Consider the following 115,343-nt stretch of genomic DNA (forward strand, 5'->3'; position numbering starts at 1 on the left):
TCTTGATCGCATTCAAAAAGTGAATTTATAAAAACCTCACTTCCTGTAATCTTTTGTAAATCTTTCAAACAGTTAGACTTACTTCTTGCATAATCAGCCACATTCTCATTAGCCCAAGACCACATCCAACTGTTACTCTTTCCAGACCAAGAACCTATAAAAACAACACTAAATTCAAGTAACACTTGACCATTATTTTTAAACTGTAATATACATTGATCTTGATCATACCAATACTCATCAAAGTTATAGATATTATAATCCGAAATGAATTTTTGCTGTTTGCTTTCTAATTTGTCATAACACATAACAAGATAATTCTCGAATTGTTCATTTGTCATTGCCACTTATCGCATGCTCCTTTACTGCAAGATTCCCAAGTAATATTGATTTGTTCAAAGGAAACTTTACCTTTTATAAGTTTTATATCCTTTGTATACTCTATATCCACCTATTATTGTAATAGGAATAAACTGCGCAAAATGACCACCCGGATTCACCGATAAGAACACCCCATGCATCATATTCATACGCTGCTACAACTTCTTTATTTTGATCTGTCATCGCAATGACATCACACTGTTCCATATATAAAGAAAGAAGAGTCTCTATCAACTCTCCTTCTTCTAATGAACACCCAACAGTATATCTTTAACCCATTAACTACTTTTTATCTCTCTTTATTTGGTTGTCCAGTACAGCATAAAACTTCTGTCTATTTTTCTCATTCCTTATTATTAGTTTAACTCTAATCGTGCTTTGTAAATATGAACGTACTTTGTAATTGGTAAAAAACAACTTCCTATACTTAGTATCATTATATATTTGCTGAAACCATTCATAATTTTGAAGACATTTTATATTTCTATCAATTTTTCTAGTGTTTAAACCTGAATCTAATCCACTAGATTCTAAAATCCCACTAATTAATCCTAATAAAAAACTAAACATTCATTAATCCTCCTTGAACATTTTACATACTTTTTCTAGCATCTGTAACATCCCCTGGATTACTTTGTAGTATGGTAACTTTTCATGTACTTCCTTCATACACACATTTAACAAATGAATCTTTCTAATCACTAATTTTTTTGATGATATATTAATAGCCTCTAAAAGCAAACTGAATATACATGTAAGTACCAACACCATAAATAACAACAACAACTATAGTAATTAGCCAGTTTTCACGAGTTTTTTGTACATACTTCGAGAATGACCAAATAAGAAGTAAAATAATTAATTGAATTACAATCACTTTTGAAATAGCAATTATAGTAGTTTCCGTAACAAATATTACCCATGTCCCGAATAGCATACGGATACAAAAAATATATCTTGCAACATAACAGTTAATGTTAATACAACTACTAAAGCCAAGATAGAAGAAAATTCCGAAATTTCTATAAGCACTTTTAGTCTCCCTTAATTTATCTGGATTATAGTATCTCGCAATCAAATCATACATGCCAATACCTTTATTATACATGTATCCCGCATATCCAAATAGATTGTCTGCTGCGATATCTTTCTTGTCACTCTTTACTACGTTATCCCATGCATCATATTCGCAAGTCGCTACAACTTGTCCATTTTGGTCCGTCATCGCTACTACATCACTACAAGGGTTACAGTGATAGCATTTATCCTTTCGATTCCACCAACAATAAAAATTAATTTATATAAAGAAAGAAGAGCAGATAATGAACTGCACCCCAATTGTTAGACATAGTCTAACAATTGGAGGTGCAGTTTTTCTATGGCTAAATTTACAGCTGATGAAAAAATACAGATCGTTCTACGTTATTTGAACGGAAATGAAAGTTATCGAGAAATGGGTAGAGCGATCGGTATAAGTGGCACAATCATTTTGAATTGGGTAAACCAATATAAGCAGAATGGTGTGGAAACTTTTCTAAAACGATGTACAAATTACACACAACAATTTAAACTAGACGTACTAAACTTTATGATTGAAAACGGTATGTCCTTATTTGAGACGGCAGCTATCTTTAACATTCCTGCCCCTTCAACGATTTCTGTTTGGAAAAAACAACTCGAAACACAAGGAATTGATGCCCTTCAATCTAAGAAAAAGGGGCGTCCATCCATGAAAAAAGATTCAAATAAACAAGTAAAACAAGCTTTAGCTGAAGGGTCAGTCGAAGCACTTGAAGCACGTATTAAACAGCTTGAAATGGAAAATGAGTACTTAAAAAAGTTGAATGCCTTAGTTCAAAACAAGGAAAAGTCACTAAACAAGACAAAGCGCAAGTAGTCTATGAATTAAGGCATAAATATTCGGTGAAGGCACTCGTGGAGTTAGCTACTATTCCACGAAGCACGTATTATGATTTAGTAAAGAAGATGAATCGCCCAGATGTAGATGCCGATTTGAAAGCTGAGATTAAAGCGATTTATGAGGAGAATGAAGGTCGTTATGGCTACCGTCGCATTCGTGACGAGTTAACGAATCGTGGTCAGAAAGTGAATCACAAAAAGGTGCAACGTATTATGAAAGAGCTTGGATTAAAGTGTGTTGTGCGTATGAAGAAATATAAATCCTATAAAGGGAAAGTCGGTAAAATTGCACCCAATATTTTAGAGCGTAATTTTTATGCAGATGCACCGAATCAAAAATGGGTAACAGACATCACAGAGTTTAAATTATTTGGAGAAAAACTGTATGTATCACCTGTATTAGACTTGTATAATGGTGAGATTATTACCTATACAATTGGTTCTAGACCGGCGTATTCACTTGTTTCAGAGATCTTAGAGAAAGCATTAGAACGTTTACCTGAAAACCACCAGCTACTGATGCATTCGGATCAAGGATGGCATTATCAAATGAGACAGTACGTCCGTACACTTGAATCAAGAGCTATCGTACAGAGTATGTCTCGAAAAGGAAACTGTTACGACAACGCAGTAATAGAGAATTTCTTTGGGATTATGAAATCGGAGTTCCTCTATATAAAAGAATTTGAATGTATAGAGCATTTTAAAATAGAATTAGAAAAATATATAGATTATTATAATAAGAAACGGATTAAGGCAAAATTAAAAATGAGCCCGGTACAATACCGGACTCATTTGGATCAAGTAGCCTAATGAAATAACCGTGTCTAACTTTTAGGGGTCACTTCAATAATAGCTCTTCTTTCCCTAAACATTTTCTTTACTCAGTCTAATTTAGTATATTATCATAAACAAACCCACTATTAAGCAAAAGTCCCCCAACCATCTGTATATCCACCAAACTCTTCACTTAATTTATTCAATTCCTTTTGCATCTCTACGATATCTTCATAAATTAAGAACATCTCTTTAGAACAAGTACATGTCCAATCTTCAAATTCTTCATTAAAATCGAATTCACAATTTAAGCCCAGCGCTTGTAGTCTGCCAATTATTTTTTCTCCATTATCTTGATGAGGAATCGCAATAAAGAAATCTACTATATGTTTTTTATTAAAATCTAACCCTTGTTTATATAACATATTTAATACTTGTCCATCTTCATCTCTTGGAAATTTCATTTTTTCTCCTCCTATTATACCTTTTGAAAAGATAACTTTTTATGTGAATAATGTTTCTTATCTGTAAAACTCACAGTTTCTATTCCTTCACAAAAACTTAAATCGCCATCGACAACCGTACTACCTACAAAAGAAAAACAATTTAATTTTTTAAAATTTCTTATAAAATCTATCGTCGGTATATCTCCACAGTCTAATAAACGTAATACTTCTAGAGACTCTAAATATCCAATACTACAAAAAGCTTCTATATTTTTACACATCTCGACTTCCAAATTAGTCAATTTCCCACTTGTATATTTTAAATATTCTAGTGATTTTAATGTACGAAGATAATATAATTGCAAAGATTTTAAGTTTCTAAAACTTTCAATTCCGCTAAGTGAATCAATTCTTGATTGAGTAATTTTAAGGTATTCTAAATCTCGTAATTTTTCTAATTCTTTCAAATCTCTATTTTTAGGATTGTATTTCCATAAAAAAAGTGATTTTAAAGTACACACTTCCTGTAAACCTGTTATCTTTTTATCACAGTACATACTTAAATTTTCTAAGTTTTTTACTCTATCCAACTCTAATACGTAATTAGAATCAACTATTGCTAAGTCTTTAAGATTTTTTAAATTGTATACACTAGATACATCTTTTAAAAACATGTTATCTAACATTAAATGTGTAATATTTTCACACTCATTCAAAAAGTTAATATCTTCTAGTTCATAGTACATATCAGATATTTGCACTCCAGAAATATTAAATCTATTAATATATTCGATACATTCACCTAAGTTTTTTTGAGATACTAATACAGTTTCCCCGTCTATATCTTCTCTAACATAAAAACCATTTTTATATTTTAAGTTCATAAACTACTCCTCAACTATATTTCACATAACAATAAGATAGCACAGTAAAACAAAAAAGAGGTCATCCAAAAGACATTTTTGGACGACCTCCTATTATCGGTAGGTTGCTACTATTATCGTTTTTTATTATTAATTCATTTTAAATTTATTTATAATACTACTCTCCTAAATAACAAAATCCTCCGGAATAAACACCTTCACTTCTCTCGGATGTACGTATACAAACTCACCTGTTTGAATGCCTAGCTGTCTAAACTGCTCTTTACTAATTTCTGCTTCTAGATACTCATCTGTTCCGTCGCGCTTCAATTCTACATATACGACAGGGCCAACTGCGTGAGAGTATGTTACTTTCGCCGGGATGGCATCTATACTTTGTTTCGTACGATCGATTGATAGGTGATGTGGTCTTACGTATCCCACTCCGTCTACGTTTGAAACGTGCTTATGCTCTGGTGCTTCTAGCTCCACCGATCCTACATTTAGTTTACCTTTATGAACGCGGCCGTGAAATAAATTCACGTTTCCTAAAAAGTCGTATACGAACGGACTTGCTGGTTTTTCATATACTTCTTCCGGCGTTCCCATTTGTTCAATGCGTCCTTCATTCATTACAACGATGCGGTCCGCAACGTCTAACGCTTCTTCTTGGTCATGCGTTACGAATACGCTTGTAATTTGAAATTCGTCATGTAGTTTCCGGAGCCATCTTCGCAATTCTTTCCGCACTTTTGCATCAAGTGCACCAAACGGTTCATCTAGCAATAAAATTTTCGGTTCGACTGCAAGTGCCCGGGCTAGTGCGATACGTTGGCGTTGTCCGCCAGATAATTGCGCTGGATAACGTTTTGCGAAACCATCCATTTTTACTAGTTTCAATAGTTCTGTTACTTTTTCTTTTATTACTTCAGCTGAAGGTCGTAAGTTTTTCTTTCTTACTTTTAAACCGAAAGCGACATTTTCAAATACATTCATATGTTTAAAAAGTGCATAGTGCTGGAAGACGAAACCGACTTGCCGGTTTTTCACGTGAATATCAGTTAAATCTTCCCCATCAAAAGAAATCGAACCTCCATCCGCTTCTTCTAGGCCTGCAATAATTCGTAATAACGTCGTTTTCCCAGAACCTGATGGGCCTAATAAAGCGACCAGTTCTCCTTTTGGAATATCTAAATGAATGTCTGTCAGCGCTTGAAATGTACCATATTGTTTTGATACATTTTGAATTTGAATACTCACCGCACTCACTCCTTATTGTCGTTTTTCCATTCTCCATTCAATCCAGTTTTTTATAACGAGCGTAAAAACTGCGATGAGTGACATTAAAGTCGCCACAGCGAACGCTGCTGAAAATTGATATTCATTGTACAAAATTTCAATATGAAGCGGCATCGTATTTGTCATGCCGCGCACGTGACCAGATACAACGGAAACGGCGCCGAATTCACCAATGGCCCGGGCATTACATAAAATCATGCCGTATAAAAGGCCCCATTTTATATTAGGTAATGTAACGCGCCAAAACATTTTCCATCCGCTTGCGCCAAGTGATAGAGCCGCTTCTTCTTCACTTTTCCCTTGCGCCTGCATAACCGGGATTAATTCACGCGCAACGAATGGAAACGTAACAAAGATCGTCGCAATGATAATACCAGGGACAGAGAAGATGAGCTTTATCCCGTGTTCCATTAACCATCCGCCAAGATTCGCACGAGGTGTGAAAAGTAAAACGAATACTAATCCTGCAATGACTGGTGATACAGCAAACGGCAGTTCAATAAGAGATAATAATACTTGCTTTCCTTTAAACTGAAACTTCGTAATAAGCCAAGCTGCTGCTATTCCGAATATCGTATTCAGCGGTACAACAATTAATGCAACGAGAAGTGTTAACCTGATTGCCAAAAATGCTTCTTGATCTGTTACAGCGGCAATATATACATCAATTCCTCGTTCGAATGCTTTCATAAAAATTGTCACGAGCGGCAGTAATAGAAAGAGAGATAAAAATAAAATTGTTATCGTAATGAATAAAATTGGTACAAACTTAAAGTCTTTTTTAGCTGATACGCTTTTTACTATTTTCTTTTCTAATAATGTTGGTTCCATTTTCTCCCCTCCTATTCGCTTTTCAGTTCATGCCTTCTGCTCCAAGTTTGAATCATATTAATAAATAGTAGGAAAAAGAGAGAAATAATAAGCATCACAGCCGCTACAGCTGTTGCGCCTGCATAATCATATTGTTCTAGTTTCGTCATAATCATAAGCGGTGCAATTTCTGTTTTCATCGGCATATTACCTGCAATGAACACGACAGATCCATATTCCCCTAACGCCCGAGCAAAGGCGAGTGAAAAACCAGCAAGCAAGGCCGGGAATATTTCTGGCAAAACGATTTTCACAAATATTTGAAAGCGTGATGCCCCTAAACTAGAAGCTGCTTCTTCTACTTCTTTATCAATACTTTGCAGCACTGGTTGCACCATTCGAACGACAAAGGGTAAGCCAATAAACGTAAGCGCCACAATAATGCCGAGCTGGGTAAAAGCTACTTTTATATGAAACACACTAAATATTTTTCCAATAAAGCCATTTTCCGCATAAAGCGTCGTAAGTGTAATACCAGCTACAGCAGTCGGAAGAGCGAATGGTAAATCGATTAATCCGTCTAATAACCGCTTCCCTGGAAATGTGTAGCGAACGAGTACCCAAGCAATTAATAAACCAAAAATGGCATTTACGATTGCCGCTGCAAGTGAAGTTGTGAAACTTACTTGATAGGAATGCAACACGCGCTCACTCGTTATAACCCCAGCAAACTTCTTCCAGCCTAGCTGCGAAGTTTGAATAAATACGATAGAAAGTGGTATAAGTACGAATAAGCTCATATACAGCATTGTAAATCCAAGAGATAATCCAAACCCTGGTAAGACACGCTTCTTCCTCATATAACGTCACCTCATCCCCCCTTATTTTTTATACATTTGATCGAATACGCCGCCATCATTAAAATGCTTTTCTTGTGCTTTTTTCCAGCCTCCAAATAGTTCATCAACTGTAAATAATTGAACTTTCGGAAATTGTGATGCGTACTTTTCTGCTACTTTTTCATTACGAGGGCGATAAAAGTTTTTCGCCGCAATTTCTTGCCCTTTTTCTGAATACAAATATTCAAGATATCCTTCTGCTACTTTTTTCGTTCCTTTTTTATCAACGACTTTGTCTACAACTGCTACTGGCGGCTCGGCAAGTATACTAATCGAAGGTGTTACAATTTCGAATTTATCTTTTCCAAGTTCTTTTTGTGATAATAACGCTTCATTTTCCCAAGCGATTAACACATCACCAATTCCTTTTTCAACGAAAGTCGTCGTTGCCCCGCGTGCTCCTGAATCTAGTACTTCCACGTTTTTATAAATTTGACCGACAAACTCTTTCGCTTTATCTTCACTATTGTTATATTTCTTCAGTGCATATCCCCACGCCCCTAAATAGTTCCACCGTGCTCCCCCAGATGTTTTCGGGTTTGGTGTAATGACAGACACACCTTTTTTCGTTAAATCATCCCAATCTTTAATTCCTTTCGGGTTTCCTTTTCTAACAAGAAATACAATCGTTGATGTATACGGAGTAGAATTATCCGCAAGTCGCTTCTGCCAATCTTCTGCTAGTTGTTTCTTCTTACTAATCGCGTCAATATCATAAGCGAGCGCTAGTGTTACAACGTCTGCTTCTAAGCCGTCAATAACGGAGCGTGCCTGACTTCCAGATCCCCCGTGTGATTGCTTTACATTTACTGTTTGACCATGCTTCTCTTTCCAATACTTCGCAAAGTCTTTATTGAAATCCTGATATAACTCACGCGTTGGATCATATGAAACATTTAAAAGTTCGACTGTCTTCTTATCTGCACTTCCTTCAGAATTGTTAGTGGATGTTGCCGAACCACACCCTGACAAAAGGACAAATGCTGATAATAAAACACCTGTACTTTTCATTAATGCTGTCTTACTCCACTGTTTCATATATAAAGCCCCCTTAGTTTGTACAATAGAAAAAGGCACACAATCTATTCACAAAAGTGAACGTTGTGCGCCTTCAGTTTCTCTGATGAGCTTCTATTGTATTCTGTTTGATTTCTTTCCATTTTAATTCCGTAATTCACATGTGTCAACTTGGAATTCAGAATTATTATATAAGAAACTTCATACAAGCTAAAAATCAGCGGGAATGGAATCCCACTGATTTTAGTTTCGATTTATTTCTTTAACTTATCTGTCTTCGCAATAAATTGAGCTGCTTCTGCGCGGCTTACCGATTTATCTGGAGCCCAACCATTATCTGTTCCAACTGAAATATTTTCTTGGATTAAAATATTGGCATACTTCGCGCCCCAATGATTTTTTAAGTCCGCAAATTCTTTTGGTAATTTAATATTTTCATTTCTTTCTAATTTATATGCATTTACTAGCATAGTAGCCATTGATGCACGGTTAATTAGTCCACTCGGATTGAAGTTACCCTGCTCATCACCTTTTACAATACCAGCTTTTTCAACTGCTGCGATGTAAGGTGTAGCCCAATGATTTTGAGCATCGCGGAATGATGGCTTCTCATCTTTATTAATTTCTAACCCTAAAACAGTAGCCAATATTTTTGCTGCTGAACCACGATCGATATTTTCGGCTGGTGCAAATGTACCATCTGGCTTACCGTGTACTGCCTCTTTGTCTACTAAATATTGAACTGACTCTTGTGCCCAAGTCGGTACATCTGAGAACTTAGATTTCTTTTCAATTGCACTCGCATCGATTTCAAACTGCACTTGATATTTATGGTCATATTTAATTGCTGGAATTAATATGTGCATTTGCATATTATATTTTTTCGAGAACTCATCGATTTCAAATTGAACAACTTTCGTGCCATTATTTGTTTTATCTTCAGAGATCACTTTCACATCATGGAATGTCCCTAATTTATTAGTATCTTCTACTTTAAGATACTGGAAATAGCTACTATCTTGAACTGTTAACGTAACGATTTTTTTGTCACCTTGGATTGTTACTTTTGCATTTTTTAAATATGTAGAAGCAACAGATGTTTCATTCGTTTGATCTTTATAAGTTTTTAAAATAACGTCATATGTGCCATCTGCAAGTTTACTAGCTGCCTTCATTTCAATCACATCTGCTTTTGCAATTGGCGCATTGAAACCACTTAGTGGAACTGCTAAAGTTGCGGCTATAACGAATGCATTAATATATTTTTTCTTAATCATTATCAATACGACATCTCCCTTTATATGAATATACCCAACATAACTATCATATTGATAATGATTATCAATGTCAAATAAAAATTTAAACGAATACTACCTATTTATTACATAAATATGCTTTCCGATCATTTTTAAACAATAAATAATGAGCAGTATGCACTTTTCTCTCTAAATAGTCTAATGAATACGTACCCGATGGATCCACTAAATCCCCAATCGCCCCTGAAAGGTGATCAATTACTTTTTGCAATGTTTCTAAGTTCTTCTTTTCATTCTGCATATTCATTTCATCCATAATGTCACAAATAAGATATTGTACTTTCCGTAAGCGTAATTCCTTCTGCTCCACGTATATCTCCTCCTTATTAGTCATATTACGTTTTAAATATATGGGCTTATAGCTTAACCAATTCTAAAAAATAAAGTGAGACTTCAATCAGTAGGAATTTTGTCCATCCAAACTAATCCAGCTTTTACAGGACAAAAAGATATCCATCTCTATACATGTAGTCATAGAGATGGATATCTTTATTTTTACACTTGCAATGCCTTCTCTCTCAAAGCTCTTCTTAACAATTTACCCGTCGTATTCTTCGGCAATTCTGTTAAAAACTCAATGCTCATTGGCACTTTATATTTCGCTAAATGTAACGTGCAGTAATGCATAAGCTCTTCTTCTGTTACGCTCGTTTGTTTCAGAACGACGTAAGCTCGCACTGCTTCTCCTAAGTTTTCATCAGGAACACCGATTACGACAACTTCAGCTACCGAATCGTGAGTGTATAATACTTCCTCCACTTCACGAGGATATACGTTATAACCACCAACTAAAACAATATCTTTTTTGCGATCGACGATATAGAAGTAACCTTCTTCATCCATTTTCGCTAAGTCTCCTGTATATAGCCAGCCATCTTTAATTGTCGCCGCAGTATCTTCTGGCGCATTATAGTAACCCTTCATAACGTTAGGTCCGCGAACAATTAACTCCCCAACTGCACCTACAGGTACTTCTTCCCCAAGTTCGTTCACAATTTTATTTTCTACGTGCCAAATATTCGTGCCAATAGATCCTGGTTTACGAGGACGGTCTAACGGGTTAAAACAAGTAACTGGTGATGCTTCTGATAAACCGTATCCTTCTGAAACGATAACGTCAAAACGTTTTTCAAAGTTTTGCAGAAGCGCAACAGGCATTGACGCACCACCTGAAATACAAAGACGAAGCGTCTTCACATCTTCTGCGCTTGCTTCTTCGAATAAATATAAATAATTGTACATGGTCGGTACACCAGCAAAAATCGTTGGTTCGTACGTGCGACAAATACGGAATACTTCTTTCGGACTAAATTTCGGTAACATTAAAATAGTCGCCCCGTTCACAATCGGCGCATTGACCGCCACTGTTAAGCAAAATACATGGAACATCGGCAGTGCCGCAACGACGCGATCGTCCGCAGTATATTGTAAATACGACGCCACATCGCTTGCATTACTATATAAATTTTTATGTGTTAACATAGCGCCTTTTGGCTTTCCAGTTGTACCTGAAGTGTATAAAATAACAGCTACATCTTCTTCATCTAGTTCAGGACCTTCGTAAGTTACATCTCCAGTTCCTATAAAACTAGTAAACGTTTTCATTTTTTCAGTTTCTGTATGGTTAAAATCTGATGAGGTTTCGCATATGATGATATTTTCAAGTGAAGGAAGTCTTGTTGTAAGAGATTGTATAACAGGTAGAAGGACGTCGAGTACGATGATTGTTTTTACATCTCCATTTTTTAATATGTAATGTATTTCGTCTGCTGTATAAATTGGATTAATCGGAATGACAGTTGCTCCAGCTTTCATCGTTCCGTATAAACCGACTAAAAAATGTGGTGAATTGCCTACAGCTAATGCGACATTGTCCCCTTTTCCAATGCCCATTTTTGCTAAATTGCTAGAAAACCTAGTGACCACTTTGTTTAATTGGTCATACGAGACCGACTGATCCATAAATATGTATGCCGGTTTATCCCCCTTATTTTTTGCCGTTTCAGCCAAAGATTGAACGAGATTCACACAAATCCCACCTTTATAAAATTTAGAATATTTTAAAATTCTAAATTAATTATATTAAAAGAAAATTAAAGTAGCAAGTGATATTCTATTAATCGAATATACATCAACCACTTTATTCCAGAATACTTTAGTAAGATACGAGAATTATATGTAAAAAAACAGGTACAAACATATAGTTAAACTATAGCTAAAATCATTTTAGGATAATATGCACTCATCTTTTCACTAAGTTTTTCAACTTCCTCTTTATTTAAAGCCGTATACTCTCCATACAAATTGAGAGCGTCCGCTCCATTTTCATGCAAGTAGACTGTAACATATAATGTCGGCAATCCTTTATTGTCCTCATCTATCGACAAGACGAAATCTGGCGTTTTACCAACGGTACTAAACGTTTCATTTCTTTTCCATTTCTTATTTTGAAACATAGTTTGTATATCAGCTATCTTTCGTCTGCTATCTGTATGTGTAAAATATATGACATTATCCTTCGCAGGCTTTCCAATAGATAAAAGTGTGCGACTTGAGGACGTTTCATCGTTACAAGCTGTCATTCCGACGACGAAGCTGAGCAGTAATACAACATACATTACCCTCTTCATTTCAATCCGCCTCCTTTTGAATATATATATGCCTTTATGAGGGGCAAATGTCCTGTGATTTTATGGTATATGAAATTATATCGGCGATTTTTCGAATATATCGAACGTAACTCGAAATATATCAGCGATTTTCCAAATATATCGACCGTAACTCAACTTATATCAGTGATTTTTAAAATATATCGACTTACCGACAAAACATGACAATCTACGCAAAAAAGAGGCTGCCCGTTACGGCAGCCTCTCTTATTTTTAGAAGAATAAATGTAAGAAATCTTCTGTTGTAATATTACCGAAATAGCGTACGATATCTACGCCTTCTAAAGCTACAGTGAATGCATCTTTATCAAATTGTACGCCTGTTAGACGCTCTTCAATGTTATGAACATCTAGTGATCCGAAGAAGTCACCGTAAATTTTACATTCTGTTACTGTTCCTTTTTTCACTTCAAGACGAACGTCAACTTGTCCAACTGGGAAGCGGTGTGAATGTTGTAAGTTGAACTTCGGAGATTTTCCGTAGTTCCAATCCCAATTTTGGTAGCGCTCTTCAGAAAGTTTATGGATTTCTTTCCAATCATTTTCTGTTAATTCGTACGTTGGAATTTCTGTTTCTCCTTCGAAAATTGTTTCTAGAAGAAGTTGTCTAAACTCTTCTGTCGTCATTTTTTCGTTTAAGAACTCTGTAATATTCGCAACGCGGCTACGGATTGATTTAATGCCTTTTGATTGAATTTTATCCATTTTCACTTTAAGTGCTGATACAACGTGATCGATTTCAGAGTCAAATAGTAACGTACCGTGACTAAACATACGACCTTTCGTTGAGAACTGCGCGTTACCTGAAATTTTTCTACCTTCAGCTAAAATATCGTTACGACCACTTAGTTCTGCATTTACGCCTAATTTACCAAGCGCTTTCGTTACAGGCTCTGTGAACTTTTTGAAGTTGCTGAAACTATCTCCATCATCTTTCGTAATAAAGCTGAAGTTTAAGTTTCCTAAATCATGATATACTGCGCCTCCGCCTGATAGACGACGAACGACATGAATACCTTGTTCTTTTACGTAATCTGCATTAATTTCTTCTACTGTGTTTTGGTTCTTACCAATGATAATCGAAGGTTTGTTAATGTAGAACAGTAAATATGTTTCGTTAATATCTAAATTCTTCACACAATATTCTTCAATTGCTAAGTTTATTCTAGGATCTGTAATCCCTTTATTATCAATAAATAACATCGTATCACCTCATGAGTTCCAAATGTAACCACTATGCGCTAGCGTAATATGGCCACTGAAAATTTGTTTTGCTTCTGTTACTAAATCAGATGGGTTGCCTGTATGCGGTAAGTGCGTTAATAAAAGTTCTTTTACATTTGCATCTTTCGCAATACTTGCTACTTCTGTACTATTCATATGCCCTGCTTTTGCAGCCTCTTGATGTGCATACATATTACACTCACAAATGAAAAGATCAGCATCTTTTGTGAATGGAATAAATTCAGGAATATAACTGGAATCAGCGCTATATACTACAGCGTCATCGCCAGCTGTAATACGCATCGCAAAGCATGTAACAGGATGAACAGTTTTTAAGAATGAAATGGAGAACGGTCCAACTTGAAGTGTTTCTTCTGGGTTGTACGCGATTCCTTTCGTATGCGGTTCATGTGTTAAAGAATGGAATCCATTCTCATCAAACGTATGACCGTATATTGGTAATTCCGGTAGTTGTCCCTTCGCCCCGCTCATAATTAATCTCGCATATTGCAATACCCCAATGTCTGCAACATGATCATGATGATAGTGCGACAGTACAACTGCATCTATATGAGATGGTGTTATATATTTTTGAAGCTGTGCTAGTACACCACTACCACAGTCGACAAGTAAACGAAAACCATCGTGTTCAAACAAATACCCCGACGTTGCTTCTCCCGCTTCTGGAAAGCCGCCCCAAAAGCCGACAACAGTCATCTTCATATGTATCCATCCTTTCTAAAACCGCGTAGGAATGCCGTTTTTCTCCGTACTTGAGAAAGTTTTTTACTTACATCCTACATTGTTAACTATAATCCATTTCCTAAACTTTTTCATTAATTTTCACTTTTGTTATAAAACAGTTGTTGACTTTTGTTTTTTGTACTAATACAATGATAGTAAGAAATGGAAATGGAGGGATTGACATGATCGATCAACCAATGGAGTTTTTCCGAAATTTACCGACGAAAACTTGTGCTCATTGCGGAAAGGAAATTGATGAGCAGCACGAAGCATACCATAACAAATGTGACGATTGCGTTCACGAAGAATAGTAGTTTGTAAACATAAAAAAACCTAGCAGACATAGTCTACTAGGCTAATAACATCTTATCCTTCATCGTTGAACCTTTCACCAAGAGCTCCAGTTCAAACTCATATAATTCTTTTTGTCGATAATTTTTCGTATGGATTTTATCCATCATCAGGTCGACAACTTTTCGGGCCATCTCGTCGATTGGTTGTTCAATTGTCGTAATACCTGGCTCTGTAATCTGCGCTAAAATTTGATTATCAAAACCGATCACAGCGAGATCTTCTGGAATACTCCAACCATGGCGTTTCGCCTCTGAGATAATTCCAGCTGCAACCTCGTCGCCTCCTGCCAAAATCGCGGTAGGATTTTTTTTGTCCTTTAATACTTCATTGAATATTCGTTTTCCATCATCCCAAGAGAAAGCGTTTTCAAGAAAATCGATCGCTTCCACTTCTCTACTCTTTTCAGTAATAGCGCGTAAAAAGCCCATTTTTCGCTGTTGGCTCACTACTTTCGTTTCGTTACCACGGCAAAATATCAGATTACGATATCCTTGTTCTAATACATGATTGGCAGCTATGTATGCACCCTGTGCATGATCGAACTTCACTGTTGGAACATTTGCTTCCTCAATATATTCATTACATAACACGATTGGACCGTGTTGCAAGTATGGCTCCACATTCTCCCATGGATTTTCTAGTGAACATAGAATAATCCCATCTACTTGTTTCGTAGATAATAATTGTAAATACTCCATCTCTTTTTCCGGTAAATATCTTGTTTGACAAATAATCAGTTTATATTTATGTTCAGAAGCAGCAATCTCGATTGCTTCAATAAATCTACTAAAAAAAGGATTTGTAATCCTTGGAACAAGCACCGCAATTGTTTCTGTTTTTTGTTTACGAAGCCTTCTCGCCGCAGAATTAGGAACGAAGCCTAAATGCTTCATTGCTAATTGAACCCTTTTCTTCTTCTCATCTGAAACATATGGATGATTATTGATCACCCTAGAAACCGTTGTCCTTGATAACCCCGCTAATTTCGCCACGTCCTCGATAGTCGACACGAAATTTCCCCCTTTGCATGAAAACGTTTTCTTATCCTGATTATATAGTATATTATTGGAAACTGCAATATAGGTTCTTATGATTTTACTATATTAATATTATACATAGGGAAAAGTCTGTTAATGGCAGGGAATTACACACTACTTTTAGAATTTCACAATAAGAATATGAAAAAAGATGTATATACCATAACGCATATACACCTTCTTACTTAATAAGAATTCTATTCAATATAAAAAGCCATCAATACGTCGTCTCCATATGATCCATCTTCATATTTAATTTGCTTTCTTTGCCTTCCTTCTTCTACAAAGCCAGTTCGTTTATACACTTTAATTGCTCTATCATTAATAGAAACTACGCCTAAGCAAATTTTCTCTAAATCTTTCTTCTCTTTAGCCCAACTAATAAGAAATTCAATTAGCTTCGTACCAATGCCTTGATTACAATACGCCTCCCTAATCCCCATTCCCATTGTGCCTGCATGTCGTAACCGTTCTAGTTCATATCGTTTGAAAACCAGAAAGCCAACCACCTTACTATCTACCTCGTAAACTATATAAAGGTTGCCTTTTTCACTACTTGTCTGTATCTTTTCTCTTTCTGAATCAATATCATTTGGTAATTTATTTGGAGATGATATAAAAAATTTTGTAGTAGTTTCTGATAATATAATTTCTTTTCTAATATCCATAATTGATTCCGCATCAACCTCTTTTGCTAATCGTATCACCGAATCACCTCGTACCTTTTTCTTTTAAAAATAATATTGGAACTATCAAACTAAGAATCTCTAAAACGCTCAATATGCAACATTACATATTGAGAATCTTTTCACTTTTGATACAATATCCTTACATCTATATAAAAGGAATGCATAAAATGAATCCAATTTTAACAGCTGCAAAACAACTATTACATAAAGACGAAGTTATTATATCTACTTTAAATTGTTCACTTACTGGCCATATTATTACGCATAAAGTTCCGTATCCGGGCATGCTACTTGCTACTAATAGAAGACTTCTCTTTTTTAGCCAATATAAAAATACATTAATTGTCGAATTTGAGTATGAAAAAATTGTATCTATAGAAACGAAGAGAAGAATTTTTGACAAAAAAATAATATTTTATTATGAAGATAAATATATAACGGTGGGATACATTACAAGTTCAAATATTGAAGAGTTCATAGACTTACTACAAAGAAAAATACAAGACTAGCGCGGGCTACTAATCGGGCATTTACGGGCTGTTGATCTCCCACCTAGCTTCTTTGCTCCAGCCGCATTTTGAGGTGGGAGTTTTACTGCCCGGCAAATAGCGGGATAAAAGGTGGTTTGTCCATATCCAAACCACCTTTTTCATACAAGCTTATAATTATACTTCCCACCTATCCTTACGCTTTAGATATTTCCTGCATAAACCCAGCCATGCTCGCTAATAAACTAGTGAAAACGAAAAGTACAATAATAAGAGGGATAAGTTTGTCTTTATTTAAATTCGTTATCGTTTTTAAACCTATTCCTAATAAAACGTAATACCAAATATTAAATATATCTATTCTTTGAGCAATTGTATGCAAGATCATATTATCTGTCGCTATTGCACCTAAACCTGTATAAGATATCTCATACCCACTTAGAGAAAATGCAATTAATCCGTTTAAAATCATCCCTAATCTTAATACAAACGAAGCATAAATGATTATCGGGAATGTTTCTTTATAGTTAATATCAACTCCAAAGAAAATCATAATGTTCTTATAGAATATAGGTGCAAAAAGTATAGCTACGATTCCACTGACTGCTGAAAATCCAAATGTAGTAAAGAAAGTTATGTATTTCGGAGCAGTAAATCCCGTTTTATCATGAAACATACTGAGTGCAGGATTATTTAAAGAATTCCAAGACATTAAGGCACTTGAAATTATAATAAGCACAATTAAAAGAGCTAACGGGAAAAATATATTTCTTTGATTCTTCATCCTTTTGAATTGTAGTGTTGGTGAAGTGAATATCCCAATAATCGATGGTTTCCCTGAAATCTCTTCCTGTATAAGACTACTAGCTTGCAAGAAAATCCCCCTTCCTCATTACATTTATAACTCCTCCCACTTCGTCCACACTTCTCTCCCATTTATATGGTACATATTATCCTCTCGATCCATAAAACCGTGCACAATAAACTCTCGTCTAATCGTACAAAAATCATCATGATATTGTTTTATGAATGTATTAATTTCTTTTTCCGTATACTGATTTTCAGCGTTTAATTTGCTAATCAAATGCTCCAACAATACTAATTTTTTCTTCTTTTGACCTGGAATCGATTTTAGGCGGTCCTCTTTATCGAAAAAGTTACGAATCGTCGTATCCCTGAATTTCATTTCACTTTCAGTCATTTTGTTGTCCTCCATCGGTTTTTATGCAATAAAATTTATCGTTTGTCTTTACTATTCTTCTTCATTCTTTTACTTACAACATCCATAAAGTAATACCCGCTAATTAGCACATAGTAAACTAAAAGTATTCCTAGTGCATCTTTCATATTTATATATTTTTCTTTATGAAACAAGATAGGTGAAAGGGCGTAAACAAGAAAGATGATTAGCGGATTTAAGATAAAATAATAAGTAAGATTTCCTTTCATCATATCAACTCCCATGTAATATACTTCTATTCAAATTGTTGCAATTCCTGTTCTTTCATTTAGCCTAAACATGAGATATGGTAAAATTAAGGAGAATATACTCTTTGGAAAGTAAGAACAATTCTGAGTAATATTCAAAAGACCATACACCAAATATGCAATGAATCAAATTTTAAAGGATGCAAAACAACTATTACATCATGAAGAAAATATTTTATCCATTTTAAGATGTTCACTTACTGGCTATATTATTACACATAATGTCCCTCGTTCCGGAGTGTTACTTGCCACTAATAGGAGGGTTATTTTTTATGGACAATCATTCAAATGTTGTAAAAATGCATTGATTGTGGAATTTGAATATAAAAAAATTCTATCCATAGAGACGAAAAGAACATTCTTTGATAAAAAACTAATATTTTACTATGAAGACGAATATATAACGGTGGGACAAATTTTAAGCTCAAATATTGAGGGTTTTTTAAATGTAATACAGAGAAAAAGAATTCAATAAAGTGAAACTTTAATCAGTGGTTGATTTTGTTCATCCCCCACTGATTATTAGCCTACACCAATCGGGATTTTACGGAATAAAATACTTTTCATCTAAAAGAAAAGTACAGTTCACCTTTCTTACAACTGTATTTCTCTCTCATCCACACTTCTCTTAATTTACTTATCACCCTCATTCTCATAACCTATTATTAAAATTAATAAATTTTATATGGAAAATTATGTTACAATTAACTTATACATATTTTGGAGGGAAAATAGTGAAAAAAGCTATTATAGTATTAAGCATCCTATATCTTATTTTAACCGTACATACGGGAGCTGTTCTTTTAGGAAAAGAAGATTATAGAGGTGCTATCAATACATTAAAAGAAACGAAGGAAGTCTCTTCATTTCAATCTGCACAAGACGGTGTGATTTTATTAAAAGGAACATTAACTACCGCGCAACCTATTACAGAGGAAAAACTTCAAAATAAAGAATTTGCACTTCTTGAAATTAATACATATAAACGACGAAAGGCAAATTGGAAAAACATTGATACCGAGCAGCATATCTCAAAGCAGCTCTTACTAAACAATGAAGCTCTTCCTGCATTAAAAGAAATCCGCTTCTCAATGGAACCAATTACACTGTCAGGAAAAGATATTTCCGCCGAAGATTACTCACTAAAAAAGGATGATACTCAATTAACAATTAAAGGTAAAGGATACCGATACACCGGAATAGAAAACAAATCAGACGTTCTTATTTTTGGCATAAAAAAAGGTGATACGTTTGAAGGTTATAGCGGCTCTGAAATTCTAATAGGAAAAACAAAAGAGGACATTGCCAGCAACATGAAACTATATACTTTTGCTGAAAGATATGGTCCATTTGTTTGGATTGTAGCTACAATTATTCTTATAAGTATTGTTATATACTTGTTCCGTAAAAATAGAAAAACAAATGAACTTTCTCAGCCAATAAAACAAGACCATTAAAAAAGGCACCATTTCGGTGCCTTTTTTATATTTCTTATTTATGCTTCAATCGATTGATTTTCAGCAATATTTTTAAATTGTCGTTTGTGCATCCACGTTAATGAAGCAATTGTTCCAAGTGATAATACAACGATAAAGATCATGAGTATCCCAATATTTTGCCACATGAAGTTAAAGTCTCCGCTTGATACGACTGCTTTCAATCCTGATACCGAGTATGTCATCGGTAACCAAGCATTAAATGGTTGTAAATACTTCGGAATCAACTCTAGCGGGAATGTTCCAGCACTTGTTGTAAGCTGAATAATTAATGTGATGATGGCGATGAAACGCCCTGCGTCACCGAATGCTGTTACTAAACATTGAATTAATGAAATAAACGCTAAGCTCGTAACAATACTAAAGAGTATAAAGTATGGAATACTTTGTACTTCTACACCTAACCAGAACAGTAATATGACATCTGCTACTATTGCTTGAATAATACCGACTGATAGTAAAACACCAAACTTACTAATAAACCAACTAAATCCTGATTTGGGAACGCCGACTGTATCGCGTAATGGGTATACGATAGATAATAGTAATGCCCCAACGAATAAACCGAGTGATAAGAAATACGGTGTAAACCCAGTTCCGTAGTTTGGAACTTCCGCTAGTTTCTCTGTCTTCACTTTTACAGGGCTTGCAAACATATCATACGTTTTATCCGTTCCTTTTACTTCTCCCGTTTTTTCTGCGCCTTCACCAAGCTTCTCAGCAAGTTCACCTGAACCGTCGTTTACTTTTACGAGTCCGTCAGTCACTTTTCCAGAGCCGTCTGCTAGTTTATTTACTCCGTCGATTAGCTGGGTTGAGCCAGTTGACATTTTATTTAGGCCACCATTTAGAGTACCTAAGCCAGTTGTTACTTGACCCGAGCCATCTGCTAATTGCGTTATTCCGCCTGTCATTTGACTTGCTCCTACAGATAATGTGCCTAAACCGCCTGTTACTTGGTTTGATCCATCTGCCAATTGATTTATTCCGCCTGCCATTTGATTTGCTCCTGCAGATAATGTGTCTAAGCCACCTGTTACTTGACCCGAGCCATCTGCTAATTGATTTATCGCATCAATTAATTGACCGGATTCGTTTTTAAATTTATTTGCGCCTTCTTTTGCTGCATTTAAATTCTTACCAAATCCTTGGAAATTTTCAACAAATCCTTTTTGTCCACTGGCTAATTTCTCAATACCATCCGTTAAAGATTTCAATCCCGCTGTATTCGGTAATTTGTTTTGCGCATCACTTGTTGTTTGATGTATTTCGCCTTTTAATTGTTTTACTTCTTCATTTAATTTATTTGTTCCACCTGCTACTCCGGCAGCTTTCTGCTGAACCGTCGCTGTACTTTTTGCCGCATTTGTTATATATGGTTGTAACTGCTCTTGATATTCTTTTGGTAAACTCTCGATTTGTTTTTGTAAATTTGCAACATCTTGCGCTGCAGTTTTTGCATCCCCTGCTGTTGATTGAGCGACTTCATTTAACTGACTTATATTTTCTCCAGCACCATCTATTTTCTGATTTACCGTATTTAATATAGTAGGAACTTTCGACTGCATTTCCTCTAAGCCTGCAACAGAATTTTTCACTGTACTATTTAACTCTTGCAAACCCTTTTCAATGTTTTGAGAAACTCCCTCTAATTCACTTTGTCCTTCGGCAAGTTTTTCCATGCCAGTTGATAATTCATTCGTTCCTGTTTTTAATTCACCTGTTTTACTTACTAATGTATTCAAACCTGCCGTTACTTTCTGAGATCCATCTTGTAATTTCCCTATACCTGTCTGCATCTCACCTGTTTTACTATTTAACGTATTTAAGCCTGCTGTTACTTTCTCGGATCCATCTTGTAATTTCCCTATACCTATCTGCATCTCACCCGTTTTGCTATTTAATGTATTTAAACCTGCTGTCACTTTTCCGGATCCATCTTGTAATTTATTAGATCCATCTGCTAATTTCTGAACTCCATCTTTCATCTCTCCAGACTTCCCTTGAAGTGTATGAAGGCCATCCGTCACTTTACTTGAACCATCATGTAACTCACTTGATCCGTCGTGTAGTTTATTTGCCCCTTCTGCTCCATCTGCTAATCCTTTTGAGACGTCTTTAATGGAATCAAACATTTTCTCTGCATATGTTTTCGTTAACGTGCTTGATACTTCACCTTTAATTTTTTCAATGGCTGTTCCGCCAATTTGTGAAGATAAGAAGTTCAAGCTTTCGTTTGGAATGTATTCTAAGTTTAATGGTTTTGGATCATCTTTTAATAACGTTGTAGCATTACTTGAGAAGTCATCTGGAATGCGTACTAACATGTAATACTTTCTACCTTCCATTCCTTTTTTCGCTTCTTTTTCACTTACAAATTCCCATTTGAAACTTGTATTATCTTTTAAGTTATCAACGAGCCGATACGATAAACTTAACTAAATCTATACAATTCAATCAAATTTACACAAGTTAGTGCTTCATCGTGTTCTCGCAACCCCGAAGGGACGAGGGGTATAACACTCCACACGAGGCAGTATCGTTACCTCCTATTATCAAGCATTTATTTTACCCATCTTGATAAATTTATCGCAGCATTTACATCCCTATCGTGATGGCTATTGCATGAAACACAACACCACTCACGTATTTTTAAACTCCACTGTCCTTCTGGTTGAACTGAATGGTCGTATTTAACTCCGCAACATGAACAAATCTTGCTTGAGGCGAACCATTTATCAGCTTTTACATACTCAATGCCATACTTCTCGCACTTGTATGACAAACATTGAAAGAAGAAGTTTAATTTTTGAAATGAAAATGCTTTCGATAGTTTTTTGTTTTTTAACAGGTTTGAGATAGGTAAGTCTTCCACAACAATTTTCATTGGTTTGGTTTTCACCAATTTTGCTGTTGCTTGATGGATATGGTTATTTCGGATATTCGTAATTTTCCTAGATAACCGCAGGTGCTCCGCTTTAGCTTTTTCATATCCGGCAGATTGAATTTTTACACCTTTTTTAAATCTCCTAGACATATCTCTTTGCGCTGACTTTTTCCTTTTCAAAAGTTTTTTAACCTTAGCATCTTTATTTATATTTCGTTCTTTCATACCATTAGAAGCCACAAACAGCTCTTTTAAACCAACATCCACACCAATCGACTCATTGGTTAGCTCTTGTAATTCAAAGTCTTCTTGGAACCCTACACTAATCCACCAGTGACGACCATCAAATGTAACTCTTGGATTGGATGGCTTTTTGTTTCTTGGTAGTTGTTGGCTTGTTTTCACTTCTCCAATAGACTGAATATGAACTACTTTCTTTCCTATAATCAGTCTTTCATAATTGGCATAAAATCCTTGGATTAAATCTTTTTTGGATTTATAAGAAGTGTGATAACCATTTTGGTACTTTTCGAACGAATTTTTTCGCGCCTTGTCAAAATCTTTTGAAGCCTGTTTGGGAACTTGTGCGTTGATATTTTTTAACCACTCATATTGCTTTCGCTTCTTGATCTTTGTAAATCGTTTCTGTAAAGCTAACTGTGAAACAGATTTTCCAAATAGCTTATAGTATCTATCACTCATTCTTTTACAATAGTTATAAGCAAATCTTGCAGCTCCAGCATGGTTTCTAAGCACTTTTTCTTGTTCAGGCGTTGGAATCAGTCTGACTTTCTTCGCTAATATCATCAGAATTTAACTTCTTTAATGAAAGATTTGTTCTTCTGAATAGTAGCGTGTTCCACCAGCATTCTCCTGAGACTACCAGGATACAAACCTGTTAATTCCGATACTTGACTAACTCGTGAAAATTTCATTATTATTCTCACCTCATCGAACCAAACATAGCACGTACGTTCGATAAATTCAATAAAGTTTGATAGATTCAATAAAATTTATCTTGTTCAACTAAGGGCGCAATTCCTTAGCCAGTTCTCTTATGAACTTCTCATGTTTTCACATGAGCGCAGACTATATGTTTATCTACTTAGAGATAGAGGATTTTTCCATCACCATAGACTTGTGATGTACTCTCGTCAGTTATACGAGATAGTCGTTGAACGTTCATCTTATCCATTTTGACTTAGATGATTCGAGGCGGAAGACCCATTGTTCTAGTGTTTAGGATTTAACCTTGCACCATCTGATTGATTTTTTCTGCTTTCGCGACATTCACGCTCGCCATTTCTAGCCACGTTGTAGTTCAATCAGCTTTAGGGATTGCCCGCAGTTAACCCTCACTACTAGCCAATCACTTGACTAGCAGGGCTTACTGATATATTTAATTAACTTTAGTTTTAATTGGTTAAATAAATCGTAACAGTTAATTACCCTTTTCCGACCTCAATTGGTTTTCCATCAAATACTGCACCTTTATCTAAATTGACTACCGCAACTGGTAAATCATCTAACTGTTTATACGGATCCCAAAAGGCCCATAAAAACATACCCGCATATAAAATCGGTACAAATAAAACCGCAATGATTGGGATTAATATTTTTTTACTTTTTATAATCTCTGCAAATTCTTTACTAAGCAACTTATGCCATTTCATAATTTATCCCCCTTTTTAAAAATGACCAAAATGTATTTTTAGTCATTTCTACCCAAATAAAAAGGCTATATCTGTTCATACATATGCCTTATCCCCGAATTTATACTATGCACATTTTCATCTACATGATTATATTTAACCATCCTCCTTATACGATTGACCAATTTGTTCAATTGGTCATTTTTTATAATATTAAAAGGATTATCTTAATTTGACAATCCTTTTAGTAAATAAAGTTCGAATAATTCCGATATTTTTTCTTTTTCTAACGGTTCATGATTTTTTTCCCAATCAAAAATAAGCGATACGTATAAGCGAAGCATAATAAATGCTGTAATTTCTGGATCACATTTGCTAATTTCACCTTTTTCAATCGCAATTTCTAAATACGATTGAATGACAGAAACGATTTCCACATCTACTTGTTGCATCACTTCTTGTACTTCTTTCGTTCCCATATCACGCTCTTCTTGAATTAACTTAATCATGAGCTGATGTTCTTTTCTGAATTCTAATATGCTATATAATGCTCTATGTACATTTTCAAAAAATGAAATATCTGAACGAATTGCATTTTCTGCAACTTGCTTCATCTCTGTAATTAAATTAGAAATAATTTCACCAAATAGCTCTTCTTTATTTTTGAAAAAAGTATAAATCGTTCCTTTTCCTACATTCGCTAACTTCGCAACTTGATCCATCGTTGTTGCTTTATAACCGAACGCTGAAAAAGACTTTGTTGCAGCTTCAATAATAGAACGTTTTCGATCTATCGCCACATCGTCACCTCCAAAAATGACCAATTGGATGATATAGTCAATCAGTACATCTTTGATATTACCACACGCTTACATTCTATACAAGTTCTCTTTTTTATTATTCCCAGTATAAAAAAATTCCAGTCAAGTTATATCATACTGTCCATAGTGTATCAAAAAGTATACTTGTATGGAAAGCAAGAATATATTCATAATAATTGCTGGCTAGATCACACTAGAAATCTAATTAAATAGACAGTGTTCTTAAAACCAAAAGTTTAAGAACACTGTCTTTTATTTTGACATAGAAAGTAATATTTTCTCCATCTCTTTCTTAGTTAGCTCATCATCGATTATCTCTTCGTATATCTTTGTATCTCTTGTAAAAATATCATTCACTATGACAATTTGATACTCACTATTCTTACCTTGTGCTGGTACAAACATTTTGAGGCCTCTTAACTTACCCTCTCCATGAGAAGATTTATTATATACCATTCCTTTCCCATCTAAACTATAACTTTCTAGATTCTCTTCTCCAGGCATCATGTAGTGTAGTGGATCCTTATTACCACCTACATACATTCTTGACTGATAAATTGTAAAACCATATTTCTCTTTTGTATATTCTGATTTAATAACTAATTCTACATCTCTTCCAAAATATGAATCAGCCCATCCTCTTTTTAACTCATAACCTTCAGTCATATAAGTCGGCTGCTTAATTTGAAATGGTACATGATCTTTCGCTTCTTCTATAGTATATGTTAAAGACTTCTCCAGCTTATCTCCAAGCTGTTTTAATGTCTTCTCAATAGTAGCTAGTCTTTCTTGATCAGCTTTCTTCAAGCGTTCAGGTTTATATTCCTTTGTATCTCCATCATAATTCTCAGGCACATTTTTCTTAACCATTGCTTTTTTATGAATTTCTTGTGCTTCCTTAAATAATTGAACATACTGCTCAAATTCTTCTTTTGTAAAATTCTTTTCTGCCAAATACAAAAAATCTGTATTCCTTTTATATGACTTTATTGACATCCCCCATTCTCTACTTGCATTCTCCGGTGTACCTAATACTGTTTCTATCGCTTTTTCAAAAGCCGCTTTAGATTGCTTTTTTTCTACAACTTTTTCTTTCTGTCTTTCATCCCCCTCAGTTATCCTTGCATTTAATAAGAATCCGCCTGCTATAGCTGCTATAGCAATGATTCCAAGTAAAGAAAGACGATAAGATTTCTTTTGGAACTTTTTAATCATAACGATTCTCCTTTTTAGTGTTCGTTTATTTCTACTTAAATTCACTAAACTTGGTGCTTGATAGGAATAATGTTCTAAAAGGGTAATAATTGTATGACCGTATGCAATTTGCTCCTCTTTATCTATAAAAGTAAGCGCATATGCATCACAGGCTAATTCTTGATCTTCTCGCATACAGAAATAGGCGTACCAAAGAATCGGATTGAACCAATTTAATAGGAGCAAACTATACATAATCCAATTTACCGCTACGTCGTTTCTCTTAATATGAGCTAACTCATGATAAAAGACATATTGTAATTGTTGCTCATTTAATACTTTCATATGTTTTTTTGATAGTAATACTTTCGGACGAAAGAAACTAAAAACAGTTGGACTCGCAATCTTTCCTGCTAGACGTAATGAAACTGCCTTCTTCATTTTCATAGACTGCTTACAGCGATTAAACACTGTAGCGACCTGTTCATCCGTAATATCCGGTTGTTTTTTTATGTAAGAATATAAACGTCTATTTGTAATAAACGTTATGACTGCTAATACGATTACCCCAGCTAGCCAAACATATAGAGCAACTTTGTATAAAGACAATGTAGTCTGTTGTTCCGCACTCGCGTTTACTTCAGGTTCACCATTTTTTGTCACAGTTTCAGAATTTGATTCCAATTCCACTGTATGATTGGTTTCTATGTTCACTATACTCTCAGTAGACGGCATATTTTTTGGAAAAACTTCCGATACACTAGAACTATAAGAAAGTAATGAATAAATACTATAAGAGCTATCTGGTGACCATGGTAAAAGAAGTCTTATCATTAATACGATCCACAGCATATATTGCCATCGGGGCGTTAATTTATTTCTAAATAGTACTTTTATACATAAAATAAATCCAACTAATATGCTAGCCATAAGTGACGTTTCTATAAGCCAATCAAAAAAATGAGGAAGGTATACATTTATAAGCGTGTCTATCATTGTTATCTATCCTTCCTTTTATTCTCCTCGGTCTTTTCATCTAAAATGCGTTTCAGTTCGTTAATATCTTCTGAAGACAATTTTTCCTCTTTTAAAAAATTAACAAGTAATGGCTTAAACGCTGCGCCGCAAAAACGCTTTAGCAAAGATTTTGTTTCAACTTGCAAATAATTATCTTGTGATACTAACGGATAATAAGCATACATACGCCCTTTATCTTGATGATAAGAAACGGCTTCCTTTTGTACTAACCGATTAATTAATGTACGGATTGTTTTCGGTTTCCAGTCCATTTCATCTTCTAGTACTTCTATAATTTCATTCGCTGTTTGTGGAGAGTTAGACCAAAGTACTTTCATAATTTCTAATTCCGCTTCAGATATTTTAGGTAATTTATTTGTCATAGTATATTTCACTCCTTAGTATTACATTTGTAATCTACAATTAAGATTACAAATGTAATACTTAATTGTCAACCATATTTTAGCAAAATATAATTTCAGTTAAACCTTACCTAACAACAACAAAATTCCTCTTTTTCTAATAAATAAATAAAAAAACAAGAAAATCCTTACATTTAATAGTAATATAGAAAGTAGACAGATTTATAAAAATAGTGGAGGCTTTTTCAGTCATGATGCGTGCGCTTCGTTTAAATATAAGGCAAGCTTTTTGTAATCGTGTTTCTTTAATTATTATGTTTAGTGGATTAGCTCTTATTTCTATTTATCATTATTATTATGTAATTCGTTATTTAGGAGACGCAACGAATGGGGCTATAGCAACTGCTTTTAAATGGATCGGGTTTCGTAATAATGAAATGGATATTTATTTATTATTAATGCCTGTTATTGCAAGTTTACCATTTAGTACGAGTTATAATTCCGATAAATCCGATGGTTTCAAAACTTTTATAAGTAAGGAAATTTCCCTATTCTCGTATTCCTTTACAAAGTATATCGTTACATTTTTCTGCGGTGGATTTCTTTATATTTTACCGTTCATTCTTTCTTTATTACTTTGCAAATTAACAATTCCAAATGGAGAGCCGACCGTCGGTACTAGCATGATAAATGGCAACGGAATGTTCGCAGAGTTATATTTCTCTTCTCCCATCACTTATATTTATCTATATATTGGGATTAATTTTTTATTCGCTGGTTTAATGGCCCTCTTAGGCTTAGCAGCGTCCACATGGTCACAAAAGGATTACATGGCACTTCTATTCCCATTGGCAGTTACTTCCATTCCCTTCGTCCTGCTAAATACAATATTCCCTACAATAGGCGGAGCACCTATTCACTTATATGATCCAAAACAACCATTACACGGGATGTCACCATACATTTTACAATGTACATTTTTCTTCCTTGTCAGCTTATTTATGTACATAAAAGGATTACAACGGGACAAAAAAAGATATATGAGAAGACTTCAAAAACGAGATCGATGTAGAAAAGCTTTTCAGCCATTGTAAAAACCTAATTTCCTCACGTTATCTTGGAAATTAGGTTTTTTTATTCATTTACGGCGTACCAGCCAATCCCCACAAAATAACAACAGCCGCAAAATAAATTGCTTTAATAGCTACCACTAAACATAATGCAATAATTGCATATTTACTTAATTCTCTTCTTGCACCGATTAAAGTAAAAATAACCGCCAAACTAAACGTTATATAGGAAGATGCTGTATGTATTAAGTTATACGTAATGTCTAAACTTTGAGTAAGCCCTGTTACATCAGCTACAAATTGGAGCATCACGATCGTACTAAAAAAAATTGCAAGCCGATTCATTAACTTTCCATTTAACCATGCTTGCATCTTTAACCTCCTCATTATAAAAACTGAATTTTTAATCAATTTTAACATGATTTTTACAGAAAAAGAACGCTTAGTATGTTTCTAAGCGTTCCCCTACTTTAAGAAGCCTTCTTCAAATCAATTTGAACAAGTACTGGATCGTGGTCACTTACACGTCCATGTTCTTTCATAATGTTTGAGTTTAAGTGTACAGGGTCTACAATTGTGTGCGGTGCGATGTTATTCGTTACTAAAATATGATCTAACACTTGTGCGTTACCTTCATGAATGTACGTGTAGCGATTCTCTTTCGGCACTGTGTTTAACATATCTTTTAATATCGTTCCCTCTAGTGCTTCTAGTGGTTTAGAGAACTCGAAATCGTTCATATCACCTAATACAACAACTGGCGCATTCGTATTCTTTTTCTGAATACCTTGTACGACTTGATTCACTTCTTGTGCTAATTGAACTCGTTTTTCTTCACTCTTTAATACGAGCGGCTGCACTTTTCCAAATGGCGTTGCATCTCCTAATTTTGAGTTTAAGTGATTTGAAATGACAACAACATTTTGTCCTTGGAACGTAAATTCTGCCGCTAACGGTTTACGTGTACTTTCAAATAATGAATTTCCATCTCCAATACGAACAACATTTTTATCTAGTAACTTCGGTACTGCTGCTAATTTCACGCGTGATGGATTATAGAAGAAACCGACGCGAATGTTCGCCCCTGGTGCCCCTCCGTCTTGATTATTGTTCGGAGCAATTTCTACATATTCATATTTCGGCCCACGTATTTCTAATACCGCGTCAATTACACGTTTTGCGCTTAAAGAAGCATCTGTTGTACCGTCATTAATTGATCCATTATTATCTTGCATCTCTTGGACGCCGATAATATCAGGCATTTTTAAATTATATTTAATAGAATAAGCTAACGCTTTTACTTTTTCATCTGTTGTTTCTTTTTTGTTCGCTGAGAAGTTTTCAATGTTATATGTAGCAACTGTTAACTTATCAAGACGCGGCTGAATATTTGCCCCTACTTGCTTAAATCCGCCGTCCACTACAGATGGTAATTCCGTTACTGGCGAAATGCGGTACGAACCGTAGTCATATCCTACTACGCCTGTTATATCTCCAGTGAACGTATCCCCTACTTTCGCGACATAATCACGAGGTACTTTTACAGAAAGGCGCTCTGGATTTAATTGCTCTTTATCTAATAAAGGTGTACCATACTTCGTTACTACTTTATCTCCGCCATTTTTTACTGTTACATATAAATTACCGTTTTTCTGCGGAGCGATAACTTTTGGTGTTGGCATCGTAACGCGCATACCTTCTACACTTTCATAAAAGTCGATTGCATCTTCATTTGGATCAAATAGACCGAATGCATCATTATCAATAATTTGATTTGGGATTTTCACTCCGTTTTCTCCTAATACAATCGGCGCGGGTAAAGGTTGATCTTTTGCGATTACTGCAACGCGACTCGCCTTAATTTCCGTCGTCGTTAAGTCTGTTTCAAATCGCTCTGCATATCCAGGCCCAACATATTCTTCTACTTCTCCATCAACTTGGACAAGATCTCCTATTGCTACATTCGTATCTTTTTTGTATACGTAAATACCTTCAGAAGTAGCTGGATCATTATCCGGCTGATTATCTTCTATATAAAAACCATTTTTATCAAGCGCTGTGACAACGCCTTCCACATTGTTTACTTTCTTCCCATTGTAAGGAGAAATATGTGATTTCCCTTGAATATCATGAATACGAACTGGTTCATTTGTTACGATTATAAATGAAAATGTCGAAACTGCTGAAGAAGTAAGCCCTTCTTTTTCAGCGATTGCTTTCACTACACTATTTTCATTCACTACAATTTGTCCGTTATAACGAACACTTTTATTTGTAGGATTAGAGCCATCTAACGTATAGTAGATTGTTGCTCCTTCTGTATTCGTTGTTAATGTTACTGCTGTTCCTTTTGCAACTTCCCCACCATTTGGTGATGCAACTACATCGCTAACGCGGTTTTGTTCTTCTCCTTGAAACTTATGAGCTGTTACTGATTTTAAACCTGGGCTACCGAAATATAACTCAAGCGTCCCTGTCAACCTAACTTTCTTCCCGATATTTTCAGGATGGTCTTTCACATTTACTGCCGATCTCACATCGCCTTTTGGCAATTGAACAGGCATGATTTTGTCTGGATTCGTTTCGTTTGGCGAATCGGCAATTGCCACGTTTGTGTCGTCAAACTTAGCCGGATCTTTCGTGTATTTAGAAGGACTTTGCGTATACCCAACGATATATCCTTCCACTATCCCCTTCGTTTTCCCTTGCTGCTTAAATACTTGAATTGCTTTTTCTACTGACATAGAAGTAGTTTCTTCCGCCTGCGCTAAAGTTCCAGTAAATGAAAGCAATAACATCAATGATAAAAAGACACTTAATAATTTCTTCACAGCCATTTCCCTCTCCCTATTTCATATTTTCTCAACATTTCTATCATATCAAATGATTCGTTATATAGAACTATATTTCGACAAGTTTTACACAAAATTTATTTAATTTACAAGTTTTCAAACTATAATACAAAATAACTTATATAGCTTTATTGACTAAAGGTATTTTATCCAATAAACAAAACGCCTTCAATATAATTGAAGGCGTTTTGTTTGAAATATTTTAATGTGCGACTAATTCAGTCTCCATTACTTTCTCTAAATGAGTTAGCACACACTTTGCAGCTCTCTCACCTTGCTCAATACAAGCTGGAAGACCAGAACCAGCGTAAGAACTACCTGCCAAATACACACCTGGCAATTCTTCCTCCATAAATGTTGTGAGCTTTTTCATTCGCTCTTTATGGCCTACTGTATATTGAGGCATCGCTTCTTTCCAGCGGCTTACAATTGTAAACTCTGGATCCTCTGTAATATCCATTGTCTTTTGTAAGTCTTCGAGTACGAGCTGCACAATTTCTTCGTCAGTTTGTTCAACAATCGCTTCATCACCTGGGCGTCCGACGTAACAGCGAAGAAGCGTTTTTCCTTCTGGCGTTGTATGTGGCCATTTTTTGTGTGTCCACGTACACGCTGTAATCGTGTAATCACTATTTCTTGATACGACAAATCCGGTACCTTCAATATCACGCTGAATTGCAGACTTTGGGAAAGCAAGTGCCACGTTTGCAACTGATGTAGACGGAATGTTACGGAAGAAACGAAACTGCTTATACTGCGCAAACATAGATGGCAATACTTTATGCGGCGTCGCAACTACAATCGCGTCTGCTTCCATTTCTTTTCCGTTACTAAGCGTAATCGTATAGCTATCACCAAGTTTTGCAACCTTTTCGATACGAGTTCCCTTCATTACCATATCATTAGGAATCTTCGCTTCAAGAGATTCTACTATAGATTCTAAACCGGTTTTCACAGTTTTAAAGATTCCTTTTTTCAATTCAGCCTTCTCTTGCTTTGGAGCGAGCGTACGCATACCAAGTGAAATACTACGGTGCTCCTGTTCAATTTGATAAATTTGAGGGAATGTTGACATTAAACTCATTTCATCAATATCCCCTGCATAAATACCAGATAATAATGGCTCAATTAAATTTTCAACGACTTCATTTCCAAGGCGATGCCTGAAAAACTGCCCGAGTGATTGATCAGAAACTGGTTTTGATCTAGGCATTAATAAGTCAAAACCAGCTCTTAGTTTACCAATTGGGGAGAACAATCCGGAAAATAGAAACGGCGTAATTTGCGTTGGAATTCCCATCATTGAACCGCTCGGCATTTTATGTAACCGATTGTTTACGAGAACGAACGATTGACCGGCCTTATTATTTACAAGTTCAGCATCAAGTCCTAATTCTTTCACTAACTTAGCTGCGCTCTTTTTTCTTGCTAAGAAAGAATCAGGGCCACGTTCAATTGTAAATCCATCTTTTTGAACGGTTTGAATTTTCCCGCCAAGTTTACCAGACGCTTCTATAAGCAATGCATCTATCGGCAAGTTTTTTTCACGAATTTCTTTTTGTAAGTTATACATTGTTGTCAATCCTGTGATGCCACCGCCGATGATCACAACTTTTTTCCTCAAGTAAGCTCCCCCTTTCTACTTACATTACAGATTCTTTTTTCTTTAATACAACATCTGCTAAACAGTCGATAAATGCGTCCGATGCGTTTGGCATTTCTGGACGATAATATTTCGCGCCAATTTCATCCGTTACCACTTTACACTCAAAGTCATTGTCATATAAAACTTCTAAATGTTCCGCAACAAATCCAACTGGTGCATATACGAATGAATTGTAGCCGTACTTTTCATTTAATTCTCTCGTTAAATCTTGTACATCTGGACCAATCCAAGGATCTGGTGTATTTCCGGCACTTTGCCAGCCAACTGCATAATTTGCTACTTCAGCACCACGTGCAATATAGTCAGCTGTTTCGTTTAATTGATCTGGATATGGATCGCCAAGTGCGATAATTTTTTCTGGTAAGCTATGTGCAGATACGATTAACACTGCTTTTTCACGTTCTGCTTCTGACATACCGTTATATATACCTTTCACTGCATCGACCCAATACTGAATAAATTTCGGTTCTTTGTACCAGCTATCGATGCCGTGAATTGTTAAGTTCCCAAGTTTTCCTGCTTCTTCTTGCGCTCGTCCTACATACGACTTCACGCTAAAAGTAGAATAGTGAGGGGCAAGAACGAGTGCAATTGCATCTTCTATTCCATCTTTATGCATAGCTTGTACTGCATCTTCAATGAACGGTTCAATATGTTTTAAACCAAGATACATGTGGTACTCTACTTCATCTTGAACTTCATTTAAACGCGTTTCTAACTTTTTAGCTTGCTCTAATGTAATAGTAGCTAAAGGAGAAATACCACCAATTGCACGGTAACGCTCTGTTAAATCTTCTAGCATTTCAGGACTTGGCTTTCTTCCTCTGCGAATATGTGTATAGTAACGTTCAATATCTTCTTCTTTATATGGCGTTCCGTATGCCATTACAAGCAAACCAATTTTCTTTTTCATACAGACAATCTCCTTTACTTCGCTAACTGTTCTTTAGAGTACTCATGAATAAATGTAGTTAAGCGTTTTAATGTATCTGGATTTACTTCTGGGAATACGCCGTGACCTAAGTTAAAGATATAACCTGGCTGCTTCATCCCTTGATCTAAAATACCTTTTACATGTTCTTCAATAACAGGCCAAGGTGCTAATAAGAATGAAGGATCCATATTTCCTTGTACCGCCTTGTGAACACCACGTGCGCGTGCTTCTTCAATCGGTAAGCGCCAATCTAAACCTACTACATCAAGCGGTAAGTCGTGCCATTCATTCACTAAATGTGCAGCACCTACGCCGTGCATAATCATTGGAACACCCACCTTACGAACTTCTGCAAAAATACGCTCCATCGCTGGTTTAATAAATATACGGTAATCCGCTACATTTACTGCTCCAACCCAAGAATCGAAAATTTGAACCGCTTTTGCTCCTGCATTAATTTGCGCTTTTAAATATGTAATAACCATATCTGCAAGCTTATCCATTAAAGCGAACCAAGCTTTCGGCTCTGCATACATAAACGCTTTCGTATTATGATAATTACGAGAAGGACCGCCTTCAATCATATAGCTTGCTAACGTAAATGGAGCTCCTGAAAAACCAATTAACGGTACATCTAACATTTCTGTCGTTAATAAACGAATTGTATCTAGTATGTACGGTACGTCATCTTCTGGATTGATTTCCCCTAATTTTTCTACGTCTTGTAAAGAACGGATTGGACTATCGATAACTGGACCAATGCCAGATTTAATTTCCACATCAACACCAATTGCAGGTAGTGGTGACATAATATCTTTATAAAGAATTGCTGCGTCTACGTTATATTGATCAACTGGCAACTTTGTAACGTAAGCGCACAACTCTGGATTATGTGTAATTTCAAATAAAGAATATTTCTCTTTTATCTTTCTATATTCCGGCTGTGAACGACCTGCTTGACGCATATACCATGCTGGTACATACTCTGTACGTTCCCCCCTACATGCTTTTAAAAATGTCTCATTTATAGTTCTTACCAAGACCCTAGCTCCCTTCCTTACCAATGCTTTTTCTTTAAATATGCTCTATTCCGATATTTATCTTTTTTTACTATACAGCTTGTAAAAACAAAATGCATAACATTATGTACGTTGTTCATTAAATTGACACAAACGTTCGTAAAAACGTTTACTATTTTCACAACATTCTTATTATAGCACAGAGAAAAACTACGGTTTAGCTACTTTTGACTTTTCTCCTTCACGGTTCGTTTGTGTGTTATATGGCACAACGTAAAAACTTGGTTTTGAGAATATATTAATAAACTTCTCCTCATATTTCCCTGTTCCTTTTGCCGTTCCAACGTGAGTATGAATTCCTTTTTCAACTTTATAAATCCGATACATAATTCGCTCATCAGGAAGCGGCGTCCAGCTTAGTTTCATTGCAAATAAACCGAAAGGACTAAATGCTAGTTTTGCTTCCACGTTTTGAATCTTATCTAAACGAATTGGCAGTCCAATTGTTTCAACACCTTTTGGCCTATGAAAACTCGCTTTATCTTGTATGTTTGCTTTCGTTAAAATCTTTTTAAATAACATCGTTGCAGATGCATTTCCATCTTGTAATTGATGCTCTTTATCGGTGCGGTCATAGCCAATCCAAACTGCACCTACTAAATTCGGTGTATATCCAACGAACCACATATCACGCGCACCATTGTCATCATTCGGCAATGAAGTTGTGCCTGTTTTTCCAGCTAAAGCTCCATTATATACGCCAGCTTTCGCCGTACCTTCTTTCACAACTCCTTCAAGCATTTTTGTCATATACCATGCCGTTTGCTTCGAAAAGACTTTCGTTTCAGCTTTTGATGATTCTCCAATGACTGCTCCGTGTCTATTTAACACTTTATCGATAACGTGCGGTTCGATAATATTCCCGTTTGCTAAAAAAGATCGGTACATTTTGACAAGATCAAATGGAGACACACCATTTTTCAGCCCGCCAAGTGCTGTGCTTAAACCTGAGTCCGCAATATGAACATTCCCTTTCTCTAAATATTGCTTTCCCTCATCTACCCCTAATTCATTTAATAAAGATACAGCTGGTACATTTGCTGATTCTAATACCGCATCGTACATCGTCATCTCTTTCGTATACTCATGATTATAATTTCGAGGTTCATAACCTTCAAACGAACTTTTTTCATTCGTTAATAAAGAATATGGATTATATTTCTTCGTCTCAAGTGCAGGTCCATATACGATAAGCGGCTTTAAAACAGAACCAGGCTGCCGCTTTGCAAAAACGCGATTAAGCCCTCTCGGAACATATTCTCTTCCGCCAATCGCGGCTTTAATTCCGCCAGTCTGATTATCCATTAATAAAAATGCACCTTGCGCCCCGTTTTCTTTACCAGGGAAATTTCTCGCATCTTGAAACTGGTTATATGCTACCTTTTGAACTTTTTCATCCATCGATACGACAAACGTATATCCTCCGCGCAGTACTTCTTGATGCGATAAACCATATAAACGCGCCGCTTCATCTATAACCATATCGATATACGGCATATATGCGAGTTCACGTTCATCTGAATTTTTATAAAGAGCGATTGTTTTCCCTTGGTAACGAACACTATCTTCCGCTGTTAAATAGCCTTGTTTATGCATAAGTGACAAAACAAGATCACGGCGCCCTTTACTCTTTTCTAGGGATAAGTACGGTGAATAGCCATTTGGCGCTTTCGGAAGCCCTGCAAGCATAGCTCCCTCTTCCACTGTTAAATCTTCTACATTTTTATTAAAATACAACTTTGCTGCCGCTTGAATACCATATGCCCCATGACCGAAATAAATATGGTTCATATACATTTCAAGAATTTGCTGCTTCGTATATTTTTGCTCTAATTGAAGAGAAATTGCGACCTCTTTCAATTTACGCGTAAATGTTTTTTCGCGAGTTAAAAAGACATTTTTAGCTAGTTGCTGCGTAATCGTACTACCGCCTTCTACCTTCTCTCCAGCTAACGCGTCTTTATAAAGCGCCCGAAATATAGAGGGGTAATCAATTCCTTGATGCTCATAAAAACGAGAATCTTCCACAGCAATAAATGCTTGCTGCACGTACTTTGGAATTTCTTCAATCGGCACGAGCTCTCTATTTTCTACATATAACTTCGTAATTTCTTTTCCTTTCTGGTCAACGATACGTGATGAAGAGTGGAAAACAAGCTGCTTTTCATCCATCATATAGCCACCAGTTAACACAATAAGTTTATAGAGTACAATCGCCACTACGAACGTTGCTACCCCGCCTAATAAAGTCCACTTTGCTTTCTTCATACATCGGCCTTCTTTCCAAATGATGGTACATTTATTATTTGAAAAAGAAGTATCTTTATGTATATAATCTTCGAAGTTTTTTAAGAGAATTGATATAATAGAGACAAACCATAAAGGGGGCATTAAAATGAAGGCTATTATTTCATACGAAACACCTCTAGAACAAGCACATTTCACTGCAAAAAATAACGAAAAAGATATGTTTTATAAAGAAAATACTGAAGAATCTGTGGAATCCACACTTCAGTATGACGTATTAGACGCTGTTGGAGAATTTAAAGGACAACCTGGCTACATCGTTTGTAACAACATTTCTGTAACAGACGAAGGTCGCCCTGTATTTGAAAACCGTTTTAAAAACCGTGCTGGTCTAATCGAAAATGAGCCTGGCTTCCAAGCAATCCGTGTTCTTCGCCCATTAAGTAACGATACATATGTCATCTTAACGATGTGGGAAACTGAGCAAAACTTTAAAGACTGGACAGAATCACGTTCATTCGAAAACGCTCATAAAAAACGTCCTGCACAAGCAGAGGGACAAGCTCAGGCTCAGGCGCAGGCACATCCACATGCAGAACAGCAAAAAAGTATTTTCTCGCGCCCGTCGTTCGTGACTACTTTTGATGTGTTAGTTTAAGTTTCTGAGTTTAGAGACCTCGGTACATGAAATTATATTAGCGATTTTTCGAATATATCGACTTATCGACAAATTGACGACACACAAAAAGGAAACACCATTACACGGTGTTTCCTTTTTCTTTATACCAATTATATATGCGAAGCGCGTCTTCTTTTCTCATATGCTTCACTTTATAGCCATGCCCCGCTACTGATACGGCAGCTGTACATAACTCGTCTTTCTTTTGAAAATAAGATTGATTGTATCCGGCCACTTGAATATGCCTTCTTCGCATGATCCCTGTATATTTCGCGAGACCTCGGTGCACCATTACTAACTGATTGTCTCGTATCATATATCCACCACTTTTATATCTAGCGTATGCAAGTATTGTAAATACAATAAATAGCGGTATAAGAACGAACAACGCAGTATGTTGTTTAAAATATATACTCGCACCAGCGATTGGCACAGCGAGCACAGCGCTTGTAATCCAGCCCATTACGACGTAACGGCGTAATGCAGCCTTCGGTAAATGAACGATTTCCTCTTCTATTTCATATGGCAACTGTAAATAGGCAAGTAGCTGCTGTACATCTTTTTTCTTCATAAAAGGATGTAACATCACTTCATTCCCTGCCGCTTCTATACTTTGAATGACTTCCACTTCGACAGAGCAATAACCGAAAGGCTGGCGGAGAATTCCTTCTTTTACAGTAATCGCTTGAATGCGGTGGAGCTTTAAGACAAACTCTTTCTTATCAAATAACCCTTGCACAATACGAATTTCATTTCCGTTTCGCTCTATTTTAAAGTTCGCATATTTTAGCGCATAACCAGCTGTCGAAACGACCCACGAAACCGCCATTAAAATCGCGGCCATAACGATTAATTCATATACACCGTTATCCATCACATACGCTTCCACTTTATTTATGAGCCATTTTGGAAGGAATTCATTAAACTCTGTGTAAAGGATTACTAACATAGAAAACACTAATCCAAATCTGCCAGATGTAATAGATGCGAATAAAATTTCTTTCGCTGTTAACCGATAAACCGTCTTACTTTCTTCTTCTGCGGGCGCCTCTTCACTCAAAACGCTTCTCTCTTTATGTAATAAAGCAATCAGTTCTTTCGCTTTATCTTCTCTAATACCAGCTAACATCACTTCTGGCTCACTACCGCCGCCCGCTACTTCTATATTTAATTTCGTAAGTCCAAGCATTTGATAAATGACATTAGAAGATGTACTAATATTTTGCACACGGTCTTTATTTAAATAACTTTCCTTCTTCACAAAAACACCGTGTTTTATATGTAAAATATTACTCTCAATCCAGTACACTTTGAAATACCATTTTATAGCTGAAAATATCGCCATAATGGATATAATAAACAAGATGAAAAGATAAAATAAATACCAGGGTTTCACTTGTTCTTCAGGTTTAAACATAACAAGGATAATAAGTGGAAATAAACTAGAAATCCTAATACCTAATAATATCGTGATTGGATGTTGCCTCTTATACATCCTCATCACTCACTTTCGCAAGCTCTCCAATTTGTCTTTTCAACTGCTCTGCTTCTTCCTTCGTTAAGCCTGGAATACTATGAGAAGTTGCCGCTGTTGAAATATGTAATTCTGCTAAATTATACTTTCTCATAATTGGCCCTTGCTCAATCGTTACGTGCTGCACGCGAATCATCGGAATAAGTACGCGCCTCACAACGAACATTCCCTTTTGAATCTCAATCTCTTCTTCATTTAATCTGTAACTATAATAACGTTGACGTAAATTTGGAAATACAAAATAGTCAAGTGGTATGTATATAACTGCTCCTGTCACTAACAATCCAAACAACCAGCCCCACCAGTTAAAGTTAATCATAAAAAAGAAATACGCAATTACAACTGCTAGTATAACTGCCGCCCCAATTAAAGCATGAATTCTCCACACTTTTAGCATATTAGAATGAATCTCCCTCTCTAACGGCTGCATCTCATCACTCCAATTATATGAATTTATTAATTATATATTAGCAGAAAATAAGGCTTTATATACAATTTTGTAAAATTATAGTTATCACGTCATATCGAGCATTTCTTCAAAATTCCCTTCATTAATCGAATAAACATAAAGAAAGAAGAAGCACTAGCATCTCTTCTTTCTACAAATCATTTCTTCTATAATAGCTTTATTATTAAATATAAATTTCTTCTTTCCAACTACTAGATTTTGATTTGACCACAATTAAATTTTCACTTTCCCATTTTAATGTGCCTAGAAATCTTGAATACACCATTTCGTTACCTACCTCTTCCACCAATAATTGATCGCGAATCTTTAAACCCTTTTCATCGTACACCTCACATCGTAGTTGGAAACCTTTAACACGATGAATTCCTTTTAATATCGCTATCTTCTTACGGCTTGGGCTTTTTTTAGGTGTCTTTCCTACTAAAAATATCCCTTCATAGTTTCGTTTCACAATTTCTCCCAAAGACTCTTCGACATACTTTCTAACAATAGATGGTGAGAGAGTAGAGTTTTCTTCAAGTCCGGGGATAACATATTGATGTACTAATTTACAAAACTCATTGTATTTCTCTTCAACTGAATCAAGTGTTAAAAATTTCATAAAATCGTAAGGAACATATACACAAATTTCACCTAAATCTCTATTCACTTTATATGAAATATCAGTATTTTCATTAGCTAAACAATAGACAGTAACTTGCTCAATCTCTCCCAATCCCATTTCAAACTCGTTAATTTTCTTTGAGAAAATTAACTCAAAAATCCTAATTTCATGCACACGCAAATAATGTTTTTTAGGACGTTGTTTTTTCCAATCATAAAATTTTACTCCGAGCACTATAATTCACTCCTTTTAATAAAAAACACTACGAAAATAGTGTAATCTTTTACTTTCATAGCTTCACACATTCATTATATTAAAAATAAAGCTAGTTTTTTATAATTTTTTTGATATAATTACTTACGGGAAAAGGGAAGACATTTATCTTCCCTTGTGTTTTTATTTGCATCTAGTACTTTTGCTAGATGCTTTTTTTATATCATTTTACATAACTTCTATAGTAAGAGGATGATTCTATTGAAAAAATTCATAATTAGTTATTTAACATGCTTACTAGTTTTTTCTTTCATTGTAAATGTTTTACAGTATACACGAGTTCCCAATTTTGCAGATTCATGGGGACCAATTTGGATATCAATCATTATGTATATTATTCTTGGCAGTATCCCCGCTCTTATCGGTTGTTTATTAGGTGAATTTTGTTATAAAAAAATAAAAAGAAGTCATGAATTACAAATCGGCATTCCTTTATTTATACTGCTAGGTATTTCCTACAATCATTTATTCTTTACGTGGTTTAACGACAGAGATTTTCTATCCTTTAATTTAAATGCCTTTCTGGATACTGGCCTTCCTATTACTGTATCATCTTTATTGTTTTATCTTATAAGACGTCGTTAATTCTTTCATCATTGCATAAAAAAATGTTATTACTCTTATTAAATTGAGTAATAACATTTTCATTTAAAAACTACTTAACAAACTGGCTTCCAACTAGCATCCTTTATATCTTCGTTAGTCGGTTTTCTAACTGATTCAACAAAGCATTCCTCGCAAGCACCAAATACAATGAAATTTCTCTGTGCTTGTCTTAACGAAACTTCATTTGCTCCGCCTTCAAAGTCATGATCGTTAAACTGAACAGGATCATCTTCCCAATAACATATGTTACAAATTTCATATGTACCTGGTGGTTCTTCTTCTAACGTTTTATATCCGCAACATGGACAAGTGTATTTCATTTTGTCACTCCATTATTAACTGATTTTTTCTCCCATATATTTCGGTCCACAAAGAATGTAACAGCGCAAATCATAGTTATTCCCATGAAAAAGGTATTAGAATCTTCGTATGTAGTTGGAATTCCTACCGTTACGAAAACAATACTAAAAGCTAAAAGCAAATATAATAATAAAGATATAATATAGCTTAGTTTAAAACGTAAAATGATACCTCTAAACAATAGCTCACCAAGAAGACAGCCACCTAAAATAATAGGTACTCCGAAATACAATGTAAGGACTCCCATTTGCGAAGTAGCTTGAATTACCTTTCCAAGTATAGTCGGTGAAATCATCTCATTATTTTTTCCCATCCTATCATATAAATCAAGTACCGTTACTGAAATAAAAAAACTTAATATAGAAAATGAATACGGAATTAAAAATTTGCTCAATCTCATTCACCTCACTTTTCCCTTCACATATATTATTCATTATTTTCTATCATTTTTACATAAAAAAATAACCCTCTATGATAAAACATAGAGGGAAGAGCTTTGAAGTGAACCCGAAAACAGAACACATATCAAAACACCTAAACCGTCTGTTCCCTATATTCTTTAGGGGACAAGTGGTTTAGGTGGTTTATTAGAAGGTAGTACCTTCTTTTTTGTAATATTCTTTTGAAATCTCTTCATAAAATGCTGCCGATGTCGCGTAGAAATAAGGTGCAGACCATAAGAAACCGATTCCTAAGGTAAGAATACTTAAAAGGAACCAGCCAAGGAAGCTTAAGCATAGTAAAAAGTAATCCATTTTATGTCCATTCATCATATGGCGACTTTCAGTAATCGCTTGATTCGCTGTGTATTCTGGACGATCATTCAAAATAAAATACGTCATAGAATAAGAAAATGATTTAATAATACCCGGAATAATAAGAAGTAATGTCCATAGCATCAAGTATACATACATTAGTAAATATGTTAAAAACGACTTCATAATCTTACTTCCATCGCTAAACCATCTAAATAAATCACCAATGCGAGCACTAGTCTCACGGATTACATTTAAAACAAGATAGTAGGCGCCTATTGTTAACGGACCGATAACAAGCATTGCAATAATACTTACTGTAAGCGAATCACTTGCTTCTTCCCAACCCCAAAACATCGAGAAAACACCTGTAATTAGAAGTTCAACAGCTCCAATAAGGATTCCGACTAATAAGGTTGCCCCTACCGCTAATCCCCATTTTCCTTTTAATGCATCAAGTGCTTCTCTTTTTAACTGACTTATCATATATAGCCTCCTAATACTTTTTCTATATTAGTATACCATTTATATCAAAAATCCCACAGATTTTCCTGAAATAGAAGTATACTACCTTTTTTTCTGATACGTATTGAGAAATGTGAGCTGTATTTGCACCCATATATGAATCAAACTACTCATTTCTCCATAATAAAAAAGCCTGCCTTTCATACTAGGCAAGCCATTTCATTTAATCCTCACATATTCTCTTCTTATACCAATCCTGCATTCTCTCCGCATCTTCTACTCTCGTATGCTCTAGTTTATAATTCGATGATGCACTAGAAAACGTATACGTACATAAATCCGCTCGGCGCTGGAAATATGATTGTGTTTTTTCAATTGATTGGACGTGTCTTCTTCTTACAAGTCCTGTATGTTTCCCAATACTACGATGTATAATCGTAATTTGTTCTCCGTTTACACCGTAACCATTTGTTTTAAATGTTGCGTATCCAAGTGTAAAGATGAGGATAGCTAGCGGTAACAACGCCCACATGATGAAATACTTTTCAAAGTATATGCTTATCCCAGTAAGCGGGATTGCTAGCATTGCGAAGAAAATGAAACTATCAATTAAATAACGGCGCAAGGCTGCTTTTGGTAATGCAGTAATATTTGTATTCAGTTCATATGGCAATTGTAAATGAGCGAGTAACTCTTGCACACGATCTTTTCGAATAATCGGATGCAGCGTAACTTTGTCTTTCTCTTCTCCCAATCCCTTACTTTGAATAACTTCGACTTGCACAGCACAATAACCGAACATCTGACGGAAAATACCTTCTTTTATCGTAATCCCTTGAATGCGGTGTAACTTTAGTACAAGTTCTTTCCTTTCAAGTAATCCTTGAGAAATACGCACTTCATCGTTTTTTCGATTTACTGTGAAATTACCATGTTTTAACGCGTAACCAATTGTAGATATAATCCACGAAAGGACGAGTAAAATAGCTACCATGTAAATCCAGCCGTATATATCATGATCCATTACATACGACTCTACGCTATTTTTTATCCATTTCGGAATGTACTCATCTACTTGGTGATACACGAAAAAGATTAATGAGAATAATAGTCCAAACTGACCAGATGTAACAGATGCTAATAAAATTTCTTTCAAAGTTAATTTGTACTCTGTCGCTTGCTTTTCCTCTGTCATAACTTCTTTTTCTACTACTTCTTCTGATGTTTCTTCTGCTTTTACTTCTGGAGTTGGCTCATTTAGTAAGGAAATAAGCTCCTTCGCCTCATCTTCTGTAATACCAGCTAGGCTTACTTCGGCATCATCGCCTCCGCCAGCTGTTTCGATTTGAATTTTCTTTAAACCGAGCATTTGATATAACACGTTTGAACTTGTATTAATCGTTTGGACACGTTCTTTATTTAAGTAGCTCTCCTTCTTCACAAAGAGCCCTTGTTTAACATGTAATACGTTATTTTCAACCCAGTATGTTGTGTAATACCATTTCTCAAACGCTGAAAAAACGGTGAGTAAACCGAATCCAGCGGGAATTAAATACCAAAATGGAAACTTTCCATTTAAACTAAACATGAAAATAAGTAATGGTATAAAGTCTGTTATTTTTAATTCTAATAACATCGTAATGGGATGCTGCCTCTTATACATCCTCATCACTCACTTTCGCTAATTCTGCAATTCTCGTTTTTAACATTTCCGCTTCATACATCGTTAAGCCTGGAATGCTATGAGAAGTTGCCGCTGTTGAAATATGTAATTCTGCTAATCCATGTTTTCTCATAATTGGCCCTTGTTCAATCGTAACGTGCTGTACACGAATCATCGGTACTAATACGCGCTTTACGACGAAAAGACCGTGCTGAATTTCAAGCTCTTCTTCATTTAATTGATAGCTATAATAACGCTGACGCAGTTTCGGGAATAGGAAGTACTCAAATGGTGCTAGTGCAACTGTTAACCCGATCAGCACATACAAAATCCACGCCCACCAATCAAACTTTATCATAAGGAACAGGTAAGCTAAAATGACGAGAATACCGATCCCTTCTTCAATTACAGCACGAACTTTCCACACCTTGATCATGTCAGGATGAATTTCATTTTTCAATGGATCCATGTAACCACTCCAAATCTATTAATCTAATATATGAATTGTCTCAATCTATATTTTACATAACTTTACATAAAATTGAAAATTTATTATTTATCCTCTTTTTTCTCAGGAATAAAATATCCGAACCAAAGCAGCCAAACTAAACTAATTAACGCGAACCAACCTTTATCCGCTTGGAAAGCTTCAATCATACCTGGGATTTTATAAATTCCAATTAACCCCAGAAAACCGAGCCACCAGTTTTTCTGCATTTTCATTTTTATTCCCCCTCCTTCATTACGTTTTTCACATTTCGAATCCAAATTTCTTTATACTTTAACTGGAATCCTATTAATATGTAATTACTCATATTATCAATAACGAGCGCTAACGTATGCGCGTTTTCTTCAGTTGCATGTCGTGACACAACACCAAGTTCCACACCTTTCTTTAATAAATCGTGGAATCCATTTAAAAACTCTTCTTGTATTTCAAATAAGCGTTTCTGGTACTTTTCATTTCGCGTCGCAGTTACGATGAATTCATTTATAACGCGTAATATGCCTTCTTGACCTCTATACTCCGATAACATATGTAAACCATCTGCGATTAACTTTTCTGCAAAGTTTTCTTTCGTATATTGTTCTTTATCGAAGTAACCCACGAAATAATATCCAGAAAAAATCTCTTCAAATAAAAAATCAACTAGCGCTTCTTTAGACGGAAAATGATAATAAATAGCTGGCTTTGATATACCTACTTCTTTCGCAATCATTGAAAGACTCATCTTCTCAATGCCATGCTCTGCCATTAGTTTAAATGATGCCTCTACAATGTGCTGCGATGTTTGTAAATTCTTTGTCATACTGTACCTCACTTATTTTTACTTACCGGTCGGTAAGTAAATTGTAAAATGAAAATGAATGATTTGCAAGTTAATTAGAGTTTTAAAAGGAACTTCTTGATGAACCTAGAAAAATATAAAGTAAAAACAATGTATAACGATAAGGAGGGTTTTCATATGGGATCTGGCGGTAAAGGTGGTAGCGGCGGCGGTGAAGCTGGACAAGATGGTAAGGGCGTTAGTAGCAGTTATATATTACTCATTGTGCTCTTTATCATATTAATCGTAGTTGGAGTCAGCTATAGTGGACTTGGTCTTTAACTTCCACCAGTAAGGGCACACAAAATAGAAAGCTCCGGTTATATTTAACAGCCAGCACTTTCTATTTTCAGTACTCTTATAATGTTTCAGCTATATTTCGCGCTCTGCCGCACACGTAAATCATTATTGATCATCCACAATAATATACGCTGTTCTAATTGGCCCATGTACACCTACGACAAGGTTCATTTCAATATCCGCACTATTTGACGGACCCGAAACGAAGTTCACACAAGCCGGCAAGTTTTCTCCCGCTTTATTTTGATTATGGATCAGTTTTGTAGCTTGGGTTAACCTTGGTACAATCGTACTTTTAGGAACGATTGCAATATATGACTCCGGAAGAAGACTCACATGTCTTCCTTTTAACCCGTCATTAAATAGTACAACGGTTCCTGATTCTGCCAAAGTCATATCACTGAACGTAATGCCAAGGTCAGCAGCTTTCGCAAATTTTATGTCCTCTTCTTTATGATCTAATCCCCATGTACGAAAATGTGTTGTTCCTTCATTGCTGAAACATGGTGTAAGACCATACTCATTAAAGCGCTCATCATTCGAACATATAACAGATTCGATATTCCAATCTTTTATAAAAGACCCCAATGTTTCAACAAGATTTTCCTTTGTTGTTCGCTTTACTTCTGTATGAATAACTTCGCAGTGCTCTATTAACTTTAATACAAGTTCATCTTGCGCCAGTCCGTCAAAAACATTCCACTGCGGGGAAAAAGACCAGTTCGGTTTTTTCACTGCTTCTGGACGTTTCCTACCAAGCTTTTCTGATAACTGGAGTAAAAATCCCTCACGATTTTGGATGGCCATCATTGTTCTCCTTTTCGTGTTTTTCAAACCACTCTCGAAACGGTTGTTTTTTCGGAACTGGAAAATCTCTCGCATCCGTCCAAGCTTTTAACGGCCCAATTCCGCGCTCGATCTTATCCCCTTTTGCAAGAGGTTTTAATGCATACGGAGCGCTCTTCGCTGCAAAAGAAAATAGTCTAGGACTCTTCACCGCTTTTTCAAAACCTTTCATAGCCACGTTCCAAGCTACAGGTGATCGTTTTTCTTCTACAATGCGGCTGCGATGTTTAATTAATAAGTCATGTAACGGGATTTTCACTGGACACGCTTCTGTACAAGCACCACAAAGGCTAGATGCGTAAGGTAAATCCTTATATTCATCATATCCCCCTAAAAGCGGTGTCAACACAGCTCCAATTGGTCCTGGATAAATAGAGCCATATGCATGTCCACCAATATGCCTGTATACAGGACACACATTAATACATGCCGCGCAACGAATGCACTGGAGGACACTTTGGAATTCCGTTCCTACAATATCGGAACGACCATTATCAACAATGACTAAATGAAATTCCTCAGGTCCATCTTCCCCGCCAGGCTCAGTTAACCCTGTAATATAACTTGTTAACTTTTGTCCTACAGAACTTCGGCATAGAAGTGTTACTAAAACATCAAGCTCTTCCCATGTCGGAACAATACGCTCCATCCCCATAACTGTAATCAACGTTTTCGGAAGTGTCGTAGTAAGTCTTGCATTTCCTTCGTTTGCTACGATAGAAATTGATCCAGACTCTGCAACAGCAAAGTTACATCCAGTCACTCCTATATCCGCTGCAAAAAAATCATCACGTAAATAATCTCTTACAAACCTCGCCATTTCCGTAGGATCAGATGTTCCAGTGTAATTTAACTTTGTTTTAAATATTTCACAAATGTGTTCTTTATCTTTGTGAAGACATGGAACAACAATATGCGAGGGAGGATCGTGGTCGTTCACTTGTAGAATAAATTCAGCAAGATCTGTTTCTAACACTTCTGCTCCAGCTTCTTCAATCGCTTCATTTAAACTAATCTCTTCTGTTACCATCGATTTTGACTTCACAATTTTTTTCGCATTTTTCTTTTTTACAATCTCTTTTACATATTCCCTTGCGTCTTCTGCAGTCTTTGCGAAATAAACGAAACCGCCGTTTTTTTCAATATTTTCACTTAGCTGATGTAAATAATAATCAAGGTTTTCTAATGTATGCTTTCGAATTTCTTCTCCTAAAGCTCGCCATTCTTCCCAGTTTCCAAGACTCTCAGTAGCTTTTAATTTCTTAACTCTAAGACCATCTTGCGCTTTCCTGACAGCCTGTCGCATAAATTGATCCCCAATGCCTGTTTCAGTACGCTTATGAAAGGGATCGTTCCCAATTTTCATTCCCATCTCTATATCCCCCTCTTATTTTCGATCTTCATTTAATACTTGAGCAATATGTTTTACATCAATCTGATAACCATTACGTGTTAAACGTCCTTTTATATTCATTAAGCAGCTACAATCCATCCCAATTAACAATTCCGCACCGGTTTCCATAATATGCTTTACTTTTTCTTCAACCATTTGCTCAGAGATTTCTGGCATTTTCACCGAGAATGTCCCTCCAAATCCGCAACAATCATAATTATGCGGCAATGAAACAACTTCCAGTCCCTTTACACACTTTAATAGTTTTTGCGGTGGTTCCTTAATCCCCATTAATCGGCTCATATGACAAGATGTATGAACCGTTGCTTTTTTATGAAGCTCTGCACCTAAGTCTTCTTTCCCTAATACTTCCACAAGAAATTGTGTGAATTCGTATGTTTTATTTCCAAGTTCAGTAGCTTTTTTCTTCCAATCCGCTTCACTTTCAGAAAACAAGCTAGAAAACTCGTGAACCATCATAGCGCAAGAGCCCGATGGTGCCACAACATATTCTGAACTAGCAAAGGCTTCAATCATATGTTTTGCAGCTGTTTTTGTTTCTTTCACATACCCGCTATTATAAGCAGGTTGTCCGCAGCAAGTTTGAGTTTTTGGAAAATCAACTTCACACCCTAAATCTTCAAGAATTTCCACAACATCTTTCCCTACTTCTGGATAAAAAACATCTGCAACACAAGTAATAAATATTGATACTTTCATATTTTGCACCCCTAAATACAGTAAAGTAAGCTCAAGTAACTTTATAACCAAATCTTCCTTTGTTGTATATTATTGGTAAGTATTAAAAAAATATGAATAAAAATATAAAAAAAGTGATTGAGGACTATCTCAATCACTTTTAATATGTAATTACCTCTTTTTTCCTTTTTAACTAATACTCCACATTACCTTAAACATTTTAATGTGTTTCTAATGGTATTTTCCCAATATCCGAAACATCTTTATGCTCGTATTTTATTACTTTAAAACCTGGTATTCGTAAAGTAATTGTATCAAAACCATAAGGTGGCATTATAGGTCCTTCATACGTAACAATTTGAATTGTTATATCATACTTATCATTAAATTCATCTCGGACAATATCAATAACTCTTGCCGAATCAAAAAGCCTTGATTCACCATAATACGTTTTTGTTGCATTAAGTATCTCTATTCCAATCGCTCTTAGAAATGCTTGCTCCAATATAACTTCGCTACCAACCGTAGGAAGTTTCTTTTTCTCAATTTTAACGACTTTCCAAACGTTATTTTCTTTTTTTAGCGTATATAACAGATTTAATCCATCTAATTTGACTGCGTGCATATAAGCAATGTTTTCTTTAACATAAATCCTTGGTTCTCTAACCCATGTCCATATATCACCCTGTAATACAGATAAAACTACCTTACCTAAAGGTGAAACTTGTCCTTTATCATTATAAAAAGGGAACTCCCTAAAGAAATAGATATCTTTAACCCCTTTTAAATCAATATCAAAATAATACTGATTAATAAATTCTTGACTCTGTGCTTCTTGCTTTGCAAAAACAGTAGAAGTAGTGATAAAAAATAAAACGCTAAAAATAATACATAAAATTTTTTTCAAATAAGGTCACCTACCTTTTCTCGGTAGGTATTTTCTCCAACAAAACTAAATACAACACTATAATTTATTTGAGATTGTTATTAATGTAGGATTAAAATAAAGTTTGAACGAAAGGTTTCCTTCATTCCTTGTTTAATAACGACTACATATACAGGAATTTGGTTTCCTTATCTAGAATCTAATATTTTATATTTTAGATTAAAGGGGATAATTTATGAATATTCACTACAGTCATAACAAAGAAGATATCAACGTAATTGAACTTAAAGAAATTTTTCAAAGGGTAGCCACTTGGAAAATGCCAACAGACATAAAGGAATGGGAGGAAATGTTGGAAAATACCCCGCTATTAATTACAGCATTCGATGATGATAAAATTATTGGTTTTGCACGTATGCTCACAGATTATGTGCGTTGGGGAGAGATTTACGATGTAGTAGTGGATGAATCGTATCAAGGTAAAGGGATTGGCAAACAGTTAATACTACATCTAACTAACCATCCTAAAGTGAAACGAGTTCGTACCATTTCCTTAGGAACAGAAGATAAAACCTCATTCTATGAAAAATTAGGTTTTAGAAATATAAATAATTATAACGGTCATTATCTCATTCTAGTTAGAAAAGACAGAGACCACACCTTAGCATAGGGGTTAACTGTCGAAGTCCTCTATCTCTTTCAAAAATATATTTCGACTGAACATTTTCACCTTATATACTACTTTAACTACCGAGACATTAAACCGTGCTCGCTCCATTCCTTCATCCGTCAGAAAATAATGACTGTTTTCGTAAAGATTGTTACTACGTTGCCTACCCTTCCCTCCATTGATATTACTATATCAATGGAGGCGATGTGGCGTAATGTGTACAAAGATTTTGCAACACTTTCCAAAACAGAACATCACGAATTGTTCCGAGCCATCCAGCAGGACATGAAATATAGAAGTATATATGCGATGAAGGGAGTTTTGCATCTTGAAGAAACAAATCGGCATGATTGTATCTGCATTCACTTGTGTATCCATCCTTTTAAGCGGTTGTGGAACAACAAAAACCAACGAAACCCCGAAAACAGAAACGGTACAAACGACAAAGGATGTAAGGGAATTGGTTTAGAACTCGTTATCGCAAGCAGAGAAAGATGAAGTAGATGGCAGTTGGAAAGATGCCAAAGTCAGCAAGGTAATAGCGGATACAACCAAATATCAACTCGCTGATACGTCATTCAAAGGAAAAGAAGTAACACTCGTTACCATTCCGGCTAAACAGCGAGAGTTGTTAGGCGATATAAATAAACTCGTGGACGAACCATCAGGTAAGATCGTAGGGAGTTCGATGAGGAAGTAGGAATGAAGAGGGGTAAAGCCCCTCTTCGTTTTTGCATCAAAAGCAACAATATCTACGAAAACAGCCAAAATAATAAAGTGAAACTTTAATCAGTGGGGGTTTTGTTCATCCCCACTGATTATTAGTTGAACCAATCGGGCTTTTACGGGCAGTTGATCCCCCACCTAACTTCTTTGCTTCCGCTGAATTTTGAGGTGGGGGTCTTACTGCCCGTTAATGCGGGATAAATAGAAAAGCCTCCTAAATTACACATTTAAGAGGCTTTCTTTTTTGATAAAACAAATCAATTTCTATTAAGTAATCGCATACGATAACAATTCATCGTCACTTCCCCAAGCCTTTGCAACAATTGATAATTCGCATATGCTCCGACCGGGGCACCGATGATTGGAACGAGTTGAAGCATTTTTGCTAAATCGATATAGTCTCGGTATTCTGTTTGGAACTTTTCCCAGTCCATATGATTTTCTTCTTCTGTATCCCACGTTTCAATCGCTTTCCATACTTCTTTTCGGTAATCGTCACTTGAAAAAGCAAGCTGGAAAACGTGAAGAATAAAAAGGCGCTCTTCTTTTTTACTCGTATCAAATCCGTACAATGTTGCTGCATCAAATAAAAATTTTATTTTAATAGTAAGTAATAACGGGAAATCGGCAAGGCCAAGGAGAATACCACCTGCTCCTGTTCCTGCCCCTTCTGCCGCTGCGACTTTTTTATATTCGTCCATTTTTTTACGTACTTCATCGTCTCGTCTTTGCAGTGACCAGTTCGTTTCTTTTAGCTTCGGTTTTATGAAGTTTGATCCAGCGCTAATTGTTTGCACCATCATCCGAATCGTTTCTGTTAGTACCTTTTGCACTTTCGCGGGCACTAGTTGTTGCACTTTCACCTGCACTTTTTTAGAGAACCGTGTCATCATAGAAGAATCTTTCATGAATGTAGCTTTCCACTGCTCCAATTCTTTTCTAACCTTCTCTTCATATGTAATCATAGGTTCATTCCTTTCAGTTTAAACGCTCAATTCGTTTCGCACCGTATTGATAAACGAAACCGATACTAAATATTATACTTACGACAAATAAAATGCCGGTCATTATGAAATCTTTCGTCGCAAGTGCAAATATAATTGTAAATACAACGCTACCAATGATAAGAATCGCATTTAATAAAGTAAGAAAATCTTTCTTCTTCTCGTCGCCACCTACTGGATATAAATCAAGCCAAATTTTCATACGGTGATGCTTCCAAAGAGTTAATAGCTGGTAGCCGATTAAGTATAAGAAAACAAGGCTTACGATAAAGCGTCCATATAAAAATGGGATAAAGTAAAGAATGACGCCACCAAGAACGAGTAAACGCATATATAAACCGAAATAGTTACCTGATCGTAAAAACGTTCTCGTATATAAGTATAAATATGTACGGTTCTCACCAATTATCGAAAGAATGAAATCAAGCCATTTCCGGCGTGATACTCTCTCTTTTAACGCTGGTACATCAACGAACATATTCGCAATGCGGTACAGCAGCATCATTTTTTTACCCTCTTCAGAAATTAAATACTCCCAGTTTAGCGGCTTTCCTTTCACCTTTTGATGCATAACAGCAAGGTATAGCGCCATTAAAAAGACAATCACACCGGTAAAAATGACTGAAGTACGTTCTACAAGGACGTACACAAATAAGCCATTTAAAATAAAACGAATAAACCAATCCGCTCTTTGTACATTTTGATCTGTTAAAAATGATTTTTCCCACGCTACGAATAAATTCCACGCTTTTACAATGACAAACGCGATTACAATCCATATGTAATTGGCACCTGTTTGTTTCATTTGCTGGAAGTATAACGGGGCAAGCGCAGCGGCTACCATTGCGATTATGTATAACTGAATCATAAACGTAAAGAGAAATGCCTTCGTAAAGTAAGGCTTTAACTTTTCTTCAACTGGCAGCAAATACACGAGATCCGCTTCTTTTAATAACGTTTGGATGGACCCAGCTGTTAATATGAGGCCAAGTAAGACTGCCATAACAATCGCTGTCGGAAACGAAGGTGTTAACGTTTGTAACCATTGCTGGTAATAATACGCTCCTGCACCGATGATAAATACGAAAATAAATTTCAAATGATCATTAAATACGTATTTACTATATGTACGAACTTCTTTTAGAAAGTGCCGAAATCGTTCTTTCCATAACGCTGTGCTATTCATAATCTTCTTCCTTCGTTAACGCAATATAAATATCATCAAGTGTTGCACCAGGCATATTAAACCCAGATTGAAGTTCTGATAATGTTCCCATCGCTCTCACTTCACCTTGATGCAAAATGATGAATGAATCACAATAGCGCTCTGCTGTCGCTAAAATATGTGTACTCATTAAGATGCCCGCACCACTCTTTTTCATTTGATCCATCATTTGAAGAAGTGATTGAATCGCTAACGGATCAAGCCCAACGAAAGGTTCGTCCACAATGTAAAGTGATGGCTCAACTAAAAATGCACTCATAATCATCACTTTTTGTTTCATCCCCTTTGAGAAATGAGACGGAAACCATTTTAAGCGATTTTTCATGCGAAATTCATGTAATAATTGTCCTACACGTTCTTCATATTGTTTTTCATCTACGCCGTACGCCATCGCCGTTAATTTCAAATGCTCTTCTAACGTTAACTCATCATATAATACTGGCGTTTCTGGAATGAAGGAGAAACTAGAACGGTACGCTGTCATATCATCACGAATTGTTTTCCCATTAATTGTGACAGTTCCTTTTTTCGGCTCCATTAAACCGATGATATGTTTAATTGTCGTACTTTTCCCAGCCCCATTTAAACCGATCAAGCCGACAAGTTCGCCTTTATTAACAGAGAACGAAACATTTTGCAGTACAGGTCGTTTCGTATATCCTCCTGTAACATTTTCTACACGCAATAACTCGCTCATACGACACCACTTTCTTCATTAGTATTCATTCTATATTCATCTTACCAAAAATTGTGCTGTACTACATAGTATCGATGTCTCCAAAAAAAATTAAAATTTCTTCGCATATATTTTTACGAAAGCGGACATCATAATTAAGGAAGAAGGAACACACTTGAAAAAGCAACCACCAATTGATGAGTACAACAACATAGTGAAGTCATCATGAAATGGGGTGTCCAAGTTGGACAATGAAATTTACACATAACCAGATAATTTGTTTCATTTTCGAAACGGGGTGTCTCCGAAAGAGCATATACTGTTTTAAAAAATAAACAATTTCATTTAATAAAAGATTGCAATTCATTTCACTTGAAAATGGGGTGTCTACGGCAGAGACTTTAGCCGATTTACCGTGCATTTCTTAAATAAATGAGGTGTCTGTGAAAGAGCATATACTGTTTTAAACACTAACAATTTCATTTAATGCAAGATTGCAATTCATTTCACTTGAAAATGGGGTGTCTACGGTAGATATTTCAGCCGATTTACCATGTATTTCTTATATAAATGAGGTGTCTGCGAACCGTAAATTATAAAAAATGCTTTTTCAATCCCTCTTCAGAAAACAGGAAGCTGAGTCAGCTTCCTGTTTTTCGTGTTTGTTCTCCTATGTAATTATGGTAAAATACGGCTAAGACCATTTGAAAGGATGAGATCGATGAATCATACAGCGGACAATTGTATTTTTTGTAAAATCATTGACGGGCAAATCCCTTGCTCAAAAGTATACGAAGATGAACATGTACTTGCATTTTTAGATATTAGTCAAGTAACAAAAGGACATACTCTTGTTATTCCGAAAGTTCACAAACAAGACATTTTTGCGTTAACGCCAGAAATCGCATCACATATTTTTGCTGTCGTTCCAAAAATCGCAAATGCAATGAAAGCAGAATTTAATCCAGTTGGTTTCAACCTACTTAACAATAACGGCGAGAAAGCTGGACAAACTGTATTCCACTTCCACCTTCATTTAATTCCACGCTACGGTGAAAACGATGGTTTCGGTGCTGTTTGGAAATCACACCAAAATGAATACACAATGGAAAATTTACAAAACATCGCAAGTACAGTTGCAAATAGTGTGAAATAGTGCCACTATAATAAGAAGTAATACATAATAAGCCGATTCCTCTGGCATTTATTGTATGGCTTCTTTCTTCACAAAAAATGCCGGGGATATGATTTTTTGTGCATAGCATGTACAAGGGGAAGAAAAGCTCACTTTTCTTCCCCTTGTCTTAAAGATATGCACGCTTTTATACATCATGAATACGAACGAAAAATAAGGAGGTTTCCTTTTATGTCAAAAGCTAAATCCTTTATTACAGGTGTACTTTGCGGCGGAGCAGTTGCTGGACTAGCCGTTCTTTTCTCAACTCCTTCTTCTGGTAAAGCTATGCGCGGTAAGCTGAAAGAAAAAGGAACTGATATTAAAAAAACATTAGCTGATATTACAGCTGATACGAAGTTATTAAAGCGTCAAATCGTTGAAACTGCTTCAGAAGGTAAAGAAGTATTCCAAGAACTAAAAGACGATATGCATGACACGCTTTCTAACTGGAAACAAGATATTTCTCAAAACAAACGACATATTGAAAAAGAAATTTTAGACATTCAAAAGTCAATTGAGAAACTACAAGAAGCCGTTCCAGAAAAAGCGTAAACATATTCCTGCTTAGTTTTTTGCATATAACAAATATTTTTCATACGAATTGACCTTAACACGGCATATCACATAGATATGCCGTGTTTTTATGCATTTACAATATATGTTATCCCTTAACATGTAAAGACAACACATGTATTCTTGACTCATAAAACGCTTCCATAGTTATGCATGATTTGTATAGAATGTTATTTTTCCGAAAAATTTTCACAATTCTCACAAAAAGACTTTATTAATTTTTATTTTACTGGCATAATAGATAATAATGAAAAAAGAATGTTAAAGTGGGTGAGTAAATGAAAAGTGGAGAAAAAAATTACTCGGTAAAAGAAGCGATGATTTTCAGCCAACGTATTGCTCAATTATCGAAAGCGTTATGGAAATGCGTAGAGAAAGATTGGCAACAATGGATTAAACCTTACGATTTAAACATTAACGAGCATCATATTTTATCAATCGCTTATCATTTAAAAGGGGCTTCTATTTCTGAGATTGCTAAGTTTGGAGTTATGCACGTATCAACGGCGTTTAACTTCTCTAAAAAGCTAGAAGAACGCGGCTATCTTGTATTCTCTAAAAAAGAAGATGATAAACGAAATACGTACATTGAAATTACAGACAAAGGGGAAGAATTACTACTTCGCTTAATGGAGGAGTATGACCCTGAAAATAATTCTGTTTTTAATGGGGCACTTGAACTTCGTAATTTTTACGGTAAGTTCCCAGAAAATATCGAACTTATTGCGATCCTTCGCAATATTTACGGACAGGACTTCATCGATATTTTTGAGAAATCATTAGAGAATATTGAGGAGAACTTTACGGAGACCGATCAAAAATTAGTTAAGAAATAATCTATTTATCCTTTCGCAATCATGCGTAAGAATTCATTCATAAGTGGCACAAATAAGCCCTGTTTTGCTAGCGCTTCCGCAGTTTCGTGTACTTCGAGCTGATGTGGAAGCGCTTTTTCAAATTGATCTAATAGCGCATCAAACAATAGAAGGCCTTCTGCTTTCTCCACTACATATTGTTCGTTCAGTTTTTCACAAAGTTTTAGTATACGTTCAATGTCTTTTTTACGAGCTTTTTTCTTTATGATTAAAGAATAAAATGGACACTTTTCTTCATCAATCATTTTAAATAGTAGGTCTACGTAGTATTCAGCTTGTTCTAGTCTTCTTACAACGTCCATTTTCTCCCTCGCTTCCTAACACAAAGTCTTCTATTTCTGAATTTTGTAACACGAATAAAATATCGTATGATACAATATATAAAGTATATGTATTTTAGCCAAAAGGAGGTCTCGCCTCATGACTCTTATAACCGTTGTTTTTGTTGCATTCGCACTTCTTGTTATATTTTACACGAATTTCATGACACATACACTGTGTGAGCGAAAACAAATATCTGCGAGCCGCCAGCCCGGTGTCTTTCGAGTTATTAATGTATGTATTACCATTCTATTAATTTCTAGTTATGTAGAAATTATATTTCATGGAAAGTGAGGAAGGAAGCCCCTTCCTCATTTTTTTCCTCTATAAGCAAATTATACCTACTATAACTAATAAAATAAACAGTACAAGTAATAAAATAAGTTTTGAATTCATCCCCCATCCCCTCCTCTTTTCTGTATATGCGACATGCGCCCAATATGGTACCCTTTCAAAATCTGACACAAACTGGTTAAAATTTCTTTATCAATAGGAAAACCCGTCGAAATATGATATATTAAATTTTGTACATATTGCTTATACTATGAAACAAACGACACGCATCTAAACTTTATCCTAAAGCCTCGGTAAGCCCTGTTAAGCGTGCTTTTACATATAAAAAAAGCAAAGACATCAGTGAGACTTAATCAGGTTCTTATGAACGAAAATAACCTATCATAAGGCGTTTCTTCATTCGTATGGGATAAATTAAAAATACATAATAGTAGGAGTGTTTATTGAATGAAGAAAGCTATGCTTGCCTTAGCCGCAACAAGTGTAATCGCATTATCAGCATGTGGAACATCATCATCAGACAAAATTGTTACATCTAAAGCTGGTGACATCACTAAAGAAGAGTTCTACAATCAAATGAAGACACAAGCTGGTAAACAAGTACTAAATAACATGGTTATGGAAAAAGTACTTATTAAAAACTACAAAGTCGATGAAAAAGAAGTAGACAAAAAGTTCGATGAAATGAAAAAGCAAGTCGGTGACCAATTCGATACACTAATGAAACAACAAGGCCTTAAAGAAGAAACAGTTAAAAATGGCGTTCGCGCTTCATTAGCTCAAGAACAAGCGATTGAAAAAGCAATTACTGATAAAGACTTAAAAGCAAAATTTGAGGACTATAAGCAAGAAATTAAAGCAAGCCATATTCTTGTAAAAGATGAAGAGACTGCAAAAAAAGTGAAAGAAGAACTTGCACAAGGTAAATCTTTCGAAGAGTTAGCGAAAAAGTACTCTGAAGATCCAGGTTCAAAAGAAAAAGGTGGCGACTTAGGATTCTTCGGACCAGATAAAATGGTAAAAGAATTCGATGAAGCTGCTCGTAAGCTGAAAAAAGATGAAGTAAGTGAACCAGTAAAAACACAGCATGGTTACCATATCATTAAAGTAACTGAGACTCATGCTGACGCAACTTTCGATAAAGCAAAAGCTGACATCAAAAAAGAAGTAGTTCAAGAAAAAACACAAGATGCTCAATTTATGAACGATCTTATGATGAAAGAAATCAAAAAAGCTGACGTAAAAGTTGACGACAAAGATTTGAAAGATCTTTTCGAAGAACCAAAAGCTGACGCTAAAAAAGACGCAAAGAAATAATGAAGTGAAAAAAGCTTGGGTAGCCCCAAGCTTTTTTTATTTTGTAGTAGTTTTATCCCGCTATTTGTGGATATGTGTTTATTTAAATGTTATGTACAAAAAAACGTAGGCATATTTAATTCCTACGTTTTTTATAAGTTAATCAGTTCCTTTACTATTACAATTCATCAAATTCATCAATTTCAGCTTTACGCTTTAAAAATATTTCCATATCTTTATTCTCTCTTCCCATTAAACCAAGAGCATGTCTATCATTTAAAGCTAATTCTTTATAACCCCATATATATTCTATTGTTGTCGCTTTACTATTTTTATGATCCGCAAAATACCATTCTAAAGGTTGTAAAGGATTAGATACTTCAAACAATTCGGCTGGGTACCATGAAGGCAAGTTTTCATTTTCACCTAAGATTAAATAGTCTAATTCTCCATTCAATGAACTAATACCATAAACCACATATTCCTTATGGATTTCTAAATTTATAATCGAGTCTCGATTATATCCTTGTTTTAATAAACCCTCTGAAAATGTATCTCCTGAATTTTTTATACACAGTACCTTCATATACAAGCTCCTATCAACAAAAAATTAATTTTTAAATTTAAAATCATCAAATTCATCTGTTCTAGTATTTTTAACATAATGAATTTCTACACCATTTTAAATCCCCTAGTGGCCCCTCGTACCCAGAATCATTTCCGTACCCCTCTTACTCCATTCAACATAAAAAACCTCGATTCCATCACATGCGGAACCAAGGTTTATCTTATTATCATTGATTAAATTAAAAAAATATGTTAAATTAGTACAGAAACGCATTCGTCAAAAACGATAGAATGTATTTATCCGTATCTTAATTGTACACCAAAACACATCTTCAGTCAACCTCTATTTTTCACTTTTAAAGGAGTGCATACGTATGAATAAAAAACTTGATCTAGAGCAAAAACGATTGGATAACGTAATAGAAACGATTACGGAGCAAATTGATAAACTGGAAAGCGAAACTGGCAGACGCCGGGCAGAAGTAATCAACATTCGCAAACACTTCTGGGATGATGTAAAAGTTAATACTGATACTTTTGACGATTATCTTGAAACAGTTATCAACTTAAGACAACAAGCTCAGTCACTAGCCGTCACACAAATTACCCATAAGCACACCTTTAATCGACTTGCCGCACTACGACGTATGCATAAAGCACCTTACTTCGGACGAATTGATTTCAAAGAAGAAGGAGAATCTGGCGCAGAACAAATTTATATCGGGGTGGCTACACTTACCGATGCAAGCGGAGAAAACTTTCTTATATACGATTGGCGCGCACCAATTTCAAGTGTTTACTACGATTATCCACCAGGACCAGCTGAGTACAGTACACCAGGAGGCGTAATCCGCGGTAATGTGGAGAAGAAATTACAATATATTATTCAAAATGGCGAGATTGATTCAATGTTCGATACGAGCCTCACAATTGGAGATGAAATTCTGCAACAAGCGCTCGGAAAAGGAACAAACAAACATATGCAAAGTATCGTTGCTACTATCCAGCGCGAGCAAAATGAAATTATCCGTCACGATGAAGGGCGACTACTTATCGTTCAAGGAGCTGCTGGTAGTGGTAAAACGTCAGCTGCCCTGCAGCGAATCGCCTACTTACTATATAAATATCGCGAATGGCTAAAAGCAGATCAAATCATTCTCTTCTCCCCTAACTCCATGTTCAACAGCTACGTATCTAACGTACTGCCAGAACTCGGCGAAGAAAATATGCAGCAAGTCACATTCCAAGAATATTTAAACCATAGACTAAGTAAGTCATTTGACGTTGAGGATCCTTACGAGCAATTAGAATATATGCTAACTGAAACGAATAGCGCAAATTATAAAACTCGAAATGCGAGCATTCGATTTAAAGCATCTACTCAATTTTTCGAGATGATTAGAGCGTACAGACAATCTCTTGAATCTTCAGGCATGCTATTTAGAGGAATGAAATTTAGAGGAAAACTGATTGCCTCTGCTAAAGAAATTACAGAGCAATTTTATAATACTGATTCCTCCCTCCGCTTCCATAATCGAATTGAGAAGTTAACGGATTGGCTAAACAAACAAATAGACACAATTGAAAAAACAGAACTGAAAAAGCCTTGGGTAGAAGAAGAAATTGAACTACTTAGTAAAGATGAGTATCAAAAAGCTTATAAATACTTACAGAAAAAAGGCGAGTTTGATGACAACTCCTTTAATGATTATGAAAAAGAAACGAAAGTACTCGGTCGTATGATTGTCCGTAAAAAATTAAAACCGTTACGTAAAGGCGTTCAAACATTGCGTTTTATCAATTTTACAGGCATATATAAACAACTCTTCACAGATGAATCATGGGTTACTGGCGAAAAGCCTAAAGAATGGGATGACATTTGTTCACTAACTTTGAACATGCTTGATGAAGGAAAGCTACATTACGAGGATGCGACTCCATTTTTACTTTTAAAAGAATTAATTGAAGGCTTCCAAACGAACAGATCAATTAAACACGTACTCGTAGATGAAGCACAAGATTATTCTCCGTTTCAGTTCGAGTTTTTAAAACGTCTCTTCCCTGCCGCAAAAATGACAGTACTCGGAGACTTTAACCAAGCGATATTTGCTCATGCGAGTGAAACAGTTAATTTCAATACACTTACTAGCTTATACGGACCAGATGAAACAAACGGCATCAACTTAACTCGTAGCTATCGATCAACAAAACCGATTATTGAATTCACACGCTATCTCGTACCGGAAGGAAAGAACATTAACGCCTTTGAACGTGACGGTGAGAAACCTACAGTGACTAAAGTTTCTGATTACAGCGAACTGCATGATCGTATCACTTCTAAAGTTGCTGAACTACAAAAACAACAGCACAATACGATCGCAATTATATGTAAATCCGCAGCTGAAAGTGCCGCTGCATACGAGGCACTCAGTCATATCGAGAATATTAAACTTGTGAAAAGTAACTCAGCCGAGTATGAGCAAGGAATTGTCGTGATTCCTGCTTACTTAGCGAAAGGTATCGAATTTGATGCTGTTATTATTTACGATGCTTCTAAAGATGTGTACAGCGATGAGAGCCTACGTAGATTGTTCTACACTGCTTGTACACGCGCAATGCATGAATTGCAGCTTTATAGCGTTGGTGAGGTTAGTCCTTTTGTAACGGGGGCTGCTTCGGAGAGTTTTGAATGTATAACGAAAACACCTTGATTTTTATCAAGGTGTTTTTTTCATTCTAAATGAAATATCTTTACGCCGATATACACTCAGCACAATCCCCATTATAAATGCATGAAACAGAGTTGGTATCAATCCGTAGCTAATAAAGGGTAATGATATAGAAACACGTGGTAATATCCCGAGGATCATGCCAACGTTACAAATGAAATGGACTACAAAAAGAGTTACTCCACCAACGAGTAGCAATTTACCATAACCATCATTTATTCTATACGATATGGTCATTATTCTCACTGCAAAAAGAGAAAGAATCAAGACAAGAATCAGCGCAAGCACATATCCATAATAGTAAGTCAAACTCGCGAATACAAAATCAGTATGCGCAGCAGGGATAGACTTTATATTTCCATATGTACCAAACCAACCTGCCGACGACATTGCCTCTTTTAAACGTAAATACCATAGATCATGCTCTGGGTTTAAAAAACCTAAAATTCTAGCTATCCGGTATTCTTTTACGGCAGACCAGGAAAATAGATCCTTAATAACAAAGGGTAAAATTGGTAAAATTGTAATGAGCCATGCCGTTTTCTTTCCTAGCTTACTCCACCAAAGCATAACGAATACCATCGTAATATAAATAAAAATTGGCACCAGAATTGATGTAGTTGAAAATAGATATAAAGAAAATACGTACAACATGAGAAGGTGCATAAACTTTAACCTACTATTATTGAAAAAAGAAGCCCAAGCTAGAAAGAAGAATGGTATCGTCATTAAACAGTCAATTGTGAGAGGACCAATCTTTATTAATGCTTCTCCATTCACAGAAATAGTCGGAAAACATTTTATAGCTAACAAGATAAGTATTCCAATTGTATAAAACAGCCACCCGATTCTTTCTAACTTCCGATAATCAATCAGCATCATCCCAAGAGCTGCTGCAATGCCAAGAATAACAAAAATTACTTTGTTCATTAGTAAATCATTCGTATGCCCAAGAGCGATTATTGGTAAAAACCCTAGCCCCATAGCAGCCACTAATAAAATAATTAAGAACCAATCCACCTTTGGCTTATGAAGTTTGTTAAGTTCCCTGCCAAGCTTGATCGGACTTCCCATTTGTTCAACAGCCTTATTTTCAGCAACTTCCTCACTTAACCCTTTCTCTATCCACGTGTTCTTCGCCTGTTTCAAGTGAAAATCTAGTTCAGTTGCTACAAAGCTCTTTGCTTCTTTTGATTTAATGTGATTGGTAACTTCGCTTAAAAAACGCTCCCCTTTTTTGTTCAATTTTATCTCACTCCTGTACTAATCCTTTTAATATAAACCGTGCCTTCGTAGAATCTTTTTCTGCCTTTCGCAGCATCTTTCTTCCTTTATCATTTAATTGATAATATTTCGCTCCTGCATGATCCCAACTCGATTGGATAAAACGATTCTGTTCTAGACGATGTAATACAGTATATAAAAACCCTTCATTTCCTTCGAATTTTCGAATCCCTCTCCCTCGTAGTAACTGTGACAATTCGTATCCTGTTTTTTCATGACTGAGGAGTTGTAAAATCGCTAAAGAGATGTCCTCTTCCTTTTCGTTTGAAGCATTGATTTTTTCGCGCACCTGCTTTCGATGTTGATCAGAAAAACTCAAATGTTTAAACGTTGTATTCTCCATTGATTTTCGCAGGCCTTTTAATCGATCTTCCATTTGATTATTCCTCCAATCCTTTCTTCAAAAGCTCCTTCGCTTTTTTCAGTCTCGTTTTTATCGTGTTTTCTTTCACGTCTATTACAATAGCAATCTCTTTAATTGATAGTTCTTCATAATAAAATAGATAAATGACTTCTCGATATTTTATCGGTAAATTCATTACTGCAGAAGCCAGTTCACGATCCTTCGCATTTTGAATAACAGTTTGTTCGACACTATCATTTTGAACCCCAATATAAGCAGCTTCATCCTCTGTCACGATCACCTTTTTGTTATACCAACTTTTTATGTAGTCCTTACATTGATTAATCGCAATTCTCCACAACCACGTTTTCACATTCGATTTCCCTTTGTATGTATGAAGAGATTTATAACATTTCACAAATATATCTTGCGTTAAATCCTCAGCGACTTCTTTATTATTCACATATGAATACACAAGCTGTAAGACTTCTTGTCCATACTTGTTCATTATTTCATCGATAAAGAGTTCCTTATCTTCTATTTCAAACGCTTCTACCGTTAATTCATCCACATCATTTCCTCCTTCCCATTTATTAGACGACGCACTGTATGGAAAAGTTTTATAAATTCATAAAAAAACGGTTGGAAATGTCCATACCGTTTTGTTCATCCTCTACTATTTAATTTTTTCTAAAACAAAACTTTTAATATTCCCCGCACTTTTTATAGCTTACGATACGTCTGTTTTATTAAGTTCTTCAAAATAAGGATATTGCAGAAGCAAATTAATAAATTGATTCATTTCAACTCCAATACACTACTACAATTGTTAAGTTATTCAAACGGTATAATAATACTTATTATACCTTTCGTATTCATATCCTGTTAAGCAACAAAAATCTACACTCAGTTAATTTCAGTACACTCTGTACAAATATAATAAAACAAAAAACCGCATGAAGGCTCTCCCTCATGCGGTTTATTTTTAAGCTAACGCAGCCGCCTGCTCTTGTTGATCTACAGGAATTACAGCGTCTGTTAATGCTTTTTCTAATTCAGCTGTATATTTCATTTGCTCTTCTTTGCTCCAGCCTAGTTTCGCAGCCATGTAGTTGATTACTGCTTCTTTCCACTCGTATACCCAGTGGATGTTGAAGAATACAGCGCCTCTGCGGCGTACGAAGAAGTCAACTGGTTTCGCTGTCATTTCGTAATCCATTGCGTATACAAGTGGGATTAGAACGTCTAGCGGCATGTTGTATTCTTTCGCTTCGTCTTTATGTTTTTTCGCTAAGTCGAACAGTACGTCTACGTTAGAGCCATAGAATTTCGCGAATTCTTCTGCTTGCGCTGTCGTTAAACCGTATTTCGTACCTTCGCCTGCTTTTTTCGTAACGAATGCTGAGAATCCATGTGAACCACTTACATGTCCACCAGAGATTGGCATATGTTTCGTGTCGCTCTTCGGATATGCACTATGACCTTCTTTTTGTAATAGATTCGTTACGTAGTCTACTACCATTTCAGCCATTTTGCGGTATCCTGTTAATTTACCGCCCGCGATTGTAATTAAACCAGATTCAGAAGTCCAAATTTCATCTTTACGAGAAATTTCAGATGCATTCTTACCTTCTTCATAGATTAGCGGACGTACACCAGCCCAGCTTGATTCCACATCTTTTTCTGTAATTTTCACGCTTGGGAACATGTAATTAATCGCATTAATGATATATGTGCGATCTTCTGTTGTCATGTGCGGTACAGCTGCGTCTTTATCATAGAACGTATCTGTTGTACCTACGTACGTTTTTCCTTCGCGAGGAATCGCAAACACCATACGTTTATCCGGTGTATCGAAGTAAATTGCTTGCCCTAATGGGAAACGTTTTTGGTCAATTACTAAATGCACACCTTTTGATAACTGAAGTACTTTCCCTTTTTTAGAGTTATCTTTTTCACGAAGTGTATCTACCCAAGGACCAGCTGCGTTTACAATTTTCTTACCGTAAACTTCGTACACTTCTCCGTCTAGTAAATCGATTACACGTACACCACATACTTTTCCATCTTTATATAAGAAACTGTCTACTTTTGCGTAGTTAACAGCTTTCGCACCGTGTTCAATCGCTTCTTTCATTACTTCAATTGTAAGACGCGCATCATCTGTACGATATTCTACGTAGTAACCGCCGCCTTTTAATCCTTCTTGTTTTACAAGAGGCTCTTTATTTAGCGTTTCTTCACGGTTAAACATCTTTCTGCGCTCGCTTCGTTTTACGCCTGCTAAGAAGTCGTATACACGAAGACCAATTGATGTACTAAATGACCCGAACGTGCCGCCTGTATGGAACGGAAGTAACATCCACTCTGGTGTTGTTACATGGGGACCGTTCTCATATACGATCGCACGCTCTTTCCCCACCTCTGCTACCATTTTCACTTCAAGTTGTTTTAAATAACGTAGACCACCGTGTACAAGTTTCGTTGAACGACTTGATGTACCTGCTGCAAAGTCCTGCATTTCAAACACAATCGTTGATAAACCGCGTGTTGCCCCATCTAATGCAATACCAGAACCAGTAATACCTCCACCAATTACGATCACATCTAACTCTTGTTTATTTACTCCATTTAATACGTCTTTACGTTGTTTACTTGAAAATTTCATGGTAATTCCTCCCTTTGATAACGAAAAAAGAGACCACAAGCTCCGCTATAGATTTCGCCTCTATAGCGTGTTGTGGTCTCTCCAAATCTCCTACCGAATTATTAACTTGTCATCATTATAACACTGTTTATGATTATTTGAAAGCTTTAGTTGCTTCAATTGCTTTTTTCCATCCAGCATATAGCTCTTCGCTTGTTTCCGCTTCCATCGTTGGTTCAAAGCGTTTGTCCATATGCCACTGTGCTTTAATTTCATCTTGGTTTTTCCAGTATCCAACCGCAAGACCAGCTAAGTATGCTGCACCTAAAGCTGTCGTTTCATTGATCACTGGACGCTCTACAGGAACGTCTAAAATATCACTTTGGAACTTCATTAAGAAGTTATTCTTAACTGCCCCGCCATCAACGCGTAATGTATTTAGTTCAATACCTGAATCTGCTTCCATTGCGCATAGTACATCTTTCGTTTGGTATGCTAAAGATTCTAGCGTTGCACGAATGAAATGCTCTTTCGTCGTACCGCGCGTTACACCAAACATAGCGCCGCGTACTTCACTATCCCAATACGGTGTACCTAGTCCTACGAATGCCGGTACTATGTATACACCTTCAGTTGATTCAACACGGCTAGCGTACACTTCGCTCTCGCTCGCATCTTTAAACATACGCAGGCCGTCACGTAACCACTGAATTGCAGAACCTGCTACGAAAATACTTCCTTCTAATGCGTAATTCACTTTACCATCTAAACCCCATGCAATTGTTGTTAATAGGCCATGCTCAGAAGCTACTGCTTTTTCGCCTGTGTTCATTAACATGAAACAACCAGTTCCGTAAGTGTTCTTCGCCATACCTTCACCGAAACAAGCTTGTCCAAATAATGCTGCTTGCTGGTCACCAGCTACACCTGCGATCGGTATATTTTGACCGAAGAAGTGATAATCAATTGTTTCTCCATATATTTCAGATGATTGACGTACTTCTGGAAGCATGCTCTTTGGTACTGTTAACATGTCTAGAAGCTCATCATCCCACTGTAAGTCGTGAATGTTAAACATTAATGTACGTGATGCATTTGAGTAATCTGTTATGTGCGCTTTACCGCCAGACAATTTCCATACAAGCCATGTATCAATTGTTCCGAATAATAACTCGCCATTTTCCGCTTTCTCTCTTGCACCTTCAACGTTATCTAAAATCCATTTTACTTTCGTACCAGAGAAGTATGCATCAATTAAAAGACCTGTTTTTTCGCGAACCATCTCGCTATAACCTTTTTCTTTTAACTCATCACAAATTTCAACTGTTTGACGAGATTGCCATACGATTGCGTTATAAATTGGTTTTCCAGTCGTTTTATCCCATACAACCGCTGTTTCACGTTGGTTTGTAATACCGATACCAGCGATTTGTTCTGGTTTTACATCCGCTTCACTTAAGCAAGTTGCGATAACTGCTAAAATAGATCCCCAAATTTCTTGTGCATTATGCTCAACCCAGCCTGGCTTTGGAAAATGTTGCGTAAACTCTTTTTGAGCTGAATGAACGATTTTTCCTTCTTTATTGAAAAGAATTGCGCGTGAGCTTGTTGTTCCTTGGTCTAATGAAAGAATATATTTTTTCATATCAGTTTCCCCCTATGCTACTTTTCTACTATTTGTAGTAGCTCCACTTTTTTTACTTGTCATATAAGAGATTGCTAGTACAATCACAGTTGTAATAATCACATAAATAAGTGCTGAATTTTGTTTTCCTTCAAATACAACTTGATGGAATAATCCTGCAAGTGATCCACCTAGAATTGGACCAACTACTGGGATCCATGCATACTTCCAGTTTGAACCGCCCTTTCCTGCAATCGGAAGGAAGAAGTGTGCAATACGCGGACCTAAATCACGAGCCGGGTTGATTGCGTATCCTGTTGTTCCACCTAATGATAAACCAATACTTACAATTAAGAAACCTACGATAAATGGATTTAAACCATCTGCAAATTTATTTGCTCCAATTGCTAATATACCAAATACTAAAACGAATGTTCCAATCATTTCACTTAAAAGGTTTGTAAATGTGTTCGGAATTGCTGGACCTGTTGCAAACACACCTAACTTTGTTCCTGGATCTTCTGTTTCTTTCCAGTGTGGTAAGTAATGTAAATATACAAGAACTGCCCCTATAATTGCCCCAATCATTTGTGCTGCGATATACATAGGTACATCACTCCATGGGAACGCTCCCTTAAAAGCAAGTCCTATCGTTAAAGCCGGATTCAAATGTGCCCCACTAATTGATCCAACTGCATACGCTGCCATAGCAACCGCTAGACCCCAACCCATTGTAATTACAATCCAACCAGAATCTTTCGCAAACGATTTCTTTAAACTTACACCAGCGCAAACGCCGCCACCAAGTAAGATTAACAACGCAGTCCCTATTAATTCCCCTAAAAATGCTGACATAAAATCCCTCCACAATCAATTTAAATGCTTTCGAAAAGTGATAGAGGTAAAATGAATGGCCATTCGTTTTTTTCAAAAGAAAAAGATCCACAGCTTACATGCTTCTATATAATATATATAGAAACAATAAAATGTGGATCTCTTCTTTTCTCCGTCACGTTTATTAACTTGTCTATAATGTTAACCCTTAATGAAAGCGGTGTCAACAGAATTTTTTCACATTTTCGTCACTTTTTTTGGTAATGTTTCCATAATTCTTTTTTCGATGTCGTAATTGCTGTCGCACCAGCATTTAACGCTCTTTCAACGTCTTCTACCGTTCGAATAAAACCACCTGCTAAAATTGGTACACCTGTACGCTCTTTCACTTCAGCGATCACACCTGTTAACGCACCAGGAAGCACCTCTATATAATCCGGCTTCGTCTTTTCTAGCAAATTACAGCTCTTTTCCATTGCGCTAGAATCAATTAAAAAGATGCGTTGAATGGAGACGACACCTTTTTGCTTCGCCTTCATAATTACGCTCGCCTTTGTCGATAATAACCCGTACGGTTTATATTCTTGGCATAAAAACTCCGTCGCATGCCCATCACTTTGTAATCCATGGATCAAATCAACATGTAAAAATACTTTTTTATTATGCTGCTTCGCAAGTGACACAACACTCTTCAATTGACCGACATGAATATCTAAAATAACAATATACTCATACGAACTATGTAATAGCTTTTCCAAATCTTTAATTTGCCTCACTGCCGGCAAAATCTTTTGCTCATGAAATTCCATTCTAAACGTCCCCTTCCTATCCATCCTTTATAGTACACAATTTAAGTGGAAAGAACAGCTAGTGTGGGGAATTTCTTTCATTACCTATATATTTCCTTCAACTTATCAGAAGCCATGCCACCTACAACCATTAATAGGAGCGGTAAAAAATTCATTACATATGGTGCATCTGCGACAATTGTAATGCTTGCTCCTGCAAACTTATTTAATGTCCATACAACGATTTTTGTAATAAACAAAAATACGCCCATCATAAATAGACTATCGAAAAACACCTTCCATTTTGGATACGCTAATTGCTTACTATCCTCTATTACTTTCTGCGTCAACTCTTCATCGCTCCTCAGCAACTCATCAATCGTAATACCGAACAGGTCACTTAGATGAATAATAATTTCAATGCTCGGATAGTTCTTTCCCGTCTCCCATTTCGAAACAGACTGCCTACTTACATGAATTTTTTCAGCCAAATCATTTTGCGACCAATTTCGTTTTTCTCGTTCCTCTTTTAAACGTTCACTAAAAATCATACTCTGTTTATCACCTCTCTACGTCTAGTATGGGCAAATAACTGATGAAGAGTAAAGCTAGTTATCGTTGCATAGGTTGTGCAACTTGTGCGTTACACTTTAAAATGGCGCCATTTCATACTCTATGTCATGCAGATTTCATATGTTTTTCTTCTATAATAATTTCCCGAACAATAATACAAATAACGAATACTAGTAAAGACAGGACTAGACATAAAAAATACGCCATTCCTTCCTATAGTTCTCCAGAAAGAATAACGCATATATCCATGTTTACTCATCCGTTTTCGGTTTATAAGAAAAACCCGGATATTTCACAACAGGCCACTTTTCTTTACGTAAAGAATCCATCAATTGCGGGCCAACATGTACATTACTTTCCACTATTTCTTTAGGAGTCAGTGCCATCCATTGATTTAACGATACATCTTCAAAACGGTTACTTTTAAACATCTCTAAAAACCATAATGTTTCATTGCCTGTGTTTTGAATATAGTGTCCAGTCGCAAACGGTACATATCCAACATCACCAGCTCTATAATCAAATGTACGAGCTGTACCATTTCCAAGAAACACCGTCATTCTCGCTTGCCCGGTAAGATAATATTGCCACTCATCATTATTCGGGTGCCAATGAAGCTCTCTCATTCCACCAGGCTCAATTTCAACGAGCGCTGCTGCGATTGTTTTGGAAATAGGAAAATTCGTAGAATCTACAATTCGGACGCTACCACCAGGAGTCTTAATCGGATTTTGTTTTAACAGTTCATGTTTAAATGTTAAAGGAACTTCTCCTTCTGGCGACTGAACTTCCTGATTTTCAAGCGAACCCGGTACCTCCCCTTGATAAATATAAACTTGATCTGAAGGAATGGAGTGAAAAGTACTTTCCGGCACTCCGAAGTTAGCCGACAACACTTCTTTTGGCGTATGTGCAAACCAGTCAGAAATAGCTAAAGTAGATAGATCAGAAAAATGTCCATCATCGAAAACGAGCAGAAATTCACAATGTTCCAATCCTTGAATCGAATGCGGGATGCCAGGGGGAAAGTACCAAAGATCACCTGGACCAACGTCAGCAATGAAATTTCGCCCTTCTTGGTCAACGGCAGTTATGCGTGCCTTTCCTAAAAGCATATATGCCCATTCTGCTTGTTTATGCCAATGGAGTTCACGTACTCCTCCGGCCGTTAAACTCATATTTACACCAGCAATCGTAGTCGAAACCGGAAGTTCTCTAACAGTAATCTCCCGGGACCACCCACCGTGTTTTAAAATCATAGAAGTGTCTGAGAACGAAAATTTCAAGTTAGGAACTAAGCCAGCATCAGTTATAGGCGGAACGAGCATATTCGGATTTTGAATATCCCGCATAACATTACGAGGTCCAGAATCTATCGCACCAGCTCCATCGCTACGGATTGGCTGTGGTATACTCCCTCCCGCTTCATTAACAGTACGTTTTTTCATCATTACACTCCTTTTTCATCCGATTATTAAGTAAAAAGCCTCCAGCATAGTATATGAATTGGGCTTTGGATGGTTACTGTGACTATGGATACAAGGGGTTCTGCCTTAACAATCCGCTAAATCTTGATGCGATCTTAATTTAAAAGGGAGTATCCAGCAAACTAACATATAAAAAAGAAGAGAAATCCCTTTCTCTTCTTTACAAGTTTCTATTAAAGCAATACCGAATCTTTATCACTATCCTGATTCCGTTTCTCTCGTTCTTCTTCTAAGCGCTTCATATATACTTCGCCTTCTTTTTCGATAAAATCATTATCCATCTCTTGCTCTTTTTTCGAAGTATATAAAACCATGTAGCCACTTAGTACAATCCCAATGATTACAAGATAAATCCACCATGGTAAAGTTTCCACTTTCGTTCATCCCTTTCCTTAGACAAGCCTTATTAGTTTCACTTTATGAGGAAAGAAGTGGTTTTATGCTTAAAATTTTATTGTGGATTCTTCGCGAAGAACGCTTGTACATATTCCATAAACTCTATTGGTTCCTGGCGAAACGGTGCGTGGTATCCTTTTTCAATGATATGGAACGTACTATTTGCAAATAGCTCATGATACAGTTCACCATTTTTCCAAGAAACACTCTTATCGTGTCGTCCCCATATAATTAAAGTCGGTACCTTAATTTTATCAGCTTCCATCGCAATGCGGCGCTCTCTCATTTTCGTAAGCTGATCATAATGCTCTTTATCATCGCGACTATTTTTCACTTCATTTTTATTATAATCCGTAATCTCTGTTACAGTTTGTAAATCTGTCGATAGTGGCGGCACTTCATAACTTTCTTTTTGCTGGAAAGACTCTATTCCTGTAGAATCCGCTAAAACGAGATGCGTTACTGCATCCGGATATAAATACGCTAAATTTAGAGACATCTCTCCGCCCATCGAATGACCAAGTACTGCGAATTGATCGTATCCGAGTTTCTTCATTAACTTATAATATAAATTCACTTGTGTGGGAAACGAATACTGAAAATCAATCGGCTTAGAAGAACGCCCAAACCCTAAAATATCAACCGCAATAATCGTATGATCCTTTACAAGTTCCGGATAAATATCATTAAACCCATCTGAAGAACCACCGAACCCGTGAAGCATAAGTAAGGGCGGTTTCCCCTCACCAATTTGCTTAAAATAAATCGTCTGTCCATCAATCTGCGCCATACTCTCTTTCGTATTTATCTTCATCATAACAGTATCTTTCACTTCTTCAACCTTCGCAATCGGCTTATCAACGAAGTTACATACTATTAACAAAACGAGTACAATACCGCTAATCATATAAAACTTAAACCGTTTCAAAATTCCCGTCTCCTTTCTCATGCTGCCATTTAAAGTTTTTACATTTTTTGGTTGTTTTATGTTCTCTTTTTAATTGTAACTACATCGGTTACAATTATATTAAAAAAATATTACTCAATGCCACTACTAATGGTCACTTTGTAACTATTATAGTTACATATAAAAAGTAAGTCAATTATTTTATCTGCGTTAACGGGCAGTCCGATTAGTGTGAGCTAATAATCAGTGTGAGATGAACCATCAAAAATTGTTTGCTCAGCGCTATTTGGTGCTAGCTTCCTTTGACTTGGTCGGACAATTGGATATCCGAAAGAAGGCTTGTTATCACTATACTTAGTGTCCCTTACTTCTTTTAGTTAATAAAAAACGCAAGCTTCTTTTGATTAGAAGTTTGCGTTTTTTATCATATACTTTATTTTTTCTCTTCACGAGCTAAATCGATTACAACATCTTTTCCATCACCATCTTTTAATAATACTTTAAAATGATTCACATTATCAAAAGTAGTAACATCAAACGTTTTCACCTTAATTACTTTCCCATTATCCCCAGCTCTTGAGTACCCCTTCAACGTTGACTTATATGTTTTCCCTTTTTCATCCATAAGAATAACACTATCAATTGTTTTTATCTGACGTTTTATTTCTTCCTCATCTCCAAAAGTATCACGTTCAAATGTAATACTTGTCCCTGTTGGTAGTACTTCTGCAGACACTATTTTTACAGACTCAGGTTGTTGTTTAGGAACAAAATGAATCTCTTGATTTCCTTTAAACTTCGAGTCTAATTTTATTTCCCCTTGCCACTTCCCTTGAATTTCCTTATTAAGCTGCATACCATTCTGATGCCAAACTTCTATATTTTCTTTTACAGTATTTGATTGAGATTCTGCTACTGTCCTGTAAGAAACATCTTTATTTTCTAATGGCGCAAACAAAGATATAGAACTAATATTAAAGTTTAGACTATCAATGTTATCAATTGAATTCATAGGATGGAATATTAAATTATAAGTTATTTCTCCCTCTTCTTCACCTGCCTGAATACTCCATTCGCTACCTCCCAACATCTTACTATTTTCATTTGTTAACCCTTCTGTGTATTCCGCCTTCTCTATATATCGTCCTTTATCATCTGTTAAATCGTACTTCATTCTTAAATCTGTCAATTTACTTATTAAACTTTTATCTTCAAATTTCAATTGTAAGGAAACTGCTATTTTAGATTTATCATACAGTACATTTTTAATTTGGATTGTAACCCCATTATCTTTCATCACATTATTCTCATCTACTTTTTGTATATACCCATTATCTGCCGCTTTTTGAACTCCCTGATCTTTCGCAAAAAAGAATTCCTTTACCACAGCTAATGCTGAATCACCATACACGCCAACTCCGACACTTGCTCCAACAATCGTTAACCCTGCTATCATTGCTGCAACTATTTTTTTATGGGAGGATGTTTGTTTTTGTTTCTTACTTTTTCTAATTTCTTCAAAAGCAAGTTCTTTTTTCTTCAAAACACTAGTAGGAATTGTTACATCATCATTTAATGCTTTTTCTAATTTATGCTCGAATTGATCATTCATTTTAAATTCCCCCCATTGTTTACATTCTCCCAGTCTTCTTTTAAATAATATTCTTTTAACTGTTGCCTTGCTCTATGTAGTCTTGATTTGATTGTTCCTTCTTTTTCATTTAAAATCTCTGCAATTTCTTTTGTTTTAAATTTATTTACATAATAGAGTACGATTACTAAACGATACTCCACACTTAAATAACTAAGCAGATTGTCAAATTCAAGCTTTTGTTCAATATTGTCTTTTACGATTTGATCTCCCTGTACTTTTCCATAATCATCCACATATAAAACTTTATTTTTTCGTACTATATCATTACATTTATTCATTAATATTTTCGTAATCCATGTTTTAAAATACTCTGGTTCTTTTACCCTTTTTAAATTTGTAAAAGCAGACAAAATTGTTTCCTGTATTGCATCTCCTATATCTTCTTCATTTTTCAAGCGTGCTTTTGCCACCTTATAGATTTGTGGCATTAATATATCAATTACCTCAATAAAGGCTTCCTCATCACCTTTTTGAGCCCGCTTTATGAGCAGCTCCATTTTAAATTCCCCCTTAGAAATCTACCATTTATGTTTTATATAACTATTAGACTGTATATACTTTAAAATGGTTGCACGAAATTCTAAATAAAGTGAAACTTTAATCAGTGGGGGGTTCTTCATCCCCCCACTGATTATCAGTTGAACCAATCGGGCTTTTATGGGCAGTTGATCCCCCACCTAACTTCTTTGCTTTCCCTGAATTTTGAGGTGGGGGTCTTACTGCCCATTAAAGCGGGATAAAAATAACCTTGGCTCAGCGAATACCCGAACTAAGGTTACTTTAAGTACAATGTTCATGATTCTTATTATATCTCGGCTCAAGTTAAACAATAGGGTGTATATCAAAAATGTATTTCCTGAATACTGTCGAATTAGAACCATAAAAACAATCTTATTACATCAAAGTTAATTTAGAGCACATTATGGATACCTTAAAACCAAGACAGGTTTATGAAATAGTACACTTTGTTTCCACTCTTAATTTTCATATGATGAAAAAAGAGCGCCGAACAGACATCAGCACTCTTTTTCATCATCATCGTTATTTATGCAAAGTTGTTCAGCTATTTCTTGTACCCGTTCCATCGTTATTCCTTCTCTAAACTCCACTGCTAGAGGATGGTCTGTCGGTTCCAGTTCAATATAAGGACGAATACCATCTGCTCTCGGATGAACCATCGTTTTCAAGCTTACTGTCTCCAACTCATATGGTAAATCTGTCGAAAGCCAACCAAACATCGGCTCTAATAATTGTTGCTTATCCCAGAATTCATTCACCTTATCAAAATTCGCTTCGCTTAACGAAACCCATACACCCCATATGAAATGTTCATCTGTACCAATGATAGGAATTTCAATACTCCCTCGAATAAAGAAGTGTTCTCCATCCATCACACATAAATCATCGTTCATTTCAAATCTATCTTCTCGCTCTTCAGGTTCAGCATCATAATAATAAACAGGAGCTGATGATCCATAACTCGTTGGAATTTCTTCATGATATGTATCGCAGCATCTACAAGTATACCCACTAATTTTCGTCATTTTATTCCTCCATCAATTTCATATATACATTCTATCAAAATACTTATAAAGTGAAAATAAAAAAAGCAAGCAATTCCAGCTATCAGCTAAAACTACTTGCTCTTCTACTTATTATTTCTATTTTTACTCTTTAATAAATTCCTTCGTACTTCTCACTGTATCAATCGGACGAACTAACTTCTCAATTTCTTCACGCTTTGGCTCTAAAAACGGAGGTAAAGATAATTTCTCTCCAAGCGTTTCATAAGGCTCATCTCCCATAAAACCAGGGCCATCTGTCGCAAACTCGAATAAAATTTGCGGCGCAACTCTTGCGTATAATGACTCAAAGAAGTGACGATTTACATAACCAGATGAAGGGAGTCCAACTCGACTTAGTCGCTCAATCCACTCTTCTAATACAGCGCGATCCTCTACGCGGAATGCTGCATGATGCACTGTACCAAAACCTTGTTGTGCTTCAGGAAGAACCGTATTATGTTCTACAATGACAGAGGCACCGTTTCCACCTTCACCCACTTCAAATAAGTAGAACTCTCCTTCTTGAGCAATCTCTTTAAATAATAGAACTTTTTCTAGCACCTCTTTGAAATAACTAAAGTTCGCGATACGAATAAATACAGGTCCTAAGCCAGTAATTGCATATTCTAATGGGACTGGCCCGTCTTGCCAAGGTGTACCTGATTCCACGCCTTTATCAAATTCATCTGAGATCAATTGATAGTGTTGATCATCAAAATCAGCGAAAGAAAGAGTTTTCTTACCAAATTGCTCTTTAATTCCAGTATGTTTCACTTCAAGACGGTCAAAACGTTTCACCCAATATGCTAATGCCGCATCACTTGGAACTCGGAACGAAGTTTTTGAAATTTCATTTGTACCGTGTACTCCTTTCGGAACGCCCGGAAAGTCAAAGAATGTCATATCTGTTCCTGCACTACCTTTATCATCTGCAAAGAATAAATGATACGTTTGAATATCATCTTGGTTTACTGTTTTTTTAACTAAACGCATTCCTAAAACGTGAGTGAAAAATTCATAGTTCTTTTCTGCACTACTTGTAATTGCTGTAACGTGGTGTATTCCTTTTAATTGGTTCATTTTATATTCCTCCAATAGTTTTAATTTATATTTAACTGTTTTATTTTTGCTCGCTGGTCAACAAAGCGTGTATTTATAAAAGTAATCATTTCATTTTACTAGTCAAGTGATAGTTAAAAAAATAATTCAATGTGTAAAACGATTCGTCCGAAAGTAATAATTCCTTTCGTTACTCTCACTTTACAACTCAAGTGATTAAAAAGCAAGTGAATTATCTTGAATTCGAGATAATTTTTAATATCTCAGTATTAGTTTAAAATGCTATATGTTTTGTGGCGTAATTATTTTCATATCTACTGGTAATAAAACCTTTTCACTCGCCAAAATAAATAGCCTACGATCAATGAACTAATCATAGGCTATTAAAATTCTTTAATAGTTAAATATCCTTACAATAACTTGTAATTTTAGCGAATAATTAATATTAGTAATTCTCTGTTTCATTAAATGATTTATTTTATCCCGCATTAACGGGCAGTAAGACTTCCACCTCAAAATTCGGCTGGAGCGAAGAAGTTAGGTGGGAGATCCCACTGCCCGTAAACGCCCGATTGGTGAGGGCTAATAATCAGTGGGGGATGAGCAAAACCCCCACTGATTATAGTTTCACTTTATATATTCCAAAAATCACTATTTATATCACTGTTATATTTATAATCAACCTTTTCTTTACCACATTTTTCGCACTTATAAATATTAGCTGTCCCAATCTGCCCTGTTTTAAAATTTTCACTATCCTGAGTTTTAATAAATTTATAATTGTGTATACATCTAGGTTCTCTTACTTTATCCATCCATTTTCCTAGCATAAAGTAATCACTCTCCTTAAAAGAATATTCCTACTACAACTCTATATTTAGAATACTCTACAAAAGATTTCCAATCAACGAACACGTTTTCTTGCATCACATGATATGTAAAAGAATTGTTTTGTTTAAGATCCGTTTTTTTATTAACAACAGACCCTCATCCATTAGCTTTACACGAGCTAATGCAATATAAATTTGCCGTATGATTTACATCTTTTTCTCTCATTATTTCTTTCCTCATCAAGGAATAAATAATGGTTTTTAAAGCTGTTTGCAGTGTCTTCCCTTATCAGGGCAATAAAAGATGGTGTGAAAACTTAATTTCACACCATCTTTTTAAACAATTTTATTGTCATGCCACACTTAATGAGGCCATTCTATTCACAATCTTAATTATGGAAAGTTGGCTTATAGAACGAACGATTATCAAGTGCAAAGACACGTTCTGTGTATTCGCCTGGTTTTGTACGTCCTAATGCGCGGTCCATCATGTTCATTTTTGCATCTAAGTTATCGATGTAGTGCAGAATTTCTGCTTCTTTTACTAATGGTGGTTTTGGGCTACCCCATTCTGCTTTTCCGTGATGGGAAAGGACGATGTGCTGAAGGATTAATACTTCTTCTGCATCGATTTGTAGTTCGTCTGCTGCTTTACCAATTTCGTTCACCATGATAGAGATGTGGCCAAGTAAATTTCCTTCTAACGTATACGTCGTAGAGATCGGACCAGATAGTTCGAATACTTTACCAAGGTCGTGTAAAATAACGCCCGCATATAGTAAGTCTTTATCTAACGATGGGTATAGAGCTGATATAGCTTTCGCTAAATCTAACATTGATACAACATGGTAAGCTAGTCCAGATACGAACTCGTGATGGTTCTTTGTCGCTGCTGGATATTCTAAAAATTCGTTTTGGTGCTTATTTAATAAATGTCTTGTTAGACGCTGTATGTTCGGGTTTCTCATTTCAAATATGTATTGCGTAATTTTCTCAACCATATCTTCTTTTTTTATTGGAGCTTTTTCTACGAAATCCGAGATATCTGTTACTTCATTTTCATTCGCAACACGGATTTGTTTCACACGTAATTGAATACGTCCTTTGTAGTTTAAAATATCTCCAGCTACTTTAACGATTGTTTCCGCTACATATTGTTTCTCAACTTCTGGTGATACATCCCATAGCTTCGCTTCAATATCTCCACTTGGATCTTGTAAGATTACTGTTAAAAACGGCTTACCATTGCTTGCGAGACCTTTTGTCGCTGTTTTAATTAACAAGAAAACATCGACTTGTTCACCAACTTCATATTCTACAATTTTCTTTTTCATTCGAATTCCTCCACCAAATCAGTTACTTTTAGTATAGCATACTACAACTCATTTTCTTTACGCTTATGTGTTAATTTTATAATCTCATTTTCTGTAAAATACGTTAGTAAATGCGCATGGCATGTAAAGAAGATAACTTGTCTATCTTTCGCAATTTCCTTTATAAGTTCAATCGTTCGATTCGTCCTTACCGCGTCAAAATGTACGAAGCTATCATCAATAATAAATGGATAGTCATGCTCAAACGTTTTCGCTAGTGCAAATCGTAACGATAAATATAACTGCTCCGCTGTCGCTTGGCTTAGTTCATGACTGTAAAAACGCATACCATCGTTACGTTCGACAATGAAAGGTTCCGCTTCTGACGGTGAGAATATTTTACTGTATCTTCCGCCTGTTAAATACACGAAATATTCTTCAGATTTTTGTAAAATGCGCGGCAAATGTACTTCATGATAATATTGCTTCGTTTTCGTTAATACTGTCTTTGCGGCCGCATAAGCAGCCCACTTCTTCACTTGTTCACGCACTTGTGATTTTTTCATTTCCCACTCATGTAGTAAATCACCATACGTACTGCCTTCTTCTAAATTCGCAATTTCTATTCGATGCTTCGCAATACGCTCTGTCAGTTCTTTCTCCCCTGCAAGACAGCTTTGCGCGGCTGTAATTTCTTGCTTTAATTTTTCATCATAACCGTCAGCCTCATAATGCTCAGCTAATGACAAACTCGTTAAGCGCTGTTCTAACAAATCAATTTGAGGTAATAAACGCCCCACTTGCTTATCCGCGTCTTCACGTTTCTCTGCCAATTTTCCTGCTTCTAAAAACATCTCTTCATCTGTAGATTCTGCGATATGCCATAACCCATCTCGCTCTACTAGTAGTTGTTTTAATTGCTCTTGCATGAACTCATATTCTTCTTGCCATTCCGCCAGCTTCTCTTTCAGCTGCTTACAAGTTTGGCGCTTCTCTTTCTCGTTTTGCATACGACTTTGCGCCTCATGCAAATTGCTATACTCCGTGCTACCGATAACAGTTTCTAGTTTATGCTCAAAGTGCGAAATCATTTCATACAATGAAGATTTCCGCTTACTTTGCTTCTCTAAATCACGATATAATTGCTGCATTTTTTCAATACGCTCAAACGCCGGCAATATGTGCGCATACGTATAAAATTCTGGGAACATATAGCGCGTTTTATACGCATCTACTTGTTCTCCTATTTGGAAAGTTTCTCTCTCCCATTCTTCATACGATGAAACGACTTTATCATAAGCTCGTTCCATTTGCTGCAACTTATACGACTCACGCTCAAATAGCTTACGAATCTCTTCATCTTTTTCTAACTGATAACGAACAGACATCGCTTCTTCACTTTGACGCCCGCCAGCACTTTGCTGAAGAGTAAGAAGCTCTTCTTGTAATCCACCCGAAGGATCTTTATATAAAACGAGTGCTAAAACAATCCCTACAAACACAATCACACTAATAAATAACAGCACGCGGTTATCTATAAATAGACTCGTGAATAAAACAAGCGTGTTAATAAGAAGTAACAGAAGACAAATTCTTTGCCACTGTTTTTTCTTTTGCTGAGCTGCCCCTGCTTTTTCCTCATACTTGCGCTTCATTCTCTCTGCGCCCATTCCTAAAAATGCCGCATCCTGAAATGATTTTTCTTTCTCAACTAACATATTTTTTTCTTCATCAGCTAACATTTGCTGGCTGATTTGTCTTATATTTTCTTCTTGCTCTTCTAATTGCTCTTGAGCCGTTTTAAAACGTTCATCAAGCTGTGTTTTTTGCGTTTCTAACTCTCTCGCTTTTTGCACAGTTTGCGTAATTAACTCTTTCGTCGCTAAACTTATATCAAATGAAAGAACAGTCTCTTGTTCAAAAGTAGCACCAATTTGTTGCTCTAGTTCTGCGATTTCTTCTTTTATATTCGCAATACTTCCCGTCATATCACGCATTTCTTGGCGTGCATTTTCATAAGACATGTGCTGCATACGAAGTTCTTCTACGTAACTTTCTTTTTGTAAAAATGCTTCATCTATTTCTGTGGAATCAATTTCTGATTGCACTGTTTCTATCTTTTTTTGAAGTGAATCTACTTGTACTTGGAGCGGTTCTATCTTTGCCTTTACCGCCTCATAGCGCGCCATTCCGTTTACAGGAAACTGCCCGTTCTCATTTTCTAACACTTTCTCGTGCGCACTCTTTTCAATAACAAGAGGCTCAAGCGCCGCTAATATTTCATAATCTTGCTTTCGTTTTTCGGCTGACTCTTTTTCCGCACGAACAGAAGTAAGTTTCTCTTCACTTTCTTTTAACTGCTCGACCTGTTTTTCATACGTGCCAATCTTCCCTTGCCATTCTTTCATCTTTTCCTCAATTTTCTTCATCTCTTGCAGTGACACGTTAATTTCAGGATTACGACCACTCGGCTTAAAACGCTGATTCATTTCTTTTTCTAATTTTTTATCTAACTGCAATAACGCATCGCTTCCGACTGCGCTTGCCGAAAATAAATAATTACCGATATCCGCTTCGCCGAGCTGATGAATATTTTGAAGACCATGCATATCAAATGAAAAAACAGAATCAAATAAGCTTTCATTCACACCGCTTAATATATCGTTTAAAATAGCTTCGCCGCCAGTTTTCCCGTCTTCAAAATAAACGGTCACCTCACCAACTGCCGTCTTTGGCAATCGTTCAATTTTTAAACGGCCGTACTTCTCTGTTTGAACAGTCATCGCTCCGCCGTACTTCCCGCCTTCTTTCGGCTCATAACGACGCTGTCCTCTCGTCGGAAAACCGAATAAAATACTTTTCATAAACGAGCGAATTGTCGATTTCCCCGCTTCATTTTCACCGTACAGTACCGTCAACATTGACAGATCCATTTCCACATTTTCTAGTTTTCCATAGCCATAAATATGGAGTTTTTCAATTCTCATTTTTTATCCCTCTCTTGCTGGAATAATTGCTCTAAAATAATATTTTCCGCTTCCTTTTGAATCTCTTTCTTCTCTTCTTCCGTAAAAGCTTCAATACTATTACGTGCTACAGGAGATGTCCAAATCGTGCGCAATACTCCATCCATATTTGTGAAAGCTTCTAACTCTTTCAGAACACTACCGACGAAATGATTTTCTTCTTTCAAACGTTCAATTTCCGCAAAAGAAACCGTCTCATTTTTCCACTTCATCGCATACACAAAGTCTTTTCGCTCTTCGCCAGCTGCTAAAATATGAAAAATCTCTTCCACGCGCTTGTCTTCACGCAAATAAGGAGAAAGTGGTCCCTGTCCTGTAAATATGACAGTTAAAAGCGTACCTTCCTCTTCTCTTCTGCATTCATTCATCGCACTTGACGCGCTCGTCATAAGGTCATCAACAGTTTCCAGTCCATCAATATTTACTTCTATCTCATCCCATACAACATCCGCCGTATGGAAAAATGAACATTGCGTTCCTTGTTTCGTGAGTTCAATCAGGTACGCACCCTTTTCTCCTGTTTCCTTACGATGACGTCCTTGTATATTACCTGGATAAATAATGCATGGATCTTCTGATAGAATTTCACGTTTATGTATATGGCCAAGAGCCCAATAATCAAACTGCTTTTCTTTTAGCTCACGAATTTGAAACGGTGCATAGCGATTATGCTCTGCATCCCCTTCCACACTTCCGTGAAGCATGCCAATATGAAAAGGCGCATCACTCATTTTCGTATACTGCGCTGTCATATTATCCGTTACCGCTTGCTGCAAATAACTAAACCCGTAAATAGAAGCTAATAGCTCACCATTTTTATAAAATGATTTCTCTTCTACATAAGGCTCCGTAAACACATGAACATTTTCTGGAAACTCAATTGCTGCCCAGCTTCCCCCTAAATGATCGTGGTTACCGTGAATAATAAAAACAGGGATATCGTACTGCGACAGTCTCTTCATTTGCTCGCGCACAAACACTTGCGCTCTCAAACTTCTCGTCTCCGCATCATACAAATCCCCGGCTAGTAATACGAAATCAACGCGCTCTTGAATCGCTTTATCAACAATACGTTCGAACGATTCAAACGTACTTTGCTTCATTCTCTCCCAAACAGAATGCGCAACATTCATTTCCATTCCTTTAAACGGACTATCCAAATGCAAATCAGCCGCATGTATAAACTTCACTTGTTTCACAAATAACGATCCTTTCTTTTTCCGTACTTTACTACGAATAGTAAATCTAGTGCCCATAAAACTTCCCCTTTATTTTACCACGCAATGTCATATATTTCTTTGCATATTCTAGTGATTTATGCCAAAATAGTTATAAGATTCTGATTTTTATTATTGGAGGGAATTTTCATGGGAGTATACGTTCTAACAGTCTTTGAAAAAGATGGTTCTAAAGCATTAGACGAATCATTCGAGGCGGCAACTGAAAAAGAAGCGAAAGCAAAAGGTGAATCTATTTTACAAGAGAAAGGATTGTATGAAAAAACACATCGCTGCACATCTTCTGCAGGTAAGCTCGTTTTATTCCAGCGCTAAAAAAAGAAGCGTCATCCGCTTCTTTTTCACTCTACTATATCTTCGTCACACCACGTAAACGCCACATCTAGAATACGATTACCGATACGTACGCGTTTATTCCATTTTCCTGTTTGGATCTGATGTTGCAATTCCGCTTTCATCTTTTCCGTCCAGTCGTGAATCGTGTCACTACGGTCGTACGGATATACGCCTGGAAACTCTTCCTGCAGAAGATGCAAGCTCTCTGCATCAAAATGAAAATGGAAGAAGTAGTTTGCTGTAAGCGATGGTTCTTGCAATTGTAAAAAGTAATCATCAACTTGCTTTCTATTTCTATAGAAAGTAAAGATATTCACTTTACCGCTCGTAATTTGGTCAATTTGAATTTCGTGCTTCTCTATAATCACGTCTTGCCCACCTCGTTATATACTACCCTTAGTATATATGTCTTTTGCAACAAAGTTAACCATTTTCGCGCGAAATTCATTTCCTTCATTATATTACCTGTACCTCCAAGTACAATCAGGACAAATAAAAACAAAGTTGAAGGGGAGCGATCACATGTATTTCGGAAGCAAAGGTTGGTATGTAAAAGAACTTAAAAAATTAGGGATTCGTACTTACGAAGGTAAAAAACTAGAATCTTATCGTACGCATATTTTATCTAGTTTACTTGAGAGAATGAAGAAAGCTTCGGCTTAATAGATGTAGGAAGCGACTACGGTTGCTTCCTTTTTATTTAGTAAATAAAAAGAAAATCATCATACCTTAACTTTTTAACTTTACCGTTATACTTCCTTGATAAAAACCGCCCATTATCAACTGAATCTCTAGTACCAAATACTCTTCCAGATAATCATTTGTATATATTTTAAATTCCCCACACTTATTAACCCGTCCGCTTCCAACATACATATCACTACTTGTTATGACAATTGTTGAATGAGGTTCTGCACGGCCCAATATACAATTATCACCATATTCCACAGAATCTATCGTTACTTTTTGATGCATATTATTAACTGAACCTATACAGTTCTTATTACACAAATTAACATCTCTTTCTTCAGCCCTCGAAAGCGCTCGATTCCTGCTAGTCTTTTCTGAAGAGAAAGCAACATTCCCCAGCCAACTAAACCTATCAAATATAGTAATAGGTAGAAACATCTACGTTAACTCCCCCATTCTTCCAATACTTCCTTCTCATTTTTTATCAACTACAGTCTTTTAATGAACTTACAGCAATACGTTTTATGTCGGGATAAAAGAAAACAGCTTTGATTTTCCATTCAATTTCGCACTGTTAATTTGTACAGAACACATAGAATACTGGTTTTCACCCCAGATGTAATGACAACACTACACAAAAGAAACCACGGTCCATTAAATGTAAATCCACCTTCAAATATATTAATAATAATTATGTTGCCAATTATTAAGAGAATCCATGAAATGGAATACTGTTTTCCATTTGTAATATATAAAATTTCATCCTCATAACAGACTGTAATTCCCCCACCTTGCCAAACACCAATAGCGAAAGAAATAAGCGTAACTGCCAGTAACTCTGCTTGTAAATCCCTAGTCATTGGTTGCGGCGCCGTATAAGTAATAATCCCTATCATCATGAGAAAAGTTATAATATCTATCCAGTTTAATTTTCTTTGTTTGCTTTGCAGCCAAATAAAGAAAATTAATACAGGAATTAAAAGCAAAGTTTCCATTTAATTATTCTTCTTCCTTTCCTACATTAGAAACGTCTATAATTGTAATGCAATTAGATTATTCTTAAATCTCTCATACTTTCTGAAGCATAACATGAGAAAGAAATAAAAAAATCGTACAAAAGGGCAAGCCTATAATGTACGATTGGGCATATATAATGTTTTAAAAATGAATTAACTTCCTTTCAATAGATACAGCTACTGCTTCTGACCGTGAATTAACACCTAATTTATTGTATATATTTGTTAAATATGCTTTTACCGTTCGCTCAGCTATTCCCATATCAAATGCAATTTCTTTATTCTTATATCCGCGCGCAATAGCTTTCAGCACAAACAATTCTTTAACCGTTAAGTTATTTTCTGCAACCTTATCAGCATGTACTTCTTTCCTTTTATACTTCACTATCTTTTCCATAATATTTGGTTGTAGTAAAATCTCACCTCGAATAGCCGCTTCCAATGTTCGAAACAAATTCTCACGATCCGTATCTTTTAGCAAATATCCTTTTGCCCCTAACTCAATTCCCTTTAACATTAATTCATCTTCGTTATAAGTAGTTAATATAATAATCGGCGTATGGTTTTGTTTTTCATTCAAAGCCTCAATTGTTTCTAAACCACTCATTTTAGGCATATTCAAATCCATTAAAATGACATCAGGTTTCTTCTTTTCTATGAAAGAAAGGGCTTCTTCTCCGTTTGCAGCCTCACCTATAATTTGAAATGAATCACTCGTTTCTATTATTAATTTCAGACCTTCTCTTACAACAAAATGATCATCTACAATTAATACGTTATGCTTCATGGCTATCTCCTTCTTTATTTATAGGCACTTGAATATACACTTTCGTACCTTTCATCTTTTCACTCAATATATGTATTTCTCCCTTAATCAATCGAACACGCTCATTTAGACCAATTAAACCATAATGTCCAGGATTCTTACCGATATATCTAGTGTCAAAACCAATTCCATTATCTTCAACTTCAATAGTAAGTTTTTCAAGATCATCGATATATTCAACATTTAAATTTACATCTGCTGCCTGTGAATGTTTTGCGATATTCGTTAAACATTCACTAATTACATATAAGCAGTGCTCTTTTACTACGCTTGAAATATACGGTGGGCTTTGGATAGTAAATCTCACATGTATAGACGTAGCTTCAGAAAAACGTTGAACCTCTTCTTTTACTGCTCCATTAAATGAATTAGTAGTATGACGCAAATCATCAATAACCAACCTTGCATCATGTAAAGTTTGTCTCGCTCTTATCATAGTTTGTTTCATAATCTCTTGAGATCGTCCTGTATTCCCTTTTTGCATATGGGCATCTATTGCTTCCAATTGCATAATTAAGCTTGCTAAACCTTGCGCTAACGTATCATGTAAATCTCTTGCCATACGCTGCCTTTCATTAGCTAATGTCAATTCTTCCACTCTCATATATGCAGACTCTAACTCTTGAATATAGCTCTGTATACGATTACGTGCATCAAATTGCTGCTTATTAATATAAGAAAAAGGAATAATAATTGCTAACACTAAAAGAAACATAGAGATAAGAATAGCTAATTTATTCACACCATAATTGATACTAATTGCAGCACAAAATATTGCATACATAAGAGTAAAAACTGCCATTACTTTAAATATATTGTTATAAACATATAAGCTTTGGGCGATTAAAATAGGAGTTAATCCAACAAAAATCGCTATCGAAGCATTTGTTGCAATAAATGCAGCCAAAAACACAATGAAAAGTTGTACAAAAAAGAAGTACAACAATTGCCTATTTTTTAATGAACTCGCATACCAATGAAAAATAGTATGAATAACAATGACTATTGTAAAGAAAAAACTATCCATAGAGAAAATATTATTACGAAATTCTAAAAGCATTGAAGCTATATATACGAGTGTAACCCATAAAATAATAAACCTTCTTGGAATAAATACCACTTCCAATACATTTGTATCCAAATCTATATTTAAACTTATTTTTTTCATATCTGACCTCCACTATTACATTATACAAGATGCAACTTACATTTTGATAAAGTGAAGGCTTTTACATACAGCCCGACTCCCACAAATAGCGGGATAAGTCACTGATTCCTCTTCATCCTCATTACCAAATATAAATATGAAATATTGTATATCGAAATGCATTGATGTTTATGTAAGATTATTATTCAGCAATCCATACAATGCTACATAATTAATGTATATTTTAAAAGTTTGCACAATCAAAATCTCCTCAAAGTATAAACGACGACTTTCTGTTCCCTTTTATTTAGTGCTAATGAAATAATCATTTAAACCAAAAATGCTATAATTAACCCAATCAAACTAAGGGGGAACATTTATCTTGCACGGAAAACACATTCAATTTCATGAGTTTGGCAATCCAAAAGATGTGTTACAGGTTGAATATAAAAATATAGAACCATTAAAAGATAATGAAGTTTTAGTTCGTATGTTAGTTAGACCGATTAATCCATCTGACTTAATTCCCGTAACCGGAGCGTATGCACATAGAATCCCTTTACCTAACATTCCTGGTTATGAGGGTGTTGGTATTGTAGAAGATGTTGGCGCGGGCGTTACTAGAGACCTTATCGGTAAACGGGTTTTACCGTTACGCGGAGAAGGTACTTGGCAAGAATATGTGAAGACGTCAGCTGACTTTGTAGTGCCTATTCCTGATTCCATCGATGATTTTACAGCGGCGCAAATGTATATTAATCCCCTTACGGCGTGGGTCACATGCACAGAAACGCTAAACTTAAAACAGAATGACGTTTTATTAGTAAATGCTTGTGGATCCGCTATTGGTCATCTTTTTGCTCAGTTATCACAAATTTTAAACTTCCGATTAATTGCAGTTACGAGAAATAGTAAACATACAGAGGAATTACTTCAGCTTGGTGCCGAATATGTAATAGATACTTCCACTGCCCCGCTTTATGAAACAGTTATGGAGTTAACAAACGGGCTTGGTGCAGATGCTGCCATTGATTCTATCGGGGGACCGGATGGAAATGAATTAGCTTTCTCCTTACGTCCAAATGGGTGCTTTTTAACTATCGGCCTTCTATCAGGTATACAAGTAAACTGGTCAGAGATTATCACGAAAGCAAAAGTGCACGCGAATATATTTCATTTACGATATTGGAATAATGAAGTGTCACCATATAAATGGCAAGAAACGTTTCATCACTTAATTCGTTTAGTGGAAAATAAGCAATTATATTTTATGACGGTACATTCTACGTATGACTTAGCGGATGTGAAAAGTGCGGTTGATGTCGTACAGTCTGCTGAAAAAACGAAAGGGAAAGTGTTTTTGACGGGTTAGTAAATGCTATTGAAAGATCTATTTTGATTGATTTTTTCAAAATAGATTTTTTTATGTCTTATAAACCCTATTTTAGTATCCCCGCTTCAACTACCTAAAAAATAACATTGTCAACAGAACTTAAATTGGTTATCATAAAAGCGAATATAACAGGAGATGAGCAGATGAATATAAAAGAAAAGAAATCTTTTTCAAAAGTTTCTCGGCGGAAATTAGTCGATGAAGTGTTGGAACGTCTACAAGAGAAAATCTTTTCTGGCGAGTATGAAGTTGGCGATCGCCTCCCTACAGAGCCGCAATTAATGGAAGAGTTAGGAGTAGGACGTTCAACGCTGCGAGAAAGCATAAAGATATTAGTACATGCCGGCATATTAGAAGTTCGACAAGGACAAGGTACTCGTATTGTCTCACTAAATACAACGCAAGATTCATTTGAAAAACGACTGCAAGCAGCTAATATTAATCATGTGTATGAAGCAAGAAATATGTTAGATAAAGAAGTAGCTATGTTAGCGGCACAGCGCCGAAGTGAAGAGGATCTTTTATACTTAAAAGGACATTTGAATAAAAGAAAAAATACCCTTCAAGAAGGAAATTATGTGGCATACATAGATGCAGACATTCAGTTTCATCTAGCAATTGCAAAGGCGAGCAAAAACGAAGTTCTACTTGATTTGTATCAATCTTTCGTACCTGCCCTTCGCCACATTTTAAGCCAATTAATATTAAATACAGTGAACTATGAAGATAACTCTGAAATTCATGAAAAATTATTCCAAGCTATTTTAAAACAAAATGCCGAAGAGGCACGAACATACGCCGTTCAAAATTTGGAGCTGAAATAAGCTCCTTATATATTACACTTAAACATCAGATGATATACTCAATAACATCTGATGTTTAAGAGAGGAGAAAATGAAATTGAAACATCAAGAACGAACTTATTTGTATATACTAGCACTATTTTTTGTTTCTATTAATTTACGTATCGGAATTACATCTGTTTCACCTGTATTAGAAACAATCCGACAAGACTTAAATATAAGCAATTTTTCCGTTAGCTTTTTAACAGCTATTCCTGTTTTTTGTATGGGGACATTCGCCTTACTGACTGGGAAGGTAATTAGGAAATACGGGGCAGAAAAATCAATTATGGCTTGTCTTATTTTAATTGGCTTGGCAACATGCATGAGAGCTTTTACCTTTTCCATTTCCACATTATTCGCGAGCTCTTTATTTATCGGCATTGGAATTGCACTTGCAGGTCCGTTACTATCAGGTTTTATTAAAGAAAAATTCCCTACGAAAATCGGCTTAATGATTGGCATATATTCAGTAGGTATGGGAACTGGTGCTTCTTTAAGTGCAGGGTTAACGATTCCTTTACAACATGTATTAAAAGACGATTGGAATATGGCACTCGCTTTTTGGGGTGTACTTACTATTATCGCTATTATATTTTGGTATCCGGTTATGAAACGAAAAAAGAATACGAGTACACAAGATAAAAAGAATAATAGTTTACCTTTAAGAAATAAAAAAGCATGGTTGTTCACAATCTTTTTCGGACTACAATCAGGAATCTTTTACTCCATTACGACTTGGCTTGCGCCCGCAAATCAAAATATGGGTGTCAGTAGCGAACAAGCTGGTACTCTCATAACTGTTTTTACAGTTGTTCAAATGATATGCAGCTTTTTAATTCCAACATTAGCGGATATTTATAAAAACCGAGCACTTTGGTTATTAGGGAGTATATGCTTCGTACTCGTAGGTTTATCGCTTATGATTTACCCACTAACTACACCATGGATTCCTTCTATTTTACTAGGTATCGGACTCGGCGGCGTATTCCCACTCGCTCTCATGCTACCGCTATATGAAACAAAAACTTCAGAAGATGCGAGTGCATGGACTGCAATGATGCAGTCAGGAGGATATATTATGGGCGGATTCATTCCTGTCCTAGCAGGAATCGCTCGTGATTATTTTAATAGCTATACGCAAGTTTTTATTATAATGGCACTTTTAAGCTTCATTTTATTCCTATTAACTTTAGTCATGAATAAAAGGAAAAGAAATGCAGAAGATCTTGTCTCCGCTTAAATTTAAAATGTTAATATATGGTATAATTTAATTAAAAACGAAAGGAGCTTCTAACATGTGGTTCATTTCGGCAATCGCGCCTGTTGTAATAGTTGGTGGAATTGTAGTATTTGTAATTAAAAGATTGGAACATAAATATAAGAACGGAAAATTAGGTAAGAAAAAATCTCAAAAAGCTCAACTGTTATTAGATAGTTTAATACCTATGGGAATGCTTGTTGGCTGTATGATTGGTTTGATTTTCGGTATGTTTTTTCCGGATTCCTCACTACTTTCCATTAGTTTAGGATCTGGAATAGGCTATTTATTTGGTTATTTCGCCTATGAAATTTATAGCAAGACAGGTAATGAGTTTTCATAATCCAAAAGAAATAAGTGAGGACAGTACATAGTAGCCATATACAATATGTACTGTCCTTTATTTTTGCATCAACGTTATCACCTTACCTTCCACATCCTATACACCTTTTTTATTGATTTTCCTCTCCTCCCTCTTTTGTATATCCACTTTTTTATTTTCATTGGATCTATACCCATAGTAAAGTAGAGCACATGTAATAACTGAACCTACAATATATCCTAAAAAACATCCTAACCAAAACATAATGTGACTGCCTCCAATGCTTTATAAATTTTATGTAATACAACGCCTTACATGCTCAATCGTTTATTTCTATAAACTATACACCCTCTAAAGTTATTCATACCATTATTTCTCCCCTTACCTCAAATAACAATTTTATTATTTATCATAAAGTTAACACTCTCGTTAAACATATATAAAGATTGTTGTATTTCTTACTTTTCTCCTTGAAAACAATATATACTACATTTGAAATAAGCGGGTACGTCTGCTTATTATCTAAATTCCCGTGCAATATCCCCTCACGAAATGCTAGGAGCAATCCTAGCATTTTTTACAATAACGTTTGACGAAAAAGTTTTGGCACTTTAAACATATGTAAATTATAGTTTCTTTTCAACTTTATCACTTAAACGGTTATATCATTTGAGTGAGCTAGTACATTCGCCCTCATCTTATTTTTTCCACCTATAAAAATCCATCCACTCTTCTTCATTTTAACTTTAATCATGAAACAAAAAAATCCCCTCAAAGCATGAACTTCAAGGGGGAGCCTGTTTTTTATTTACTTATATACGTACAGCTGTACCACTTACAGCAACCATTAACATTCCATCACGAACAACTTCGTAATCTACGTCAATACCAACGATAGCGTTCGCACCTTTTTGTTTTGCAAGTTCTTTCATTTCATCCATTGCGATATCACGAGCTTCTTTTAGCTTGCTTTCGTAAGAACCAGCACGACCACCGACAACATCACGAACAGAAGCGAATAAGTCGCGGACAATATTTGCACCCATAATAGCTTCACCATTTACAATATCAATATACTCAATAATTTCTTTACCTTGAATTCCAGACGTTGTTGTTACAATCATGACTGACACTCTCCTAATAAGTTGTAATTTTTTAATGCGCTTTCTTATGTCTTTATTATGACACGGAAAAAGTATCTAATCTATTGAATTACCTTACAGGAGTGTGACAATTTTGTAATAATAAAGTGCCTATTCTATTTAACGAATTCTCCGAAAGAATTCTCCTTCCTCAAGTGTGTGAAGGGCGTAGCCCAACGATAGGTGGGAGATGAATTTCGGTTTGGCGTAGCCAAAAGGCTTTGCCTTTTATTGTCACCTTGTATTGGTCGTGAAATACAGAAGAAATGTATTTGATGATGATATGTCGGACTATGCAAAAGACATTTTTGTCCGACTATCTGAAAACTATAACATCACATTAGTTGAATGGAATCATGATGTAGACCATGTACATATCTTATTCAAGGCACATCCGAATACAGAAATGACAAAGTTCATTAATGCTTATAAAAGTGCAAGTTCTCGACTAATCAAGAGAGACTTTCCACATGTGAGAAAGAAACTTTGGAAAGAAATGTTTTGGTCAAAAAGCTTTTGCTTGATTACTACGGGTGATTCACCGATAGATGTAGTAAAGAAATATATTGAAAATCAAGGAAAAAGTGAGGTGTAGGAAATGTTAAAATCATACAAATATCGTATCTATCCAAATAAAGAACAACAAATGTTTTTCTCAAAAACATTTGGATGTGTTCGATTTGTATACAACAAGATGCTTGCAGATAGAATTAAATCTTATCAAGAATCACAGGATAAACTTGATAAATCTGTTAAATATCCTACGCCTGCACAATATAAGGCTGAATTTCCATTCCTAAAGGAAGTCGATAGTCTTGCGTTGGCGAATGCTCAAATGAATTTGAATAAAGCATACGCTAACTTTTTCCGTGATAAATCTGTTGGATTCCCAAAATTCAAAAGTAAGAAAGATAACCATCGTAGTTATACAACAAATAACCAAAAAGGCACGGTTTACATTGAGAGTGGTTATATCAAGCTGCCAAAACTAAAGACCTTGGTAAAGATTAAACAGCACAGACAATTCTTTGGGTTAATTAAGTCTACTACAGTGTCTCAAACACCTACTGGTAAATACTTTGTATCGATTTTAGTAGAAGAAAATGAGCAATTGTTTCCTAAAGTTGATACAAAAGTTGGTATTGATGTTAGGCTAAAAGACTTTGCAATATTGTCTAATGGCAAGAAATATGAGAACCCTAAATGGTTGAGAAAAGCCGAAAGAAGATTAGCTCTTCTGCAGCGCTCTTTGTCGCGTAAAAAGAAAGGTTCAAACAATAGAAACAAGGCCAGGTTACAGGTTGCAAGACTTCATGAGAAGATTGCGAATCAACGCAATGATTTTCTTCACAAGATAAGCAATGAAATCACAAACGAAAACCAAGTAATTGTGATTGAGGACTTGAAAGTGAAGAACATGCAAAAGAATCACAAATTAGCAAAAGCAATCAGTGAAGTATCTTGGGCTAAATTCAGAGAGCACCTTGACTATAAAGCAATATGGAAAGGTCGCGATTTGATAATCGCACCTAAGAATTATGCAAGTAGCCAATTGTGTTCTTGCTGTGGTTATAAAAATAAGGAAGTCAAGAATCTAAGCCTTAGAGAGTGGACTTGCCCTGAATGCAATAGCCATCATGATAGAGATGTAAACGCAAGTATAAACTTACTAAAATTATCCATGTAATTGGTATTTTCTTTAGGGGTAGGTACTACCCTTATAGCTTGGTAAATATAGATAGCTAATAAAAGTATCTACTTCCCAAGAAGCTCCCACTTCAAACAGTCCGTAAGGACGTTAAGTTGTGAGTAGTTCACTAAAGCGCTTTAACATTAGGATACATAAATGATTCTCTATTTTCTTTCCAATCCTTTTCTACTTCTTTAAAAGTTGGTCGCCCTAACTCTTCCTTGTTTTTCTGTTTATGAAACCATTTCTTTACATACTTCTCCCCATTTTGATTTTGAACTGTACAAAGGAAACTATTACTACTATCCTTTAATATTTTTACAATCACGAAAAGACACCTCTTCCCTTTTTAATATCATAATAGAACTTGATCTTTTACTATAAGCCCTTCCTCTCTTATAGTCATACGACTCCTCGCCGCGCCAAAGTTGTAAGATCAAAAAACGATATTCACTATGTTTACATTTTGCATAATTGATATGTGAAGCAAATATTATTTAAAGAAATCAGAGTTATAAGCATTATGTTTATCAAATATTTTATAGATTTCTAACTTATCATCTAATTTTGCATCTACTAAAATTAATATATTTCCATCGTAAATGTATTCTTCATATTTCTTAGCATGTTCTTCGGGAATTCCTAATCCGATAAATGCTCCTATTAAACTTCCAGCTCCTCCGCCAATACCGGCTCCTCCAATAGCTGCTGCGATAGGTCCCGCTGCTACGATTGGACCCATTCCAGAAACAGCAAGTATACCAAGACCTGTTAATAAACCACCGAGTCCGCCTGCTACTCCTCCTGCCACAAGCCCTGTCGCTGAAAAGATATCCGCTTTATGTGCCGTTTCACTATTCACTTTTTCACCCGATTTTTCTTCCAGATGTTCAATTTCCTTTTGATCCTTCGCAATAGCTGAAATGTTACCCGCCGAGTATCCTTTATCTTTTAATTCATTAATAACGAATGCCGCATCATCAATTGTTCTAAAAATACCTACTATTTTTCTATCTGTATTCATAACTATTAACCTCCTAAAGTTTTATATAATGTATCTTTATCTTTCTTCATTTCTGTATACACTAACCTTCTTATTAACATAACCATTTACGAAAAAAGCGAATAGTAAAAGCATTACAAGCGAACCACTTAACAAGTAAATTAAATCAAATGTAATATCAATCATCATTTCATTCATGTATACCAGACTCCTTTTTATTTAAAGTAAAAGTATATTTTTATAGAATAGAAATCTTACAATTCATCTTCTGTCAATCTCTTTGTAGTATATGTATACCCTTCGTAACCCTTTCTAAACGTAAAAATACTATAATTATATTTTTTCTTATTTATATGTTTAACATTTTTTAAAACGGGTATGTTTATATTGTTATGCTTACTATATGGAAAGGAATATTTCGATGAATGCAATCCAATCTACTACTATTCTTTATAATGAAACACCTACAATAACGCAGATTCATCATTTTTATGCTTTAATGACAACATTTCAAACTAATTTATTTATAAGCAAACATGGAACACTTACTTCTATTAAAAGCTTAAGCACATTAATATCCTTTTTCCTTACTGTAAAAAAGAGAGAGCTTGTATTATTTATCTTTGAAGGAATAGATGCAAAAAAAGCTTTAAGAACACTCTTTCCTTCTTAAAAGTTTTATTATCCCCCTATTCCCTCGATCGTTACTTTTCATATATGTTTTTATATTTCAAAATGATTTCCTCTATTCAAAACGAGACCCCCTAATACAATAGGGGGATTTCTAGTTTGGCCTTATGAAAACTGATATAATATATATTACGTTTTTCATTCTTTACAATAGAAAACTTTTAATAACCTTGAAGGTAGGAATTTTTAATGAAATCGAAAGCAAAATTTAGTATTCGCTACAAAATTATGGCTGGTTATTTAGTTATGATTTTGTTCTTACTTATTTCTTTCATTATGTTAAACAATGAGATTTCCAATTTACAAAAATCTCGTAATTTTATTATTGATCACGATTTTAAAGTTCTTAATTTAACGAATCAAGTGGAGAAAGAATTGCTAACAATTGAAAATAAAGCGAAAGGATTTATTACTTCTAATAACGCAAATTACGTTCAATCCCTTAACGCTGCAGAAAAGGATTACGAAAAACATTATCAAGATCTTTTTGCTCTATTAGAGGATAACCCCTCTCAGCAAGAAAAGTTAAAACAGATTAATGAAAACATCAATAGTTGGATTAATAAAGAGATTCACCCATTAATTACAAATCATAATAGTAATAACATACAAGCAATCGATACGGCTCAAATTCAATCATTACAATCGCAGCTAACTAACTTCCGTGGTGTAGAGGAGCAACTAACGAAAAAAAGAGCTGCACAATTAGATACTGAAAATAATAAATTAGAGATTTGGTTATACAGTTTATTGTTCTTACTTTCTTGTATTTCTATTATCATTTCACTCTATATTTCGAATTCCATTACAAAAACGATTAAAAACGTAATTCAAGCTATTAAATCCATTTCTTCTAAAGAAAAAATTACTGAAAGAATTCATGTAAACACACGGGATGAAATAAAAGAGCTTGCTCATACAACGAACCACCTACTAGACGAAATATCTAAAAGAGAGTGGTTACAAACCGAGCTTGCAGAATTAATTTTAATGTATCAAGGTATACCTTCTATTGAGATGTTAGGTAAAAAAATTCTTAGTGGAGTTATACAAAAAACGCAAACCTCTTGCGGTGCATTCTATGTACGTGAAGAAATTGAAGAAACTGTCTACTATGTGAAGAAAGCTTCTTTCGCTGATCAAGGTGCTGATATTGGAAAACAATCCATTAAAATGGGTGAAGGTTTAATTGGGCAATGTGCTTTAGAAAAACAAAGCTTTATTCTTCGAGAAATACCAGAAGAATTTCGTTATGTCACTAGCGGCTTATTAGAAATACGCCCTCAAAACCTACTAGTCGTCCCTATCTTATTTGAAGATGAAGTGATCGCAGTAATGGAGTTAGTAAGTGTAACTGAGATTTCAGACTTACATCAAGATTTAATTCAACAAACCGTTGATAACCTAGGTCTAACCATCCATAGTATTATGGGACGTATGCGAATTCAAACGCTTTTACATGAATCACAAGCAATGACAGAAGAGTTGCAAGTTCAATCAGAAGAATTGCAAACGCAAGCTGAAGAACTACAAATGCAAGCCGAAGAATTAAGAACAACAAATGAACAACTAGAGTCTAGAACTGAAGAGGCCGAGCAAAAGACAGCTGACTTACAAATTACTAAATCAGAATTAGAAGAAAAAGCAAGCGAAATATTACGTAGTTCAAAATACAAATCAGAATTCCTAGCAAATATGTCCCATGAATTACGAACACCGTTAAATAGTATTTTACTATTATCTGAAATGTTAAGAGAAAATCATGATAACCATTTATCCGATGATGAAATTGAATTAGCAACCGTCATTCATTCATCAGGAAAAGATTTACTTACTCTAATTAATGACATACTAGATTTATCTAAAGTAGAAGCCGGAAAACTAGACGTCATTTTTGAAGCAACGAACATAAGTGACATGGCAGCAAATATGCATCAAAACTTTTTACATATAGCTGCACAAAAAAATGTCGAATTTACTATTGAAGACAGTGATATTATTCCTGATTTATTTTATACAGATGCAAGGCGGATTGAGCAAATTATTAAAAACTTATTATCCAATGCATTTAAATTCACGGAAAAAGGATCCGTCTCTTTACATTTCGATCCGATAGAAACAACCAATTTGAGTAATGAAATGCAGTCTATAAGTAATGATTGGATTACAATTTCAGTAAAAGATACTGGTATTGGTATCGCTACAGAACAGCATCAACTTATTTTCGAAGCTTTTCAACAGGCAGATGGCGCAACGATTCGGAAATATGGTGGTACAGGCTTAGGATTATCTATCTGTAAAGAGTTTGCTAGATTATTAGGCGGTTGGATTACGTTAGAGAGTAATGTAGGAGAAGGCAGTACTTTCACAGTATATATTCCTAACCTTCCAAATGGGTTAACTGATATACAAGTATCCAATTTAGAAGTCGCAGCAACGATAGAAGATGTTATTCCTGCTGAAGTTATTGAGGAAACTATAGTTACTCCAGAAACAAATAACGTCTTCCAAGAGAAAACTATTTTAATTGTCGATGATGATCATCGAAATATATTTGCATTACAAAATGCATTAGAAAAACAACATGCCAACATTATTACTGCACAAAACGGCATAGAGTGTTTAGAAATACTAAAAAGCAATACAAATATTGACCTTATCTTAATGGATATTATGATGCCGAATATGGACGGTTATGAAACGATGGAACATATCCGAATGAATTTAGGGTTACATGAAATACCTATTATCGCATTAACTGCTAAAGCAATGCCAAATGATAAAGAAAAATGTTTATCTGCTGGCGCTTCAGATTATATAAGTAAACCATTAAATTTACATCAACTCTATTCGGTAATGAGTGTATGGTTAATAAAATAAGTGAGGTTTAGTTTAAGTGGAAAATAAGTATTATAATTTTGATCCATCCGTAGATATGGATAAGCGTACGAACTTAGAAATTGAATTACTATTGGAAGCGGTATTTAAACTGTCAGGATTTGATTTTCGCCAATATGCTCGCACATCTATTTATAGAAGAATTTGTAATAGAATGCAGCTCTCTAATATCCCTACCATTTCAAAATTAATTGAAAAAGTAATTCATGAGGAAGGGTTTTTAGAACAGTTATTAAATGATTTCTCCATTAATGTAACTGAAATGTTCCGTAACCCTACTTTTTTTAAAGCGTTAAGAGAGCATGTTATTCCTGAATTAAAAAAGTATCCTGAAATTAGAATTTGGCATGCTGGATGCGCAACTGGTGAAGAAGTGTTATCAATGTCCATCTTACTTCATGAAGAAGGATTAAGTGAAAAAGCTGTTATTTACGCAACAGATATGAATACGAATGTGTTAGAAAAAGCAAAACAAGGCATCCTTCCGTTAAATAAAATGCAAACTTATACGAAAAACTATTTACAAGCTGGCGGTACACAAGCATTTTCTAACTATTATTCAACAGATAATCGTTTTGCTTATTTTAATCCATCCCTTTTACAAAACATTATTTTTGCACAGCATAATTTAGTAACCGATCAATCTTTTAACGAATTTCATATTATACTTTGCCGTAACGTTTTAATTTACTTTACGAGTAAACTTCAAAACCAAGTACAGCAACTATTTTATGAAAGTTTAGGCCACAATGGATTCCTATGTTTAGGAAATAAAGAAACTCTTCGTTTTTCAGATATAATGCCGCATTATATCCAATTTAATCCTAACGAACAAATCTATCAAAAAATACAATAAAGTGAAACTTTAATCAGAGGGGGGTTATTCCCCTCTGATTATTAGCCCGCACCAATCGGGCGTTTACGGGCAGTTGATCTCCCACAAATAGCGGGGTAAAAAGCGTATGAAATCCTATGTTTGGATTTCATACGCTTTTTATTTCGCATTCGTTTGTATCATAATTAGACACATATCATCTGATTGTGTTTTCTTCTGTTCTTCCTTATAAAATCCTTCTATCTCTCCTTCTAAATCTCCCCATTTTCTTTCTGTAAAAGTACGCAACTTCTCTTCAGACTCAAATTCATCATTTGCAATTGCTTCAAGAACACCATCTGTAAATAATACAATTTGAGCGTTCTTCTCAAAAGGTATGACTGTCTTCTCGACTTTTATTTCATCAAAAAATCCTACCGCACAACTCCCGCGATTTAGTTCCACTACATTCTCTTCATCAACTAAAACGTATCCAGAAGGATGTCCTGCATTTACATATTCAATTGTTCTCTTTTCTGTATCAACTACTAAGTATATCGCTGTAAAATAATATGGAATATTGTCATTCTCATTATGTAAAAGAGTCATATATTTATTTAAGTCTTTAATGACAAGTTCCGGATCGATTAAACATTTAATCGATTCACGTAATACAGACGAAATAAACATACAAACTAATGAAGCAGATACACCATGTCCCATCACATCTAATAATATAATACCGTAGCGGTTTTCATCGATTTTATACCAATAATACATATCTCCAGCTAGTTTGAATGAAGGTAAGTAACTTGCTTCAATTTTTATATGATCTTCTCTTAATGGGCTACTTAATAAGTTTCTTTGTACTTGTGTAGCTAAATCTAATTCATTACGAAGATTTTCCTCTTGTTCTTTATGCCAATTTAATTCCGATTTCAAGCGTAATGCCACACGCATACGAGCTAACAATTCAACTTTATTTATAGGTTTCGTAATATAATCCATTGCGCCTATATCAAGCGCTTCAGCTAATTTATTCGCATCTTCTAAAGCTGTTACAAAAATAATAGGAATATCTTTAAACTTCTCCTCGTTTTGTAATCGCCTACAAACTTCAAGTCCATCAATCTCAGGCATCATGATATCTAATAGTATTAAATCAATTTCATTATGCCTGGAAGAATCTTTTCCAAAATGGATGTATTCGAAAAGCTCTTGTGCAGAATTAAGCGATACAAGATCCTGATATCCGGCTTGTTTTAAAATTTTTTCAATTACAAAGATGTTAACCGGATTATCATCGACAATTAAAATGGACACAAGTTATTTCCCCTTTTCTTATTTAAAATGTAAATCTATTATCATTCTCTATTTTTCTAGTATTGCATACTCAGTTATAAAATAAAAATTTCCTACTCATACGTATTTATACAGCAAAAGAACAAACCCCCTAGAAATGAGAGTTTGTTCTTTCACTCTATAAATTTCCACTTTTAATTTAACACCATTGCTTTGTCATTTAAAAGGCGATCTAATTCTTCCATATGATTTGTTTCATCTGCGATCATATCTTCTAACTTTACAACTAACTCTGTCATATTTAATTTCGCTGCCTGTTCTTTTCTCGTTTCATAACGCTTAATTGTTTCATATTCTGATTGTCTAGCTGCTTCTAACATTTCTCTAACATCTTCTACTTGTTTCACTGGTAAAGGGATTGTAGTAGGTGTACCACCTAGCGTCTTAATTTTCTCCGCTAAATATAGGGCATGTCCTTGTTCATCACTAATTTCAGGTTCAAAGAAAGGTTTTAACACTTGTCTATATATACCAGAAACCGTAGCTGCATTATGGTTATACATAATAATTGCCGAGTATTCTCCTGCTAAATCTTCATTCAATCCTTCGATTAGTTCTTTCACATCGTGTGACATTTTAATATCTCCTCCTATACTTAATAACTACCCCTTTTCTCATGTTTTAAACATAATTATTTTAAATTTTTTATGTATCTAAAAACGCCGCTTGCTTCAATTTACTTATGGCTTGTCTTTTAATACGAGAAACGTGCATTTGTGAAATACCTAACCGTTCCCCTGTATCCTTTTGATTTAAATTTTCTCCAAATATATAATGAATAACACTCTTTTCCGTATCATTTAATACGTTAAAAATATCATCTAAAACGAGACGTCTTTCTGTCTGTTCATATCCTTGCTCTACTTCACCTACAGATTCAATTCTCGCTACCGAACTTCCATCAGATGAATTTTCAACTACATCATCTAAGGAAGATACTTGATAATTATTTTTAGCATCCATAATTTCTAGAACTTCCTCTTCGGATAGTCCTAAATGATTCGCAATCTCTATAATCTTCGGTGAACGTTGTAGGTGATCTGTTAGCTCCTCTATCGCAAGTTTAATTTTCCCGCCTAAATCTTTAATTCGCCTTGGAACATGAACGCCCCAAGTTTTATCACGTAAATACTTCTTTATTTCCCCTACTATCGTAGGTATTGCAAACGGTTCAAAAGCATTCCCTATCGAATAATCATACCTTCTTATTGCGCCTAAGAGCCCTAACATCCCTACTTGTATAATATCCTCATGCATCGGCCCACCTTTTGAATAGCGGTATGCAATGGAATATACGAGATTTTTATAGTGATTAACCAACCTTTCCTGCGCTTCATCACATTGGTTTTGTTGGAATTCTGCAATTAGTTTAATAACGTCTTCTTTAGTAAGATTTGTAGGTTGAGATTGGATTTCCATCATTCTCCACCTGCTCTCTTTGTATATATTTTGTCATTAAAACTGTCATGCCCTCATCATGCATAATTTGTATATCATCCATTAACGTATTTATTAAATATAAACCTAAACCATTTTCCGGCAAATGTTCTACTGGTTTATTAATATCATACGGACCAACTTTACTTTTTAAGGCGCTAAAATCAAAGCTAACTCCATTATCCGCAACCATAATTTCTAATCGCCCTTCATATAGACCAAAGACAATTGTAATTTCTCCAACGTCTTCTTTATATGCATGTTGTACAATATTTGTACATGCTTCACTAATAGCAATTTTCATATCTTCTATATCGTCATAAGCAAAGCCCATTCGATTCGCAACACCAGCCATTGTTAAACGAATAATAGCCACATATTCTGCTTTTGCAGGAATTTTCATTTCTATCTTTTCAAATTTCTCCATCATCCCTAGTCACCTTCTTTCTACTTTTTCAAAATCTGAATTCAAATTTAATATTTCTGTTAGTCCTGTAATATCGAATAATCTTTTTAACCTTTTAGATACACCAATAAACTCTAGTTTCCCATCATTTTTCTTAATTGCTTTTAATAGCGCTATAAAAACGCCTAAACCTGTACTATCCATATAATCTACCTTATTAAAATCTACTACTATATAAACCTCTTTCTCACTTGCAATAGGCATTACCTTATTTTTTAAATCTGATGCCGTATACGCATCAATCTCACCATTAAGTTGTACTGTATAACCTAAATCATTTTGCAAAATATTTATTGCCAAATTCATCATTTCCGCCCCCTTATCTCAAACTACTACTATTTAATTACCCATAAAAATTAGTTTTAAACATATTTTTTCATTTTAATTATAAATAAATTTTCTACACCTTTCTCAGCTTAACACTAAAAAAAATACTACCAAATGTTTAAACCTTATAAATTTGTGTATGTATAATGTATAAACATTATTTTTAGGGGGATCTATCTATGGAAGAGCACAGCTTTAAAAAGGGAGATTTTGTTCAATTTTCTTATCGACACGATCATGCTACAAAATTAATTGGTTCCATTATTAACATACTAACGAATACAATTGTAGTTGATATAGGTAATAGCGAGGACTTATCTCATATAGAACCAAGGCAGGTCGTAAGAATAAATAATTGTAAAAAAGTAACGATAGCTTAATATGTAATCTCAATCAGTGGGGCCATCCTCACTGATTCCTATGTAAAATACATTAAAAAAGCATCCAAATTATTTTAATTGGATGCTTTTTTAATGTATTTTTATCAGTTTATTAACTTTATAGCTACATATAATAAACTTAAGATTACTATTCATTATCATACTTACGCTTTCCGTAGCATTCTAGAAAAGAATGTAACGATTAAAATAAAGACGATTGCACCTAATAAAGCTGGAAGAATAAAGATGCCTCCCCATTCAGGGCCCCAGTGACCAAATAACGCACTACCTACCCAAGATCCGATTAATCCGGCAATAACATTACCAACTATACCTAAAGGAAAGTCTTTTCCCGTAATCATTCCAGCTAACGCACCAATAAGTCCACCTACAATACACGTAATAATAAGTCCCACAATTAGACCTCCTATATATTTTTATAATGGATTTATCAAGCTTTGGCGTTTAACCAAAGCTTGATAAACATGTATTATTCTTTGTTATCCAATCCATCACTTATCTTTTGTTCCACTTTTCCGACTTCTTCTTTTACAGTTCCCTTCGTCTTCTCCCACTTCCCTTCATTTTTCAACTCTCTATCTTCTGTAACTTCACCAATTCCTTCTTTTACTTGTCCCTTTTTCTTTTCAACTTTACCAGTAATTTGTTCTTTTAGCCCGCTCTCACTCATATTTCCAATCTCCTTTTCGTAATAGATTTGTAGATTTAAAGAGTATGAATTTAAATAGAATACGTGCATCTTCTTTCTTGTAACCATTCACCGACTCTTTCTAAATCCTTAACGAATAACAAGATTTTCCCTTCATCCAGTTTTTCTTCATAAAAGTTAGCTTCTTCCTCATTAAGTCCTAATTCTTGCATCTTATTTCTTAACTGATCTCCTGTTTTTTGAAAAACATTAATAATACTTGTCCCAAGGCCCTCTTCTTTTATTCCAATTGTATTCACGTCTACATTGTCTGCGATTCTATCTGTCCTTTCTTTCTCATGTGTTAATACGTAAATATCTTTTTGGTCTATTCCTTTCTTCACTAGATCATTCGCTGCATTCATGACCTCTTTCTCCGTAATAAATTCATATACAAAAGGCTTACTATACTTCGTTTCCATCTTTAACTTCCTCCTCTAAAATGAATTATTTGTTATATTATATGTAATACACCCATTTTCGAAATGTTAAACATAAAATATGAAAAAAATTATGTGAATTTTGATTTTGATAGAGAATGAACCGCATATTTTTCATATATACGCTTCATATTATTCATACGAACATCATTAAAACTAGTAAACATGTCTCCCTATGATTTACAAAATTATCTCCTTACAATAACTACCTAAAATAACAGAAAATTGTTATAATTAAACGTAAGGAGGGATACTATGAAAAAAATCATATCTATATGCGCTCTAAGTGTTCTATCTTTCACTTTAATAGGTTGTACAAGCACTTCTACTACAAACAATACTCCAACAACTAAGCAAGAAAATACGAAAAATGCCATTCAATTAAACTCTGCAGACATTACCAACATTGAAATGTTTAGAACAACAAGTAATACTAGTTCCAAATCTCAAACAGATAACGAGGAAATGATACAATCAATCGCTTCAGCAGTCCAAAAAGGAACACCGAAAACAATCACACTAGATCAAAAAAAGAGGGCATCTGCGCATTCTACTATAACCGTTACATATAAAGATGACTCAAAAGAAGAGTTTCTTGTGTGGGGTGATAATAAGGAACAAATTACGATTGCTAAAGATGAGAAGAAAGATAAAGTTGAAGGTGTGACGGTGAATATTAAAGACGCTAAGATAATGAAGGATTTTTTTAAAAATGATAAAACGTAAAAGGATCCCCATCAACTTAAGGATTCAAAATCAGCAAAAAATTTTGTTCAGAAACACTATAAAATTCCAGCCTAATAGGTCTGTGGCGAGACCGTATATTATTAAACTTAAAATGTTTCAAATCGAAGGAAGACGCCTTATAAGGTGTCTTTTCTTTATTTTCAAAAGGACCTGCTCAATTCATGCTTAAAAACATAAAGTAAAGTGAACCCGTTAAAATACATGAGTGACCCCTTGTTTTATCCTCTTATCTAAAGGAGGAACTATTATGGGCTTTGGTGGTAGTTGTGGTAGTTGCGGCGGCGGCGGCTTCGCTGGAGGATTTGCTTTATTAGTTGTATTATTTATTTTATTAATCATAGTTGGAGCTAGCTGCTTCTGCTAAAAAACTATCGGAAAAAGACACTCTTATATGGGTGTCTTTTCTTCATGAAAAAATCCCCGTGCTAAACAAAAGATAAAATAAGCTGCCCATATGGACAGCTTATTTACATAATTATCGTTCTCGGAAGTAAAGTTTTAAAAGTAATTTATCCATAGTGATATTAAAATTACTACTAACAGGGGGAGCACCACAAAACGCGAATTTCGTACGCTAAGAGATCATCGGTTTCTTACTGTTTAGTTGTTTCTAGTGGTTGTAGAGAGTCTACTGGTGCACTTTCTCTTTTGCTAAATCGGTATTCTCCTAGAAAGTTAATGTGTTCCCACCTTACTGGAGAACTATGTTTTAATAATTCTTCATCAAATTGTTCTTTTTTCTTCAAAGCTTTTATTGCTTCACTTAAATAAATAGTATTCCACATACTAATTGCATTAATTAAGAGGTTTAGTGCACTACTTCTTTGAAGTTGATCTTGTAGCACTCTTTCTCGTAATTCACTATGTTTTTCAAAGAAAATAGCGAAAGGCAAGACGATGAATACATTTACAAAGTGACAAAACTGTAAGAATGCACGAATGTTTGTAAGAAAGTTCGATGTTTTCCTTTTTCATTTTTTATTATAGTGAAAAAGAAGAACGAAATATTCTCTTATGTAGGAAAGGAAGATAATAATGATTGATCTATTAAATAAATGGATGTTAGAAAGTACAGGCAATTTCAATATCGTTGTAGGACTTACAGCACTTCTATTTTTGGGTTCAGTAATTGCACTTATTATTATTTACAAAAAAATTGGTAAACCAGATGAAAGAACAAATGCTATTTATTTAAAAATTACTTCTCGTATGTTTACTACTCAAATTCTAATGAATGCTATATTTATTTCTTTAGTTGGTAAAGATATTGAGAATTTCCGTCAAATCTTTATATTATTTGAAGCTTTTGTATTCTTTATTGGAGCTATTTATTCGTTTAAATTATATAGACAGGAATACAAATAATTCACTTATAAGTGGAGATAACAGGGTTCTTGCTATGTACAGTAAAGTGAATTTTTCAAATCAGGGGTACTGTAAAGTGACAAAAAAGTTGTTTAATTTAAAATAAAGTCGCTTAAAAAATAATAAAGTTGTTTAAAAATCTAAGTTTTATTCAACAATCGGGCCATTTTGTGGAAGATCAGCAGAAACTTTTGAGATCTTAATCAAAATAGTAATTAATCTATCGAAGTTGTAAAATAAGGGTAAGAATAGTTCTGGGGGGATTTATATCAATTATAATGCTATTAATCTAAGCGAGAAACTGTCCAAATTCAGTGAACACTGGTCGCCCAAAGTCATTGGTGAAATGAATGACTATCAGTTTAAGTTGGTTAAGATTCTGGGGGATTTTGTATGGCACGATCATAAAGACACCGATGAGGTATTCATCGTGATAGACGGCGAGATGTCCATCACATTCCGCGATGGACAGGTTAAACTTTCCAAAGGAGAAATGTATGTGATACCAAAAGGTGTGGAGCATAAGCCTTATGCTGAAAAGGAATGCCATATAATGCTGGTAGAGCCTAAAGGTGTAGTCAACACTGGTGAAACTAATTCCAAACTAACTGCTGAAAATAATATATGGATTTAAATCAATAATTCAGTTACTTTCTCTGGATCAACATATAAAAGGAAGTTACATATTTTCCACAATCGGGCGCTATTGTTGAATAAAAATTAGATTTTTAAACGACTTTATTATTATATTTTTTAGTGTAGTGAAATACCTTACTTTAAAAATTAAACAACTATATTTTTAACCCCGTCCTAAATTTAGAACGGGGTTATGCTTGGTTGAGCGTTTAAAATTAAATAACTTTATTATCATTTTACAGGTACCACTAGCATTTTGAAAAAAACACGCTAAGCAAAAAAACAATACGCCGCCCATATGGATAGCTTATTTACATAATTCTCGTTAACGGAAATTAACTTATCGTTTATTTAAGATTAGTAATAATTCATAATATCTCTTTTACTTTTCCCAATAAACTTCTCCACTTTGAATTTTTTTTAAAACTTCTTTCCAACCTTCTTCTGTAAATTTATCCTTATCTGACTTTTTTACAGAAATTAGTTCTGAATACCCTACCTCTTCTGTCTTATTTTCTTTTGTTGAGATAGATTCTGCAACTTCAATCTTTTCAGGAACAATAGGGGTACTTTTTTGAGTTAATACAGTACTATATATTCCTACAATACCAAGCATCAAAGCAAAAGATAATATCACAGTGGTTTTATTCATCTTTTTTATATTCATCGAATTTATTACCTCCTTTTTATATTTTTATTGTATATCATATTCATGCTAGGTTAACATAACGTTTCATTATCAGTAGCAAGGAAATAGGCGGACCCTTACTCTCACAAGGAATCCGCCTTTTTCTTTTTCTATCATTCTATACATCTTTTTATACATTTCTATTGTGGCGCGGGTTTTCGGGTTCTCGTTTGTTATTGGATTAGCCGAAAAACTGTATAAAATCTTGCATGCTCTTAGCGGGGTGCCGCCAACAAAACACGATTTCGTACGCTAAGAAAAAAGCCTTGCTACATAGGTAATGTAGCAAAGCTTTTTTAAGTTGTTTAATTCTCGCTCCACTATCGGCTTTGTTAACTAACACTTTAATTATTTTAACAGCCTTTTGTTTAATTCCCACAAAGCCGTTTTGTTACTATCCCATTTTAAAAGCGTTACGGCTTCCTCAAAGCACAGCCATTTATAATTGAAGTGTTCTTTAGATAATTTAATATTTTTTGTAGGAACTTTAACTCCAAAAGAAAATTCTTTTATTACATAAACATCTTCGCCCCAAAGAAATTCACCAACTACATCCTCTACTGGTAGTGAAGACACAGAATCTAGTTTTATATATGGACTTTCTCTTGTAATACCAGCCTCTTCAAATGCTTCCCGTTTTGCTGATTCAATAGGAGTCTCACCATCTTCTCCACCACCAGCTATTCCTTGCCAATAACCATAATCACTTCGATTAAAAATGGCATATTGAATGGAATCGTCAGTTTTTATATAAGGAAATATCAATACTTGATACGGTGCTCTCATTGCTTAACCTCCTTCCGAAAAAATATGAACAATTTATTCACTAACTTGCTATTTTAGTAAATAAAGTATTTGCATTTAAACTTTATAAAACTCAAATGTATTTTTTTCTAAACATATTGTTTCATTGGAATTTTTGATAATAATATCAAAACGTTGACTATATGGATGCATAAACACTTCATACTGAATCCGACGTTCTTCATGAGACTTCCTTAAGTAATTAATATCGGCTCCTCTTTCAATAATATCACGGCTAGACCTTCTCATTAATTCTGTTTCTCCATCTGTATAGAAGTAAATTTTCAAATCAAATAAATTTGGATTAATAAATGCGACACTCATTCCTTCTACAATCGTCACCTTATTTTTCGTAGAAATTAACTCACTTTTTATATAATGTGTATCCATTGTATAAAAATCTAAACCAGCTCTTACCATTTGAACATCTCTTTCTAACGCAGACAAATGATGGGCTGATGGATGACAAGCTGTCATTTTATCATAATGATTTTCATTCTGATATGTATAGTGGATATTTGTATACTTTCGTACATTTGAACTAACAATGTATGGATCTGTATTAATATAACTCACTTTATTTTGATTTAATTGGTTTATGAGCTTATTGGCGAACGTTGTTTTTCCGGCAGCACCGTGTCCTGAAATGCCAATAACAATCTGTTCATCGGTCATACTAATCCAATTTATAATTTCTTGTAATAACTTTTTCATTATTCTCCCCCTGTTACTAATATACCCCCTTATTTACATCATCTTAATATAGAGGTATCCTACTGTAAAATCATGCATGAAGCGAAAAAAATGGTATGATTATCCATCGTATCATCTCTATTTTTAAAAAACTATAGTAATTTTCGAAGGATTTTATTGTTATTTGGTGTAGTACCACACGTCCATCAAGCTAATATTTTGAAGTGTCCCCAAAACGAAAATTTTATTATTTTACAGTTGTTTATAAGAACTTAGCTTATTTTCTTTGTTTTGGAGAACTACCAATTTCTTAAGTTGACGGATGTGTAAGGCTGCCTCACAAAGAACAATGTAAAAGTAACATCCATAATTTTGCACTCACCCTATTTTACGTTTACTCTGATTCTGTCATTTCATCTATATGAATCTGTTTTCCTGTGAATAGTTTGTAAAACAGATGTGTGCGAATATCTAACAATTTATGTAGCGCATGCCATTGGCTCCAATGGTGTGCGTTTTGATTATATATATATATGTTTGGAGTGCCGGTGGCACTTTTTCTTTATATCCTAATCAAAAAAACGTAGGCTCATGCATACCGATATTCACCTCCTACCTAAAATTGGTATTTCACACCTTCACATTTTTGAGGAATGAGTCTTTTGTCGGAAAACAATAAAATCTTATTAATTTTTATAATTAGTAGAATTTTTATAGAAATAATCTTCTTAATCTATTAAAATTATACCGAATGATGTCAGATTGTATCGTATGATGTCAGATTGTAATAAGGGGAGAGAAAATTTTATGTTGAAAAAAATCATTCCAGTTGCTTTAGCATTAAGTACAGTTACTTTTTCAAGTGTATTTGCTGCGCCTCCAGCTCAAGCAACTACAGAACCAAACCGCTACATAGATGTACAAATGCTCGGTATTAACGATTTTCATGGGCAACTAGACACTGTAAAGAAAATTAACAATAAAGATGCAGGGGGAATCGAGTACTTAGCGGCTTATTTACGTGATCATGAAAAACAAAATCCGAATACATTAAAGGTTCATGCTGGCGATGTTGTTGGAGCAAGTCCTCCTGTTTCAGCATTATTACAAGACGAACCCACGATTGAATTTCTAAATGATTTAAAATTTGATGTTGGAACCATAGGAAATCATGAATTTGATGAAGGTATTGAAGAAATGCACCGCCTTATTTATGGTGGATACCATGAAAAAACAGGGAATTTTAAAGGAGCAAAATTCCCATATGTTGCCGCAAATTTCTATAATAAATCCACCGGTCGTCTATTTTTACCACCATTTACTATAAAAAAGGTACAAGGAGTTCCTGTTGGCTTTATCGGAGTCGTAACAACAGATGTTCCTAACCTTGTTATGCCTACTATGCTAAAGAATGTAGAAATTACAGATGAAGTTGAAGCCATTAACAAATCCGTAAAGAAATTAAAAGAACTTGGCGTTAAATCTATCGTTGTTCTTGCACATAACGGAGGTACAACAGATGAGAACGGCGTAACAAATGGTGATCTCGTCCGACTAGCAAATGAGACTGATCCAGAAGTCGATGTTATTTTTGGGGGGCATAGCCACACCTATGTAAATGGAACTGTTAATAATAAACTTGTCGTACAAGCAAATTCTTATGGAATGGCTTTTGCTGATGTTGATGTAAAGATTGATCGTAAGACAAAAGATATTGTTGAGAAAAAAGCAGAAATTATTACAACCTACCATGAAGGCATAGAGCCTGATAAAAAAATAAAGAAAAAGATGGAGAAATATCAAGAAAAAATCGCACCTCTTGTCAATGAGGTTGTTGGTAAATCTACAGCTCCACTAGATCGAAAACAAAATACGGCCGGCGAATCTACTCTCGGCAATTTAATCACTGATGCTCAGCGTGCAACAATGCAATCCCAAATTGCTCTTATGAACCCTGGTGGTATTCGTAATGACTTAGATGCTGGTGATATTACATGGGGAGAGGTATATGGCATTCAACCATTCGGAAATCAATTAATAAAAGTTAATTTAACGGGTCAAGACATTCGTGATATTTTAAATCAACAATGGCAAAAAGACATAACAAGAATGCTTCAAATTTCAGGGATCCAATACACTTGGGATGCGAACAAGCCAAATGGAGAAAAAGTCACAAGTATTCGCTTAACAAATGGAGAAGAAATTATTCCTTCTAAAACTTACAGCGTCGTTGCGAACGCATTTCTAGCTTCAGGTGGAGATGGATTTGTGTCCTTTAAAAATGGGAAAGATGCTGAAACAGGACCAACTGATTTTGAAGCATTAGTAGATTATATAAAACAAGCAAAAGAACCAATTCAGCCTATTATTGATGGAAGAATTCAAAAAACAAATTAGCTTTTCATTAATCTCAAAATACCTAGATTACCTGTTCGCTATACTTTTTAGTGTGCAGGTAATCTAATTTTTCTTGTGTGGGTTTGAAATAAAGTCCTACCGTGGTCAACGGATTTACCATCGATATGCAAAGTACCGAAAAAAAGTAAAGCCAACAAAAAATAACCCCAAAATCAACTTTTATTGTTTATTTTGGGGTTATTTGACGTTTACATTAATTTGGACCGATTTGAATTATCTGGATATACTTTCCACCTACAATACTATATAGCTCTCACATGTTCAGAAAAACGGCTTTTTCTTTTAAAAACTTTGCTTAACGTACGAAATTCGCGTTTTGTTGGTGCTACACCATCCGCCATCAAGCTAAAATTTTATAGTACCCCCAGAACGAAATTTTTATCTCTCTACAGTTATTTATGTGAATTCAGCTCGTTTTTTTCGCTTTGGGGGATAATTAATTTTTTTAACTTGATGGCGATGAGGTGGTACCCCTACTAAACGAGCAATTATCTGGTGTCAATTTACATTTAAGGTTGCTCCAGCCATATTTGCATAAGATGGGCCTGCTGCTTGCATAACTATTGCGGTCATTACTGGAACCGTGACACCTACTCCTAAATTGATTATTGAGAAAATAATTACTAATAACAAATATGGCATATATGGATAAATTCACCAGAACATCCTTTTTTGTTGTATGATTAATTAGGTGGTATTATTTCTAAAATTAATCATGGAATTTCTTTAGCAAATCCTGAACTGTTTAATAGCTTAGTCGAAAACTGAATTGAACATGATGCCCTGCCGAAAGAAGTAAAAGAAGTTAATTAAGTTCTCTTTTAACCCTAGATAAACAGCAATATATGTTCTAATTCCCTTAAATGTTGTAAGGAGGTGGTGAAATTATGAATAAAAAAACTTGGTTTATATTTACTTTTTCAGCTATTTTAATAGCTGGTTATGCTGTTTTCCAATATTTTATTATGGATGGATTTCAAGCAGGGTTTGTTCAAATGAAGCTTATGTTTCTATCTAAAATGAGTGCATTTTGGTACATTATGTTATTTATACATATTGCAACTAGTGTAGTAGCATTAATAATTGGTCCTTTTACATTATCCACAAAATTTAGAGAAAAGAATATCAGTCGCCATCGAATGATTGGAAAAATCTATATGATTGGTGTATTATTTGGCTGCGTTTCAGGACTTTATTTATCCTTTTACGCTACGGGAGGATTAGTAGGAAAGCTTGGTTTCGGTTTGTTATCCGTATTTTGGCTAACATCGGCATATCAAGCATTAAACAAAGTTAAGAATAAAAAAATTCAAGACCATCGGAATTGGATGATCAGAAATTATTCCTTAACCTTTGCGGCAGTTACATTAAGAATTTGGCTACCTTTATTTGTATTGCTATTTGGACTGGAGCATTTCGAACTTAGTTATGCTGTTATTGCTTGGTTAGCGTGGGTGCCAAATTTAATCATTGCAGAATTATTTATAAGACAAAGTCTTAATAAAGGACAACAACAGAAAAATGCTGATTTACATTTTTGATGCAATTTATACGTAACTCGACTGAATCCCTTGATGGCAACCCGAAAGGAAGGCCGATGTCTTCCCGCCCTACATAAGAAGATCACCTTAGTGTGTCTTTTTTTTATTTTCAAAAGGACCTGCTCAATTCATAAATGCATAAAGTAAATTGAATCCGTTAAAACACATGAGTGAACCTTTGTCTTCCTCCTCCTATCTAAAAGAGGAACTGTTATGGGCTTTGGTGGTAGTTGTGGCGGCTGTGGCTTCGCTGGAGGATTTGCTTTATTAGTTGTATTGTTTATTTTATTAATCATCGTTGGAGCTGCTTGCTTCTGCTAAAAAACTATCGGAAAAGATCCCCGTGCTAAACAAAAAATAAAATAAGCTGCCCATATGGACAGCTTATTTTATTTTTGCTTAGCGTGTTTTTTTTGATGCATGTTGATCGTTTTTATCGTTTTGGAGTAACTCGTCCTTGTTAGCTTGATGGATATGGGGTATTTGCATTTCTTATCTTGATGGCAATGTGAAACTATCCCTAATATAAAAATACTTTGTCTTTACAAATAATACTCAAACATTTTTGCAACCTTTTCTTTCACTTTTTCTTTTATAGATAATTGATTGACGTCAGAGGATGTTACTTGCTTTGAATTTTGTAAGTCTGCGTTAATCACTGGTTTTATTCTCGAAATATAGATAGGGTCATGAATATAACAGTTCATTTCTTCATTTAAATGAAACGAGCGTGAATCAAAATTCACGGTCCCAACCATCAATACTTTTTCATCAATCAAAAATACTTTACCGTGTAACACCCCATTTTCATAACCATATACTTCCATCCCCTGTTTTAATGCTTTTCGGATATATGGATATGCTGCTTCTTTAACTAATAGTGCATCCGAATGAGGTGAGAATAGAATTTTGACACGGACTCCCCTCTTTCTTGCATCTACTAATGCGTTCCAAATAGTTCTGTCTTTTGGTATAAAATAAGGTGTTAATATAATGATGGA

General features: G+C 35.2%; 124 protein-coding genes and 8 pseudogenes (2 of these 132 cut by a window edge). 37 read left to right on the forward strand and 95 right to left on the reverse strand.

What is annotated here, in order from left to right; translation table 11 throughout:
* The 5 genes and pseudogenes from ABH955_RS14030 to ABH955_RS14050 all read right to left on the reverse strand — a co-directional run.
* Positions 1 to 347 carry the 5' portion of a DUF6882 domain-containing protein gene (locus ABH955_RS14030; RefSeq protein WP_113936563.1) on the reverse strand. It extends 118 nt beyond the left edge of the window, so the window shows 347 of its 465 coding nt (coding positions 1–347); the start codon lies at positions 345 to 347; the stop codon falls past the left edge of the window.
* A 94-nt stretch (positions 348 to 441) separates the two neighbouring features.
* The gene (locus ABH955_RS14035) at positions 442 to 615 is read right to left on the reverse strand and encodes a hypothetical protein (RefSeq protein WP_181777907.1); all 174 of its coding nucleotides are present in this window, start codon (positions 613 to 615) and stop codon (positions 442 to 444) included.
* Between the two features lie 48 nt (positions 616 to 663).
* Complete coding sequence (locus ABH955_RS14040) at positions 664 to 951, reverse strand: hypothetical protein (protein ID WP_113936564.1); 288 nt, start codon at positions 949 to 951, stop codon at positions 664 to 666.
* Positions 952 to 1,102: 151 nt separating this feature from the next.
* Positions 1,103 to 1,413: pseudogene (locus ABH955_RS14045) on the reverse strand (hypothetical protein).
* A gap of 19 nt (positions 1,414 to 1,432) precedes the next feature.
* Positions 1,433 to 1,639 (reverse strand): annotated as a pseudogene (locus ABH955_RS14050) (RHS repeat domain-containing protein); the annotation flags it as partial.
* A 120-nt stretch (positions 1,640 to 1,759) separates the two neighbouring features.
* Between ABH955_RS14050 and ABH955_RS14055 the strand changes: the two are divergent.
* Positions 1,760 to 3,114 (forward strand): IS3 family transposase gene (locus tag ABH955_RS14055; protein ID WP_113936565.1). Its coding sequence is split into 2 segments (ribosomal slippage): positions 1,760 to 2,213 and positions 2,213 to 3,114, totalling 1,356 coding nucleotides; the frame shifts between segments, so codons are not numbered across the junction.
* Positions 3,115 to 3,224: 110 nt separating this feature from the next.
* On the opposite strand, the gene ABH955_RS14060 is transcribed toward ABH955_RS14055, so the two are convergent.
* From ABH955_RS14060 to ABH955_RS14115, 12 genes are all read right to left on the reverse strand, one after another.
* Positions 3,225 to 3,542, reverse strand: coding sequence for a ribonuclease E inhibitor RraB (locus ABH955_RS14060; protein ID WP_113936566.1), 318 nt, complete (start codon positions 3,540 to 3,542; stop codon positions 3,225 to 3,227).
* A gap of 14 nt (positions 3,543 to 3,556) precedes the next feature.
* Entirely contained in the window at positions 3,557 to 4,408 is an 852-nt protein-coding gene (locus tag ABH955_RS14065) for a leucine-rich repeat domain-containing protein (protein WP_113936567.1), read from the reverse strand.
* A 165-nt stretch (positions 4,409 to 4,573) separates the two neighbouring features.
* Positions 4,574 to 5,647 carry a sulfate/molybdate ABC transporter ATP-binding protein gene (locus ABH955_RS14070; protein ID WP_002125843.1) on the reverse strand — a complete coding sequence of 358 codons (1,074 nt, stop codon included), beginning with the start codon at positions 5,645 to 5,647 and terminating at the stop codon, positions 4,574 to 4,576.
* A gap of 12 nt (positions 5,648 to 5,659) precedes the next feature.
* Entirely contained in the window at positions 5,660 to 6,517 is an 858-nt protein-coding gene (gene cysW / locus ABH955_RS14075) for a sulfate ABC transporter permease subunit CysW (RefSeq protein WP_215598961.1), read from the reverse strand.
* 11 nt (positions 6,518 to 6,528) lie between these two features.
* Positions 6,529 to 7,356, reverse strand: a complete 828-nt coding sequence (cysT, locus tag ABH955_RS14080; protein ID WP_215598962.1) for a sulfate ABC transporter permease subunit CysT — start codon at positions 7,354 to 7,356, stop codon at positions 6,529 to 6,531.
* Positions 7,357 to 7,377: 21 nt separating this feature from the next.
* Complete coding sequence (locus ABH955_RS14085) at positions 7,378 to 8,433, reverse strand: sulfate ABC transporter substrate-binding protein (protein WP_002011197.1); 1,056 nt, start codon at positions 8,431 to 8,433, stop codon at positions 7,378 to 7,380.
* A gap of 233 nt (positions 8,434 to 8,666) precedes the next feature.
* Positions 8,667 to 9,689, reverse strand: a complete 1,023-nt coding sequence (locus ABH955_RS14090) for an S-layer homology domain-containing protein (RefSeq protein ID WP_404491286.1) — start codon at positions 9,687 to 9,689, stop codon at positions 8,667 to 8,669.
* A gap of 97 nt (positions 9,690 to 9,786) precedes the next feature.
* Complete coding sequence (locus tag ABH955_RS14095; protein WP_404448305.1) at positions 9,787 to 10,038, reverse strand: hypothetical protein; 252 nt, start codon at positions 10,036 to 10,038, stop codon at positions 9,787 to 9,789.
* 185 nt (positions 10,039 to 10,223) lie between these two features.
* Positions 10,224 to 11,756 (reverse strand): fatty acid--CoA ligase family protein, encoded by a 1,533-nt coding sequence (locus tag ABH955_RS14100; protein WP_113936570.1) that lies wholly within the window; start codon positions 11,754 to 11,756, stop codon positions 10,224 to 10,226.
* Between the two features lie 176 nt (positions 11,757 to 11,932).
* Complete coding sequence (locus tag ABH955_RS14105) at positions 11,933 to 12,358, reverse strand: hypothetical protein (RefSeq protein ID WP_113936571.1); 426 nt, start codon at positions 12,356 to 12,358, stop codon at positions 11,933 to 11,935.
* A gap of 252 nt (positions 12,359 to 12,610) precedes the next feature.
* Positions 12,611 to 13,600, reverse strand: coding sequence for a lipoate--protein ligase (gene lplA / locus ABH955_RS14110; protein ID WP_404491225.1), 990 nt, complete (start codon positions 13,598 to 13,600; stop codon positions 12,611 to 12,613).
* Positions 13,601 to 13,609: 9 nt separating this feature from the next.
* Positions 13,610 to 14,344 carry an MBL fold metallo-hydrolase gene (locus ABH955_RS14115; protein ID WP_033715694.1) on the reverse strand — a complete coding sequence of 245 codons (735 nt, stop codon included), beginning with the start codon at positions 14,342 to 14,344 and terminating at the stop codon, positions 13,610 to 13,612.
* Positions 14,345 to 14,547: 203 nt separating this feature from the next.
* Here ABH955_RS14115 and yhfH point away from each other — a divergent pair, with 203 nt between their 5' ends.
* Positions 14,548 to 14,676 (forward strand): protein YhfH, encoded by a 129-nt coding sequence (yhfH, locus tag ABH955_RS14120; RefSeq protein WP_000567010.1) that lies wholly within the window; start codon positions 14,548 to 14,550, stop codon positions 14,674 to 14,676.
* Positions 14,677 to 14,715: 39 nt separating this feature from the next.
* On the opposite strand, the gene ABH955_RS14125 is transcribed toward yhfH, so the two are convergent.
* The gene (locus ABH955_RS14125) at positions 14,716 to 15,729 is read right to left on the reverse strand and encodes a LacI family DNA-binding transcriptional regulator (RefSeq protein ID WP_098167236.1); all 1,014 of its coding nucleotides are present in this window, start codon (positions 15,727 to 15,729) and stop codon (positions 14,716 to 14,718) included.
* A gap of 224 nt (positions 15,730 to 15,953) precedes the next feature.
* Complete coding sequence (locus tag ABH955_RS14130; protein ID WP_113936573.1) at positions 15,954 to 16,463, reverse strand: GNAT family N-acetyltransferase; 510 nt, start codon at positions 16,461 to 16,463, stop codon at positions 15,954 to 15,956.
* Between the two features lie 149 nt (positions 16,464 to 16,612).
* Here ABH955_RS14130 and ABH955_RS14135 point away from each other — a divergent pair, with 149 nt between their 5' ends.
* A complete protein-coding gene (locus ABH955_RS14135; RefSeq protein WP_404455824.1) occupies positions 16,613 to 16,954 on the forward strand; it encodes a PH domain-containing protein in 342 nt (113 codons plus the stop codon).
* A gap of 175 nt (positions 16,955 to 17,129) precedes the next feature.
* Here ABH955_RS14135 and yknW read toward each other — a convergent pair whose 3' ends face one another.
* From yknW to ABH955_RS14150, 3 genes are read right to left on the reverse strand one after another with little or no spacing between them, the layout of a single operon-like run.
* A complete protein-coding gene (gene yknW / locus ABH955_RS14140) occupies positions 17,130 to 17,807 on the reverse strand; it encodes a YknW family membrane protein (protein WP_404455821.1) in 678 nt (225 codons plus the stop codon).
* 24 nt (positions 17,808 to 17,831) lie between these two features.
* Positions 17,832 to 18,134, reverse strand: a complete 303-nt coding sequence (locus ABH955_RS14145) for a DUF2087 domain-containing protein (RefSeq protein ID WP_131933741.1) — start codon at positions 18,132 to 18,134, stop codon at positions 17,832 to 17,834.
* A gap of 35 nt (positions 18,135 to 18,169) precedes the next feature.
* Entirely contained in the window at positions 18,170 to 18,385 is a 216-nt protein-coding gene (locus tag ABH955_RS14150) for a hypothetical protein (RefSeq protein ID WP_404455818.1), read from the reverse strand.
* 157 nt (positions 18,386 to 18,542) lie between these two features.
* On the opposite strand from ABH955_RS14150, the gene ABH955_RS14155 reads away from it, so the two are divergent.
* Both ABH955_RS14155 and ABH955_RS14160 read left to right on the forward strand, forming a co-directional pair.
* A complete protein-coding gene (locus tag ABH955_RS14155; protein WP_002125820.1) occupies positions 18,543 to 18,896 on the forward strand; it encodes a PH domain-containing protein in 354 nt (117 codons plus the stop codon).
* A 220-nt stretch (positions 18,897 to 19,116) separates the two neighbouring features.
* Positions 19,117 to 19,878 (forward strand): hypothetical protein, encoded by a 762-nt coding sequence (locus ABH955_RS14160; protein WP_404455814.1) that lies wholly within the window; start codon positions 19,117 to 19,119, stop codon positions 19,876 to 19,878.
* A 38-nt stretch (positions 19,879 to 19,916) separates the two neighbouring features.
* Here the strand turns inward: ABH955_RS14160 and ABH955_RS14165 are convergent.
* The 6 genes and pseudogenes from ABH955_RS14165 to ABH955_RS14190 form a co-directional block, all read right to left on the reverse strand.
* Positions 19,917 to 22,337, reverse strand: a pseudogene (locus ABH955_RS14165) (YhgE/Pip family protein); the annotation flags it as partial.
* A 143-nt stretch (positions 22,338 to 22,480) separates the two neighbouring features.
* Positions 22,481 to 23,611, reverse strand: coding sequence for an RNA-guided endonuclease InsQ/TnpB family protein (locus ABH955_RS14170; protein WP_404455811.1), 1,131 nt, complete (start codon positions 23,609 to 23,611; stop codon positions 22,481 to 22,483).
* A 641-nt stretch (positions 23,612 to 24,252) separates the two neighbouring features.
* Positions 24,253 to 24,477: pseudogene (locus ABH955_RS14175) on the reverse strand (YhgE/Pip domain-containing protein); the annotation flags it as partial.
* A 206-nt stretch (positions 24,478 to 24,683) separates the two neighbouring features.
* Positions 24,684 to 25,256: a TetR/AcrR family transcriptional regulator gene (locus ABH955_RS14180; protein WP_000963368.1), complete on the reverse strand. Its 573-nt coding sequence runs from the start codon at positions 25,254 to 25,256 to the stop codon at positions 24,684 to 24,686.
* A 273-nt stretch (positions 25,257 to 25,529) separates the two neighbouring features.
* Complete coding sequence (locus ABH955_RS14185; RefSeq protein WP_404491226.1) at positions 25,530 to 27,467, reverse strand: M56 family metallopeptidase; 1,938 nt, start codon at positions 27,465 to 27,467, stop codon at positions 25,530 to 25,532.
* Positions 27,468 to 27,469: 2 nt separating this feature from the next.
* Complete coding sequence (locus tag ABH955_RS14190) at positions 27,470 to 27,871, reverse strand: BlaI/MecI/CopY family transcriptional regulator (protein WP_002087127.1); 402 nt, start codon at positions 27,869 to 27,871, stop codon at positions 27,470 to 27,472.
* Positions 27,872 to 28,101: 230 nt separating this feature from the next.
* On the opposite strand from ABH955_RS14190, the gene ABH955_RS14195 reads away from it, so the two are divergent.
* Positions 28,102 to 28,944, forward strand: a complete 843-nt coding sequence (locus ABH955_RS14195; protein WP_404491228.1) for a hypothetical protein — start codon at positions 28,102 to 28,104, stop codon at positions 28,942 to 28,944.
* 48 nt (positions 28,945 to 28,992) lie between these two features.
* Here the strand turns inward: ABH955_RS14195 and ABH955_RS14200 are convergent, their stop codons facing one another.
* The 6 genes from ABH955_RS14200 to ABH955_RS14225 all read right to left on the reverse strand — a co-directional run bounded on the left by ABH955_RS14200 (position 28,993) and on the right by ABH955_RS14225 (position 37,719).
* Positions 28,993 to 29,292 (reverse strand): hypothetical protein, encoded by a 300-nt coding sequence (locus ABH955_RS14200; protein WP_113936580.1) that lies wholly within the window; start codon positions 29,290 to 29,292, stop codon positions 28,993 to 28,995.
* A 98-nt stretch (positions 29,293 to 29,390) separates the two neighbouring features.
* A complete protein-coding gene (locus ABH955_RS14205) occupies positions 29,391 to 31,757 on the reverse strand; it encodes a DUF6359 domain-containing protein (protein WP_404491229.1) in 2,367 nt (788 codons plus the stop codon).
* Between the two features lie 217 nt (positions 31,758 to 31,974).
* Positions 31,975 to 33,396, reverse strand: a complete 1,422-nt coding sequence (gene hemY, locus ABH955_RS14210; RefSeq protein WP_219301541.1) for a protoporphyrinogen oxidase — start codon at positions 33,394 to 33,396, stop codon at positions 31,975 to 31,977.
* Positions 33,397 to 33,415: 19 nt separating this feature from the next.
* Positions 33,416 to 34,351: a ferrochelatase gene (gene hemH, locus ABH955_RS14215; protein WP_404491230.1), complete on the reverse strand. Its 936-nt coding sequence runs from the start codon at positions 34,349 to 34,351 to the stop codon at positions 33,416 to 33,418.
* A gap of 14 nt (positions 34,352 to 34,365) precedes the next feature.
* Positions 34,366 to 35,412 (reverse strand): uroporphyrinogen decarboxylase, encoded by a 1,047-nt coding sequence (gene hemE, locus ABH955_RS14220; protein WP_404491232.1) that lies wholly within the window; start codon positions 35,410 to 35,412, stop codon positions 34,366 to 34,368.
* A 189-nt stretch (positions 35,413 to 35,601) separates the two neighbouring features.
* Positions 35,602 to 37,719 (reverse strand): transglycosylase domain-containing protein, encoded by a 2,118-nt coding sequence (locus tag ABH955_RS14225; RefSeq protein WP_404491233.1) that lies wholly within the window; start codon positions 37,717 to 37,719, stop codon positions 35,602 to 35,604.
* Positions 37,720 to 37,846: 127 nt separating this feature from the next.
* On the opposite strand from ABH955_RS14225, the gene hmoB reads away from it, so the two are divergent.
* A complete protein-coding gene (hmoB, locus tag ABH955_RS14230) occupies positions 37,847 to 38,356 on the forward strand; it encodes a heme-degrading monooxygenase HmoB (protein WP_353761129.1) in 510 nt (169 codons plus the stop codon).
* Positions 38,357 to 38,456: 100 nt separating this feature from the next.
* Here the strand turns inward: hmoB and ABH955_RS14235 are convergent, their stop codons facing one another.
* From ABH955_RS14235 to ABH955_RS14245, 3 genes are all read right to left on the reverse strand, one after another.
* Positions 38,457 to 39,872, reverse strand: coding sequence for a PH domain-containing protein (locus tag ABH955_RS14235; protein WP_404491236.1), 1,416 nt, complete (start codon positions 39,870 to 39,872; stop codon positions 38,457 to 38,459).
* Positions 39,865 to 40,341 carry a PH domain-containing protein gene (locus tag ABH955_RS14240; RefSeq protein ID WP_113936586.1) on the reverse strand — a complete coding sequence of 159 codons (477 nt, stop codon included), beginning with the start codon at positions 40,339 to 40,341 and terminating at the stop codon, positions 39,865 to 39,867. Before ABH955_RS14240 ends, ABH955_RS14235 begins: the two co-directional genes overlap by 8 nt.
* A gap of 202 nt (positions 40,342 to 40,543) precedes the next feature.
* On the reverse strand, positions 40,544 to 41,218 hold the full coding sequence (locus ABH955_RS14245) for a hypothetical protein (protein ID WP_404448260.1): 675 nt from the start codon (positions 41,216 to 41,218) through the stop codon (positions 40,544 to 40,546).
* 240 nt (positions 41,219 to 41,458) lie between these two features.
* On the opposite strand from ABH955_RS14245, the gene ABH955_RS14250 reads away from it, so the two are divergent.
* Positions 41,459 to 41,842: a hypothetical protein gene (locus tag ABH955_RS14250; RefSeq protein ID WP_404491238.1), complete on the forward strand. Its 384-nt coding sequence runs from the start codon at positions 41,459 to 41,461 to the stop codon at positions 41,840 to 41,842.
* Positions 41,843 to 41,916: 74 nt separating this feature from the next.
* Here the strand turns inward: ABH955_RS14250 and ABH955_RS14255 are convergent, their stop codons facing one another.
* The 7 genes from ABH955_RS14255 to ABH955_RS14285 form a co-directional block, all read right to left on the reverse strand.
* Positions 41,917 to 42,183 (reverse strand): CPCC family cysteine-rich protein, encoded by a 267-nt coding sequence (locus ABH955_RS14255; protein WP_078176854.1) that lies wholly within the window; start codon positions 42,181 to 42,183, stop codon positions 41,917 to 41,919.
* Complete coding sequence (locus ABH955_RS14260; protein ID WP_404455776.1) at positions 42,180 to 42,617, reverse strand: hypothetical protein; 438 nt, start codon at positions 42,615 to 42,617, stop codon at positions 42,180 to 42,182. Before ABH955_RS14260 ends, ABH955_RS14255 begins: the two co-directional genes overlap by 4 nt.
* A 193-nt stretch (positions 42,618 to 42,810) precedes the next feature.
* Positions 42,811 to 43,464, reverse strand: coding sequence for a DUF975 family protein (locus tag ABH955_RS14265; protein WP_404455773.1), 654 nt, complete (start codon positions 43,462 to 43,464; stop codon positions 42,811 to 42,813).
* A gap of 202 nt (positions 43,465 to 43,666) precedes the next feature.
* Positions 43,667 to 45,106, reverse strand: a complete 1,440-nt coding sequence (locus ABH955_RS14270) for a PH domain-containing protein (RefSeq protein ID WP_404491239.1) — start codon at positions 45,104 to 45,106, stop codon at positions 43,667 to 43,669.
* The gene (locus tag ABH955_RS14275) at positions 45,099 to 45,575 is read right to left on the reverse strand and encodes a PH domain-containing protein (RefSeq protein ID WP_404491240.1); all 477 of its coding nucleotides are present in this window, start codon (positions 45,573 to 45,575) and stop codon (positions 45,099 to 45,101) included. Before ABH955_RS14275 ends, ABH955_RS14270 begins: the two co-directional genes overlap by 8 nt.
* Positions 45,576 to 45,658: 83 nt before the next feature.
* Entirely contained in the window at positions 45,659 to 45,829 is a 171-nt protein-coding gene (locus tag ABH955_RS14280; protein WP_002188645.1) for a hypothetical protein, read from the reverse strand.
* 2 nt (positions 45,830 to 45,831) lie between these two features.
* Positions 45,832 to 46,416 (reverse strand): TetR/AcrR family transcriptional regulator, encoded by a 585-nt coding sequence (locus tag ABH955_RS14285; RefSeq protein WP_404491242.1) that lies wholly within the window; start codon positions 46,414 to 46,416, stop codon positions 45,832 to 45,834.
* A 156-nt stretch (positions 46,417 to 46,572) separates the two neighbouring features.
* Here ABH955_RS14285 and ABH955_RS14290 point away from each other — a divergent pair, with 156 nt between their 5' ends.
* A complete protein-coding gene (locus ABH955_RS14290) occupies positions 46,573 to 46,716 on the forward strand; it encodes a YjcZ family sporulation protein (protein ID WP_106408435.1) in 144 nt (47 codons plus the stop codon).
* 123 nt (positions 46,717 to 46,839) lie between these two features.
* Here the strand turns inward: ABH955_RS14290 and ABH955_RS14295 are convergent, their stop codons facing one another.
* From ABH955_RS14295 to ABH955_RS14310, 4 genes are all read right to left on the reverse strand, one after another.
* Positions 46,840 to 47,541 (reverse strand): LutC/YkgG family protein, encoded by a 702-nt coding sequence (locus ABH955_RS14295; protein ID WP_404491244.1) that lies wholly within the window; start codon positions 47,539 to 47,541, stop codon positions 46,840 to 46,842.
* Positions 47,522 to 48,952: a LutB/LldF family L-lactate oxidation iron-sulfur protein gene (locus tag ABH955_RS14300; protein WP_404491246.1), complete on the reverse strand. Its 1,431-nt coding sequence runs from the start codon at positions 48,950 to 48,952 to the stop codon at positions 47,522 to 47,524. Before ABH955_RS14300 ends, ABH955_RS14295 begins: the two co-directional genes overlap by 20 nt.
* Before the next feature lie 15 nt (positions 48,953 to 48,967).
* Positions 48,968 to 49,693 (reverse strand): (Fe-S)-binding protein, encoded by a 726-nt coding sequence (locus tag ABH955_RS14305; protein ID WP_098883489.1) that lies wholly within the window; start codon positions 49,691 to 49,693, stop codon positions 48,968 to 48,970.
* Positions 49,694 to 49,892: 199 nt separating this feature from the next.
* Positions 49,893 to 50,579 (reverse strand): DUF3888 domain-containing protein, encoded by a 687-nt coding sequence (locus tag ABH955_RS14310; RefSeq protein ID WP_404491248.1) that lies wholly within the window; start codon positions 50,577 to 50,579, stop codon positions 49,893 to 49,895.
* Between the two features lie 214 nt (positions 50,580 to 50,793).
* Between ABH955_RS14310 and ABH955_RS14315 the strand changes: the two genes are divergently transcribed.
* Positions 50,794 to 51,228: a GNAT family N-acetyltransferase gene (locus tag ABH955_RS14315; protein ID WP_404491249.1), complete on the forward strand. Its 435-nt coding sequence runs from the start codon at positions 50,794 to 50,796 to the stop codon at positions 51,226 to 51,228.
* A 328-nt stretch (positions 51,229 to 51,556) separates the two neighbouring features.
* A complete protein-coding gene (locus tag ABH955_RS14320) occupies positions 51,557 to 51,697 on the forward strand; it encodes a hypothetical protein (protein WP_404491251.1) in 141 nt (46 codons plus the stop codon).
* A gap of 514 nt (positions 51,698 to 52,211) precedes the next feature.
* On the opposite strand, the gene ecsC is transcribed toward ABH955_RS14320, so the two are convergent.
* The 3 genes from ecsC to ecsA are packed head-to-tail and all read right to left on the reverse strand — an operon-like array spanning position 52,212 to position 54,880.
* The gene (ecsC, locus tag ABH955_RS14325; protein WP_002125776.1) at positions 52,212 to 52,919 is read right to left on the reverse strand and encodes an ecs operon protein EcsC; all 708 of its coding nucleotides are present in this window, start codon (positions 52,917 to 52,919) and stop codon (positions 52,212 to 52,214) included.
* Positions 52,920 to 52,932: 13 nt separating this feature from the next.
* Positions 52,933 to 54,144 carry an ABC transporter permease gene (locus ABH955_RS14330; protein ID WP_404455747.1) on the reverse strand — a complete coding sequence of 404 codons (1,212 nt, stop codon included), beginning with the start codon at positions 54,142 to 54,144 and terminating at the stop codon, positions 52,933 to 52,935.
* Positions 54,137 to 54,880: an ABC transporter ATP-binding protein EcsA gene (gene ecsA, locus ABH955_RS14335; protein ID WP_061674035.1), complete on the reverse strand. Its 744-nt coding sequence runs from the start codon at positions 54,878 to 54,880 to the stop codon at positions 54,137 to 54,139. Before ecsA ends, ABH955_RS14330 begins: the two co-directional genes overlap by 8 nt.
* Before the next feature lie 700 nt (positions 54,881 to 55,580).
* Between ecsA and ABH955_RS14340 the strand changes: the two genes are divergently transcribed.
* The 3 genes from ABH955_RS14340 to ABH955_RS14350 all read left to right on the forward strand — a co-directional run bounded on the left by ABH955_RS14340 (position 55,581) and on the right by ABH955_RS14350 (position 57,445).
* Positions 55,581 to 56,015, forward strand: a complete 435-nt coding sequence (locus tag ABH955_RS14340) for an HIT family protein (RefSeq protein ID WP_404491253.1) — start codon at positions 55,581 to 55,583, stop codon at positions 56,013 to 56,015.
* Between the two features lie 210 nt (positions 56,016 to 56,225).
* Entirely contained in the window at positions 56,226 to 56,588 is a 363-nt protein-coding gene (locus ABH955_RS14345; protein ID WP_002011120.1) for a YtxH domain-containing protein, read from the forward strand.
* A 299-nt stretch (positions 56,589 to 56,887) separates the two neighbouring features.
* A complete protein-coding gene (locus ABH955_RS14350; protein WP_002011118.1) occupies positions 56,888 to 57,445 on the forward strand; it encodes an HTH-type transcriptional regulator Hpr in 558 nt (185 codons plus the stop codon).
* A 5-nt stretch (positions 57,446 to 57,450) separates the two neighbouring features.
* Here ABH955_RS14350 and ABH955_RS14355 read toward each other — a convergent pair whose 3' ends face one another.
* Positions 57,451 to 57,786, reverse strand: a complete 336-nt coding sequence (locus ABH955_RS14355) for a YhaI family protein (protein ID WP_002030209.1) — start codon at positions 57,784 to 57,786, stop codon at positions 57,451 to 57,453.
* Positions 57,787 to 57,904: 118 nt separating this feature from the next.
* Here ABH955_RS14355 and ABH955_RS14360 point away from each other — a divergent pair, with 118 nt between their 5' ends.
* Entirely contained in the window at positions 57,905 to 58,099 is a 195-nt protein-coding gene (locus ABH955_RS14360; protein WP_000172693.1) for a hypothetical protein, read from the forward strand.
* Positions 58,100 to 58,546: 447 nt separating this feature from the next.
* Positions 58,547 to 59,416 (forward strand): peptidylprolyl isomerase PrsA, encoded by an 870-nt coding sequence (gene prsA / locus ABH955_RS14365; RefSeq protein WP_107887065.1) that lies wholly within the window; start codon positions 58,547 to 58,549, stop codon positions 59,414 to 59,416.
* Between the two features lie 157 nt (positions 59,417 to 59,573).
* On the opposite strand, the gene ABH955_RS14370 is transcribed toward prsA, so the two are convergent.
* Positions 59,574 to 59,981, reverse strand: a complete 408-nt coding sequence (locus ABH955_RS14370; RefSeq protein ID WP_016094604.1) for a hypothetical protein — start codon at positions 59,979 to 59,981, stop codon at positions 59,574 to 59,576.
* Between the two features lie 355 nt (positions 59,982 to 60,336).
* On the opposite strand from ABH955_RS14370, the gene helD reads away from it, so the two are divergent.
* The gene (helD, locus tag ABH955_RS14375) at positions 60,337 to 62,673 is read left to right on the forward strand and encodes an RNA polymerase recycling motor HelD (RefSeq protein ID WP_404491254.1); all 2,337 of its coding nucleotides are present in this window, start codon (positions 60,337 to 60,339) and stop codon (positions 62,671 to 62,673) included.
* Positions 62,674 to 62,679: 6 nt separating this feature from the next.
* Here helD and ABH955_RS14380 read toward each other — a convergent pair whose 3' ends face one another.
* From ABH955_RS14380 to ABH955_RS14440, 13 genes are all read right to left on the reverse strand, one after another.
* Positions 62,680 to 63,936: an FtsW/RodA/SpoVE family cell cycle protein gene (locus ABH955_RS14380; RefSeq protein WP_404448205.1), complete on the reverse strand. Its 1,257-nt coding sequence runs from the start codon at positions 63,934 to 63,936 to the stop codon at positions 62,680 to 62,682.
* A 7-nt stretch (positions 63,937 to 63,943) separates the two neighbouring features.
* A complete protein-coding gene (locus ABH955_RS14385) occupies positions 63,944 to 64,351 on the reverse strand; it encodes a PadR family transcriptional regulator (RefSeq protein WP_002134799.1) in 408 nt (135 codons plus the stop codon).
* A 4-nt stretch (positions 64,352 to 64,355) separates the two neighbouring features.
* Positions 64,356 to 64,889, reverse strand: a complete 534-nt coding sequence (locus ABH955_RS14390; RefSeq protein WP_404448199.1) for a sigma-70 family RNA polymerase sigma factor — start codon at positions 64,887 to 64,889, stop codon at positions 64,356 to 64,358.
* A gap of 414 nt (positions 64,890 to 65,303) precedes the next feature.
* Entirely contained in the window at positions 65,304 to 66,986 is a 1,683-nt protein-coding gene (glpD, locus tag ABH955_RS14395; RefSeq protein ID WP_404455735.1) for an aerobic glycerol-3-phosphate dehydrogenase, read from the reverse strand.
* 133 nt (positions 66,987 to 67,119) lie between these two features.
* Positions 67,120 to 68,610: a glycerol kinase GlpK gene (glpK, locus tag ABH955_RS14400; RefSeq protein WP_016094611.1), complete on the reverse strand. Its 1,491-nt coding sequence runs from the start codon at positions 68,608 to 68,610 to the stop codon at positions 67,120 to 67,122.
* A gap of 12 nt (positions 68,611 to 68,622) precedes the next feature.
* A complete protein-coding gene (glpF, locus tag ABH955_RS14405) occupies positions 68,623 to 69,444 on the reverse strand; it encodes a glycerol uptake facilitator protein GlpF (RefSeq protein ID WP_002030197.1) in 822 nt (273 codons plus the stop codon).
* A 227-nt stretch (positions 69,445 to 69,671) separates the two neighbouring features.
* On the reverse strand, positions 69,672 to 70,232 hold the full coding sequence (gene glpP, locus ABH955_RS14410; RefSeq protein ID WP_000394293.1) for a glycerol uptake operon antiterminator GlpP: 561 nt from the start codon (positions 70,230 to 70,232) through the stop codon (positions 69,672 to 69,674).
* An 80-nt stretch (positions 70,233 to 70,312) separates the two neighbouring features.
* Positions 70,313 to 70,762 carry a helix-turn-helix domain-containing protein gene (locus ABH955_RS14415; RefSeq protein ID WP_404448183.1) on the reverse strand — a complete coding sequence of 150 codons (450 nt, stop codon included), beginning with the start codon at positions 70,760 to 70,762 and terminating at the stop codon, positions 70,313 to 70,315.
* A gap of 273 nt (positions 70,763 to 71,035) precedes the next feature.
* Positions 71,036 to 72,232 (reverse strand): oxalate decarboxylase family bicupin, encoded by a 1,197-nt coding sequence (locus ABH955_RS14420; protein ID WP_050001273.1) that lies wholly within the window; start codon positions 72,230 to 72,232, stop codon positions 71,036 to 71,038.
* 212 nt (positions 72,233 to 72,444) lie between these two features.
* On the reverse strand, positions 72,445 to 72,645 hold the full coding sequence (locus ABH955_RS14425) for a sporulation YhaL family protein (RefSeq protein ID WP_002087191.1): 201 nt from the start codon (positions 72,643 to 72,645) through the stop codon (positions 72,445 to 72,447).
* A 77-nt stretch (positions 72,646 to 72,722) separates the two neighbouring features.
* On the reverse strand, positions 72,723 to 73,595 hold the full coding sequence (locus ABH955_RS14430; RefSeq protein WP_215560241.1) for an alpha/beta fold hydrolase: 873 nt from the start codon (positions 73,593 to 73,595) through the stop codon (positions 72,723 to 72,725).
* Between the two features lie 412 nt (positions 73,596 to 74,007).
* The gene (locus ABH955_RS14435) at positions 74,008 to 75,186 is read right to left on the reverse strand and encodes a DUF4179 domain-containing protein (protein ID WP_404491255.1); all 1,179 of its coding nucleotides are present in this window, start codon (positions 75,184 to 75,186) and stop codon (positions 74,008 to 74,010) included.
* Positions 75,183 to 75,725 carry an RNA polymerase sigma factor gene (locus tag ABH955_RS14440; RefSeq protein WP_404448176.1) on the reverse strand — a complete coding sequence of 181 codons (543 nt, stop codon included), beginning with the start codon at positions 75,723 to 75,725 and terminating at the stop codon, positions 75,183 to 75,185. The genes ABH955_RS14435 and ABH955_RS14440 overlap by 4 nt, the downstream gene beginning before the upstream one ends.
* A 301-nt stretch (positions 75,726 to 76,026) precedes the next feature.
* On the opposite strand from ABH955_RS14440, the pseudogene ABH955_RS14445 reads away from it, so the two are divergent.
* Positions 76,027 to 76,186 (forward strand): annotated as a pseudogene (locus tag ABH955_RS14445) (IS4 family transposase); the annotation flags it as partial.
* A 58-nt stretch (positions 76,187 to 76,244) separates the two neighbouring features.
* Here ABH955_RS14445 and ABH955_RS14450 read toward each other — a convergent pair.
* The 6 genes from ABH955_RS14450 to ABH955_RS14475 all read right to left on the reverse strand — a co-directional run bounded on the left by ABH955_RS14450 (position 76,245) and on the right by ABH955_RS14475 (position 84,220).
* Complete coding sequence (locus ABH955_RS14450; protein WP_404448173.1) at positions 76,245 to 76,772, reverse strand: DUF2199 domain-containing protein; 528 nt, start codon at positions 76,770 to 76,772, stop codon at positions 76,245 to 76,247.
* A gap of 123 nt (positions 76,773 to 76,895) precedes the next feature.
* The gene (locus ABH955_RS14455) at positions 76,896 to 77,873 is read right to left on the reverse strand and encodes a ring-cleaving dioxygenase (RefSeq protein ID WP_404448170.1); all 978 of its coding nucleotides are present in this window, start codon (positions 77,871 to 77,873) and stop codon (positions 76,896 to 76,898) included.
* A gap of 611 nt (positions 77,874 to 78,484) precedes the next feature.
* The gene (locus ABH955_RS14460; RefSeq protein ID WP_002150116.1) at positions 78,485 to 78,682 is read right to left on the reverse strand and encodes a hypothetical protein; all 198 of its coding nucleotides are present in this window, start codon (positions 78,680 to 78,682) and stop codon (positions 78,485 to 78,487) included.
* 389 nt (positions 78,683 to 79,071) lie between these two features.
* Positions 79,072 to 80,016, reverse strand: coding sequence for a 3'-5' exoribonuclease YhaM (gene yhaM, locus ABH955_RS14465; RefSeq protein ID WP_002011096.1), 945 nt, complete (start codon positions 80,014 to 80,016; stop codon positions 79,072 to 79,074).
* Between the two features lie 41 nt (positions 80,017 to 80,057).
* Positions 80,058 to 82,982: an ATP-binding protein gene (locus ABH955_RS14470; RefSeq protein ID WP_404448166.1), complete on the reverse strand. Its 2,925-nt coding sequence runs from the start codon at positions 82,980 to 82,982 to the stop codon at positions 80,058 to 80,060.
* Positions 82,979 to 84,220: a metallophosphoesterase family protein gene (locus ABH955_RS14475; RefSeq protein WP_404448342.1), complete on the reverse strand. Its 1,242-nt coding sequence runs from the start codon at positions 84,218 to 84,220 to the stop codon at positions 82,979 to 82,981. Before ABH955_RS14475 ends, ABH955_RS14470 begins: the two co-directional genes overlap by 4 nt.
* Positions 84,221 to 84,388: 168 nt before the next feature.
* Between ABH955_RS14475 and ABH955_RS14480 the strand changes: the two genes are divergently transcribed.
* A complete protein-coding gene (locus tag ABH955_RS14480; protein WP_000539551.1) occupies positions 84,389 to 84,574 on the forward strand; it encodes a YhzD family protein in 186 nt (61 codons plus the stop codon).
* Between the two features lie 26 nt (positions 84,575 to 84,600).
* Here the strand turns inward: ABH955_RS14480 and ABH955_RS14485 are convergent, their stop codons facing one another.
* Positions 84,601 to 84,963, reverse strand: a complete 363-nt coding sequence (locus ABH955_RS14485; protein WP_033708294.1) for a hypothetical protein — start codon at positions 84,961 to 84,963, stop codon at positions 84,601 to 84,603.
* Between the two features lie 154 nt (positions 84,964 to 85,117).
* On the opposite strand from ABH955_RS14485, the gene ABH955_RS14490 reads away from it, so the two are divergent.
* Positions 85,118 to 85,258, forward strand: coding sequence for a YflJ family protein (locus ABH955_RS14490; RefSeq protein WP_000273535.1), 141 nt, complete (start codon positions 85,118 to 85,120; stop codon positions 85,256 to 85,258).
* 66 nt (positions 85,259 to 85,324) lie between these two features.
* On the opposite strand, the gene ABH955_RS14495 is transcribed toward ABH955_RS14490, so the two are convergent.
* From ABH955_RS14495 to ABH955_RS14510, 4 genes are all read right to left on the reverse strand, one after another.
* Positions 85,325 to 85,723: a hypothetical protein gene (locus tag ABH955_RS14495; protein ID WP_404491256.1), complete on the reverse strand. Its 399-nt coding sequence runs from the start codon at positions 85,721 to 85,723 to the stop codon at positions 85,325 to 85,327.
* Between the two features lie 122 nt (positions 85,724 to 85,845).
* Positions 85,846 to 86,280, reverse strand: a complete 435-nt coding sequence (locus ABH955_RS14500) for a hypothetical protein (protein ID WP_002064089.1) — start codon at positions 86,278 to 86,280, stop codon at positions 85,846 to 85,848.
* 163 nt (positions 86,281 to 86,443) lie between these two features.
* Positions 86,444 to 87,088 carry a response regulator gene (locus ABH955_RS14505; RefSeq protein WP_002087211.1) on the reverse strand — a complete coding sequence of 215 codons (645 nt, stop codon included), beginning with the start codon at positions 87,086 to 87,088 and terminating at the stop codon, positions 86,444 to 86,446.
* Positions 87,078 to 88,295: a sensor histidine kinase gene (locus tag ABH955_RS14510; protein ID WP_404448155.1), complete on the reverse strand. Its 1,218-nt coding sequence runs from the start codon at positions 88,293 to 88,295 to the stop codon at positions 87,078 to 87,080. The genes ABH955_RS14505 and ABH955_RS14510 overlap by 11 nt, the downstream gene beginning before the upstream one ends.
* Positions 88,296 to 88,656: 361 nt before the next feature.
* Here ABH955_RS14510 and ABH955_RS14515 point away from each other — a divergent pair, with 361 nt between their 5' ends.
* The 4 genes from ABH955_RS14515 (at position 88,657) to ABH955_RS14530 (ending at position 92,113) form a co-directional block, all read left to right on the forward strand.
* Positions 88,657 to 89,646, forward strand: coding sequence for a zinc-dependent alcohol dehydrogenase family protein (locus tag ABH955_RS14515; protein ID WP_404491257.1), 990 nt, complete (start codon positions 88,657 to 88,659; stop codon positions 89,644 to 89,646).
* Between the two features lie 164 nt (positions 89,647 to 89,810).
* The gene (locus ABH955_RS14520) at positions 89,811 to 90,491 is read left to right on the forward strand and encodes a FadR/GntR family transcriptional regulator (protein ID WP_404448149.1); all 681 of its coding nucleotides are present in this window, start codon (positions 89,811 to 89,813) and stop codon (positions 90,489 to 90,491) included.
* Between the two features lie 70 nt (positions 90,492 to 90,561).
* Positions 90,562 to 91,752: an MFS transporter gene (locus tag ABH955_RS14525; RefSeq protein WP_404491258.1), complete on the forward strand. Its 1,191-nt coding sequence runs from the start codon at positions 90,562 to 90,564 to the stop codon at positions 91,750 to 91,752.
* A gap of 55 nt (positions 91,753 to 91,807) precedes the next feature.
* On the forward strand, positions 91,808 to 92,113 hold the full coding sequence (locus ABH955_RS14530) for a hypothetical protein (protein ID WP_002140688.1): 306 nt from the start codon (positions 91,808 to 91,810) through the stop codon (positions 92,111 to 92,113).
* Between the two features lie 791 nt (positions 92,114 to 92,904).
* Here ABH955_RS14530 and ABH955_RS14535 read toward each other — a convergent pair.
* Complete coding sequence (locus ABH955_RS14535; RefSeq protein WP_000637510.1) at positions 92,905 to 93,216, reverse strand: YbjQ family protein; 312 nt, start codon at positions 93,214 to 93,216, stop codon at positions 92,905 to 92,907.
* Positions 93,217 to 93,454: 238 nt separating this feature from the next.
* Here ABH955_RS14535 and tnpA point away from each other — a divergent pair.
* Together tnpA and tnpB are read left to right on the forward strand one after the other, a co-directional pair.
* Positions 93,455 to 93,829, forward strand: a pseudogene (tnpA, locus tag ABH955_RS14540) (IS200/IS605 family transposase); the annotation flags it as partial.
* Positions 93,830 to 93,832: 3 nt separating this feature from the next.
* On the forward strand, positions 93,833 to 94,921 hold the full coding sequence (gene tnpB / locus ABH955_RS14545; RefSeq protein WP_404491259.1) for an IS200/IS605 family element RNA-guided endonuclease TnpB: 1,089 nt from the start codon (positions 93,833 to 93,835) through the stop codon (positions 94,919 to 94,921).
* Positions 94,922 to 95,051: 130 nt separating this feature from the next.
* Here tnpB and ABH955_RS14550 read toward each other — a convergent pair whose 3' ends face one another.
* From ABH955_RS14550 to ABH955_RS14560, 3 genes are all read right to left on the reverse strand, one after another.
* A complete protein-coding gene (locus ABH955_RS14550) occupies positions 95,052 to 95,252 on the reverse strand; it encodes a DUF4028 family protein (RefSeq protein WP_002186515.1) in 201 nt (66 codons plus the stop codon).
* A 165-nt stretch (positions 95,253 to 95,417) separates the two neighbouring features.
* Complete coding sequence (locus ABH955_RS14555) at positions 95,418 to 95,948, reverse strand: general stress protein (protein WP_061674060.1); 531 nt, start codon at positions 95,946 to 95,948, stop codon at positions 95,418 to 95,420.
* Between the two features lie 36 nt (positions 95,949 to 95,984).
* Positions 95,985 to 96,125, reverse strand: coding sequence for a hypothetical protein (locus tag ABH955_RS14560; RefSeq protein ID WP_404455697.1), 141 nt, complete (start codon positions 96,123 to 96,125; stop codon positions 95,985 to 95,987).
* A gap of 223 nt (positions 96,126 to 96,348) precedes the next feature.
* On the opposite strand from ABH955_RS14560, the gene ABH955_RS14565 reads away from it, so the two are divergent.
* From ABH955_RS14565 to ABH955_RS14575, 3 genes are all read left to right on the forward strand, one after another.
* Positions 96,349 to 96,600, forward strand: coding sequence for a hypothetical protein (locus ABH955_RS14565; protein ID WP_000991707.1), 252 nt, complete (start codon positions 96,349 to 96,351; stop codon positions 96,598 to 96,600).
* A gap of 206 nt (positions 96,601 to 96,806) precedes the next feature.
* A complete protein-coding gene (locus ABH955_RS14570; protein WP_404455694.1) occupies positions 96,807 to 99,497 on the forward strand; it encodes an ATP-binding protein in 2,691 nt (896 codons plus the stop codon).
* 16 nt (positions 99,498 to 99,513) lie between these two features.
* A complete protein-coding gene (locus ABH955_RS14575; protein WP_002168988.1) occupies positions 99,514 to 100,371 on the forward strand; it encodes a CheR family methyltransferase in 858 nt (285 codons plus the stop codon).
* A 138-nt stretch (positions 100,372 to 100,509) separates the two neighbouring features.
* On the opposite strand, the gene ABH955_RS14580 is transcribed toward ABH955_RS14575, so the two are convergent.
* From ABH955_RS14580 to rsbV, 5 genes are all read right to left on the reverse strand, one after another.
* Positions 100,510 to 101,652 (reverse strand): SpoIIE family protein phosphatase, encoded by a 1,143-nt coding sequence (locus tag ABH955_RS14580; protein ID WP_404455691.1) that lies wholly within the window; start codon positions 101,650 to 101,652, stop codon positions 100,510 to 100,512.
* Positions 101,653 to 101,825: 173 nt separating this feature from the next.
* Positions 101,826 to 102,266, reverse strand: a complete 441-nt coding sequence (locus ABH955_RS14585) for a ferritin-like domain-containing protein (protein ID WP_404491260.1) — start codon at positions 102,264 to 102,266, stop codon at positions 101,826 to 101,828.
* A 70-nt stretch (positions 102,267 to 102,336) separates the two neighbouring features.
* Positions 102,337 to 103,113 (reverse strand): RNA polymerase sigma factor SigB, encoded by a 777-nt coding sequence (sigB, locus tag ABH955_RS14590; RefSeq protein WP_002188580.1) that lies wholly within the window; start codon positions 103,111 to 103,113, stop codon positions 102,337 to 102,339.
* Entirely contained in the window at positions 103,076 to 103,558 is a 483-nt protein-coding gene (gene rsbW / locus ABH955_RS14595; RefSeq protein ID WP_404455688.1) for an anti-sigma B factor RsbW, read from the reverse strand. The genes sigB and rsbW overlap by 38 nt, the downstream gene beginning before the upstream one ends.
* A 6-nt stretch (positions 103,559 to 103,564) precedes the next feature.
* A complete protein-coding gene (rsbV, locus tag ABH955_RS14600; protein ID WP_002011067.1) occupies positions 103,565 to 103,903 on the reverse strand; it encodes an anti sigma b factor antagonist RsbV in 339 nt (112 codons plus the stop codon).
* Positions 103,904 to 104,100: 197 nt separating this feature from the next.
* Between rsbV and ABH955_RS14605 the strand changes: the two genes are divergently transcribed.
* Positions 104,101 to 104,301, forward strand: coding sequence for a methyltransferase (locus tag ABH955_RS14605; protein ID WP_002140674.1), 201 nt, complete (start codon positions 104,101 to 104,103; stop codon positions 104,299 to 104,301).
* 164 nt (positions 104,302 to 104,465) lie between these two features.
* Here ABH955_RS14605 and ABH955_RS14610 read toward each other — a convergent pair whose 3' ends face one another.
* The 3 genes from ABH955_RS14610 to ABH955_RS14620 form a co-directional block, all read right to left on the reverse strand.
* A complete protein-coding gene (locus ABH955_RS14610) occupies positions 104,466 to 104,717 on the reverse strand; it encodes a GlsB/YeaQ/YmgE family stress response membrane protein (RefSeq protein WP_000522902.1) in 252 nt (83 codons plus the stop codon).
* Between the two features lie 74 nt (positions 104,718 to 104,791).
* Positions 104,792 to 104,992 carry a CsbD family protein gene (locus ABH955_RS14615; RefSeq protein ID WP_404455684.1) on the reverse strand — a complete coding sequence of 67 codons (201 nt, stop codon included), beginning with the start codon at positions 104,990 to 104,992 and terminating at the stop codon, positions 104,792 to 104,794.
* Between the two features lie 50 nt (positions 104,993 to 105,042).
* Positions 105,043 to 105,432, reverse strand: a complete 390-nt coding sequence (locus ABH955_RS14620; RefSeq protein ID WP_242311198.1) for a YflT domain-containing protein — start codon at positions 105,430 to 105,432, stop codon at positions 105,043 to 105,045.
* 273 nt (positions 105,433 to 105,705) lie between these two features.
* On the opposite strand from ABH955_RS14620, the gene ABH955_RS14625 reads away from it, so the two are divergent.
* Both ABH955_RS14625 and ABH955_RS14630 read left to right on the forward strand, forming a co-directional pair.
* Entirely contained in the window at positions 105,706 to 106,176 is a 471-nt protein-coding gene (locus ABH955_RS14625; protein ID WP_404455681.1) for a hypothetical protein, read from the forward strand.
* Positions 106,177 to 106,444: 268 nt separating this feature from the next.
* On the forward strand, positions 106,445 to 106,561 hold the full coding sequence (locus ABH955_RS14630) for a YjcZ family sporulation protein (protein ID WP_002069235.1): 117 nt from the start codon (positions 106,445 to 106,447) through the stop codon (positions 106,559 to 106,561).
* Positions 106,562 to 106,790: 229 nt separating this feature from the next.
* On the opposite strand, the pseudogene ABH955_RS14635 reads toward ABH955_RS14630, so the two are convergent.
* A pseudogene (locus tag ABH955_RS14635) lies at positions 106,791 to 107,081 on the reverse strand (Tn3 family transposase); the annotation flags it as partial.
* 151 nt (positions 107,082 to 107,232) lie between these two features.
* Between ABH955_RS14635 and ABH955_RS14640 the strand changes: the two are divergent.
* Both ABH955_RS14640 and ABH955_RS14645 read left to right on the forward strand, forming a co-directional pair.
* Positions 107,233 to 107,562 carry a hypothetical protein gene (locus tag ABH955_RS14640; RefSeq protein WP_016083241.1) on the forward strand — a complete coding sequence of 110 codons (330 nt, stop codon included), beginning with the start codon at positions 107,233 to 107,235 and terminating at the stop codon, positions 107,560 to 107,562.
* Positions 107,563 to 107,830: 268 nt separating this feature from the next.
* Positions 107,831 to 108,196 (forward strand): cupin domain-containing protein, encoded by a 366-nt coding sequence (locus ABH955_RS14645; protein WP_050001571.1) that lies wholly within the window; start codon positions 107,831 to 107,833, stop codon positions 108,194 to 108,196.
* Between the two features lie 384 nt (positions 108,197 to 108,580).
* Here ABH955_RS14645 and ABH955_RS14650 read toward each other — a convergent pair whose 3' ends face one another.
* The 3 genes from ABH955_RS14650 to ABH955_RS14660 all read right to left on the reverse strand — a co-directional run bounded on the left by ABH955_RS14650 (position 108,581) and on the right by ABH955_RS14660 (position 110,404).
* Positions 108,581 to 108,865 carry a hypothetical protein gene (locus ABH955_RS14650; protein ID WP_129146861.1) on the reverse strand — a complete coding sequence of 95 codons (285 nt, stop codon included), beginning with the start codon at positions 108,863 to 108,865 and terminating at the stop codon, positions 108,581 to 108,583.
* A gap of 369 nt (positions 108,866 to 109,234) precedes the next feature.
* Positions 109,235 to 109,672: an NUDIX hydrolase gene (locus ABH955_RS14655; protein ID WP_001202613.1), complete on the reverse strand. Its 438-nt coding sequence runs from the start codon at positions 109,670 to 109,672 to the stop codon at positions 109,235 to 109,237.
* Positions 109,673 to 109,747: 75 nt separating this feature from the next.
* Complete coding sequence (locus ABH955_RS14660) at positions 109,748 to 110,404, reverse strand: uridine kinase family protein (RefSeq protein WP_003193613.1); 657 nt, start codon at positions 110,402 to 110,404, stop codon at positions 109,748 to 109,750.
* 786 nt (positions 110,405 to 111,190) lie between these two features.
* Here ABH955_RS14660 and ABH955_RS14665 point away from each other — a divergent pair.
* Positions 111,191 to 112,780 (forward strand): bifunctional metallophosphatase/5'-nucleotidase, encoded by a 1,590-nt coding sequence (locus tag ABH955_RS14665; RefSeq protein ID WP_404455674.1) that lies wholly within the window; start codon positions 111,191 to 111,193, stop codon positions 112,778 to 112,780.
* Positions 112,781 to 113,299: 519 nt separating this feature from the next.
* Here ABH955_RS14665 and ABH955_RS14670 read toward each other — a convergent pair.
* Positions 113,300 to 113,443: a methylenomycin A resistance protein gene (locus tag ABH955_RS14670; protein ID WP_252195824.1), complete on the reverse strand. Its 144-nt coding sequence runs from the start codon at positions 113,441 to 113,443 to the stop codon at positions 113,300 to 113,302.
* Between the two features lie 245 nt (positions 113,444 to 113,688).
* Here ABH955_RS14670 and ABH955_RS14675 point away from each other — a divergent pair, with 245 nt between their 5' ends.
* Entirely contained in the window at positions 113,689 to 114,342 is a 654-nt protein-coding gene (locus ABH955_RS14675) for a DUF2306 domain-containing protein (RefSeq protein ID WP_404455668.1), read from the forward strand.
* A 213-nt stretch (positions 114,343 to 114,555) separates the two neighbouring features.
* The gene (locus ABH955_RS14680; RefSeq protein WP_000505670.1) at positions 114,556 to 114,663 is read left to right on the forward strand and encodes a YjcZ family sporulation protein; all 108 of its coding nucleotides are present in this window, start codon (positions 114,556 to 114,558) and stop codon (positions 114,661 to 114,663) included.
* Positions 114,664 to 114,884: 221 nt separating this feature from the next.
* Here the strand turns inward: ABH955_RS14680 and ABH955_RS14685 are convergent.
* A pseudogene (locus ABH955_RS14685) lies at positions 114,885 to 115,343 on the reverse strand (phospholipase D-like domain-containing protein); it runs 766 nt beyond the window's last position.

It is taken from the genome of Bacillus sp. RC240 (genome assembly GCF_044907945.1).
Lineage (GTDB): Bacteria > Bacillota > Bacilli > Bacillales > Bacillaceae_G > Bacillus_A > Bacillus_A mycoides.

What these genes read in the sequence shown, in the direction of transcription:
- ABH955_RS14235 (WP_404491236.1), bottom strand. Translation starts at nt 39,872, where the DNA reads ATGTATAAGAGGCAACATCCAATCACGATATTATTAGGTATTAGGATT.
- sigB (WP_002188580.1), bottom strand. Translation starts at nt 103,113, where the DNA reads ATGATGGAAATCCAATCTCAACCTACAAATCTTACTAAAGAAGACGTT.
- ecsA (WP_061674035.1), bottom strand. Translation starts at nt 54,880, where the DNA reads ATGAGCGAGTTATTGCGTGTAGAAAATGTTACAGGAGGATATACGAAA.
- ABH955_RS14155 (WP_002125820.1), top strand. Translation starts at nt 18,543, where the DNA reads ATGAATCAAATTTTAAAGGATGCAAAACAACTATTACATCATGAAGAA.
- ABH955_RS14605 (WP_002140674.1), top strand. Translation starts at nt 104,101, where the DNA reads ATGGAAGAGCACAGCTTTAAAAAGGGAGATTTTGTTCAATTTTCTTAT.
- ABH955_RS14660 (WP_003193613.1), bottom strand. Translation starts at nt 110,404, where the DNA reads ATGAAAAAGTTATTACAAGAAATTATAAATTGGATTAGTATGACCGAT.
- yhfH (WP_000567010.1), top strand. Translation starts at nt 14,548, where the DNA reads ATGATCGATCAACCAATGGAGTTTTTCCGAAATTTACCGACGAAAACT.
- ABH955_RS14650 (WP_129146861.1), bottom strand. Translation starts at nt 108,865, where the DNA reads ATGAATATAAAAAAGATGAATAAAACCACTGTGATATTATCTTTTGCT.
- ABH955_RS14060 (WP_113936566.1), bottom strand. Translation starts at nt 3,542, where the DNA reads ATGAAATTTCCAAGAGATGAAGATGGACAAGTATTAAATATGTTATAT.
- ABH955_RS14435 (WP_404491255.1), bottom strand. Translation starts at nt 75,186, where the DNA reads ATGAATGATCAATTCGAGCATAAATTAGAAAAAGCATTAAATGATGAT.
- ABH955_RS14300 (WP_404491246.1), bottom strand. Translation starts at nt 48,952, where the DNA reads ATGGGAATGAAAATTGGGAACGATCCCTTTCATAAGCGTACTGAAACA.
- ABH955_RS14340 (WP_404491253.1), top strand. Translation starts at nt 55,581, where the DNA reads ATGAATCATACAGCGGACAATTGTATTTTTTGTAAAATCATTGACGGG.
- glpF (WP_002030197.1), bottom strand. Translation starts at nt 69,444, where the DNA reads ATGTCAGCATTTTTAGGGGAATTAATAGGGACTGCGTTGTTAATCTTA.
- lplA (WP_404491225.1), bottom strand. Translation starts at nt 13,600, where the DNA reads ATGTTATTTATTGATAATAAAGGGATTACAGATCCTAGAATAAACTTA.
- ABH955_RS14150 (WP_404455818.1), bottom strand. Translation starts at nt 18,385, where the DNA reads ATGATGAAAGGAAATCTTACTTATTATTTTATCTTAAATCCGCTAATC.
- glpP (WP_000394293.1), bottom strand. Translation starts at nt 70,232, where the DNA reads ATGGAATTTCATGAGCAAAAGATTTTGCCGGCAGTGAGGCAAATTAAA.
- ABH955_RS14585 (WP_404491260.1), bottom strand. Translation starts at nt 102,266, where the DNA reads ATGTCACACGATGTGAAAGAACTAATCGAAGGATTGAATGAAGATTTA.
- ABH955_RS14680 (WP_000505670.1), top strand. Translation starts at nt 114,556, where the DNA reads ATGGGCTTTGGTGGTAGTTGTGGCGGCTGTGGCTTCGCTGGAGGATTT.
- ABH955_RS14065 (WP_113936567.1), bottom strand. Translation starts at nt 4,408, where the DNA reads ATGAACTTAAAATATAAAAATGGTTTTTATGTTAGAGAAGATATAGAC.
- tnpB (WP_404491259.1), top strand. Translation starts at nt 93,833, where the DNA reads ATGTTAAAATCATACAAATATCGTATCTATCCAAATAAAGAACAACAA.
- ABH955_RS14570 (WP_404455694.1), top strand. Translation starts at nt 96,807, where the DNA reads ATGAAATCGAAAGCAAAATTTAGTATTCGCTACAAAATTATGGCTGGT.
- ABH955_RS14265 (WP_404455773.1), bottom strand. Translation starts at nt 43,464, where the DNA reads ATGATAAGTCAGTTAAAAAGAGAAGCACTTGATGCATTAAAAGGAAAA.
- ABH955_RS14135 (WP_404455824.1), top strand. Translation starts at nt 16,613, where the DNA reads ATGAATCCAATTTTAACAGCTGCAAAACAACTATTACATAAAGACGAA.
- rsbW (WP_404455688.1), bottom strand. Translation starts at nt 103,558, where the DNA reads ATGATGGAGAAATTTGAAAAGATAGAAATGAAAATTCCTGCAAAAGCA.
- ABH955_RS14160 (WP_404455814.1), top strand. Translation starts at nt 19,117, where the DNA reads ATGTTACAATTAACTTATACATATTTTGGAGGGAAAATAGTGAAAAAA.
- ABH955_RS14290 (WP_106408435.1), top strand. Translation starts at nt 46,573, where the DNA reads ATGGGATCTGGCGGTAAAGGTGGTAGCGGCGGCGGTGAAGCTGGACAA.
- ABH955_RS14490 (WP_000273535.1), top strand. Translation starts at nt 85,118, where the DNA reads ATGTATTTCGGAAGCAAAGGTTGGTATGTAAAAGAACTTAAAAAATTA.
- ABH955_RS14270 (WP_404491239.1), bottom strand. Translation starts at nt 45,106, where the DNA reads ATGTATAAGAGGCAGCATCCCATTACGATGTTATTAGAATTAAAAATA.
- ABH955_RS14345 (WP_002011120.1), top strand. Translation starts at nt 56,226, where the DNA reads ATGTCAAAAGCTAAATCCTTTATTACAGGTGTACTTTGCGGCGGAGCA.
- ABH955_RS14525 (WP_404491258.1), top strand. Translation starts at nt 90,562, where the DNA reads ATGAAATTGAAACATCAAGAACGAACTTATTTGTATATACTAGCACTA.
- ABH955_RS14355 (WP_002030209.1), bottom strand. Translation starts at nt 57,786, where the DNA reads ATGGACGTTGTAAGAAGACTAGAACAAGCTGAATACTACGTAGACCTA.
- cysW (WP_215598961.1), bottom strand. Translation starts at nt 6,517, where the DNA reads ATGGAACCAACATTATTAGAAAAGAAAATAGTAAAAAGCGTATCAGCT.
- ABH955_RS14665 (WP_404455674.1), top strand. Translation starts at nt 111,191, where the DNA reads ATGTTGAAAAAAATCATTCCAGTTGCTTTAGCATTAAGTACAGTTACT.
- ABH955_RS14535 (WP_000637510.1), bottom strand. Translation starts at nt 93,216, where the DNA reads ATGATTGTAACAACAACGTCTGGAATTCAAGGTAAAGAAATTATTGAG.
- ABH955_RS14675 (WP_404455668.1), top strand. Translation starts at nt 113,689, where the DNA reads ATGAATAAAAAAACTTGGTTTATATTTACTTTTTCAGCTATTTTAATA.
- ABH955_RS14255 (WP_078176854.1), bottom strand. Translation starts at nt 42,183, where the DNA reads ATGAAATACACTTGTCCATGTTGCGGATATAAAACGTTAGAAGAAGAA.
- ABH955_RS14565 (WP_000991707.1), top strand. Translation starts at nt 96,349, where the DNA reads ATGAATGCAATCCAATCTACTACTATTCTTTATAATGAAACACCTACA.
- ABH955_RS14615 (WP_404455684.1), bottom strand. Translation starts at nt 104,992, where the DNA reads ATGAGTGAGAGCGGGCTAAAAGAACAAATTACTGGTAAAGTTGAAAAG.
- ABH955_RS14460 (WP_002150116.1), bottom strand. Translation starts at nt 78,682, where the DNA reads ATGCTAGGAAAATGGATGGATAAAGTAAGAGAACCTAGATGTATACAC.
- ABH955_RS14560 (WP_404455697.1), bottom strand. Translation starts at nt 96,125, where the DNA reads ATGAATGAAATGATGATTGATATTACATTTGATTTAATTTACTTGTTA.
- ABH955_RS14470 (WP_404448166.1), bottom strand. Translation starts at nt 82,982, where the DNA reads ATGAGAATTGAAAAACTCCATATTTATGGCTATGGAAAACTAGAAAAT.
- ABH955_RS14370 (WP_016094604.1), bottom strand. Translation starts at nt 59,981, where the DNA reads ATGAAGGTACTGTGTATAAAAAATTCAGGAGATACATTTTCAGAGGGT.
- ABH955_RS14240 (WP_113936586.1), bottom strand. Translation starts at nt 40,341, where the DNA reads ATGCAGCCGTTAGAGAGGGAGATTCATTCTAATATGCTAAAAGTGTGG.
- ABH955_RS14285 (WP_404491242.1), bottom strand. Translation starts at nt 46,416, where the DNA reads ATGACAAAGAATTTACAAACATCGCAGCACATTGTAGAGGCATCATTT.
- ABH955_RS14630 (WP_002069235.1), top strand. Translation starts at nt 106,445, where the DNA reads ATGGGCTTTGGTGGTAGTTGTGGTAGTTGCGGCGGCGGCGGCTTCGCT.
- helD (WP_404491254.1), top strand. Translation starts at nt 60,337, where the DNA reads ATGAATAAAAAACTTGATCTAGAGCAAAAACGATTGGATAACGTAATA.
- ABH955_RS14440 (WP_404448176.1), bottom strand. Translation starts at nt 75,725, where the DNA reads ATGGAGCTGCTCATAAAGCGGGCTCAAAAAGGTGATGAGGAAGCCTTT.
- ABH955_RS14205 (WP_404491229.1), bottom strand. Translation starts at nt 31,757, where the DNA reads ATGGCTGTGAAGAAATTATTAAGTGTCTTTTTATCATTGATGTTATTG.
- ABH955_RS14520 (WP_404448149.1), top strand. Translation starts at nt 89,811, where the DNA reads ATGAATATAAAAGAAAAGAAATCTTTTTCAAAAGTTTCTCGGCGGAAA.
- ABH955_RS14670 (WP_252195824.1), bottom strand. Translation starts at nt 113,443, where the DNA reads ATGCCATATTTGTTATTAGTAATTATTTTCTCAATAATCAATTTAGGA.
- ABH955_RS14185 (WP_404491226.1), bottom strand. Translation starts at nt 27,467, where the DNA reads ATGATAGACACGCTTATAAATGTATACCTTCCTCATTTTTTTGATTGG.
- prsA (WP_107887065.1), top strand. Translation starts at nt 58,547, where the DNA reads ATGAAGAAAGCTATGCTTGCCTTAGCCGCAACAAGTGTAATCGCATTA.
- ABH955_RS14145 (WP_131933741.1), bottom strand. Translation starts at nt 18,134, where the DNA reads ATGACTGAAAGTGAAATGAAATTCAGGGATACGACGATTCGTAACTTT.
- ABH955_RS14530 (WP_002140688.1), top strand. Translation starts at nt 91,808, where the DNA reads ATGTGGTTCATTTCGGCAATCGCGCCTGTTGTAATAGTTGGTGGAATT.
- hemH (WP_404491230.1), bottom strand. Translation starts at nt 34,351, where the DNA reads ATGAAAAAGAAAATTGGTTTGCTTGTAATGGCATACGGAACGCCATAT.
- ABH955_RS14420 (WP_050001273.1), bottom strand. Translation starts at nt 72,232, where the DNA reads ATGAAAAAACGTACTGTTAATGAAGCGGGAGGGAGTATACCACAGCCA.
- ecsC (WP_002125776.1), bottom strand. Translation starts at nt 52,919, where the DNA reads ATGATTACATATGAAGAGAAGGTTAGAAAAGAATTGGAGCAGTGGAAA.
- hmoB (WP_353761129.1), top strand. Translation starts at nt 37,847, where the DNA reads ATGAAGGCTATTATTTCATACGAAACACCTCTAGAACAAGCACATTTC.
- ABH955_RS14500 (WP_002064089.1), bottom strand. Translation starts at nt 86,280, where the DNA reads ATGGAAACTTTGCTTTTAATTCCTGTATTAATTTTCTTTATTTGGCTG.
- ABH955_RS14495 (WP_404491256.1), bottom strand. Translation starts at nt 85,723, where the DNA reads ATGTTTCTACCTATTACTATATTTGATAGGTTTAGTTGGCTGGGGAAT.
- ABH955_RS14170 (WP_404455811.1), bottom strand. Translation starts at nt 23,611, where the DNA reads ATGATATTAGCGAAGAAAGTCAGACTGATTCCAACGCCTGAACAAGAA.
- ABH955_RS14190 (WP_002087127.1), bottom strand. Translation starts at nt 27,871, where the DNA reads ATGACAAATAAATTACCTAAAATATCTGAAGCGGAATTAGAAATTATG.
- ABH955_RS14295 (WP_404491244.1), bottom strand. Translation starts at nt 47,541, where the DNA reads ATGGCCATCCAAAATCGTGAGGGATTTTTACTCCAGTTATCAGAAAAG.
- ABH955_RS14480 (WP_000539551.1), top strand. Translation starts at nt 84,389, where the DNA reads ATGGGAGTATACGTTCTAACAGTCTTTGAAAAAGATGGTTCTAAAGCA.
- ABH955_RS14330 (WP_404455747.1), bottom strand. Translation starts at nt 54,144, where the DNA reads ATGAATAGCACAGCGTTATGGAAAGAACGATTTCGGCACTTTCTAAAA.
- ABH955_RS14105 (WP_113936571.1), bottom strand. Translation starts at nt 12,358, where the DNA reads ATGAAGAGGGTAATGTATGTTGTATTACTGCTCAGCTTCGTCGTCGGA.
- ABH955_RS14510 (WP_404448155.1), bottom strand. Translation starts at nt 88,295, where the DNA reads ATGAAAAAAATAAGTTTAAATATAGATTTGGATACAAATGTATTGGAA.
- ABH955_RS14450 (WP_404448173.1), bottom strand. Translation starts at nt 76,772, where the DNA reads ATGACGAAAATTAGTGGGTATACTTGTAGATGCTGCGATACATATCAT.
- ABH955_RS14040 (WP_113936564.1), bottom strand. Translation starts at nt 951, where the DNA reads ATGTTTAGTTTTTTATTAGGATTAATTAGTGGGATTTTAGAATCTAGT.
- ABH955_RS14090 (WP_404491286.1), bottom strand. Translation starts at nt 9,689, where the DNA reads ATGATTAAGAAAAAATATATTAATGCATTCGTTATAGCCGCAACTTTA.
- ABH955_RS14225 (WP_404491233.1), bottom strand. Translation starts at nt 37,719, where the DNA reads ATGAAGAAAGCAAAGTGGACTTTATTAGGCGGGGTAGCAACGTTCGTA.
- ABH955_RS14280 (WP_002188645.1), bottom strand. Translation starts at nt 45,829, where the DNA reads ATGAAAATGCAGAAAAACTGGTGGCTCGGTTTTCTGGGGTTAATTGGA.
- ABH955_RS14385 (WP_002134799.1), bottom strand. Translation starts at nt 64,351, where the DNA reads ATGGAAGATCGATTAAAAGGCCTGCGAAAATCAATGGAGAATACAACG.
- ABH955_RS14415 (WP_404448183.1), bottom strand. Translation starts at nt 70,762, where the DNA reads ATGATTTTTAGTGAACGTTTAAAAGAGGAACGAGAAAAACGAAATTGG.
- ABH955_RS14625 (WP_404455681.1), top strand. Translation starts at nt 105,706, where the DNA reads ATGAAAAAAATCATATCTATATGCGCTCTAAGTGTTCTATCTTTCACT.
- ABH955_RS14360 (WP_000172693.1), top strand. Translation starts at nt 57,905, where the DNA reads ATGACTCTTATAACCGTTGTTTTTGTTGCATTCGCACTTCTTGTTATA.
- ABH955_RS14350 (WP_002011118.1), top strand. Translation starts at nt 56,888, where the DNA reads ATGAAAAGTGGAGAAAAAAATTACTCGGTAAAAGAAGCGATGATTTTC.
- ABH955_RS14455 (WP_404448170.1), bottom strand. Translation starts at nt 77,873, where the DNA reads ATGAACCAATTAAAAGGAATACACCACGTTACAGCAATTACAAGTAGT.
- ABH955_RS14195 (WP_404491228.1), top strand. Translation starts at nt 28,102, where the DNA reads ATGATGCGTGCGCTTCGTTTAAATATAAGGCAAGCTTTTTGTAATCGT.
- ABH955_RS14115 (WP_033715694.1), bottom strand. Translation starts at nt 14,344, where the DNA reads ATGAAGATGACTGTTGTCGGCTTTTGGGGCGGCTTTCCAGAAGCGGGA.
- ABH955_RS14620 (WP_242311198.1), bottom strand. Translation starts at nt 105,432, where the DNA reads ATGGAAACGAAGTATAGTAAGCCTTTTGTATATGAATTTATTACGGAG.
- ABH955_RS14085 (WP_002011197.1), bottom strand. Translation starts at nt 8,433, where the DNA reads ATGAAACAGTGGAGTAAGACAGCATTAATGAAAAGTACAGGTGTTTTA.
- rsbV (WP_002011067.1), bottom strand. Translation starts at nt 103,903, where the DNA reads ATGATGAATTTGGCAATAAATATTTTGCAAAATGATTTAGGTTATACA.
- ABH955_RS14555 (WP_061674060.1), bottom strand. Translation starts at nt 95,948, where the DNA reads ATGAATACAGATAGAAAAATAGTAGGTATTTTTAGAACAATTGATGAT.
- ABH955_RS14305 (WP_098883489.1), bottom strand. Translation starts at nt 49,693, where the DNA reads ATGAAAGTATCAATATTTATTACTTGTGTTGCAGATGTTTTTTATCCA.
- ABH955_RS14200 (WP_113936580.1), bottom strand. Translation starts at nt 29,292, where the DNA reads ATGCAAGCATGGTTAAATGGAAAGTTAATGAATCGGCTTGCAATTTTT.
- glpK (WP_016094611.1), bottom strand. Translation starts at nt 68,610, where the DNA reads ATGAAAAAATATATTCTTTCATTAGACCAAGGAACAACAAGCTCACGC.
- glpD (WP_404455735.1), bottom strand. Translation starts at nt 66,986, where the DNA reads ATGAAATTTTCAAGTAAACAACGTAAAGACGTATTAAATGGAGTAAAT.
- cysT (WP_215598962.1), bottom strand. Translation starts at nt 7,356, where the DNA reads ATGAGGAAGAAGCGTGTCTTACCAGGGTTTGGATTATCTCTTGGATTT.
- ABH955_RS14655 (WP_001202613.1), bottom strand. Translation starts at nt 109,672, where the DNA reads ATGAGAGCACCGTATCAAGTATTGATATTTCCTTATATAAAAACTGAC.
- ABH955_RS14315 (WP_404491249.1), top strand. Translation starts at nt 50,794, where the DNA reads ATGAATATTCACTACAGTCATAACAAAGAAGATATCAACGTAATTGAA.
- yhaM (WP_002011096.1), bottom strand. Translation starts at nt 80,016, where the DNA reads ATGAAAAAGAAAATTGTAGAATATGAAGTTGGTGAACAAGTCGATGTT.
- ABH955_RS14640 (WP_016083241.1), top strand. Translation starts at nt 107,233, where the DNA reads ATGATTGATCTATTAAATAAATGGATGTTAGAAAGTACAGGCAATTTC.
- ABH955_RS14505 (WP_002087211.1), bottom strand. Translation starts at nt 87,088, where the DNA reads ATGAAGCATAACGTATTAATTGTAGATGATCATTTTGTTGTAAGAGAA.
- ABH955_RS14275 (WP_404491240.1), bottom strand. Translation starts at nt 45,575, where the DNA reads ATGGATCCATTGAAAAATGAAATTCATCCTGACATGATCAAGGTGTGG.